Genomic DNA, 113,644 nt, shown 5'->3' with positions numbered 1-113,644 from the left:
GTGTCGACGGCCTGCGCTGCGGCGGGGACCGTGGCGGCACCGCCGGGGTTGCCGGGGCTCGGGAGAGCCTGCGGCCGCTTCGATGCAGCTGGGCCGGGCGTGGGCGACGAGCGGGGCGTCGGCGGCGCGGAGACCGACGCGGAGACCGACGTGGACACGGAAGCGGATGGCGAGGCGGGCACGGGGGCGGTTGACGACGGGGACACCGAGGCCGGTGCCGAGGCGACCGGCGTGGGCGCAGCGGACCCCGGCAGCTGGGCCGTGGCGGCGTCGCCGCAGCCGGACAGAGCCAGGGCGCCGATCACGGTCGCGTTCAGGGCGGAGAAAGAGGAGGAGCGCACCGCGCAATGTTAGGTGCCAGCGGGCAAGGGCAACAGTGCTTCGATGACACCCTGCTGCGCACGTGCAGCATCCCGGCAGGGGCGCAGTACGGGCGCAGTACGGGCAGTGCGACGACGGCCGCGGTTCCTAGCCTGGCGGCGTCCGAGACCCATCGAAGGAGCGTTCATGAAGTTGCCCGTACGCAGTGTGTCGATGCCGAACCGAGCGGCGTCGGTGGTCCTGCTGCTCGCCGCGGTGAGCCTGTCCCTGACGGTCGGCACCACCACCCCGGCCGAGGCGCGTGAGCCGTCCCCGCCGACCAATTGCAGCTCAGGCGTTGACCGCCGCGTCAAGGCGTGGGCCGAATGCAAGTCCGGCTACGGGACCTACCGGGTCTGGGCCCGCTGCAACTGGAGCGCCTCGACGCTGTACGGCCAGTGGAAGGCACCGAGCAGACTCGGGGAGTCGGCCGTGTTCTGCGTGACCCCCACCAACCAGGCCGGCATCGTCATGGCCTACGGCATCCAGAAGCGCGACGGCTGAGTCCGTCCCCTTCACAGACCACGCGGCGCTGCGCCACACCGTACAGGCCCACTGCTAAACAGCCTCCGGGTGTCGTAACCCGGTGTCCACGGGATGTCGGCCGGGTTCGGTGAGCCGGCCAGAATACTTAGCGTGGCCTCAGTCCTTCGACGACGACGGTGAGCATGCGGTCGAGTTGAGCGCGTTGCTCGGGGGCGCCGGCCACGGAGAGTACGCCGGCGAGGATGCCGCCGATGTCGACCGGATCGATGTCGCGGCGCAGTTCACCTGCTTCCGCGCCGGCCTCGAGCACCATGCCCAAGATCTGCTGGACCTCGTCGCAGACCGGTCCGGTGCCGAAGCGACCGGTGGCGCTCATCGCGACCAGCGCTTCACAGATGCCCCGCCGTTCACCGGCCCATGCGGCGAAGCGGAGCATCCAGGCGTGCAGGGCCTCGGCGGGCTCTTCGGTGCTCAGCAGTGCTCGCGCGTCGTCGCGCAACGGGCGGATCTGGTCGCGGTAGACCTCTTCGACCAGGTCCTCCCGGGTCGGGAAGTGCCGGTACAACGTGGCATTGCCCACGCCGGCGCGTTTGGCGATCGCGTCCAGCGAAATCGCCTGTCCGGACGCGAAAACCTCAGCGGCCGTCGCGATCAGGTGCGCTCGGTTGCGCTGGGCATCGGCGCGCAGGGTGCTTCGGGGAGGTGTCATGGCCTTCGCGATCAGGGGTCGGGTCGAGTCGTCGGGGTTGAAACGGGGACATCCCCGGATAGTCTACAGTGAAGTAACTGGGGACCTCCCCGCTTATTCGCCCCGATCGCCCACGACGAAAGGCTCGTCATGCCCGCAGCGCTCATCACCGGCGGTACAACCGGAATCGGCAGGGCAACCGCCGAGCTGCTCCACGCCCGTGGCTACCAGGTCGCCGTCACCGGGCAGAATCCCGAATCTGTCGCGCGAGCACGGCGCGAACTTCCCGGCGACGTCCTGGTGGTCCGATCCGACGCGCGCGTTCTGGCCGACACCGAGGCACTCACAGGTACCGTGTCCGAACGGTTCGGGAGCCTCGACCTGCTGTTCCTCAACGCGGGGATCTTCCAGCCCGCACCGGTCGCCGACGTGACGGAGCAGTCGTTCGACGAGCAGGTCGACGTCAACTTCAAGGGCCAGTTCTTCACGCTGCAGAAGGTCCTTCCGCTGCTGAACGACGGCGGATCGATCGTGTTCACCGTGGGCGTTGCGGCCCGTCGCGGGAGCCCGGGCGCCACGCTGGGGGCAGCCACGCGCGGTGCCTTGCTGGCGATGGTGCCCTCACTGGCGCTCGAGCTGGCGCCACGCAGGATCCGCGTCAACGCCGTGAGTCCCGGTGCGACCGACACTCCGCTGTTCGACAAGCTCGGTGTTCCCCAGGGCGGCCGGGACGCGATGCGCGCGAACATCCCGTTCGAGCGCTTCGGATCGAGCCAGGACGTCGCGGAAGTCGTCGCCTTCCTCGGGTCCGATGCGGCCGGCTACATCACCGGTCAGGACGTCGCCGTCGCCGGTGGCTACGGGCTCGGTGTCTGAAACCCCCGCTCTTCCGCGTACTCGAATCACCAGCGATCACCTCAGGAGAAGACCATGACACTGACCCTCGACACCTACCGGCAGCTGGGGCGTTCCGGCCTGCGGGTCTCGCCCCTCGCCCTGGGGGCGGCCACTTTCGGCAACGAATGGGGCTGGGGGGCGGAACGGGACGAGGCGCGCAAGCTGTTCGACCTGTACGTCGAGCGCGGCGGGAACTTCATCGACACCGCGGTCACCTACACCAACGGTACGTCCGAGCGCATGCTCGGTGAGTTCGCCAAGGACAGGCGCGACAGCCTGGTCCTGGCCACGAAGTACACGACGCTGCGACGGCCCGGCGACCCCAACTCCGGTGGCGCCGGCCGGAAGAGTCTTTTCGGCGCGGTCGAAACCAGCCTGCGACGGCTGAACACCGACTACCTCGATCTGCTCTACCTGCACGTGTGGGACTCCACCACGCCCGTCGAGGAGATTCTCCGCGGGCTGGACGACCTCGTGCAGCAGGGCAAGGTCCTGTACGTGGCGATCTCCAACACCCCGGCCTGGCAGGTCTCGCGCATGCAGACGATCGCCGATCTGCGCGGCTGGTCGCCGTTCGTCGCGCTGCAGCTGGAGTACAACCTGGTGGAGCGTACGGGCGAGCGGGATCTCATCCCGATGGCCCAGGAACTGGGGTTGGGAACGGTCCTGTGGTCGCCGCTGGCCGGCGGCGTACTCACCGGCAAGTACAGCCGCGACGACCTGACCGCGACGCCGTCCGGCGCGGGCGGGAGCGTCCGGAAGAGTTTCAACGTGGCCCTCGGCGGCGTGACCGAGCGCAGCCTCGCCATCGTCGACGTGGTGAAGGAGGTCGCCCACGAAGCCGGCCGTACGCCGGCCCAAGTGGGACTCGCCTGGGCCCTGCGGAACCCGGCGGTGACGGCGCCGATCATCGGAGCTCGGACCGCCGAGCAGCTGCAGGAGAACCTGGGAGCACTGGAAGTCGACCTCACCCCCTCCCAGCTGACACGTCTGGACGAGGTGAGCGCAATCGACCTGGGGTTCCCGCACGCCATGCTCGCGAGCGACCACATCCGCGTCCAGACCCGCGGCGACTTGAAGATCCAGGCCCGTAGCTGACGATCTGCCGAGCGCCAACGGGCGGCGTCGCCGCTGCCCCTTGGTGTGGCCACTGCGCCGGGTTGGTGGCCTCGTGCAGGCACAGCCGCCTACGGCTGACCGGGATCCGGTGACTAGGCGGTGTGCTCGTGCCGCAGCACGGCGGTAGGTGAGGCGAGCGGGAGGTCAGCCGCTGTGGTTGGGCGACGGCGGGGGATGAATGCGGCGATGACCAGGGCGAGCAGCGCCGCCGTGGCGCCGATCAGCAGGATGGTGGTGAACGCGCTTCGCTCCGGGACGACCTGCCCGCCGACCGTCGTGGTCAAGCTGGCAAGCAGCAGCCCGGTCACCGCGCTCGCGGTGGAGGTGCCGACCGACCGGCAGAGGTTGTTCAAGCTGTTGGCCGCCGCGGTCTGGCTGACGGGGACCGCGCCCATGATGAGCGAGGGCATCGCCCCGTAGGCGAGCCCGATGCCGGATCCCACGAGGGCGGAGCAGAGGAGCACGTGCCAGAGCTGGGTGTGCAGCAGCGTCGCGAACCCGTAGCTGCACGCGACGACCAGGGCACCGGTCATCAGCGTCGTCCGCGGTCCGCGGCGGACGGTGATCATGGCCGACACCGGCGACATGGCGATCATGCACACTCCGCCGGGGGCCTGCAGGAGGCCGGCGACCAGCATCGACTCGCCGAACCCGTATCCCGTCCCGGTGGGCATCTGCAGGAGGTGGGTGAACACCAGCGAGCTGGTCAGCATGGAGAAGCCGAAGACCAGCGACGCGGTGTTGGTGAGCAGAACCTGCGGCCGGCGGCTCACCCGCAGGTCGATCAGCGGCTGCGGAGTGCGCAGCTCCCACGCGCCGAACAGCACCAGCAGCGTGGCCGCGCCGGCGAACGATCCGAGGGTGATGCCGCTGGTCCACCCCCAGCTGCCGCCTTTGGAGACGGCGAGGAACAGGCAGACCAGCGCGCTGGATAGCAGCAGCGCCCCCAGCGGATCGAACCGGCCACCCGCCGCGCGTGACGTCCGGGGTACGAGGAGCAGGACGAGAAGACCCGCCACGGCGGCCAGCCCGCCCGCTGTCCAGAACAGGGCCCGCCAGTCGGCGTACTGCGCGAGCAAGGCGGACAGCGGGATTCCCAGCGAGGCCCCGACGCCGAGCGACGTGCTCATCACCGACGTCGCGGAGGCCAGCCGGTGTGCGGGCAGGTGATCGCGAAGCAGGCTGATGCCCACCGTCACCACGCCCGCGGCGGTGCCCTGCAAGGCGCGACCGGCGACGAACCAGCCCAGCGAGGCGCTGAGCGCCGTCACCGCGGAACCCATGACCAGAAGCGCGAGACAGGACAGCAGAATTCGCCGCTTGCCCCACAGGTCGGCGAGCCGGCCGACGATCGGGATCGACACCGCACCGGCGATCAACGTGGCTGTCACGGCCCACGCGGCGTTGCCGGGAGTTGTGTGCAGCAACGTCGGCAGCTGGGGCAGCAAGGGGATGACGAAGGTTTGTTGCAACGACACCGTGATCCCGGCAAGGGCGAGCACGGCGATGAGCGTCCTCGGTGGCGGTGTCACGGGGTCAGGCTGGTTCACGGCCTACTCCGCCGGCTTCTGACCGGTGTCCCCGACGCCTTCACCGGTCTTGGTCTTCTTCGGGGCAAGCTGCTTGGTGCTGCGGCGGAAGGCCCACAGGATGACGAGCGCCACGACTGCGGACAACGGCGTGCCCATCCCGACCCGGGCGACGCCGAGCGCGTTGGTGTTGTCAGCGATGTACAGCCACTGCTGGACGCCGAACCGGGCCCCCAGTACGCCGGCGGCGGCGAGGGTGGCAACGGTGTGGGCACGCAGGACGGTTCGATCGCTCCGCCACCGGTACTTCCGGCCGTGCACGAAGTTCCAGATGAGCCCGGTGACCGGCCGGCGGGCCAGCACCGAGCCAAGGGCGATCAGGAATCCCGCGAAGTTGGCCCAGATCCCCACCGCGAAGTAGTTCTTCGCCGATCCGGTCAGTGCCACGATCCCCGCCGCGATCGCGACGCCCACCAGGCTGCCGGCCGCCGAGGTCCAGCGCTCGCCGCGGACGAGCCGGAACACCATCAGCCCCGCGCCGGTCAGCACGGCGACGCTGATCGTCATCGCCAACGGGAGGAGGAGGTTGGCTGTCACGAACACGACGACGGGGATGGCGGAGTACACGAAGCCCTTCCGCCCGCCCATGCGTGCGACGATCGCCTCGTCCCGGGGCAGACCCGTCTCGGGCACCGGCGACGGGGTCGTCGGGTGGTCGTCGTTCGTCGTGTCGTCCTGCTGCAGCTTGGTCATGGTCGATTCGTCCTTCCCGGCGGTGCGCCGGCGTCGGCAGGTCAGAAGGTCAGTGAGAAGTAGCGGTGGCGGTGGAGCGCGTGGGCGTCACCGTTTGGGCGAACGCGACGGCTTCGTCGAAGCGGGCGCGCTGGGCAATGAGCCGGCGGTACTTCATGACGTGGCGCTGCCCGTTCAGGGTCAGCACCCCGGTCAGCCGGTCACCCTCGCGATACAGCGCGACGAAGTGGTCACCGGCCGGGTCGCCCGAGACGATCTCGTAGCCGTCGTTGGTGGCGACACCGGCGAACTGGATGCGTGATCCGTACCAGTCCGACCAGAAGTACGGGACCGTCGCGTAGGACTGGGCCTGTGCCGGTGACAGCGCGTTGCGCGCGGCCCGCGCCCCCTGCTCTGCGGCGGTGGACCAGTGCTCGACCCGCATCGAGCGGTCGAACAGGACGTTGTGCCAGCGGGCGACGTCCCCCGCGGCGTAGACGCCCGGAGCGCCGGCCCGGAGGAACTCGTCGCAGATCACGCCGTTCTCGACGGGTAGTCCGCTACCGGCGAGCCATTCGGTGCGGGGCACCGCCCCGATTCCGACGACGACCAGGTCCGCGTCGATCACGGTGCCGTCCGCGAGACGGACGCCCTCGACCCGGCCGGTGCCCTCCACCACGTCCACGGACTGCCCGCAGCGCAGCGCGGTGCCGTTACGGGTGTGCAGCGAGGCCAGCGCCAACCCCAGGTCCGGACCGACGGACCGGACCAGGGGAGTCGGCAGCGCCTCCACGATCGTGGCCGGCAGACCTCGCTTGCGTGCTGCCGAGGCGACCTCGGACCCGATGAACCCGGCGCCGACGACGACGGTGCGAGCACCCTCGTCCAGAGCACGGCGAACCGCGCGCGCATCGTCGAGTGTGCGCAGGACGTGCACCCCCACCAAGTTCTCGGTGCCCGGCAGGCTACGGGCCGCAGCGCCGGTGGCGACAACGAGGGCGTCGTAGGCCACGTCGTCGCCGCCGATGTCCACGACCTGGGCTTCGGGATCGAGTCCGGTGGCCGGGGCGTCGAGCAGCAGTTCCACGCCGAGCTCGTCGACCAGCTCGGCACGGCTGCGAAAGGTCACCGGATCGATCGGGCCTCCCGGGGCCAGCAGATCCTTCGACAGCGGCGGCCGGTCGTAGGGCAAGTGGCGCTCGTCGCCGATCAGGGTGATTCGGCCTGCGAATCCTGCCTTGCGCGCGGCCTCTACCGCACGCACGCCCGCAAGCGAGGCGCCGACGACGACCAGCGAGCTGGGTCCGGTGCGGACCGTCGTGGCCCTCACAACTGCAGCCTCAAGGCCATCGTGGGGCAGCCCTCGACGGCCTCGGTCACCTCGTTCAGGGCGTCTTCGGATACCTCGGCGGTCAGTACGACCAGCTCGCCGTTGTCGTCCACCTCGAACACGCTGGGCGCGAGGGCCTCGCAGATTCCGATCCCCGTGCACTTGGCCCGGTCCAGAGCGATCCTCATCGGACGCCGGCCCTCTCGGTCGCCGACCCCAGGCGGACGTGCATCGTGCGGACGCCGGGCACCATGGTCGAGCGCATTCGCAGCACCTCGCCGGTGAGCTCGACGCGATCGAAGCGGGCGAGGAACTCCTCGAAGAACACCCGGGCCTCGAGCCTGGCCAGCGACAGGCCCAGGCAGGCGTGCTCGCCGGTGCCGAAGGCCAGGTGCGGGTTCGGCCGGCGGGTGACGTCGAACTGCTCGGCGGTGTCGCCGAACACGTCCTCGTCCCGGTTGGCGGCGCCGTACAGCAGTACGACCGCCTGGCCCTTCTTGATGGTCCTGCCGCGCAGCTCGACGTCCTCGGTGGCCCAGCGGGTCATGTGCGTGACCGGGGAGACGTAGCGCAGCATCTCCTCGATCGCGGTGGGGATCAGGCTCGGGTCGTGAACGAGCAGCTGCAGCTGCGCGGGGTGATTGATCAAGGCGATGGTGCCCATCGCGATCAGGTTCCGCGTTGTTTCGTTGCCGGCGACAAGCAGCAGGTGCAGGAACGAGATGAGCTCGTCGTTCGACAAGCTCTCGCCGTCGACGTCGGCGTCCATCAGCAGCGAGATCAGGTCGTTGGTGCGGTTCTGCTCGCGCAGCTCGATCAACTGGCGGAAGTAGGTGGTCAGGACCCCGAACGCCTCCTGCGAGGACAACGTGACGTCGGGGTCGGCCGAGCCGACGGAGGCGTCGGACCAGGCGCGGAACTGTTCCCAGTCCTCGGCCGGCGCCCCGAGCAGGTCGGCGATGATGCGAACCGGGATCTTGGCGACGATCCCCTCGGCGTACTCCAGTTCGATCCCCGGCTTCGCGGAGTCCAGCACCCCACGCACGATCGCGCGGACGTCGGGCTCCATCGCGTTGACGTGCTTCGGCGTGAATCCCTTCGAGATCAGCTGGCGCATCGCCTTGTGCCGCGGTGGATCGGTGGTGATCAGCATCGGGCGCGGATCGACCGTTCGAGGCTTGCCGTCGGGCATCAGCACGCCCTTGGCCGACGAGAACAGGTGCGGCCGCGAGCCGATGAACTTGATGTCCTCGTACCGCGTGATGCCCCAGAACCCGCCGTTGGCGCTGGTCCAGTGCACCGGGGAGTTGTGGCGCAGGTCCCGGTAGGCCGGTGCGGGGTCGCCGATGTAGAAGTCCGGTAGGTGCAGTGGGTAGTTCGGCTCCACGTGCGGTGCCTTCCGTGAGGGTGTGGGTGGCGGTGCGCTCAGGCATGGTCTCCGGCGCCGCTCGCCGTTAAGATATGAGGCAGGCTACACGTAAATTATGCTGCCGTCTACACGTATCTTCTCGACCGTCCACCGGCGCACCGCCAGCCGGCCGGGCGTTGTGGCGGAGGTCGGACGGGTTGTTTTAGGAAGCCATGTACACGTAAATTCGCACCGACAGCCGGAACGGACGAGCGGAGCGGGCCTGTGACACGACAGACACTCGAGAACCAGGTCTTCGATGCGATGGCGTCGCTCACGCGGACGACGGAGAGCTTTTTCGAGCGGGTCGCCGGCAGCATCTCGCCCGGGCTGCGCCGGGGCACCGCCTCGCCGTTGTTCGTCCTGCACCGGGCCGGACCGCTTCGGGTGTCGCAGCTCGCCGAGGAGCTCGGCCTGGACCGGACCACGGTGACGCGTCACCTCGACGAGCTGGAGTCCCGCGGTCTGGTTGACCGGCAGCCCGACGAGCGAGACCGGCGCGCGATGGTGGTGACCCTGACTCCGATGGCCCAGGGCTTTCTCGACGACCTGCGGGCGCGCAACCGGGCGTTGATCCGGCGCATCTGCGCCGACTGGACGCGCGAGGAGCGAGCGATGTTCGGGCTGCTGCTGCCGCGCTTCGCCACCGAGGGCGAGAGGGTGTTCGGCAGCGCGCCCGCGTCGGGAGCCGGCGGACCCCAGGGCCGTTCTCGGGGGACCGGCCGGGGTTCGGTCTGACGGGGGAAGGCTCGAGGCCGGGGCCGAAGTGGTCCGGGTGTGCGGGTCAGAAGGTCACGGTGACTTTTCCTTCCAGGCCGCCTTGGCCGAAACGGTGGTGTGCGAGCTGGATGTCGTGCAGTCCGAAGGTGGAATCCACCCGCGGTGAAACCGCACCCTGGTCGACGTACGCCGCCAGCTCGCTCAGTCCGGCGCCGTCCTCGCGGACCTGGTTGACCGTGGTCCGGATGCCACGGGCGGACAGGTCAGGGACCGGTCCGGCCTGCGTGGCGACGGACGCATACCGGCCACCGTCCGCCACCGCGTCGGTGACGAAGGCGCCGAAGGTGTCGAAGACGGCGTCGTACTGCCGGTCTGTCAGCGCGGCTGGTTCGGTGGTGGCGATGTCCGCACCGTGGTGCTTGGCGAAGTCGAGGTGGGTGTCTCGAGCGACCAGCGCGTCGACCATGACACCGCGCGCCACCGCAAGCTGCAGGGCGAGCCCGCCAACGGCCCCACCGGCGCCGGCTACCAGCAGGCGCTCGCCTGGTGTCAGCGCCAGCCAGTCCAGCGTCTGGAGGGCGGTCAGCCCCGGGAGCGGCAGAGTGGATGCCTCGACCAGGCTGACCGACTCCGGTGCCCGGGCCACCGAGCCGGCAGGCAGAGCGACCAGGTCGGCCCAGGTGCCGCGACCGGTGTCCAGGTGGCGTGACATAGCGATGACCCGGGCGCCCATCTCCAGGCCGCTGGTCCCGCCGTCGAGCACGATCCCCGCCAGATCCCAGCCGAGGGTGGTCGGCAGCGGTGGGGTCCCCGCTCCGATGGCGCCGGACCGCGTCTTGTCGTCGACCGGATTGATGCTGGTCGCGACCACCCGGATCAGCACCTCGCCGACAGCCGCCCTGGGCTCCACGACGTCCTGGATCCGCAGTACCTCAGGTCCCCCACAACGGTCGATCTGAATGGCGCGCACGAACGATCCTCTCCTCAGACGGTAGCCACCGTTGGCCATCAACCGCGTGCCCGGCCGCTGCATTCCTGCAGTCCCGCCGAACCCCGAGCGCCCCCGCCAGCGACGCGGTCGACCTTCGCCGCGATCCGCCGGGACGAAGCCAGCCGGTGGTCGTCCAGCAGCGCACGTCACCGACCGCGGGGTGGACTACGGTCGGCTCAACCAGGACCGATGCCACCGGCAAGTACACCGCCGTGGTCAAGAACGCAGAGTGTGCCGTCGCTGTGCATCGAGACGCTCGCGCGGGATTCAGCCGGCACTGCGAGCGTCAGGGCGCGAATGAGTGGATGTAGGCGAGTGCTGCGTTCATGGAGGCTCGCATCGGCTGAGTGGTCCGGAGGGTCTGACTCAGCAGAGTGCCACCCTGGAGGGCGGTCAGCAGCGCCATCGCGAGGTCATCGAGGTCGGCGTCGGGACGCAAGTCGCCTCGCTCGCGCATGGCGCGCAGGCCGTCGTTCAGCAGGGACTGCCAGCGCTCGAAGGCATTGCACAGGTCCTGGCGGGTCTCATCGTCGGTGGGACCCAGCTCGCCGGCCAGGGAGGCCAGCGTGCAGTCTCCGCGGCCACGGCCGGGCTTCTGGCTTTCGACCGCGGCGTCGGCCCAGGCTTGCAGGGCGTCGAAGCTGTCCAGGGCGCCCATGAGCGGCTGACCGGGCACGAGCGGTGCCTCGGCCTGACGGGTGATGACCGCCCGGATCAAGGCCTGCTTGCTGTCGAAGTAGTGGTACAGCTGCGAGCCTCCGATGCCGGCCGCCTTGCGCACGTCTTCGGTGCTGGTGCCGGCTACGCCTTGCCGGGCGATGAGTTCGGTCGCCGCGTCCAGGATGCGCTCCCGGGTCGCCTGGCCTTTGCGCGTCAGTGCCACGTCGCCACTCTACCGGACTGGGTTGCGCGACCCAAAGCTGTACAGTAAATTGGGTTCAGCAACCCAGAAAGTCGATGTGTCGATGCCGGCCGCGATCAGCGGCGGGATGAACCGGTTGATCGCGGGTAGCCGGATCGTGAGGAAGGCAATCGGTGTCGCGCCGATTGCCCCAGGCGACTGGTGCGTGGTCCCGGTTCTTCTCCTGACTCGAACCGAACAGGCCTGAGAAGCACGTGTCCCAGGCAAGAATGGAGATCTCCTGTGAAACTGGGTTTGGGTCTGCCCCACTACAGCGATGAAGCCCGACCGGACCGGCTCGTCGCGTTCGCCCAGCGAGCCGAAGCTCTGGGATATGACTCGTTGTGGGCGCTGGAGCGCCTGCTCCGTCCGCTGGAGCCGAAGAATGCGCCGTGGGAAGGCATGCGCCCGCCGCAGTACTACGCCAAGGTCTTCGACCCGATCGAGACACTGACGTACGTCGCCGCCCACACCACCACCATCAGCCTCGGCACCAGCGTCATCGACGCCCTGTTCCACGTGCCCGTCGTGCTCGCCAGGCGGCTCGCGACACTGGACCACTTCAGCGGCGGACGACTGCTCGCCGGTCTCGGCCAGGGGTGGTCGGCCGACGAGTTCGAAACGGCCAATGTCTCGATGCGGCGTCGCGGCAACGGTTTCGCCGAATTCATCGAAGCGCTGCACGCGGCCTGGGGCCCTGACCCGGTCAGTTTCCAAGGACGCTTCTACCGCATTCCGCCTTCCGAGGTGGGCGTGAAGCCGTTGCAGCCGGACGGGTTGCCGATCCTCATCGGAGTCCTGCCGCAATCGGAGGCGCCCGTCGAGCGCGCCGGCCGGATGGGACTCGGCCTGCACCCACTGATCTACGACTGGAGTTCCTTCGAACACCAGCTCGCGCTCTTCCGGGAATCGACCCCGGCCGGTAGCCGGCCCGGTCCGGTCATCGTCCGGGTCAACAACGCCATCACCGAGACCCCGCTCGACGACGCCGACCGCACGCCCTTGTCCGGGTCCGTGGATCAGGTCAAGGCTGATTTCCGGCGTGCCGTCGACCTGGGCATCGACCACATCATGTGGGATCTCACCTCGGGCCACGTTCCCTACGAAGTCCAGCTTCGCTTGTTGGAACCCCTGATGGCCGCCAAGCCCGACTGAACGCGCGGTCCGGCCGGCCTCGAGGTGCTTCGCGCGGGGAGACCACTGCGCAAGGTGTCGTACGCCTGGTCCGTTTCGCGCACCCAGCCGCCCCCACTCCACCACAACCAGCAGTAGTGCTCACAGAAAAGGTTCGACATGTCTGATCTGACAGGAAAAGTCGCCATCGTCACCGGTTCCTCCAAGGGAATCGGCGCGGCGATCGCCAAGGCGTTCGCGGCGGCCGGTGCGCGAGTGGTGGTGAACTACTCCTCGAGCAAGGAAGGCGCCGATGCCGTGGTCCAGGCGATCACTGCAGCCGGCGGCGAAGCCATCGCCGTAGGCGGCGATGTCTCGCAGGCCGACCAGGCCCGGGGACTGGTCGATGCCGCGGTCAACCAGTTCGGCCGCCTCGACGTGGTGGTGAACAACTCCGGCATCTGGGACATCGTGAAGGTGGAGGACGTCACCGAGGACCTCTACCGCCGGTCGTTCGACGTGAACGTGCTGGGGTCCCTGCTGGTCACCCAAGCAGCGCTCGACCACCTCGGCGAAGGCGCCAGCATCATCAACATCTCCTCCAGCGCCACCAGCGTGCACCCGCCCGGTTCGGTCATCTACACCGGCACCAAGGGGGCGTTGGAAGGTATCACCAGCGTGCTGGCCAACGAACTGGGTCCCCGCAAGATCAGGGTCAACGCCCTGCTCCCCGGAATGGTCGACACCGAAGGCAACCGCGCCAAGGGCTTCGTCGGCTCGGAGATCGAACAGTTGGCGGTGTCCCAGACGCCACTGGGTCGCATCGGCCAGCCCGACGACATCGCCGACATCGCCGTCTTCCTGGCCTCCGACGACGCCCGGTGGCTCACCGGCGAGCGGCTGCTGGCCAGCGGCGGATCCCGCTAGCCCCGACCGGGCTCAAGGCACAGGTGGGCTGATCGTGTCCGAGGGCACGGTGATCGAACGCCCGGCCTCCCGCAACCATCTGAGCGCCGCGGCACGGACAACCCCGAGACAAAGAAGGTGAAGGGCGTCGCAGGGTCGCCCGCCGCCGCGGAGCGGGTCCGACGACTGGCCGCCACAACACCTTCGAGGAGAAGCATGAAGATCTTCCTGACCGGTGCCACCGGATACATCGGTAGCGTGATCGCCGAGAAACTGCTGCACGCCGGGCATGAGATCGTCGGGCTCGCCCGATCCGACGAATCCGCCGACACGCTCGCCGACCGGGGCATCACGCCCTACCGCGGCGACGTCAACCAGCCCGACACCCTCACCATCGCAGCCCGAGCGGCTGACGGGACCATCCATACCGCGTTCGACACCAGCAGCGGCGACTTCTCGGTAGCCAACGCAGGTGAAGCCAAGGCAGTCGACGCCCTGATCGCCGGACTGCAGGGCAGCGGCAAACCGCTCGTCCTCACCAGCGGTACGGGCGTACTGGGAAACACCGGTGACGTCGTCTACGACGAAGACACCCCCATCGCCCCGGCGGAGAACCCTGCGGTCAAAGCGCTGCAGATGCGGCTCGACGTGGAGCGGGCCGTGCTCACCGCACCAGGGCTGCGCGGGGTTGTGCTGCGTCCACCCAACGTCTACGGGCGAGGTGACGGCGAGATGGTGTTCTGGATGCTGCGCGCCGCCGCACAACGGTTGGGCGCGGTGCCGTACGCCGTTGGCACGGAACTCAATCAGTGGAGCTTCGTCCATGTCGACGACCTCGCCGATCTGTTCGTCCTGGCCGTCGAGAAGGCCCCCGGCGGGGAGCTGTTCCACGCCGGGGCGCAAACCGGCCTCCGCACCGGGGACATCGCTACCGCTATCAGCCACGGCATGGGTTTGGGCGGCAAGACCACCGCGCTGGATCTGGCCGAGCTGGAAGAAGCCTTGGGCATGCCCGCGATGGCGCACTACTGGGCCGCGAACAGCCAGTCTTCGGGCGGCAAGGCCCGTCGCGTCCTCGGGTGGTCACCTCAGCACCTCGACCTTGTCGCCGAAGTGTCACGCACCCCGGTCTGACCTGCTCGACCGCTCAACCAGTCCTCGGTTCGAAAGGATGTCCATGTCCCAGAAGGTCTTCGTGATCGGCGCCACCGGTTACTTCGGTGGCGTGCTCGCACGGCACTTCGTCAGTGAGGGCCACCAGGTGTCGGGGTCGGCCCGGTCGCACGAGGCGGGCGCCGCACTCGCCGCCGACGGCATCGCACCGGTCATCGGCGACCTCGACGACGCCATCGACTCACTGCTGACAGCGGTGCGCGAGAGCGACGTGGTGATCTACGCCGCGCAGGTCGCCTTCGAACGCGAACCCTGGGTCGTCGAACAGCTGAGCAGCGCGTTGGCGGGAACGGGCAAGACGCTGCTGTTCACCTCGGGCAGCGGGGTGTTCATGAAGGACAACCGCGGCGAATGGAGTTCAGAGGTCCTGGCCGAGGACGACCCGTTCGAGCCGAGTGCGCTGATGGCCGACCGAGTCGAGGCCGAACGCGCCGTGCGCGCCGCGACAGACCGCGGTGTGCGCAGCATGGTGGTGCGGCCTCCGGTCATCTGGGGTCCGGGGGACAACGGCCAAGTCGCCCGGGTGTACCGCACCGTCGCCACTACCGGAGCGGCCTGTTACGTGGGCCCCGGTTTGGCGGCCTACTCCAACGTTCACAGCGCCGACCTGGCGCGGCTGTACTCGTTGGCGATCGAGAAGGGTGCACCCGGGGCTCTGTACCACGCCGCCGGCGGTGAGATCCCGTGGCGGTGGATCGCCGAGTCCGTGGCCCGAGACCTCGGCGTGCAGACCCGCAGCTTGGCCATCGAGGAGGCCGACGAGATGTTCGGGCCCGAAGCAACGATGATCTACTCCGCGTCCAGCCGCTCGCGCGACCCTCGCAGCCGCGCCGAACTGGGGTGGAAGCCGGTACATCGGGACATGCTGACCCAGGTCGGTGAACCGCGGCTGCGCGCCCTCGCCCAACCCGATACGTCGCAGCCGGGCTCTGGTCGATCCGTCCATGCCTTCCCAGGGCAGTGACCACACCCCCCAACGGTGACCGGGGCAGCTGGTGGTCGCACGTGGCGGCCGCTGCTGCTGCGGAGGTGCCGGCTGAAGTTGTCTGCCCTCGGCTAATCGCCGGGCTGGCGGGCATCAGGGCACCTAGGTTGACAGGCATGCAGACAGTGATCACCGAGGACGGCCGGACGCTTGCCGTGGAGGAGTGGGGCGTGCCCGACGGCAGGCCCGTGCTCTACGCGCACGGCAGCCCGATGAGCCGGCTGGCGCGCTATCCGGACGACCGCTTGTTCACCGAGCTCGGCGTGCGGCTCATCACCTACGACCGGCCCGGCTTCGGGCACTCCACCCCGCATCCCGGGCGCCGCGTAGTCGACGGCGCCGACGACATCGCGGCGATCGCCGACGCCTTGGACCTCGGCCGTTTCCCCGTGTTCGGGGTGTCCGGCGGCGGCCCGCACGCGCTGGCGTTCGCGGCCCGGCACCCCGCACGGATCACCCGGGTCGCCACGCTGGCCAGTCCGGCACCGTGCGACGCCGAAGGACTGGACTGGACGGCCGGAATGATGGACGGCAACCGCGGCAGCGCGGCCGCCGCCCGGCAGGGGCGCGCTCAGCTCGCGGAGTACCTGGCCACCGTGGAGTCGGAGGACCTGGCGAAGCTGCTCCCACCGGCGGAGCGGGCGGTGCTGACGCGGCCCGAGGTCCAGGCAATGCTGTCCGCCGCGTTCGCGGAAGCGCTGCGCCCGGGCATGGACGGCTGGATCGACGACGAGCTCGCCCTGTTCGGTACGCCGTGGGGGTTCGACCCGGCGGCGATCACCGTGCCGGCGACGCTGTGGCACGGTGACCTGGACACCGTGATCCCGGTCTCGCACGCGATCTGGCTGGCCGGGCGCATCCGCAGCGCGACGCTGGTCCAGGCTCCGGAGGCCGGGCACGTGGGCCACTTCGAGGCCACCCCGGCGATCCTGCGCTGGCTGCTCGAAGGCGATCAGGATCCCGGCCGCGGATAGCTTCGTCGCGTCACCGCCGCAGCCTGCGCACCTGCAAGTGCGTACTTCCCGGAACCGTCCGTCTCGGCGAGGGTTGGCAGGGTGTCCATGGTCGATCCTGCCCTGAAGAGCGCCCGTGGTGCCGGACTGCTCGCGATCACCGGCACCGCCGTGGTCGGTCAGTTGTACGTCTCGACGCCGTTGGCGCCGGAGGTGGCGCACACCTTCCCCGAGCTGGGCGGTGTGCCGGTCCTCGCGGTCGCCTTCGGCGCGTCGTACGCCGCCGGCTTCCTGCTGCTTGCTCCGCTGATCGGTCATCGACCGGCCCGGCTGGTCATGGTCTGGTCCCTGGCAGCGCTCGCCGGCGCGACGCTGCTGGCCGCTTTTGCACCGACCGGCTGGATGCTGGTGGTCGCTCGGGTCGTCCAAGGGGTAGCTGCGTCCGCCTACACACCGGCGGTCGTCAGCCACCTCGGCAGGAACGTCGCCCCGACGCAGCGCGGCCGGGCCGCGGGGCTGATCGGGACCTGCTACCTGTCGGCCGTGGTCGTCGCGCAGCTCGTCGGGCAACAAGGCGCGGAACTGGTCGGCTGGCGTGGCGTGCTCAGCGCCTTCGCGATGGTCTACGCGGTCGCGGCCTTGGCGATCACAGCCTGCCTGCCCAAGGAGCAGGCTTCTCGTCCGCGGCTCGTCGGCTACGCGATGCTGTTACGGCTGGCGGTGGGACCAGACCTGCGGGTGATCTCGGCGGTCAGCGCCACGGCACTCGGTGGCCTGGTCGCCCTGTACGGCGCGCTGGCCCTGACGCCGCAACTGGATGCCGTGGAACTGCAGCGGGTGCGATGGGCCTGTGCACCGGCACTCCTGCTGGCCTGGTACTTCGGCAAAGCAGTGACGCGCTTCGGTGGCCGAAGGGTGCTGCTGGTCGGGTTGGCGACGTGCGCGGTGGGTGATCTCGCCGCCTGTGCTGGCTGGGTTCTCGGCGCGCCCGTCGGCGGACTGGTGATCGCCGTCTGGGTCGGCTCGCTCGGGGCGGCGATGGTGATCCCGGCGTTGATGGATCGCGTCGCGGCGGCGGACCCCAGCGGCGCGTACGGACCGGCCGTGTACCTGTTCATGTTGTTCGCCGGCGCGACCGCGGGCGGGGCGGTCGCCACCCGGCACCCCGTCCTCGGCCTGGCGTTGGCGGCCGTCCATCTGCTGGCCGCGGCGCTCGTGACGTGGGCCTGTTCAGGGTCATCCCCGCGCGAGGAGTTCGTCCAGGATCTCGCTGCGACGTCGGACCGGCTCCACGTGGCCGCCGAGGTCGAACACCCGCAAGGCCGAGGTCGGTAACTGGTCGACTCTGCTCGAGGTCCAGTGCGGGTCAACGTGAGGGCGCGTTCGTGTCCGAGGTCAGCAGTCGGTTGGCTCGGTCTGCGGCGTCATCGAGCCAGCGAGCGCGCTCTGCGGCGTCGGCCTCGGCGACCACGCGCAGCACGATTCGCTCGACTCGAGGGCCGCCCAGGTAAGGCGGCAGGCAGCGGAGCCAGATCGACTCCAGCGGGTCTCCGAACAGTTCGGTTTCCCGGTGCCGGGTGGTGTCGGAGGTGTTGATCACCAGCACTTCCCGCAGCGACAGCAGGGATGTGGGTTCACCGCCGGCCTCATCCAGGCGGTAGGCCACGCCCGGTACCAGGACTCGGTCCATCCACCCGGCCAGGATCGCCGGGGGTTTGCCCCACCAGTTCGGGTGGACGACCACCAGTGCCGATGCCGCGTTCAAGTCGCGCCGGTGCACAGCCAGCAGAGGATCGTTGCTGGCCGCCAGGACCTGCTCCGCGCTCTGGCCGCTGGTGTAGGCCTCCTCGGCCCGCAGTACTGGATCGAAGCCTTCGGCGTACAGATCGTGAACGGTGACGTCCAGACCCCGCCGTTCCAGGGTGGCGACCATGCGCTGTGTCAGAGCATGGTTGAAGCTGCCCTCCCTCGGGTGGGCCACCAGCACCAGCACCGACAACCGCCCCGACTCCTCACCTGGCATGGCCAGACTCTTCCACACCAGGGGTTCCACCAGCCCAGAAGGTCGCCGAGCTCGACTGTGGCTCAGGCCTATGAGCCCCCCGCGCTGAAGGGGACGGGAGCTCCCGTCCCCGGAGGATGGTCAGGCGTGCACGGTGTCCGCGCCATCGGGCTCGTCCGCCGGTGCGGTGGCGGGCGGCACGTGACGCAACAGGGTGAGTGCGAGCAAGCCCGCGCCGGTGACCAGGACCGCTGCCACCACGCCGGCGACGTTGAGGCCGTGGGTGAAGGCCTCGCGCGCGGCCGCCACCATCGACTGCGCCCCGTCACCGGACATCGCTGAGGCCTCGTTCAGTGCGCCCGACAGCGAGTCCGCCGCCTGGCCGGGCAGACTGGACGGCACCGTGGCCTGGTAGACGGCCGTGCCGATGCTGCCCATGACGGCGATCCCGAGCGAGACCCCCAGGTCGATGGACGTGGAACTGACCGCCGACGCGGCGCCCTGCTTCTCCGGCGGAGTGGCTGCCATCACCAGGTCGGTGGTCAACGCCATCGTCGGTGCGATGCCGGGGTAGAGCAGGTAGAACCCGGTGATCAGCATCGGCAGGCCGGCCACGCTGTCGACCTGGGTGAGCACGACGTACCCGGCCAGCGAAAACAGTGCACCGAACGCCACCACGTACGCCGGGCGCACGCGCCGGGCCACGATCGGCGACAAGGTCGACACCACCACCAGCATCAGCGCTGCGGGCAGGATCCACAGGCCGGCGGCCAGCGGCGACAGCCCGGCCACCTGCTGAAGGTACTGGGTGAACAGCAGGTAGATGCCGCCGAGCGCGATGGCGGACAGCAGCCATACCCCCAACGCACCACTGAACGAGCGGTTCCGGAACAGCCGCACGTCGAGCAGCGGGGTGGCCAGCCGGAGTTGCCGGCGGACGAACACGATTCCGAAGGCGATCCCGACCAGCGTCGTCACCACCGCCGTCGCGGTCAGACCGGACTTGGCGTAGTCCTTGACCCCGTAGACGAACGGCAGCAGCGCGGCCATGGACAGCACCACGCTCAGCAAGTCCGGCATCCGCTGCCCGGCCGCGTCAGGCGCCTTGTACTCCGGGACCAGCAGCGGTGCCAGGAGCACGACGAGTGCCATCACCGGTACGCCGATCAGCAGCGCAGCGCCCCACCAGAACGACTCCAGCAGCAGACCACCGAGCAGCGGTCCCAGCGCGACGCCGACCGACACCGACGCGGCCCACATGCCGACCGCTGTCGCTCGCTGCCGCGGCTGCTTGAACATGTTGGGGATCAGCGACAACGTCGACGGCATCACGGCCGCCGCGCCGACACCCATCAAGGCGCGGGCGGCGATCAGTACTCCGATGCTCGGCGCGAAGGCGGCAATCACCGACCCCACGCCGAACACGACGGCGCCGAGCAGCAGTACCCGCCGGCGGCCTACCCGGTCGCCGATGGTGCCCATGGCCACCAGGAGGCCGGCCATCGCGAAGCCGTACACGTCGTTGACCCACAGCAGTTGGTCGCTGCTGGGCCTCAGATCAGCGGCGAGGTGCGGGGTCGCCAGGAACAGCACGGTCTGGGCCACGAACAGCAGCGCGGTCGGCAGCAGCAGCACCGTGAGTCCGAGCCATTCCCTGGTCCCGGCCCGGTCACCGACTTCGACAGACATATCTTCTCTTTCCCTCACTCGTCCGCTCGGGCAGGTTGGTCCGTCCGAGCGGGACCACGGTGGCCGGTGCCGCTTCAGAAACACTCCGGAGCGACTTCAGCTGGCTGTCGGATAAGGTCTGAAGGTGCGTTTCGGGGTGCTGGGCCCGCTCGCGGCGTGGACGTCCGACGGCCGCGCCGTCCGCGTCCGCGAGCTGAAGGTCAGGTCGCTGCTCGCCCAGTTGGCCGCCGAAGCCGGCCGCGTGGTTCCCGGCGACCGGTTGATCGACCGGCTGTGGGGTGACCGGCTGCCCGCCAACCCCGCCGGTGCGCTGCAGACGAGGGTGTCTCAGCTCCGCGCCACGCTGGACGAGGCCGAGCCCGGCGCACGGCGGCTCGTCGTGTCGAGCCGGCCCGGCTACGTGCTGGACGTCGAACCGGAGGCGGTGGACGCCGGGTGGTTCGAAACGCTGCTGGCCGAAGCCGCGGCGGTCGGTGACGCGCGGGAGCGGGTAGCGGTACTGGACGACGCCCTCGCGTTGTGGCGGGGATCGGTGCTGGCCGATTTCGCCGATGAGGACTTCGCCCGTGAGACCGCCGCCCGGCTGGACGAGCTGCGCCTCACCGCGTGGGAGCAGCGGGCAGAGGCGCGCCTGGAGTTCGGCGAGTCCGGCGTACTGGTCGGCGAGCTCGGTGACCTCGTGGCTCGCTATCCGCTGCGCGAACGCCTGCGAGCCGCCCACCTGCGTGCCCTGTACCAGGCCGGGCGGCAGAGCGAGGCGTTGGCGGGGTACCGCGACTTCCGGGCCAGGCTGGTCGCGGACCTCGGCATCGAGCCCGGACCGCGCCTGACCGCACTGCATCGGGCGATCCTGGAACAGGACCCGTCGCTCGGCGGCGAAGTGGCGCCGCCCACGAACTTGCCGCACGTACTCGGCGATCTGGTCGGCCGGGACGCCGACGTCATCGAGGTACGAGCGCTGCTCGCGGCGGGCCGGCTGGTCACCCTCACGGGCCCAGGAGGCGTGGGCAAGACTCGCCTGGCGCTGGCCGTGGCCCGGGAACGAGTGTCGGAGTCCCCGGACGGGACCTGGTTGGTCGAACTGGCCGCGCTGCCGGCTGGTGCGTCGCCGGACGAGGTGGCCGCCTCGGTCGGGCAGAGCTTGGGCATCCGGGACTTCGTGGCGACCGACATGGCCGGCAGGCTCGCCGAGGTCCTGCGCACCAAGCGAATGCTGCTCCTGCTGGACAACTGTGAGCACGTTGCGCCAGCCACCGCCGAGCTGGCCGCGCGGCTACTGCGCACAGCGTCGGAGCTGAGAGTGCTGGCCACCAGCCAACGCCCGCTGGACGTGGCCGGCGAGCAGTTGTGGGCCGTGCCGACGTTGCCCGAACCGAGTGCAGTCGAGCTGTTCGTGGCACGAGCGACGGCCGGCGTGCCCGGCTTCGCTCTCGACGCGGACAACGCCGATGCCGTTGCCGCGATCTGCCGCCGCCTGGATGGAATCCCACTGGCCCTCGAACTCGCCGCCACCAGGGTCCGCGCCTGGGGCGTGCCCGAGGTCCTGGCGCGGTTGAACGACAGGTTCCACGTCCTGACCACCGGGCACAGCGGCGCTCCCGCCCGGCAGCAGACCCTGCGAGCGATGCTCGACTGGAGCTGGGATCTGCTGACCGAAGCCGAGCAGACCGTACTGCGCCGGCTGTCGGTCCATGTGGACGGGTGGACCTTGCGCGCGGCGGAGGCAGTGTCCGGCGGTGAGGGCCTCGACGTACCCGATCTCCTGGCGCGGCTGGTCGACCGCTCGCTGGTCACCGTCACGACGACCACCGAACCGCCGCGGTATCGCCTCTTGGAGTCGGTCGCCGAGTACTCCGCGGCGAAACTGCGCGAGGCGGGCGAGATCGCTGACGTCGAACGGCGGCACCGGGACTACTACGCGGGGCTCGCCTCGACCGCCGACCCGCAGTTGCGTGGGCCGCGGCAGCGCCACTGGCTGCGCCTGCTCGACACCGAGGCTGCCAATCTGCGGGCCGCGATCGACCACGCGGTTCGTGACGGCGAGGCCCTGCCGTTGGTCGAATCCCTGACCTGGTACTGGGTTCTGCGGGGCCGGCTCGGTGAGGGGCGGAGGGCACTGGCGGCGGCGCTGTCCGCGGGCGGTCCCGACGCGCTGACGGGCACCGTCCAGGTGTGGCACACCGCGTTCAGTCTCCTCACGGGCACCGCGTCCCGACTGGAGCCGCTGCCAGGGACCCGGCCGAGCGCTGCTGAAGCCGCTGGTCGGCGAGCAAGGGCGGAATGGTTCCTCGGATTCATCGGCCTGGGCATCGGAGAGCTGAGTGTCGGCCACGGCCTCGTCGAAGGCGCCCTGGCGGTGTTCGAGCAGCAGGGCGACCAGTGGGGTACGGCGGCCGCGCACGGAACGCTCACGCGGTACGCCCTGGCGCGCGGCGACCTGGCCGCAATGCGCCGCCACGGCGAAACCGGCATGGCACTGTTCACCGAGGTGGGGGATCGGTGGGGGCAGCTCCACCTGACCGTCGGCCTCGGCGCCCACGCCGAGGTCGTCGGCGACTACGACCGCGCGGCCGAGCTGCACCGCGACGGCCTACGCATCGCCGAAGATCTCGACCTGCGCACCGAGGTGTCCGACAAATTGTCCGCGCTCGGTCGGATCGCCTTGCTGATCGGTGACCACGAACAGGCCGACGAACTGCACGAACGCGCTCGCGCGCAGGCTGTCGAGCAGGGTTACACCATCGGCGAGGAGTTCGCCGAGCTCGGCCTGGCACTGAGCGCGCGCCGGCAGGGACGCTTCGACGAGGCCGAGGCCAGGTTGCACCCCTGGCTGGCCCACGACCGGCGGCTGGAGTCGGATCTGGCGGTCGCCCTCATTCTTGCCGAGCTGGGCTTCATCGCCGAACAGCGCGGCGACGCCGAGGCTGCTTGCACCCTGCACCTCGAAGGACTGGCGGCGGCACGCAACGCTGCCGACCCGCGAGCGATCGCGCTGGCCTTGGAGGGCCTCGCGGGCGTGCAGGCTCTGTGCAGCGCCCCTGAGCAGGCTGCGCGGCTGCTCGGCGCAGCCACCGGCCTGCGTGCACAGGTCGGCGCACCGCTGCCGGCGGGCGAGCGGGGCGACGTCGAGCGCATCGCGGCCACCTGCCGTGGGGCGCTGACGGATGAGGTGTTCGCCTCGGCCTTCGATCATGGTCTGGCGAACGCAGACTCCGAAGTGAACCGCCTGGTCCCTGCTCACCTGCCCGGGGGGCGCGGGCGTTGAGTACGTGGAAGGTGGGGCGGTTGGGTCCTCACTACCATCGGTACTGCGGCCGGCCGCGTCGTCGCCTATGCGCCGTCCAACGTCGCCAGCTCGTCCTCGGTGAGCAGGGTGGTCGCGCCTTCCACCGCCTGCTCGACCTGTTCGACGCTGCTGACTCCGACGATCGGGGTCAGCGCCGGGCTCCCGGAGGCCAGCCATGCGAGCACTACCTGGCCCGGTTGGAGTCCGCGTGCTTCGGCGACCCGGGTCAGCGCTGCCAGCCGTCGTTCGGTGCCGGGGTGGCGGTACTCGATCTCGAGTGGGCGGTCGTTGCGGTCGTAGCGGCCCTGGAGGGTGGCGGTGTAGACCCAGCCGTCGAACGACGGGTTGCGTCGCAGGAAGTCGAGGCCGTCCGGTGACAGCATTCCCAGCGGGATCGGCTGGCCCTCCACGGCCATGCCGCCGGCGGGCTGGAGGTAGGAGTAGCGCTCCTGGTAGGCGCTTGGTTGCGGGTGGCCGGCGCGTTCGGCGGTGGCGCGGATGCGTTCGAGCAGCCAGGACGGGTGGTTCGACACGCCCCAGCGAGCGGTCAGGCCGTCCCGGACCAGGCCGCCGAACGTCTCGACCAGGTCGCCCACCGGAACGGTCGGGTCCTCGACGTGTGCCCAGTACAAATCCACACCGTCCACGCCCAGCCGCTGCAAGCTCTGTGCCATGGATTCGCGGACGACGTCCTCGCGCAGTCCCTCCAGATGGTCGGGGAACCCGCCGACCCGCGTGGGCTGGGCGCCGACCTTGGTGCTGAGGCCGACCTGGGTGCCGGGGTTGGACGCCAGCCAGCGACCCAGCAGCGCCTCGCTCTGGCCGCCGAAGCCCGTCTCGGAGGTCCAGAAGCTGTAGTTGTTGGAGGTGTCGATGAAGGCTCCGCCCAGTTCGGCGTACCGGTCGAGGACCGAGAAGGCGGTCCGTTCGTCGACCCTGGTGCCGAAGTACATCGTGCCGAGAGCCATCGTGGGTGCGTTCATGGCTCCAGCTTCGTTGCTGGAGTGGACTCCAGGTCAAGCCGCGAGTTCACCCGCGAGGGGAAGAATCAGCGGACCGCGGCGATCAAGTGGTGGTCGGCGGTCTGGTCGAGAGTGGCGATCTCGGAAAAGCCGGCATGTTCCAGCGCAATGGTCACCATGGACACAGTCAGCTCGGCCTGGTGGTCGACGACGCCGGCGAGGGCCTTGTCGCGTTGACGGAACAGTTGCTCGAACGCCGGCTCCGCGCGGGCCGCCTGCCACCACTGGGTCCAGGTCTCGGCGCCGGCGGTGCCCTCGCCGTCCCAGTGGTGCTGTCGAAGGTCGACGGCGAGTTGATCCAGCCGGGGCCGGTGCTGGCGACCGAGCCGGAAGGTGTCGGCGATGAGCAGGATTCCGCCAGGGCGCAGTCTGTTGGCGAGTGTCGTCAGCAACGGGTCGAGCTGGCTCGGATGCAGGTAGTGGATCACGCTGGCGGAGCACACGGCGTCGAAGTGCCGGTCGTCGAGGGGGAGGTCCCATCCCTCCTGGCAGAAGTCGGCTTGAAGGAACATGCCGCGGTCGCCGGCGACGTTGCGTGCGATCTCGAGCAGGAGCGGATCGAGATCGACGCCGACGAGGTCGCCGCCGGGCAAGTGCTGAAAGGCTCGAGTGAGCAGCGATCCCGGGCCGCAGCCGAGGTCGAGCAGTCGAGGATTCGGACCGGTGGTTCTCCGGATGATGTCCAGCATCAAGCTCAGGGTGCGCTCGCGCTCAGGCAGATAGTTGCCTTGCTGGAGGTCCCAGCGCCGTTGCCATTCCTGCCAGCTCGTTCTGCCGGTCATCGGGCGAGCTGCTTCACAGCAGGTGAGGGCAAGCGGCTCGTAGCCGGAGCAGGGCAGTGAGCGATGTGGCGGTCACCGGTCCACGTTAGCTGAACTGAAAATCAATGTCATCAACGCCCATACGGCTCATTACTGGTAATGATTGTCATGTACAGTCGCCCGCATGTCATCCGTGTACGACGCCGACGCCGAGGACTTCCTCGGCTGGTCGCCGTTGCTCTGGACGCCTCTGGGGACCGAGCTCGCCGAGTCGGCGGCGCTGCGGTCGGGCGAGCGTGTTCTCGATGCTTGCTCCGGAGCTGGGGGCTGCGCGCTGCCGGCAGCGCGCAGTGTCGGACCGGCTGGACATGTCGACGCTGTGGACTTGACCGAACAGCTGGTGCGACGGCTGGAGCTCGCCGCGAACCGCGACGGTGTCCACCAGTTGCAAGCACACCTCGCCGATGTGACCACCTGGGTCTCGGATCGCCCGTACGACGTCGTCCTGTGCGGCTACGGGGCCTTCTTCCTGCCCGACCCGGACCGTGACGGTCGGCACCTGGTCTCCCAGCTGAAGCCGGGCGGCCGGTTCGCGGCCTCGACCTGGAACCGCGGTGCGATGGGATTCGTGGGATTCGTGTACGAGGCGGTACGAGCTGTTCGCCCGGAGCTGACGGTACCGGTGCGCACCGATCGCTGGCTCGACAGTCCGGCGCTCCTGGCCGGCTGGCTGGAGCGCATCGGCCTGCAGGACGTCGAGATCGAGGCAGTGACCCATCGCGTCGATCTCACTCCGGAGACCGCCTGGGCGTTCGTCACCGGAACCGGCCTCCGGTCGTTGCTCTCGGCAATGGATGGCGCGGAGACCGGCCTGGTGAAGCGCCGCCTGCTGGAACTCATCGAGTTCGAGCACGGATGGGAACTGATCGCGGATTCCCTGATCGGCACGGGGCGTCGCGGTGATCCGGTCAGCACTGGGAGGCCTGCGTCCGATGACTGAACTCACCGACGACCTGCGAACCGGTGCCCGCGAGGAGGACGTGCCGAAGGCCGGTCCCGGGCGGCTACGGCTCGCGCTGGCGTCGACAGGGCTCATGCTGGTTCTCGTCGCCTCGATGATTCTCGCCATCGGGCTGGGGCCGGCCGCCATCTCGCCGTCCGACACCGCTCGGTACCTGTGGGCCGCGCTCACCGGCGGTGCGATCACGGCCGACGAGGTGTCGACGTATCAGATCATCTGGCAGATCAGGACGCCCCGCGTGCTGCTGGCGGCGATCGTCGGTGCGGGCCTGAGCGCCGTCGGCGTTGCGGTGCAGGCGCTGGTCCGCAACCCGCTCGCCGATCCCTTCGTGCTCGGCATCTCCTCGGGCGCGTCGGTGGGCGCGGTCGGCGTCATGATCACCGGATCCCTGGCGGCGTTCGGCGTGTACGCGATGTCGGTCGGCGCGTTCGCCGGTGCGCTGCTCTCCTCGATTCTGGTGTACCTGGCCGCGAGCCACCGGGCCATGCTGTCGCCGTTGCGCTTGGTGCTGACCGGGGTGGCCATGTCCTTCGGTCTGCAAGCGGTGATGAGCCTGCTGATCTACCTGTCGCCGAACAGCGAGTCGACCAGCACCGTTCTCTACTGGTCGATGGGCAGTTTCGGGGCTGCGACCTGGTCCACGCTGCCCATCGTCCTGCTGGCCGTTGCCGGTGGCATCGTCGTCCTGCGCCGGCGCAGCCGCTCGCTCGATGTGATGGCGCTGGGGGACGAAACCGCTGCCAGCCTCGGCACGTCCCCAGACCGGTTGCGCAAGGAATTGCTGTTGCTGTCGTCCCTGACGACCGGAGCGATGGTTGCGGTGAGTGGAGCGATCGGGTTCGTCGGGCTGGTGATGCCCCACCTGGTTCGGCTCGTGGTGGGAGCACGTCACGCCACAGTGACGGTCCTGGCCGCGCTGGTGGGTGGAATTTTCATGGTCTGGGCCGACCTATTGGCTCGTACGGTCGTGGCGCCGCGGGAACTTCCACTGGGCGTGATCACAGCGCTGATCGGCGTACCGGTGTTCATCGCGCTGATGCGGCGCCGGGGCTACCTGTTCGGGAGTCGTTGAGGTGGATCTTCAGCTGGAACAACTGCGGCTCGACATCGACGGCCGGCAGATCCTGCGGGACCTGTCCCTGCAGGTCGGTACCGGACAGGTCGTCGGACTGATCGGGCCCAACGGGAGTGGTAAGTCCACCGCGTTGCGCTGCGTGTACCGCGCACTGCGGCCGACCGCGGGCGTGGTCCGGATCGGTGCCACCGACATCGTCGAGCTGTCGCCGCGCGAGAGCGCCCAACTGGTTGCCGCGGTCACCCAGGACGCCACCGTCGAGCTGGACTTCACGGTCGAGGAGGTCATCGCGCTCGGACGGGCGCCGTACCTCAAGGGCAACCAGCCGCTGTCCGGCCGTGAGCTGGAGCTGTGCGCCACCGCGATGCGACGCCTCGACGTCGCCCACCTCGCGCGGCGCAGCATCACCACCCTGTCCGGGGGTGAGCGCCAGCGTGTCCTGATCGCCCGAGCTCTCGTCCAGGAGCCGGAGGTCCTGGTTCTCGACGAACCGACCAATCACCTCGACATCCGGCACCAGATCGAACTGTTGTCGCTGCTGCGGGGCCTCGGGCCCACCGTGCTGGTGGTACTGCACGATCTCAATCTCGCCGCGGCAGCCTGCGACCGGCTGGGTGTGCTGTCCGACGGGTCGGTGGTCGCCAGCGGTACCCCGCAGTCGGTACTGACCGAGGAGTTGCTGGCGGCCGTCTTCGGCGTGCAAGCCAGCGTCGTACGGCACCCGTTGACCGGCGCTCCCCAACTGCTCTACTCCCTGATGGATCAAACTGTGAAGGACGCCTTGTGATGACTCCGCCTGAACGACCGAAACGAACCATCGTGGCCGCCGCAGTTGTCGCGGCTCTGTTGACCGGATGCGGAGCCTCGGTACAGGACGATCCACAAGCATCGGATCGAGTCCCGGTGATGCGGTGCGGGGAGAAGGTCGACTATCGCAAACCCGAGCGTGCGGTCGCCTACGAGGGCGGAAGCGCCGACAAGTTGTTCTCCCTCGGACTGGCCGACCGCGTCGCCGGGTACGTCATGCCGCCGGCCAACCCGCCGGTGAGCGAGTCGCCCTGGGCGGCCGACTACGCGAAGGTGAAGATGCTGAGCGACGACCTGCTCAACAAGGAGATCGTCGTCGAAGCACGCGCCGACCTGGTGGTCGCGGGGTGGCGGTCGGGCTTCAGCGAGCAGCGCGGTATCACGCCGGAGATCCTCGACGGACTCGGCATTCAGAGCTTCATGCACAGTGAGAGCTGCTACAACTACCCCGGCTTCCCGCAGAAGCTGCCGCCGTTCGAGGCGTTGTACTCCGACCTCGAACGCCTGGGACAGATCTTCGGCGTCGCGGACAAGGCGTCGGAGGTGGTCGGCGGACTGAAGCAGCGCGTGGACAAGGTGGTCCAGCAGGCCCCGAAGGACAACCCCGTGCCGGTCTTCCTGTACGACTCGGGAACCGACCAGCCCTTCACCGCGGGCAACCAGGTGCCGCCGAACGACATCATCCGGCTGGCCGGCGCACGCAATGTCTTCGCCGGCCTGGAGGCGCGCTGGACGCAGGTCGGCTGGGAGGCGGTGACCAAGGCTGCGCCTGAGGTGATCATCATCCTGGACTACGGCGACCAGCCGGCGCAGAAGAAGATCGACTTCCTGAAGACGTCGTCGCGGACCAAGGACCTGCCGGCTGTCCGCAACAACCGGTTCTTCGTGCTCGACTACAACGAGGGCATCAGCGGGCCCCGCAACATCGACGGCTTGGAGAAGTTCGCCGCCTACCTCCGCGGGCTCAACCGGTGAGCGAGAACACGATCCTGGCCGAGATCGGCGCGAGCCGGTTCAGGTGACGGTGCTGTCCGGTTGTCTCGGCGCGGGCAAGACCACCTTGCTGAACCACGTGCTGGCCAACCGGGAGAGCCGACGGGTCGCGGTGATCTCCGAACCGATGCGCCTGACCGACCGGATGCCGTACTCCTCGGTCGCCCGGGCAGGAGCTGGTCTCCATCGGGATCGGTTTCGATGAGCCGGCGCGACGGCTCGGGACTGCGTTGCTCACCGACGACGAACTCGCCATGGGGCTGACCGGCTGGGCTGAGTTCGAGGACCCACTTCCGCGCTGGGATCTGGGTCAGCTCGACCATGACCACGCTCACGAGTGCACCGAGGCCCAGGGGAGCGGTCAGGTGTCACGGTACGGACGCTCGATCGGCATGACCTGGACCGGGATCCGGCTGGTACGGCGCTGACTGCGCTGGTTGAGCGCATCCAGCAGGAACCGCCGTATTCCTATCAGCCAGGCGACGTCCGACCAGCGGTCGAATGGCTTTCGCCGCTCCTGGCGAGATCGCGCCGGAGGCCCATCGCGGCGCGTTGGCCGAAGTCAGGCCGAATCGGTGAACTGCCAGACGCGGGCAAGCGCCTCGTTCGTCAGCACCGTGTCGGGCGAGCCTTCGTGCACGATGCGTCCGTCGTGGAGAAGCAGGCAGTGATCGGCGCGTCGCGCTGCCGCCAGATCGTGTGTCGCTTGGACCACAGTGACGCCGTTGTTCGTCACCTCGTCGAGAACCTCGGTGATGGCCCGCTGCGCCGTAGCGTCCAGGCCGGTCGTCGGTTCGTCGAGCAGCAGCAGATCGGACTCCTGGGCAAGCCCTTGGGCCACCAGGGCACGCTGCCGCTGTCCTCCGGAGAGCTCGCCCAGTTGGCGAGCCGCGAGATCGGCGATGCCGAGTCGCTCCAGACACGCATCCACCACTGACCGGTCCTGCGGAGTGAGGCGTTTCCAGATTCCGCGGCGTGCCCAGCGTCCCATGGCGACGGTGTCCCGAACGGTGAGCGGGAAGCTGTCGGAGATGGCGCTGCGCTGCACGACGAAGGCCGGCCGGCTTTCGTTGCGATGAGCAAGAGTTCCGGCGGTGGCCGGAACAACCCCGGCCAGGACGCCGAGCAACGTCGACTTCCCTGAACCGTTCGGCCCGACCACAGCGGTCGTCAGCTGGGCCGGGATGCGCGCATCCAGCCCGACGAGGACCGGTCGGCCCGGATAGCCGGCCGACACAGCGCTCAGTGTCACCTGGTGGAACGGAGGTGTGACCGACATGAGACTCCTTTGTAACGATAATCATTTTCATTATAGGCTCTCGGTATGGACTGGTTGGCGGCGCCCTTCGAGGTGACCTTCGTTCAGCGGGCGCTGTGGGGTGGCATCCTCGTGTCGCTGATCTGTGCGTTGGCGGGAACGTGGGTCGTTCTGCGGGGTATGGCGTTCCTCGGCGACGCCATGGCGCACGGCATGCTGCCCGGGGTGGCCGTGGCGTCACTGCTCGGCGGCAACCTGCTGGTCGGAGCAGCCGTCAGTGCGGCCGCCATGGCGCTCGGCGTCGCCGCCGTCGCTCGCGCGGCCCGACTGTCCCAGGACACCGGCATCGGTCTGCTGTTCGTCGGCATGCTTTCGCTCGGAGTGATCATCGTCTCGAGATCGCAGTCCTTCGCCGTCGATCTCACCGGGTTCCTCTTCGGCGATGTGCTCGCCGTCCGGCCCGCGGACCTCACGCATCTGGCCATCGCGCTGGTTCTGGCCCTTGCGGTATCGGTGGTCGGCTACCGGCCGTTCTTCGCGCTGGCCTTCGACGAACGCAAAGCTCACACCCTCGGCTTACGGCCGCGGCTGGCGCACATCGCATTGCTGAGCCTGCTCACGCTGGCGATCGTGGCCTCGTTCCAGGTGGTGGGAACGTTGCTGGTGTTCGGTCTGCTGATCGCACCGCCGGCCGCAGCGCTGCCGTGGGCGCGGCGCATTCCGCTCATCATGGCCGGGGCTGCCTGCTTCGGCGTGAGTGCGACGTTCCTCGGTCTGCTGCTGTCCTGGCATGCCGGCACCGCGGCCGGAGCGACCATCGCCGGCGTCGCCGTGCTGCAGTTCCTGCTGTCCACCACCGCCGCCGGCCTCCGCAATCGGCGCGGGCGGCTGACGGTCCCTTCTCCCGCCGCCGACCAACGACTGGAATACGGGCACTCGTCATGAAACGAAGAACAATCCGCGTCGGAGCCGCCGCACTCGCCGTGACCGCATCGCTGGCCGGCTGCCAGCGCGGCGGTGAAGGGCCGGCAAGCTCGTCGTCCTCCTCACCTCCGCACGGGTACGTCGAAGGAGCCGAGGAAACCGCGGAGCAGCAGTCACGGCTGGTCCTGGCGGACGCAGGCACGGGAGCGGTCCGAGTGCTGGACCTGATCACCGGGGGAGTGACCCGGGTCGGAGACGTCCCGAACGTCCGCGACCTGGCCACCGATGGCAGGTTCGCCTTTGTGGGCACTGACAGGGGTGCGCACGTCGTCGACGCCGGTGCCTGGATGGTGGACCACGGCGACCATGTGCACTACTACCGCACGAAGATCCGCTCCGTCGGAGACATCCAGGGACCGCGGCCGCGACACATCCGCAGCGACCCGGCGGTCACCGCCGTCACCTTCAACGACGGCACGACTCAGATGTTCGAGCGGCCACAGCTGGAGGACGGCGCCGTCGGCGAGGGGCGTCCGGTTGCCGGCGCGGCGAAATCCGTTCCGGTCATCCCCTATGAGGAACACCTTCTGGTCCCCGGTGCCGGCGTCGCCCGCGACACTGTCGAGATTCGTGATCGCGAGGGAGCGTTGACGGCGTCGGTGGATGCGAAGTGCCCGCAGCCACGCGGCGACGCTGTCACTCGCAGGGGAGTGATCTTCGGATGCGCCGACGGCGCACTTCTCGTGACCGCGAAGGACGGCCGGTTCGACGGCGAGAAGATCCCCTACGGCAGGCCGGTCGCCGACTCAGCCCGCCCGCACGACTTCCGGCACCGCTCCGGCAGTACGACGCTCACGGCCACGGCCGGCGGCGATGCAGTGTGGATTCTCGACGTCACCAAACGGACCTGGAAGCTCGTGAAGACAGGTCCCGTCGTGGCGGTGAACACAGCAGGCGAAGGTGCGCCGCTGCTCGCCCTCACCTCGAACGGCGTACTGCAGGCGATCGACCCCGTCACCGCGAAGGTGGTCGCCGACACCGAACTGCTGACCGGCAGGAAACCCGGCCCGCACGCCGTGATCGAAGTCGACACCAACCGTGCGTACCTCAACGATGCCACCGGGCGGAAGATCTACGAGATCGACTACAACGACAACTTGCGGCTGGCGCGCACGTTCCCCGTCGACATCACGCCCAGCCACATGGTGGAGACCGGACGATGACGCCGGGGGTCACGACTCGACACGCGACTGCCGTCGTCTTCTCCTTCGCTGCGCTGACCTGCGCGCTGTTGCTGGCCCTGACTGGCTGCGCGCCGGGTGAGGACAAGCGCCCGAGCGTGGTCGTCACCACGAACATCCTCGGTGACATCACGCGCAACCTCGTCGGCGACCAAGCAGAGGTGAGCGTGCTGATGGAAGCCAACGCCGACCCGCACTCGTTCGGCGTGTCGGCCCAGCAGGCCGCCAAGCTCGAACAGGCCGATCTCGTCGTCTACAACGGCCTCGGACTCGAGGAGAACGTCCTGCGCCATGTCGACGCCGCACGCGAGGCGGGCGTCAACACACTCGCCGTCGGGGACGCCGTCGACCCCCTTCCGCACACGTCCGGTGAGACAGCAGGACGGCCCGATCCGCACTTCTGGACCGATCCGGACCGGGTCGCCGAGGCGTCACGCCTGATCGCCGAGCAGATCGTGAAGGACGTAGCCGGCGTCGACGAAGCGTCGATCAAGGAAAACGCTGATCGCTACCTGACTCAGCTCGATCAGCTCACGGCCTCGATGGAACGCGCCTTCGCCCGGATCCCCGCCGGCAAGCGCAACCTGGTGACCAACCACCATGTCTTCGGATACCTCGCGCAACGGTTCGGCTTCCGGGTCATCGGGGCCGTGATCCCGAGCGGCACCACGCTGGCTTCCCCCAGCGCCTCGGACCTCGAGTCCCTCGTCACCGCCATCGAGCAGGCCGGCGTCCGGGCGATCTTCGCCGACTCGTCCCAGCCGGACCGGCTGGCCCAAGTCCTCAAGCGGGAGAGCAACGTCGAGGTGAAGGTCGTTCCGCTGTTCTCGGAATCGCTGACCGAGAAGGGCCAAGGCGCCGCCAGCTACCTGGAGATGATGCGCGCCAACACCAAGGCGATCTCCGAAGGCCTGGCCGTTGGATGACCCGCTGCTTCCCGTTCCTCGACAGCAACCGACAAAGGAAAACCCCATGAGAAGAACAATCCGAAACCGCACGCTGGCCGGAATCACCGCTCTGCTGGCCTCGTCCGTCGTGCTCACCGCCTGCGGCGCGGACGCCAGGTCCGAGCCCGCAGCGCAAGACACCGGCAGTACGCCGGCCGCCGCGGCCGATGCCGTCAAGGACCCGATCGTCACCACGTACGACGGTGGTCTGTACGTCGTGGACGGGCAGACGCTGAAGGTTGCCAAGGACATCCCGCTCGAGGGATTCAACCGGGTCAACCCGGCGGGGGACGACCGTCATGTGATGGTGTCCACCACGACGGGCTTCCGCGTCATGGACGCGCTCACTCCTGAGCTGACCGCTGTCGAGTTCGCGGGGTCCAAGCCGGGCCACGTGGTCCGTCACGCCGGCCGAACGGTGCTGTTCACCGACGGGACCGGTGAGGTCACGATCTTCGACCCGAAGAACCTCGGCGACGACAAGCCGCCCACCCGGACGTATAAGTCGGCCGAGGCGCACCACGGAGTCGCGATCGAGCTGGAGAACGGTGAGCTGGTGACCACACTGGGCACCGAGGAAAAGCGGGTCGGCATCCTTGTCCTGGACAAGGACCGCAAGGAGATTGCTCGCAACGAGAACTGCCCCGGGGTCCACGGTGAGGCCACTGCGAAGAACGAGGTGGTGGTCATCGGCTGCGAGGACGGCGTGCTCATCTACCAGGAGGGTGCCATCACGAAGGTGGACAGCCCGACCGAGTACGGCCGGATCGGAAACCAGGCCGGATCCGAGAAACTCGTCGATCGTGCTGGGCGACTACAAGAAGGACGCCGACGCCGAGCTAGAGCGCCCCGAACAGATCTCCTTGATCGACACGGAGACCGGCAAGCTGCAGCTGGTCGGCCTGGGCACCAGCTACACGTTCCGTTCGCTCGGCCGTGGCCCGCAGGGCGAGGCCCTGGTGCTGGGCACCGACGGGAAGATCCACGTGATCGACCCCGAGGCAGCCAAGGTCACCAGGACCATTCCGGTCATCGGCAAGTGGCAGGAGCCGCTGGAGTGGCAGCAGGCCCGTCCGGCGCTCTTCGTCCGCGACAGCACCGCTTACGTCTCCGATCCGGCGACCAAGACCGTCCACGCCATCGACATCGCCTCGGGACGCCGGTTGGGATCGGCGTCGTTGCCGAAGGCTCCCAACGAGCTCAGCGGCGTGCACCACTGACTCTCGTTCGCAGGTTGCTACGCCGAGCGGATTGCTATGAAGAGGTAATCAATTCGCTTAGCTCGACCTGGCTGGAGCGCGGAGGGTTCGTGCGTGACGCCGACACCACTGACGAGGAAGACCTGTCGGCTGCCGATGTGGGCCTGCGCCGGACGCGCCAGCGAGCGGCCATGCTCGACACCCTCTCCAACTGCCGGGACTTCGTCTCGGTCGGTGAGCTGCACGCGTTGCTGCAGTCGACTGGGACACCCATCGGCCTGACGACGGTGTACCGCGCGCTGCGGCATCTGGAGCGCTCGGACCGCGTGGACGTCATTCGGGATGAGGCCGGGACGAGAGGAGAGCAGTCCGTGCCGGGCCACTCTGCGTTCGACAGGTTCGCGTCCTGCTCATGGTTAGCGGCTTTGGCGTCGACCACAGCGCCGACCCAGGGCCAGATGTACGCATCCCTGGTGCAGTGTTCGACAGCTCTTCGACTGCCATGGTGGTGGACGTCGGCTCGTCAGATGCGGTGATCGGGTGCGTAGCTGGCGGCGAGGTCGAGGGTGGGCTGGTCCAGGGCAGAGGGTGCGATGTCGGGGGCGAAAACAGCGTGGAAGTGCTGCTCGACGGTGGCTGCCGTGAGGTCCGGGCGTTCGGTGGTCAGGGAGCCTACGGTGGCGGGGTCGAGTGGTAGCTCGAGGTGGGCGTAGACCTGGGTCAGGAGTGTGCGGATCCGGTCGTCGTCGCCGGTGACGGTCAGCGTGCTGAACAGCCAGCCGTGCTGGACGACTCGTTGGGCGGTGCCGACGAGCTTGACGGCACCGCGAGCGTTGATGCTCTGCGCGCCCGGACAGTACTCTCCTGGAACCTCACCCACCCGCGCGTCGACGCCGAGAGCTCGCAGCGCGTCGGCGTACTGGATCCCGAAGCTGGCGAATCGCCGCTGGTGATCCTCGGTCGCCCGCAGGTCGTGCCGCACGTGGTCGATCACTATCGCCTCGGAGGTGTAGGCGACCGGTCGTCCGCCGACGGCCCGGATGAGGGGCTGGAAGCCGGCGTCACGGCCGGCCTGTACTGCGGCCGGGAATCCGGAATGGCGGGCGTCGCGTCGTCCGAAGACGAGCACAGCCTCGGCGGGCCGATAGATCCGGATCGCGTCGGTCACTTCACCACGGGAGGCCCGCCGAACCAGGGCGTTGCCCACAGCCAGCTCCATCGCCGCGTCACCTACGGGCCCCGAGAACACCTGCATGCCCACATCGTGTCATCCCAGCACCAGCTGGTCGGTCGAGCCCGCCGGGGACCAGCACCTTCCGGACGGCGAACCGGTGACCGGGCTCCTGCACGACCGTTGCCGGCGGCACCGACCGTGCCACGCAGTACGCCGCGAGCGGTCTTTCGGTGGTGCCGACAGCTCAGGGCCGCCCACCGCACCCGGCCCAGAACGTCCGCGGCCAGCCCGGAACGTCCGCGCCCGGTGCCCGGAACGTCCGGGCCCGGCCTGGAGGCGACGAGCAGCAACCCCGCTAGCGGGGAACGATCCCGCTCCGCCCCTGCCACGAGCCGTGTTCCGACAGCGGCCGGAAGCGCAGGGTGGCGAACTCGTGGTGGAAGTCCCTGCGCCGGCGTTCGGTCATGGCGGCGGCATGCCGGTCGGGGTCGGGGACAGTGCTGTGGCCGTGCACCATCGCTTCCATCTCCCGCACCGACCGCCAGACCGAGAACGTGGAGATCGTCCGGGGCGGCCGCATCGCGGCGAGCGCCAGGGTGGTGCCCGGGTGGTCGCGAACCAGCCGTTCCACGGGCTTGCCCCACTTGAGGAACCTCGGCACCTCCAGGAGGCGCATCCGGGCCAGCGTGACCGCCACGACGGGTTCGGCGGGGTCCCACGCGCCCGCTCTGGCAGGCAGGTCGGGCAGCGCCGCAAGCCGCGACCAGCGGCGCAGGAACTGCAGGCGCACGTGCCAGCCCGTCGCCAGTCGCCGGCCCAGGGGATGGTCCGCCAGGAATTTCTCGACCGCCGCTTCGTCCTCCCACCGGGCGAACATCGCCATCCGACGCAGCTGCATCCGCGCCGGCGAAACCGTCGGCGCGCCGAGGCGCATCAGCGCCAGACACTCGGCGTACCGCAACCCAGGCGTGGAAGGCCCCACCGGCGCCTTCCACAGCGCCCTCGCCGTCGTCGTCGGACGGAGTTCCGCGAGATGGAACGTGAAGATCGTCATCGTGGGCAACTGTCCCACGCAGCGAGGTCCGGACTCAGGAAGACCGGCGAGGACGTCGTTCGACAGAGCCCGCGCGGGCATCCTTGTTGTCGCCGCCCGCAACAGCACCTGGCGCCGGCTGGCAAACCCGTGTCGCCGCAGGCCCCTGACGCATAGGCTCGCGCTCATGACCGACGGCGACTGGAGGGATGGCGGGTTCAGGCAGCCTCGGCCCGCCGTGGAGACTCCCGCCCGGGTCACCGATCCGGCACTGCGGAGGACGCTGGCGGCCGCCGGTTTGCCGGCAACCGGGCGCTTTCTGCCGAAGGCCGGCTGGGTCAGCCGCGTGTGGGTCGGCGACGAGTACGTCGTACGACTGAACAACGGACAGTTCCGCGACGCGTACCGGCACGAGGCTGCGGTCGTCACCCTGCTCGCCGGCAGCGAGGTCCCACACGCCCGGCACCTCGCCCACGGCGACGGCCCGGACGGGCCGTGGTACATCTCCGAACGCCTGCCCGGCCGAACCCTGTACGACGCGTGGCCGGCGGCGGACTCGCGCACGCGCCAAGCGATGATCGAAAGCCTCGGTGCTGCGTTGCGCGCACTGCACCACGTTGCTGTCCCGGCCGACCTGCTGCCGCCCTGGCTGGCCGACGCGCTCGCCGGCAAGCCGTGGCCGGCGTTCCACCCACCCGTAGTGAGCGCGACGCTTCAGCAGGTCGAGGCTGCCCGGCGACTGCCCGGTCATGACTCGCGCCTGCTCGCGGACGTCACCGATTGGATCCAGGAGCGGCTGCCGTTGTTCGCCGCCGTCGAACCCGCGCTCGTCCATGGTGACCTCCATGGATCCAACGTCATCGTCGACCAAGGACGCGTCACCGGTCTCATCGACTTCGCTGAGGCGTTGGCGCAGCCGGCGGATGTCGAGCTCGACACCATCCTGCGCTGGTGCGCGCGGGCGCGAGAGTACCCACCTACACCCGACGAACAAGGGCTCGACGAGACCACACTCACGAAGGTCCCCGGATGGCTGCACGGCGCGTATCCGGAGCTGTTCGAGCGCGAGCAGCTGCGCGAGCGGTTGAACTTCTACGACATGTACGTGGAGCTCGCGCTGTACGCACACCACCCCCAGCCTGACATTCGCGAAGTGGCGCAGGGCCGCATCGCTGGCTTGCTTTCCGGCCACAACCATCTGGACGGACTCGGCTGGTAACAGCCGCCGGTGGTTCGCGACCGCCGGATCGAGAACCGGCGCGCTCGATGGAAAACTTTTCGATCTCTTGACTCCGGTCTGGCGGTGGTGGAAATTTCTTTCATTCGATCGAGCAGGAGACCGCCATGGACGATCCCGGCTTCCTCACGCGGTTGCGCGCCGAGCAGCCGGGACTGAGCGGCGCCCTCGGCCGGATCGCCGCTGCGTTGCTGGCTGAGCCGGGCGAGGCGGCGCGGCTGACCATCACCGAGTTGGCCGAGCGCACCGGGACCTCGCCCGGCACCGTCACCCGGTTCTGCCGCACCCTGCGGCTGGCCGGGTTCGCCGAGCTGAAGGTGGCGCTTGCCGAGGAGGTGGGCCGGGCCGCACCAAGCCGGTGGAGCACCGACATCGGCCGCTCGATCGAACCGGCCGACGAGCTCGATCAGGTCCTCAAGGTGATTGTTGGCGCCAACACCCAGGCGTTGCTCGACACCGCCGATCAGCTCGATCTGGGCGCGGTCGACGAGGCCGCGCGGGCGATCAGTGACGCCCGGGCGATCCACCTGTTCGGCGTCGGCACCAGCGGCATCACCGCGGACGAGCTCCGGATCCGGCTGCACCGCATCGGGTTCGCTTGCTGGGTGTGGCCGGAGCTGCACAGCGCACTCGTCTCGGTCGCTCTGGCCGACCGGCGCGACGTGGTGATCGGCATCTCGCACTCCGGCCAGATCGCCGAGACCATCGCCGTACTGCGCGCTGCCGCGGCGCGGGGCGCCCGCACGATCGCGATCACCAACGACGCCACCTCGGCCTTGGCCGGCGAGGCCGGCCTCGTGCTCGCCACCGCGCAGAATGGCAGCGCCCTGACGACCGTCCCACCCGGAGGCGCCGGGTCGTCGCAGGCCGACGCCCTGGCCGACCGGCATTCGCAGTTTCTCGTTCTCGACGTGCTCTACACCCGGGTCGCCCAGCTCAACCACGCCCGCACCCTGGCGGCCCTGGAAACCACCGCCGCGGCGATCGACCCGTACCGGGCGCCGAGACCCCGGCGACGCCGCACCCCGCCCAGCTGAAGGAGTCCCCATGAGCCCGTCCCGCCGCACCGTGCTCGGCAGTCTTGTAACCCTCGGCACGGTCATCGCCGCCCCCACGGCCGCCACCTCCGCGACCGCCACCCCCGGCCGCCGCCGCAACGCCGCCGCCTCGACGGCCGCCGCCTTCGAGTTCCTGGCCGAGAAGATCGACCAGTACGGCGCCGGCGCGACCCTGCGGGTCCCGCAGAGCTACACCGGCGGCTACTTCGCCGGGATCAACTTCGTCTCGTCCTTCCTGTACGACGACGCCCTGACCGTCATCGCGTTGCTCCAGGAGGGTTCGGCGGCTCAGCTGGCCCGCGCGACGATGCTCGGCGACGTGCTGCTCTACGTTCAGGCGAACGACCCGATCGGTGACGGGCGCACGCGGGCGTCGTACCAGCCCAATCCGCTCGTCACCGCGGACGGTACGCCGTACATCGGCTCGCCCGCGGCGTACAGCGGGAACCAGGCCTGGGTCGGGATGGCGCTGTGTCACCTGTACCAGCGGACCGGGCAGCGCAAGTACCTGACGGGTGCGCTGACCGCCGCCGACTGGATCCAGTCCAGGACCTGGTCGGCGGCCGGCATCCCCGGCTACACCGGCGGCCGGAGCGCTGACGACCAGCCACTGACCTTCAAGGCCAGTGAGCACAACATCGACATCGGGGCCTTCTTCGCGATGCTGCACCGCCAGACCGGTCAGCGCGTCTGGTCGGCCCGTTCCGCGCAGGCCTTCGCGTTCGTTCGGGCGATGTGGGACGGCACCGCCCGGATGATCTGGACCGGCACCACCCCCGACGGCGTCACGATCAACCGCGACCCGATCCCGGCCGACGTGCAGACCTGGGCCTATCTGGCCACCAAGGACGCTCGCTACGGCCAGGCCGTCGACTGGACCATCGCCAACCTCACCGCGAACGACGGCGGATTCACCGGCATCAGTTTCAGTACGACCGACACCAGCAAGGTGTGGTTCGAGGGCACCGCTCAGCTCGTCGCCGCCCTGGACCTGCGCCAGGCCCCGGGGGATCAAGCCCGGATCAACGCCTACCTGGCCGGCCTCCGCGACGCCCAGCGCCGCGCTCCCAACGCCGACGGCAAGGGCATCGTGTCGGCGTCCAGCGACGGCCTCGACACCGGGTTCGGCGACCTGTACTACGCCGCTCTCCACACCGGGGCGACCGCGTGGTACCTGCTGGCCGCGACCGGCGCCAATCCGTTCACCCTCTGACCGGCTGAGCGCGGTGCGCCGGACGCCGAACCGCAACTATGACTTGGATCACATCCGATGCATGTTGAAGTCATCCTGCCCGGCTCCGAGGTGTCGGTGAGTGCGGCCGACGGGGCCCACCGGAGATCGAGGAGACCACCATGAACGAGATCGTGCAGCCGAGTGCGGACCTGAAGGCGCTGGACCGGCTGGTCGGTGAGTGGACCGTGACCGGAGGCGCGGAGGGCGTCGTGCGGTACGAGTGGATGGAGGGCGGGTTCTTCCTGCTGCAGCACGTCGAGCTGACCCAGTACGGCCAGTCGATCACCGGGCTGGAGGTCATCGGTCACCTGCGGCCGTTCGGCGAACCGGCCGGGGCCGATGTGGTGTCCCGTTTCTACGACGCGGCCGGCAACACCCTCGACTACACCTACGAGCTGAGCGGGGACAAGCTGACGATTTGGGGTGGCCCGAAGGGCAGCCCGGCGTACTTCGAGGGCACGTTCAGCGCCGACGACCAGGTGATGAGCGGTGAGTGGATCTACCCCGGCGGCGGTGGCTACGAGTCCACCATGACCCGCCGCTGACGCCGTACGGCTCAGGCCGTGCCCGGCGTGGTGAGCGCCGGGCACCTGGCAAGGCTATGCCGCCCGCGAGCCCGGTCCCCGGGCAGAAACCAGGGCGAGGGGCGAGGGTCGGTAGGCGAGAGCGGTGAGGAGCGCGCCGAGGAGGGCTGCGGTGGCGGCTGCCACGAAGGCTGGGGTTCCGTTGTCGTCGGAGCCGGTGAGACGGCCGGCGATGGCGGAGCCCAGGCCGTAGCCGGTCCACATGAAGGTGCTGAGCCAGGCGAAGACCTCGGTGTGGTACCGGGCGGGTGTGTCATCGGTGAGCAGCACGGGCTGCAGCGCGTCCCGCGGTCCGGTGACGAGCCCGGCGACGACCATCAGTACGGCGATCGTCGCGAATCCGGGCGCGATCGTGCCGCCGAGCAGGATGATGGTTTCGGCGACCGACAGCACGACGAGCAGGCGCTTGCCGTTCAGCCGCCGGACCTGGGCGCCGTAGCCGATCGTGCCGGCCAAGGCGCCGGCCGCGAGCAGTCCCATCAGGACCCCGGCCGAGGCCGCTGAGCCGGCCTCGGTGGCCTCGGCTGCGGTCGCGATCCGGAGGCAGCCGAAGGACGCGGTGCCGAAGGCGGCGATGACGAGCATGGTGAGTGTCGGCCGGTGCGTCAGGGGGCCGACCAGACGGCGCCATCGGGACATGTTCTGCGGAGCGGCGGACGGTTCGACGCCGGAGCGTCGTACCGTTGCGGACAGGAGCAGCAGGACGGTGCCGAGCAGCAGTGCGGCACCCGCGACGATTACCACTGCGTGGGCCGGAATCGCCAGCATCAGCAGCGGTACGAGCAGAGGGCCCGCGATGAACATCACCTCGTTGATCGCGTTGTCCATCGCATAGGCGGTGGGCAGCAGGTCGCTCGGAACCAGGCGTGGCCAGGCGCTGCGGGCTACCGCGCTGACCGGCGGCGTGCTGGCTCCGAGCAGAGCCGCGGCAGCGATGGTCGCTGAGGCCTGTGACTGGAAGCTGAGCAAGATCAGCGAATAGGCCAGAGCGTGGGCGACGAGGTAGCTGCTGAGGATGAGGCGCGCGCCGAAGCGATCGGCCAGTCGGCCGCCGATCGGTGCGCACGCGGCGACGCCCAGCGCGTGACAGGTCAGCGCGAGCCCAGCGGCGGCGTACGAATCGTGCTGATCGACGACCGCCAACAGCAACGCGAGGCTGAGGACCGGGGTGCACAACCTGACGACCAGGTTCACCGCCAGCAAGTAGGTGACGCCTGGGTGGGTGAGCAGGCGACCATACGCGACAATCACGGCGACTCCGTTACTATCTATACGACTTTCGCCTATGACATCTCACCGAGGAGTTACTGGTCAAGTGGAAATAGCCTGTAACGTCATTCGGCAAGCGCCGCTGATCGCCGAGTTGGTCAACCTGGCTACGGCGCAGAGCCGGGGTGGCGCCCCCGTTCAGCCGCCCCAGGGTGACGAGTTGACCGAGGCCTTCGCCGCCAACGTCAGTGCGAGTCAGCGAGAGGCTCTTCAGGCCGCTGCTGACGCGGGAGATCGCCTGGGGGAGCTGGCCGCGCAACTGCGAGCGGCACTGGTGGCCGCGTCCCCGGCGGACACGGCCGCGGCCATCAACGCCATGATCCGCCGGTACGGCGCGCAGCCTTATCTGGTCGAGGATGTAGGCCAGCCGTTCCACCTGCACTTTCACGGCTCGGAGCGCGACCCGGTCGATGCGCTGGGCGGCGAGTTCGCCGCCGCGCTGGCTCTGATCGTCGACGGCTACGGTGCCGGCAGATTCGGCCGGTGCGAGGCGAGCCGGTGCGACGCCGTGTATGTCGACCTGACCCGCAACGGTTCCCGCCGGTTCTGCAGCGCTCCCTGTACGGCCCGTGCCAAGACCGCCGCCTACCGCGCTCGTCGCGGCGGTGAATCGGTGAGTTGAGCCGCACGTCGTGGCCGCCGCCCGGTCGAGCAGAACGACCAGAAGTGGTCGCGGTGGGCGCCCGCGCTGCTCCGTCGCACGGGACTGCCGCGGTCAGGGGCGGGGATGCTCGGGTGTGAGGACGAGCTCGTGCAGGCCGGAGTTCAGCAGGCGGGCGACCTCTGGCGACGGCAGTCCGAGGACGGCGGCGGTCTCGCAGTAGTCGAGGCCGCCGAACCGGACCAGGCTCAGGGCGGCGCGTTGCCGCCCCTCCTCGGTCCCGACGGTCGACGCGTGGCCGGGGCCGGCGGCTGTGCACCGTCGATAGGTCCGCCGAGAGAGTTCGTGACGGAGCTCGACGTCCGGCAGCGACAGCATGGAGCACGCCGCCGAGATGACGTCGACGACGACGCCCTCCGCCCGTACACGATCTCCGGTCAGCGCGAGAGCAAGCGAGAACAAGGCTGCGGAGTGGGTGTCGCACAGGTGCTCCGCGGCGGTGGCGGAAGGCTGGTGACGGGGCCGTCTGTCCGCGGCGTGGTCAGATGGTCGGCTGCGCATGGTGGGCATGGAGCCATCTCCTCCGGAATCAGCGACAGTGCCTGTGGCCGCCGAGGTCTGGGGCAGCTTGATCGTTCCCGATCGCGCATGGCTCGCATTCGACGGTACAGGTACGTCCCGGTGGGGTCGAGCAGGTGCAGCAGTTCCGCACCGTCGAGCCCGGCGTACTGGCCGAGCTCGCGTTGTTGAGTGCTGCACCTATCCGCGGGGGTGGCGGTGCCGAAGTACCGGTGTCAGCCGCGAGCATCCGCGAGTGGCCGGAGGCGGTAGTCGCCTCCGCTCTTGGACAACCCTTTCCGAAAAGAGATTTCGTCATGCCCAAGAACATCGTTCGCGTCGGCCTGGCCACCTCCGCTCTCGCCCTGGTGCTCGCCACCGCGGCCTGTGGCAGCGACGGTGACGGCGACAACGCTTCCAGTGGTGCCCCCGCGACCACCACGTCCTCGGCGCCGGCCGAGACGCCGAGCAGCTCGCCGTCGATGGACAACATGTCCGGTCTGGTCGGTCCGGGCTGCGCGGACTACGCGAAGGCCAACGCCACCGGCGCCGGGTCGATCGACGGGATGGCGGCCGAGCCGGTCGCGACCGCCGCGTCGGGCAACCCGCTGCTCAAGACGCTGGTCGCCTCGGTGTCGGGCAAGCTGAACCCGAAGGTGGACCTGGTCTCCACGCTCAACGGCGGCGAGTTCACCGTGTTCGCGCCGGTCGATTCGGCGTTCGCCAAGATCCCGGCCGCGACCATCAACACGCTGAAGACCGACAGCGCGCTGCTGAGCAAAATCCTGACCTACCACGTCGTGCCGGGTCAGCTCGACCCGACGGCGGTGATGGGCAAGCAGACCACCGTGCAGAAGGGCGCGGTCACCGTGACCGGCTCGGGCCAGAACCTGATGGTCAACAACGCCAAGGTGATCTGCGGTGGCGTGAAGACCGCCAACGCGACCGTCTACCTGATCGACACCGTACTGATGCCGCCGGCGGCCTGACGATCCCTACCGGCCGCATCAAACGGGCCGGTGCCGTCGGGGAGTCGCTGGAATCGCCTGACCTGGGCCAGCGCTGAGTGGGGAGTGGGTACCATCAGCACAAGAGGCACAGGTGTCTCATTCGACAGCTTCCGTCGCTGCCCTGGACCTGGCGGCGCGCTCCTGCGGAGTGCCGACCACAAAGGGTGGAAACGATGTCCGAACCGCTCACCGCGGACACCCCAGGTGCAGACCGAGGCCGGGGGTGAGGCGATGGTGTCAACACGCGTGCGGCAGATCTTGATCGAGACCTTGGGCTTCGAGCAGCCGGACCCTCCCGCGCGCGACGGTCCGACGGTGTGGAACCGGCTGTGCGCCTCGGTGATCAGGGCGGTGCCGGTCACTGGAGCCGCGGTGGCGCTGATGACCTCGAAGGGCGACGGCGGTACGCTCGCGGCGAGTGACGGGCCCGCGGCGTTGATGGAAGAGCTGCAGCAGACGATCGGTGAAGGTCCCTGCATGAACGCGTTCCGCGAGCGGCGGCCAGTGTTGCAGCCCGACCTCGCCCAGGCGCGGTCACGATGGCCCGGCTTCTCTCCCGCCGCAGCCGAGGCCGGCATCGCCGCGGTGTTCGCGTTCCCGCTCCAGGTCGGCGCGATCCGGCTGGGAGTGCTGGACCTGTATCGCGACACGCCGGGTTCTTTGGACAGTCTCCAACTCGCCGAGGCTCTCGACCACGCGGCCGCCGCAACGACGATCCTGCTGGATCTGCAGTCTTCGGCGACACCTGGTCAGTTGCATCCGCAACTGGCCGACGCGGCCGACGGCCGCCGGGAGATCCACCAGGCGACGGGCGTCGTCACCGTCCAGGCGTCGGTCAGCCTCAACGACGCACTCCTGCTGCTGAGGGCCCGCGCCTACGCCGAGAACCGCCGGCTGCTGGAGCTCGCCAAGGACGTGGTCGCTCGGCGGGTGACCTTTTCTCCCGAGGACGACCATCATGAATGAAACCACCTGCACAGGGCGTGACCAGGTCCGGAAAGGCAGCACGGTATGAGCAGGGAACTTCGCCTCGCCGAGGTGTTCGTGGAGCTCGCGGACACCCTGGTCGACGACTTCGACGTCCTGGATCTTCTGCACACCTTGTGCGAGCGCAGTGTCGAGCTGCTGCGCGCCGATGCGGCTGGGCTGATCCTGGCCGATCAGCACGATGTCCTGCAGGTGATGGCTTCCACCACCGAGGAGGCCCGCGTGCTGGAACTGTTCGCCGTACAGAACGAAGAGGGCCCGTGCCTGGACTGCTACTCCACCGGCGAGCAGATGGCCAACATCAACCTGGACGAAGTGCAGCAGCGGTGGCCGAGGTTCCACATCGCGACCGCCGAGTTCGGCTACCGCTCCACCCACGCGTTGCCGCTGCGGCTGCGGGGGCAAGTCATCGGAGTACTGAACCTGTTCTGCGCCGAGCACGCCGTCCTCAGCGATGCTGACGTCAAACTGGGTCAGGCGCTGTGCGACATCGCCACCGTGGGACTGCTGCACGAACGCGTCGTCCGGCAGGGCGAGGTGCTGGCCGAGCAGCTTCAAGGCGCCCTGAACAGCCGCGTCCTGCTGGAACAGGCCAAGGGTATCCAGTCCGAGCGAGCAGGGATCGGTGTGGATGAGGCGTTCACCCTGATGCGCGCTTACGCACGCCGTACCAATCAGCCGCTGCGGACCGTGGCCGAAGCCGTGATCGACGGCAGCATCGCGGCCGACGAGCTGAAGCGCCCACGCTGAGGTAGTCGCCCGGGCCGGCCGAGGCCCGCGGCGGCGGTGATCTCGTCGCGCGAGACCGACGATGCTGACGCCCTCCACGACGGGCCCGCCCATCTGGCGGTCGGCGGGCTCCGAAGGACTCAGGACCGTGTCGTCGATCGAAAGGCTGGCGCGATGTATGCACCGGCTCCACTGAAACGTCAGCTGAACCGTTCCGGCCTGCTGCTTCTCGGGCCTGCGTTCGTCGCGGCGGTCGCGTACGTGGATCCAGGGAACTTCGCCACGAACATCGCCGCCGGTACGACGTACGGGTACCTGTTGTGCTGGGTCGTGGTGGGCGCGAACCTGATGGCGGTGCTGGTCCAGTACCTCGCGGCGAAGGCGAGCATCGCGACCGGGCGAACGCTTCCGCAGTTGTGTCGCGAGCAGTTCAGACGCTCGACGGCGACCGGGTTGTGGGCCCAGGCCGAACTGGTCGCGATCGCGACCGACCTGGCCGAAGTGGTCGGGGGCGCGATCGCGTTGAACCTCCTGTTCGGCATCCCGCTGCTGCTGGGCGGCGCGATCACCGGCGTGGTGTCGTTCGCCCTGCTGATCTACCAGTCCAAGCGTGGTCAGCGACCGTTCGAGGCGGCGATCGTCGGACTGCTCGCGGTGGTGCTGGTGGGGTTCGTGGTCTCGACGGTTCAGTCGCACCCCTCCGGCGCGGCGGTGATCGGCGGACTCGTGCCCAGGCTGGACGGCACCGATTCCCTGGTCCTGGCCGCCGGCATGCTGGGAGCGACCGTCATGCCGCACGCCATCTGGCTCCACGGCGCGCTCGTCACCGACCGGCACGGCAAGACGCTGCGATCGGCGGTCGGCAAGCTGCAGGTGCTCAGAGCGACCCGGTTGGACGTCGCGATCGCGATGGCGCTGGCCGGCGCGGTGAACCTCGCGATGGTGGTCGTCGCAGCGGCGGCGCTCACCGGTTCAGGCGCGGAAACCCTCGACGCCGCTCATGCAGCGATCGGCGACGATCTCGGCCGGATGCCGGCGCTGCTGTTCGCTCTCGCCCTGCTGGCCAGTGGTTTCGCGTCCTCGTCGGTCGGCACCTACGCCGGTTCGGTCATCCTCGAGGGGTTCTGGAAGCGCCACGTGCCGCTTCCGGTACGCCGGCTGATCACCTTGCTGCCCGCGATGGTGATCCTGGCCGTCGGCATCGATCCCAGCCGCGCGCTGGTCGTCTCGCAGGTGGTGCTCAGTTTCGGCATCCCCTGCGCACTCTGGCCGCTGGTCAGGCTGACCGCCTCGAAGCGGGTGATGGGTGAGTTCGTCAACCGATGGCAGACCACGCTCGTCGCCTGCCTGGTGGCCGCGGCGATCACCGCGCTGAACCTCGTCCTGATCGTGCTCACTTTCCGCGGCTGAGCGCAAGAGGACCGACAGTGAGTGACGCCACCCCTTGCGCCTTGGCCCGTTGTCGGCGGACCACCTGACGAGCAGGACCGCGCAAGACTGACCCCGCCGTGCGGCCCGGCGCGCCAATCCGCGGTCTGAGGATTGCACCGCCCATCCCGCGGGCTCACGGCTCCGAAGTCCAACTGGCCGATCGTGTCGTCCACGACCTCGTTCGGCCGATCAAATTCACTGGACAGGAGACGTCATGCAAACACTTCTCGGTATGCCGCAGGGTGCGGAGTGGCTCATCATCCTCGGGATCGTGGTACTGCTTTTCGGGTCGGCGAAGCTGCCGACGCTGGTGAAGCAGCTCGGCAGGTCGAAGAAGATCTGGGCGGAGGAGGTCGGTCCTGGCGCGAACAAGCCCGCTGGCGAGCTCGGTGAGCACCTGGTCCACGGCGACGATGACAAGTCCGCCGTCGCTGGACCCAGTACGCCGCGCTCAACCGGCCCCGCGCCGTACGACGCCCGTACTTGACCTCCACTCTGATGCAGCGTTTCCGTCTGCGCGTACTGCGTTCGGGTACGACGAGGAGACTGCTGGCGCCGGCTTTCTTTGCTGGTGGCGTTCGGCGCGCTCACCCTCATCGACGACCGCTACGCCACGATCACCCCTTCGGCGGCACGGAGATCAGCACGTGGAAGTGGCCGGCCGGCGACCCTTCGCCGATGAGCTGTCCCTCGGCCTCAACCCAGGCGTGGGCGGTGAACGGGGGCAGCACCTTCACGCCGACCTGCCAGGTGGGAACCACGTTCAGGTTTTGAGCGAGCGGATTCGGGTCTCCCTCGGAGAGGCCACCGCGGCCCGATGGATGGGAGGCCGCGCGACAGTGGAAGCCGCCATCGGCAACTCACTGCGAGAGCTTCCCGGCAAGATCGACCACTTACGCTATCTCGCGACAGCGATCGGCAACCCCGGCCGTCACCGCGAGATCAGTCGAGCAGGCCGAGGGAGTGGGCGCGGGCGGTGGCCTCGGTGCGGGTGGTGGCGGTGAGTTTGGTGAGGATGCGGGAGACGTGCACGCCGACGGTGGCGGGGGAGATGAACAGCTCGGCGGCGATCTGGCGGTTGGGCAGGCCGCGGGCCAGCAGGCGGAGTACGTCGTACTCGCGGGGGGTCAGGCCGCCGGAGTCGGCCTCGTTGCCGGTCACCGGGGATTCCAGGCGCGCGCGCCGGCCCAGGGCGGCGATGCGGTCGAGGTAGAGTTGTGCGCCGAGGGGCGTGGCCAGGTCCCGAGCCTCTTCGAGACGGCGGCGGGCGCCGGCGCGATTGCTGCCGGCCAGCGCGGCTTCGGCGGCCGCGATGAGGCTTTCGATCATCCCGGGGACGTGGGAGATCCGGCGCCAGTGCTCGGTGGCTTCGTCCCAGTCAGCCAGTCGACCGGGTCCCAGCGCGGCAGCGATAGTTGCCTGGTACGCCATCGGGTACGGCGCCCGGGGCCGGAGTTCGGCCAGCAGCCCGGTGAGGGTGGCGCGGATCGACGCGGCATCGGCGGCGATCTCCCGGTTGCGGGGTGCGGCGGCCAGCCGCGCACGCTGGAGCATCGCTATGCCCAGCAGGGCGTCCTGATCCGGTTTGGGGGACGCCTCCGGGCTGAGGGCGTGGCGCAGGAAGTCCGCGACCGCCGGCCCGGCCGACTCGGGATCCTGCCGGGCGACGGCCAGCGCGCACGCCGACGAGACGGCGAACCCCAGCAGGTAGTTCCGGAGCACGGGTGAACCTCGGTGCAGCTCCTCGGGCGTCGGCATCAAGGCGGCCGCGCGGTCGAGATCTCCCCGCCACAGGGACAAAGTGCCGAGCTGCAGCCGCAGCACGAGCGCGTACAGGGTCTCCGGCTCCTCGGCCAGCGCCTGCTCGAGCGTGAGGACCGCGTCGTCCCATCGGCCGACACAGACCTGTGCGATGGCGAGATTGACCATGAACAACGGACCGCGCCACTGGCCCATCCCGAGCAGTTCGGCCTCCCGCATCGCGACCGGTGCCTGCGCGGCCAGCTGCTCGAACAGGCCGGCCTTGCCGAGCCTGGCGCACTCCCACAGCGAGTTCGCGACCAGGGCGAAGTCGTCGCCGATCGCGGTCGCGATCCGCCGCGCCCGCGCCTGCGCGACCTCAGCGGCGTCGAGGTTGTCGCCGGCGAGCTCGGCCATCCCGAGGGCCGCGGACCCGCGGCACCGCAGCCGGTAGTCGTCGAGGAGTTCGCCGAGCTCGAGGACCCGGCGAGCGTGCTCCCGGGACGAGTCCGCATACCGCCCGGTCGCGTCGTCGATCGCGAGGACGTAGTGCAGCAGACCGAGCGCGTACGACGGACGGTCCGGCGGCAACAGCTCACGCGCCCGCTCGACATCGGCCCGGCCGCTGAGATCCAGACGGCTGCGGCACTGCGCCCGATCCAGCAGGAGAAGCGCGGCGTGCTCCGGTTCGCTGACCGCGTCGACGAGCTCGAGTGCGGCGGCGCAGTGCCGCAGCCCCTGCTCGCCCTGACCCGCGGGCAGTGCCGCGGCGATGGCCCGTTCGTGCAGCTCGAGTCGCGCCGGGTCGTCGGGGGCCTGGAGCGCGAGCGCCCGCTCGAGGTGCCGGAGCTCCGCGCCGTACGCGAAGCTGGCTCGGGCTTCGTCGGCGGCCACGAGCGCCGCGCGGTACGCCTCGTCGGCGCAGCCGGCAAGATGCCAGTGCTCGGCCAGCTCGGCCGCCGGCAGGCCGAGGGTCGCGAGATCCGGGCGCCCGGTCAGCGCCGACGCGGCGCGGGCGTGCAACCGGCGCCGCTCGCCCGGCAGCAAGCCGGTGTACACCGCCTCACGCATCAACGCGTGCCGGAACTCGTAGCCCGATGCCGTCGGGAGGAGCTGCTCGTGCTCCACCAGCTCACGCAATGCCCGGTTGAGCTCGCCGTCCGGGCGATCGGCGAGCAGGGTCAGCAGATCGTGGCTGACCGAGGCACCGGCGACCGCGGCCACCGCGAGGACCGGGCGAGCGGCCTCCGAGAGTCTCGCGACCCGTTCTTGCAGCAGGGTCCGCAGGGGGCTGGGCCCGGCACCGGTCGCCGGCGAGGTCGTGCGTGGCTCCTCGCGGGCCAGCGCCTCGACGAACATCGGGTTCCCGCCGGATCGGCGATGGATGGCGGCGGCGCGCGCCGGGTCGTACCGGCCGTCGACCGCGGTCAGCAGTTCGCCGACGTCCCGCTGCCCCAAGGGCTCCAGCGACAGCACTCCGATGTCGGGGCGGCGGCCGAGCTCGGCGACGAGTTGGCGCACCGGATGTCCGGCCGCCAGTTCGCCGGTTCGCACCGTGCCGACCAGCAGGACCGGAAGTCGTCCGAGGTTCCGGGCGAGGTAGCCGAAGAGTTCGCGGCTCGCGCTGTCGGCCCAGTGCAGGTCCTCGACCACCAGCAGCAAGCGGCGGCCGGAGGCTGCGCGTTCGATGAGGGCGAGCAGTTCGTGCAGCAGCGCGAGCCGGCCACTGGGCGCCTCCACAGCCGGCTCGGACGGCGGCGCCGGGCCAGGGGCCTCGGCCGGCATCGGCGCGGGCTCGTCCGGGGCGGTCGTGGGGTGCTGACGCAGCAGGATGCGCAGCGTCGTCTGCGACGCGGCGCCGCCCTCGTCCACCACCAGCTGCTGGACGACGGGCAGGAAGGCGACGTACGGGAAGTGCTCGGCGCCGAGCTCGGGGCAGCCGCCGGTGACGGTCAGCCAGTCCGCCCCCAGCGGCGCGGTGAACTCACTGATCAGCCGGGTCTTGCCGATCCCGGCCTCGCCGACCACCAGGACCCGTGCGGAGTCACCCGCCTCGACGCGCGCGGCCGCCGTCCGCAGCGCTGCGAGCTCGGCATCGCGACCGACGTACGGCGCGATCACCGGCTGTCCAGCGGTACGGGACAGATCGTCACCGGACATGGATATACCGCAAACCAGGGATTCGCCGGAGCCGGACCGTCAGCACGCTTGATGCTAAACCGGCGGAGGTCCGGCGAAGGCTCAACTTCAGGGAGACCGACATGCAGACGAACAACCACCCGGCCGGCGCCGACGAATCGGTGCGGCCGCTCCGGATCGAGGTACCCCAGGCCCAGCTCGACGACCTCGTCGACCGGCTTCAGCGCGTCCGCTACACCAACGAGTTGCCGCGCGACCAGGTCACCGACGGAGTGCAGCGCGGGCCGGTGGTACCCGGCTGGGAGTACGGCGTACCGCTGGAGTACGTGCAGCGGCTGGTCGAGCACTGGCGAGACAGCTACGACTGGCGCAAGTGGGAGGCGCGGCTGAACGAGTACCCGCACTTCACCACGACGATCGACGGGCAGAACATCCACTTCCTGCACGTCCGTTCGCCGGAGCCGGACGCGACGCCGCTGATCCTGACGCACGGCTGGCCGAACTCGGTGGTCGAGTTCCTCGAGCTGATCGGCCCGCTGACCGATCCGGTCGCGCACGGGGGCGACGCCGCCGACGCGTTCCATCTCGTCGTTCCGTCCCTGCCGGGCTTCGGGTTCTCCGGCCCGACCCACGAGAAGGGCTGGAACCGGCACCGGACCGCGCGGGCGTGGGCCGAGCTGATGCGGCGGCTGGGCTACCAGCGTTATGGGGCCCACGGCAACGACGTGGGGTCGTTCGTCAGCCCGGAGCTCGGCCGGATCGCGCCCGAGCAGGTGATCGGGGTGCACGTGACGCAGCTGTTCTCCTTCCCGTCCGGTGACCCGGCCGAGTTCGAGGGCATGACGCCGCAGGACCTGGAGTACCTCGGGTTCCTGCAGAAGTTCAACGAGGAGATGTCGGCGTACGCGCGGCTGCAGGAGACCGGCCCGCAGAACCTGGCCCACGCGCTGGCCGACTCACCGACCGGCCAGCTCGCCTGGATCGCGCAACTGCTGGCCAGCTGCGACGACGAGCACGTTCTCACCAACGCGACCATCTACTGGCTCACGAACACGGCCGCGTCCTCGGCCCGCTTCTACTACGAGGACCACCACGCCGAGCACCCGACCGAGCCGACGACGGCCCCGACCGGCCTGGCCAGCTTCGCCAACGACTTCACCCCGCTGCGCCGTTTCGCCGACCGTGACCACCAGAACATCGTCTCCTGGACCGAACACCCCCGCGGCGGCCACTGGGCGACCCAGGACGCGCCCGACCTGCTGATCGACGACATCCGGGGGTTCTTCCGCCACCTGACCCGGTAGTCCGAATCCGCCGTCCACCATCCGGAAAGCCCGCCGGTCCGAGAGACCGGCGGGCTTCCGGCGTCGGTGGCCGAGGGGCTGACCGGCACGACCCCACCGCGTCGAACTGTTGACCTGGCGATCACCGCGGGTTAGCGTCCGAGGACTTCCTTCGGTGACCTTAGTAAGAGGGGGTGGCAGGGTGCAGCCGGTCCGGGTGGGCAGCAAGGAGCTGATCCGCGAGATCAACTCGTCGCTGGTGCTGGGCGAGCTTCGTGGCGGCCTGGTGTCGCGGACGGAGCTGGCCAAGCGGACCGGGTTGAGCCTGCCCACCGTCTCGGAGATCGTCGGCGAACTGATCGGCACCGGTGTGGTCGAGGAGCGCGAGATCGCGTCGTCCGGAGGCGGGCGGCGGCCGGTGCTGCTCGGTCTCAAGCCGGATGCGGGCTACGTGATCGGCATCAAGCTCACCGAGACCCGCGTCGTCGCGGTGCTCACGGATCTCAACGCGGCCATCGTCCAGCGGGCGACGGTCGCGGTGGCGAACGACGACGTCGACACCGTCGTGCGGACCGTCGCGGCGGTGGTGAAGAGGTTCACCGCGAAGGTGGGCCCGGTGTACGGCGTGGGCGTCGGTCTGGCCGGCATGATCGACCGGGCGAGCGGGGTCGTGCGGCACGCGACGTACTCCGACTGGCACGACGTCGACCTGGCCGCGTTGCTGGAGAAGCGCACCGGCCTCCCGGTCGTGGTGGACAACGACGTCAACACGCTGGTCGCCAACGAGCAGTGGTTCGGCGCCGGCCGCGGGGTGTCCGACGTCGCCGTCGTCAGCATCGGGCGCGGTGTCGGCCTCGGCATGGTGCTCGACGGCCGGCTGTACCGCGGTGCCGGCGGTGGTGCCGGCGAGTTCGGCCACACCAAGGTGGCGCCCGACGGTCCGGTCTGTGCCTGCGGCGCACGGGGCTGCCTGGAATCACTGATCGGCGAGCCGGCCATTCTCACCGCCACCGGCACGTCGTCCATCGAGCAAGCGGTCGACCTGGCGCGAGGCGGCGACGACGCCGCGCGGGCCGTGTTCGACCATGTCGGCCGGACCCTGGGGACGGCCGTCGGCAACCTGGTCAACCTGTTGAATCCGAAGCTCATCGTGCTGGCCGGGGAGGGGACGCGCGCGAGCGACCTGCTGCTGCCCGGCTTCGACACCGCTCTGCGCCAGGCCGTGTTCGACGGGCTCCAGCGTGATCTGGAGGTCGTCGTCGACGACTGGGACGACGAGGCCTGGGCGCAAGGAGCCGCCGGCCTCTTCCTCGGCGAGCTCTTCCAGCCCAACCTCCGACCCGACGAAGCCGACCGCCCGTCCCTGACCACCCGCTCCGCCTGACCGAACCATCACACCCCCGGCTGCGGCCGGGATCCGCCCCGGCGCGCCGGACACCTGTCCCGGCCGCGCCGAACCCACACTCCCGGCCGGCGCCGGGCAGACAAGTGAGGCTGTAGATGAGTCATGCCGTCACGCCCCGACAACCCGCCCTCCTCCGCAAACGCTGCGTTGCCGCGCTGCTGGTGTTCGCCGCCGTGCTCTTCCAGTTCGCTCCGACGCCGGCGTACGCCGGCACGCTGACGGGCGTCTTCCACGCCCCGTACGGCGCGGACGAGCTCTACAACACGGCCCCGACCGAACGCGCGCCCCGTGACCCGATGGCGGGCCAGGCCGTCCAGGTCAAGGCCACCACCTGGCCGGTCTCGCCCGGCCAGACCGTCTGGATCACCTGGACCAAGAACGGGGTGAACCAGACCCCGGTCGGCGCCGCCTTCGACTACAACAGCGGCAACAACACCTACTGGAAAGTTGCTTTAGGCACCTTCGCCCGCGGCGACAAGATCACCTACACGGTGAACGCCGACGTCGACGGCGCCAACCAGAAGACCAGCGGCCCGTTCTCGTTCGCGGTCACCTCGTACTCCGGGACCGGCAACGTCTCCGGCTTCGTCAACAACGGCACCAGCGTCGACGTCACCACCGGGGACACCGCGGGCAGCTTCACCCCGAAGGTCAGGTTCGCGTTCCCCGCGACCGACCGCTTCCACGTCCAGGTCGCGCCGACCGGGACCGGTCTGAACATCAGCGGTTCGACGGCCTACACGGTGACCGACAGCGCGACCACCCTGCAGCTGGCCACCACCAAGGTGGTCGTGAAGATCCAGAAGAGTCCGTACCGGGTCGCGGTCTACAAGGGCGACGGCACCACGCTCATCGCGCGTCAGTACGACCCCGCGGTCTTCCGCAACACCGGCTGGGCCAGTGACGGCAGTACGACGGTCACCAAGATCGAGGACCACTGGCTCTCACCGGCCGCCGAACGCTTCGAAGGATTCGGCGAGCGGTACGACGCGCTGAACCAGCGCGGCAAGGACGTCCACAACTACGTGTACAACCAGTACCAGGACCAGGGCCCGACGGGTCGCACCTACCTGAGCGTCCCGTTCTTCACGAACTCCGCCGGCTACGGCATCTACGTGCCCAGCACCCGGTACTCGGTGTTCAACCTCGGCACGCATCTCAGCGACATGGCCGGGTTCACGGTGGACACCGGGGGCGCGCTCAACGCGACGGTCGACTACCACTTCTTCACCGGCACCCGGGCCGAGATGCTCGACCAGTACACGGCGGTCACCGCCCGGCCGAAGCTGCCGCCGAAGTGGTCCTTCGGCCTGTGGATGTCCGCGAACGAGTGGAACACCCAGGCGGAGGTGAACGCCGAACTGGCCAACGTCACGTCGAACAACATCCCGCACTCGGCGATGGTGCTCGAGCAGTGGGCCGACGAGGCGACGTTCTACCTGTGGCACGGCGCGACGTACACGCCGAAGCCCGGGAGCCAGGCGCTCGCCTACAGCGACCTGACGTTCCCACCGGGCAGCGCGTGGTCGGACCCGAAGGCGATGGTCACCGCCGCCCACAACCAGAACATCAAGATGATCCTGTGGCAGATCCCGGTGCTGAAGCAGGACTTCGACACCAACCCGCCGACGGCGCCGCAGCAGCACATCAACGACCGCGACTACGCCGTCGCCCAGGGCTACGTGCTCGGGGACGGTGCCGGAGGCCCCTACCGGATCCCGTCGGGTCAGTGGTTCGGCAACAGCACGGTGCCCGACTTCACCAAGACCACCGCCACCAACTGGTGGATGAGCAAGCGCTCGTACCTGTTCGACGACATCGGCATCGACGGCTTCAAGACCGACGGCAGCGAGGCGGTCTTCGGCCGCAACGTGACCAGCGGCAGCGGCCGCAAGGGCGACGAGCTGCACAACGCCTACCCCAACGAGTACACCCGGGCCTACAAGAACTTCGTCGAGACCAAGACCAGCACCCAGGGCGTGCTGTTCAGTCGTGGTGGTACGGCGGGCGCGCAGGCCAACTCGATCTTCTGGGCGGGTGACCAGGCCTCCACCTTCGACGCCTTCCAGCAGGCCGTTCGGGCCGGGCAGAGTGCCGGCCAGTCCGGCATCCCGTTCTGGTCGTGGGACCTGGCCGGCTTCACCGGCACCTTCCCGAGCAGCGAGCTGTACCTGCGCTCGACCGCGCAGGCGACGTTCTCGCCGATCATGCAGTACCACTCGGAGAAGGCGAATCCCGGCGTCTCGGAGGCCCGGACGCCGTGGAACGTCCAGGCGCGGTCGGGCGACACGACGGTGATCCCGAAGTTCCGCAAGTTCGCGAACACCCGGATGAACCTGATCCCGTACCTCTACACCGAAGCCAAGAACGCGTCCACCACCGGCCTGCCGATGATGCAGGCGATGAGTGTCGCCTACCCGGGCGACGCCACCGCGGCCGCGCAGGACCAGCAGTACATGTTCGGCCGACAGTTGCTGGTGGCACCGATCACCACGCAGGGCGCGACCAGCAAGAACGTCTACCTGCCGGCGGGGGAGTGGTACGACTTCTGGAACGGCGGCCGGGCTCAGGGCGCCGGAACGAAGGTCTACAGCGCGGACACCGGCACGATCCCCGTCTACGCCAAGGCCGGCGCCATCGTCCCGCTCAACCTGAACGCGAACTACGAGCTGGGCGGCACGATCGGCAACAGCGTCGACAACTACACGAACCTGGCGTTCCGCATCTACCCGTCCGGCACGACCAGCTACGGGTACTTCGAGGACTCGGCGAACCTGACCCGCACGGTCACCTCCACCGAGAACTTCGCCGCTCACCAAGTCACCGTCAGCGTTCCGCCGCTCGCCACCAAGAGCACACTGCAGGTGGCATCCAGCAAGCCGACCAGCGTGACCAAGGGCGGTGTCGCGATGACCGCGCACGCCACCCTCGCCGCGCTGCAGGCAGCAGCCGAGGGCTGGTACTGGGATCCGGTCCAGCAGCTCACGCTGGTCAAGACGGCGTCCGCGGCGGCGGCGCGGACCGTCGTACTGAACGGTGTCGACAAGGCGGCGTACGAGGCCGAGTTCGGCAGCAACACCGGTACGACGACCAACACCGACCACCCCGGGTACACCGGCACCGGCTTCGTGGACGGCTTCGAGACGGCCGGAGACGCCGTCCAGGTCGACACCCACGCGAGCGCGACCGGCAGCCACGTGATCAAGCTCCGCTACGCCAACGGCGCGCCGACCGCCGCGACCAGGACGATCCAGGTGGACGGGGTGAACGTCGGCTCGGTCAATCTCCCGAGCACCGGCAACTGGGACACCTGGGGGACCGCGACGCTCACGATCAACCTCACCGCGGGTAAACGCGTGCTGAAGGTGGTCCACGCCACCGGCGGAATCAATCTCGACAACATCACGGTGGCACGCCCATGAAGCGGCTGATGGCCTTCGTGCTGCTGATCCCGCTGCTGGTGGTGCTGCCGGCCGCACCGGCGCAAGCGGTGGTGCAGAGGGTCCAGTTCACTGCCGGGGGCAACTACCTGGTGGTGGAGTTCCTGGACGACGACTTGGTGCACTTCGAGATGGGAGCGGGTGCCGGACCCGGCACCGGCTCGCCGATCTTCACCACCACCCAGATCGCCAAGACCAACTATCCCGGCCCGACCAGCCTCACCCAGGCCGGCGGCGTGCTCACCACGCCGGGCATCAAGGTGGACGTCAACACGACCACCCTCTGCGCCACGGTGTACGACACCACCCGGGTGCCGCAGCTTCTGCTGAACACCACCTGCCCGCGCAACCTCAACCAGGCCTGGAAGGGCCTGAGCTTCACCAAGTCGTCCATGCAGAACGCCTACGGGCTCGGTGAGCAGTTCTTCCTGGGCGGCAGCGCGGACGGCGACTGGGTCGGGCGTCAGCGGACCGGCGGCGCCTACGGCAACGCGATGCTCTACGACGCCGACAACGGTCCGGTAGGCAACGCGCAGATCCCGGTGCTGTTCGCGGTCGGCGCGAGCACGACCAACTACGGTTTGTTCGTCGACCAGGTCTACAAGCAGCAGTGGAACCTGACCGGTGATCCCTGGACGATGGACACCTTCGGCGACCAGTTGCGCTGGTACGTGATGTCCGGGCCGGACCTGCCGGATCTGCGTAAGGACTATCTCGAGCTGACCGGTCGCCCGCCGGTGCCGCCGAAGAAGGCGTTCGGCCTGTGGATGTCGGAGTACGGCTACGACAACTGGTCGGAGATCGACGCCACGCTGACCGGGCTGCGGGCGAACAAGTTCCCGACCGACGGCGTGATGCTCGACGTGAACTGGTTCGGCGGTGTCACCGCGGGCTCGGACAGCACCCGGATGGGCACGCTGGAGTGGGACCCGGTCAACTTCCCGAACCCGGCCACCAAGCTGGCGCAGTACAAGAACACCAACGGCGTCGGCGTGATGACGATCGAGGAGTCGTACATCGGCAAGAACCTGCCCGAGCACGCGTCGATGGCCAGTGCCGGCTACCTGATCCGGGCGGGCTGCTCCAGCTGCAGCCCGGCGTACCTGACCGGGAACGACTGGTGGGGCCGCGGCGGCATGATCGACTGGACCCAGCCGGCCGCGAGCACCCAGTGGCACAACGGCCAGCGCCAGCCCTTGGTCAACGACGGCGTGATGGGGCACTGGCTGGACCTCGGTGAGCCCGAGATGTACGACGCCAACGACTGGACCGCGGGCCTGCTGCCCGGCAAGCACGCGCACTCCGACTACCACAACCTCTACAACCTTGAGTGGGCGCGCGGGATCGCCAAGGGCTACACCGACAACGCGGTCCAGCAGCGGCCGTTCATGCTGGCCCGGTCCGCGGCCGGCGGCATCCAGCGGACCGGTACGGCGATGTGGTCCGGCGACATCGGGTCGAAGCTCACCGCGCTCGCCTCCCAGCAGAACGTCCAGATGCACATGTCGATGTCCGGCATCGACTACTTCGGCTCCGACATCGGCGGCTTCCGCCGGGAGATGCTCAACACCGACCTGAACGAGCTCTACACCCAGTGGTTCGCGAACTCCTCCTGGTTCGACGTGCCGATCCGGCCGCACACCGAGAACCTGTGCAACTGCGCGGAGACCTCGCCGGACTCGATCGGCGACGTACCGAGCAACCTGGCCAACCTGCGCCAGCGCTACGAGCTCACGCCGTACTACTACTCGCTCGCGCACCGCGCCCACACCACCGGCGAACCGCTGATCCCGCCGCTGGTCTACCAGTACCAGAACGACCCGAACGTCCGCGAGGTCGGTCACGAGAAGCTGATCGGCAAGGACCTGCTGGTCGGCGTCGCGGCCGGGGCGAACCAGCGCAAGCGCGACGTCTACCTGCCGGCGGGGACCTGGTACGACTACTACACCAACACCAAGACGGTCAGCACCGGCCAGACCCTGGCCGACGTGCCGCTGTGGCGCAACGGCAAGTTCCAGCTGCCCGCCTACGCCCGCGGCGGCGCGATCATCCCGAAGATGGTCGTGGACGACCAGACGATGAACGTGGTCGGCAAACGGGCCGACGGGACGACCCGCAACGAGCTCGTCGCCCGGGTCTACGCCGATCCCACCGCCTCCTCGTTCACCCTCGCCGAGGACGACGGAGCGACCGTCGGGTACCAGACCGGTGCGAAGCGGACCACTGCCCTGAGCCAGCAACGATCGGGCAGTACGGCGACCGTCGGCATCGCCGCCTCCGCCGGCACGTATCCGGGCGCACCCACGTCGCGGCAGAACGTCGTCGAACTGGTGGCCGACACGCAGGCGTCGGCGGTCACCCTCAACGGGACCGCGCTCACCCAGCACGCGAACAAAGCGGCGTTCGACGCGGCGGCGAGCGGCTGGTACAACGCGGGCGGCAACGTGGTCATCGCCAAGTCGACCGCGCTGTCGACCGGTACGGCGAAGTCCTTCGTCTTCACGCTCGGCCAGGCGGTCGTGTCGAAGACGTTCACCTGCACCAACGGCACCACCACGACCGGCCAGTCCGTGTACGTCGTCGGCAGCGCGCCGCAACTGGGCGCCTGGTCCGTGGCCAGCGCTGTGAAGCTGTCGCCGACCAGCTACCCGACCTGGACGGCGACGATCACGAACCTGCCACCGAGCACCACCGTCGAGTGGAAATGCATCAAGCGGCAGGAAGCGAACTACCCGGCCACCGCCGATCAGTGGGGGCCGGACCCGAACATCTCGTTCGTGACACCGGCGACCGGGAGCGGGGGTACGACGACCGGCGGCTTCTGACATCACGTCTCCACCGTGCTCCTCGGCGCGGCCCTGCACAGCCGGTGACCCTGAACCTTGGGGTCACCGGCTGTCGCAAGATCGGTCGATCGGCTCCGACCTGATGGTGTCGAAGCCAGGACGAGTGCGCCTGCCCGGCCGGGCAGGTGACATCTTCGTCATCAGCACAGGAGGAACGCGTGGCCCAGTTACTGCGAGTCCAGAACTTCAACGTCTCGAGTGATGGAATCGGTGCCGGCGAGGACCAGAGCCTCGAGAGCCCGTTCGGGCACCCCGCTGCCGCGGAGCTGTTCGGCTGGGCCGGCGCCACAGCGAGCTGGCCGATGCGCACCGATCCCGGCGGCAGCCGGGGGATCGACGACTACCTCACCCGGGACTACGCCCGCAACATCGGCGCCGAGATCATGGGGCGCCACAAGTTCGGGCCGCAGCGCGGGCCGTGGCACGACGACGAGTGGCGCGGCTGGTGGGGTGACGAGCCCCCGTTCCGGACGCCGGTGTTCGTGCTGGTGCCCAGCCCGAGCGGGGTGACGCACCACCTGTTCTGGCGAAAGTGAGCTGCTCCTGGACCCTGTACCTACTAGTATGTCGGTGCTGGTCCAGCATTGACGAAGGAGTGTCCGTGCCGTTTGTTCGTATCGATGCCCTGCGGGCGGATCCGCAGCGGCTGGATGCTTTGGGGCGGGCTGTCCACGACGCCCTGGTGGAAACGATCGGGATCCCGGACGACGACCTGTTCCAGGTGCTGACCGGGCACGACGGCACCAGCAGCGACCTGCGGTACGGCGGCTACCTCGGTATCGAGCGCGACGACGGGATCGTGTACGTCGCGATCATGCTGCGGGCGGGACGCAGTACCGAGCAGAAGCAGGCGCTCTACCGCAGGATCGCCGAGCTGGCCGAGCAGTACGCCGGGACCGCTCCGCGGAACGTGTTCGTCACGCTCACCGAGAACAGCTCGGCCGACTGGTCCCTCGGTCACGGCGAAGCGCAGTACGTCGAACGGCCGTGACCCCCCGGCGGTTGACCGGCCGCCCGGGGTTCACTTCAAGATCAGCTCCGTCAGGATCGCGCCCGCCAGCACGAGGTAGACGATGCCCGCGAGGTAGTTCAACCCGGCGCCGGCCTTTCCCGAGCGCCGGAAACGCGCCTGGAACGCTCCGGCCAGCACGCCGATGGTTCCGTAGAGCAGAACTTCGACCAGTACGGTGACGGCGCCCAGCATCGCCAGTTGCAGCCCGGCGTTCTGTGTATCGCCCAGGAACTGCGGAAGAACCGCCAGAAAGAACAGGATCACCTTCGGGTTGGTCAGGCTGACCATCACGCCTCGGAGGTACGGGCGCCCACTCGAGATGTCACTGGAGCCGTCGGCCGAGGTGTGTGCGTTGCGAAGGGTTACGGACGCCAGCCACAACAGGTAGGCGGCGCCGAACAGTTTCACCGCATCGAGCAGCCGAGGGTGCGTGCGGGCAATTTCGGCCACACCGACAACGACCGCGGCGGCGTAGACGCTCATGCCGGTGCCGATGCCGGAGATTGCTTTCAGGGCGGCTCCGCGGCCACCGACCAGCCCGACGGCAACGAGGTACGCCATATCCGGCCCGGGTGGCACGAGAAAGAGCAGGATGACCGCCACGAAACCCGGCAGAACCCCGACGTCGAGCATCGTCACGCACCTCCCGCCGCGCCTGCTCCCGAGCGCGAGGCGGGACCTGCGTCGCAGTGCGATGGTCCGGTTGGGCGCATGCGTGGTCCTGGTCCTCGGGGAGCTGATCGCGGCCTGGAGTGAACCGGCTAAGACGGTTCTAGCACGTGCCGCACCCGGCGGGCAACCAGCTAAGGTGGTTCCATGCAGGCCGAGTTCCCTGACTTCCGCCCCGGCAACGTGCTGGCGACCGCCTTCACGGGGACTCTGTCGGAGCGTCAGGGCACTCCGGTCGAGCGCATCCCCACGCCGCACCGACTGATCGATTGGCTGGAAGCGAACGGCCTCGCGGTGGATTCCTGCAGCACCGCGCAGCTCGAGCTCGCTCGGGAACTGAGGGAATCGGTGCACGTCGCCGCGACAGCGGCCGCCCTCGGGGACACGCTGCCTGCGGCTGCTGTCCGCGTCCTCAACGACTGCAGTGCTCAGGGGCGAGCGGCGGCATACCTGACGCCCGAGGGGGAGCGGCAATGGCGGCTCGGCCCGGCATCCCGCGTGGAGGACGCCCTGAGCGTGATCGCCGCTGACGCGATCAGCATGATCGCCGGTGAGCGAGACGGGCGGTTGGCCTTGTGCGCATCACCCACGTGCCAGGCGGTCTTCGTCGACACGAGCCAGAGTCGCACCCGCAAATGGTGTGACATGAACACGTGCGGGAACCGCCAGAAAAAGGCACGCTTCAAAGCCAGCCGGTCTTTCCAGCGCGAGAGCGCCGACTAGTCCTGCGGATGGACGGCCGGCGAGCGCGACCCGCCTCGGGAAGTACCGAGAGTGATCCAGTACCGACGGGTCGGGCCCAGCCAGGTCTCCCGGATGTTCTCCAGGACGCCTCCGTTGCGCTCGATCGCCTTCGCCGACGCCAGGTTGTCCTCGTCGCAAGTGATGAGCACTCGGTCCATCTCGCGCTCGCGGGCGACCTCGAGGATCTGCCCGAGTGCCCAGGTCGCCAGCCCACGTCCGCGCGCCGACGGCCGGACGCTGTACCCGATGTGGCCGCCGCCGTCGAGCAGTTTGTCCGTCAGCGTGTGCAGCAGCGTGACCGCGCCAAGGTAGTTGCCGTCCTCCACGATCCACCGGCACGTCGCGTGCGGGCGGTCGAGCTCACGCGAGTCGTCACCCAGTTCCCGCAGCCGCTCCACCCAGGTTCTGAACCCTTCGACCGTGGCCAGGTCGTCCCCGGCCTCGTGCATCCCCGTGCCCTCCTGGTACTTGCCGCCCCACTCGGCGGCCGACTCCAGCCAGGACGTGCGCAGTTCGACGGTCGGCTCGATCAGCTCAGGCATGCTGCGACCCTATGGCAAACGAGAACCGGCGCCCTCGCTCCCGCCCGGAGTGGTGCTCGAAGGACGCCGGCGTTCTCATCAGGTGCTGATCTTGAACTCCTTTGACGTCACCAACTCGGCCAGTTGGCGGGTGGTGAACACCGGCTGATTCAGCGGCAAGCGCCCCGGGTGGTCGCTCTTCTCGGCCTGCGCGAGGTACACGACCGTCCCGTCGTCGTGCCGGTACGCGGCCCACTGGTCGTAGCTGCCGCCCTCCTTGGCGGTCACCACGCCGACCTTCTTGCCGTCGACGTCCACCATGGTGCAGCCGCCGGTCCCGCCCCAGAACTTCAGCGCGAATGTGCAAGGGTCCATCGCCGGCTTGCCACTGGGCGTGGTCGACTGCACCAGCAACTGACCGACCCGGTTGTCCTTCTGCACCGGGACGACGGCCATGTACTCCCAGTAGTCCTGCTCCCCGTCGCTGGACGCGTACTGGCTCTGCGGCCATCTCATCGGGCGGCCGTCCGGATACTTCAGGTCCGGCGTGCTGAAGCTCGGCGGTACCGCCGAACTCAGGTCGTGCATCAGCGTCACCGACCGCACCGCGCGAGGACCCGCGGTCGCCGTACGGTCCACCTGGCCCTCCGGCCAAGGGTCGTTGGACTTCCGGGTCGTCGGCGCCGCGCTGGACAGGGTCTGAGTCGTGCTGGTGCCGCTCGCCACCCCCTGGTCGCCGAGATGATTCGCGACGGCGGGAGCGACCCCGACGCCGACCGCCAGCGTGACGACGGTGACCCCGGCCCACGCCATCCTGCGCCGCCTGCGCGCGCGGCGGGCGTGGCCGAGAGCGCGGGCAGGATCCATCGACGGCGGTGGGCTGCTACGCACGATCACGTCGCGCAACGCCTCGTTCAGCTCTTCTTCGTTCACCGAACCCTCTCCTCTTCCAGCAGACCGCGCAGCGTCGCCAGCCCGCGGGCCGCCTGGCTCTTCACATTTCCGGTGGAGCAGTCGAGCAGCACGGCCGTCTGTTCGACGGACTGGTCCTCCCAGTACCGCAGCACCAGTACGGCGCGTTGCCTCGGCGGCACCTTCACGAGTGCCTCCAGCAGCACGAGCCGTTCGTCGGCAAGGTCGACCGGCCGCACGGCGCGATCGGTCGGCGCGGATCCCACTGACTCGTGCCGGAACCACCCCCGGCGCCGCTCGGACAGGAACGTACGGACGAGTGTCTGCCTGGTGTAGTTGTCCATCGCCTCGTGCCGCTGGATCCGGCGCCAGGCCAGGTAGATCGTCGTGAACGTCTGCTGCACCAGGTCCTCCGCGCGATGCCAGTCGCCACAGAGCAGGTACGCCGTGCCGCGCATGGCGTCGCACCGCGCCGCGAAATAGGCCTCGAACGCGGCGTCCCGGTCACTCATCTGTTCTCCCATCCTTGTTTTCCGGGTTAGACACGCCCGCGAGGCCGAAGTTGGTTGCATCGGCCGGGTGAGAGTTTTGCGCCGACCTGCCGCGACACCGGCAACCCGATCACACCCGACCGCCCGACGTCGGCCGGCCCGTGCGAGGGAAGTGATACCGGACTGCGAGCGCCCACGGCTGTACTGAGGCGGGCTCCCGCCGGGGGTCGCCGCGACCGAGGTCGCGGCTGTGCGGCCCGGAAGGACGACGTCGTATGGCAGAGCTGGCGAAGCTACCCGACTGCGGACCGAGCGGTCCCCCCGCTGCCGGTGGACCGGCTGTGCGTGGGGTGCCGGCGGTCGATGGGAGGACGCAGCTCGTGCTGGGTGACCTGGATTCGCTGCGGGTCAGGGTGGTGTCGCCGCCGGTGACGAGCTTGACCGCGATCCTCGTGGACGCCGTCGGCGGCCCCCGCCAAGGGGTGCCGAGGGCCTGGATGACGGCACTGCGCCGGGCCCTTCCCGGTCAGGCGGTCGCCGCGGTCGCCGCGCAGTTCGAGCACGGTCTGCTGCCGGACTGCCTGACGCCGATGAGCGCCGGGCCGATCGACGAGCAGTTGCAGCGCATCGCCGGCCTCCGCCCGTTCGAGCTCGTCGACAGCATCGCCGAGATCCTGCCCGACAGCCCACCGGCCAGCTGGAACAGCGCCCTCCGCAACCCCGCCCGCTGGCTGGCCAACTACGCCACCGTCCTGACCGCCGCCTGGCGCGTCTACCGCCCGATCTGGGCCGCCAGCACCCAGTTGCGCGAACGCGAAATCGAACGCATCGGCCGCGCCAGCGTCACCGGCTCTCTCGACGTCGCCCTCAGCGCCCTCGCCCGACGCACCACCTACACCGGCAACGGCGTCCTTCACCTCCCCGACTCCCACCCGTACCAGTCGCACCTCGCCGACCGCCCGCTTCTGCTCGTCCCGCTGGTCGCCGGCACCCGAGCCTCCATCTTCAACCTCGACGACCCCACCCAGGCCTGGATCGGCTATCCCGTCCCCGGTGTTCACCAGAACACCCCGGCCCCGCCCCCCGGCGACGTCCTCACCCTCGTCCTCGGCCCGATCCGCGCAACTTTGCTCCGCGGCCTCACCGCCCCGATGACCATGGGCCACCTGGCCCGCCTGGCCGCCCTCAGTCCGAGCCAGGCCACCTACCACTGCACCCAACTCGCCGAAGCAGGCTTGCTCGAACGCCGCCGTACGGGCCAGTCGGTCCAAGTCCATCGCACCTCCCGGGGCGAAGCCGTTCTCAACCTGCTCACCTGACCAGTTGCCCGCAGTCCCGGCCCCGCAGGGCCGGGACTGCGGACTCAGCTCCGGCTCAACAGTTCCCGGCACCCATGGCGTAGTGACAGGACTCTCCCTTGGCGTGCGAGTCGGCCACCCGCTGGCGCCACCTCTTGCCGCCGCCGTCGGCGTACCAGTTCCAGAGCGGGTCGGCGATCTTGCCGGTCCCCTTCCAGGTTGCCCGTGCACAGCCTGGACCGCCAAGGCCGGCGGTGGCGACAGCGCATCCCCATCCGACGAAGAAGGACGCCGATCCCTTGAAAAGGTTCTTCATCCAGAACTCGTCCATCGCGGTCAGCTCGCGCATTTGCACGTGACCGTCATTCGGTGGAGCGGGCTCGGCGGCTCCGGGGCTGCTGCCGCCGCCGGGGCGTTGCTGGCGGTTGGCGCGTTGATGGGCTTCGGCCCATGCGCGGTGGGCTGCCGCGGCTTGCAGGGTGGCGGCCTTGAGCAGGTTGTTGACGTGTTTCATCATCTGGTCGAGTTGCCGGGCCTCGGGCTCGTCGACCCAGCGTTTCAGCTTCTTGGTGACCCGTTCCTGCACCTTGACCAGCTCACGGATCGTCTTGTGGATCTTGATCATCTTCCAGGTCTCCCGCCAGGCCCAGTAGCCGATGACGGCGGCCACAGCGTGGAATCCCAGGAGCCGCATCATGACGGACACGACGGTGAGTGCCCGGACGAAGACCCGGGTGCGTTCGAGCACCCGTTTCTCCTCGATGATGCGTTTGTAGGTCACCTTGATGATCGTGCGCAGCATCGTCACCGTCTCGGTGACGTACCGCTGGCCGTCCGGGTCGCTGAAGCTGACCGGACTGTTGTTGGCGTAGGCGTAGGCGTTCAGCTGCTGCGGATCCTCGTGATCGATCACCGGATCCACAGAGATGAACCTGCCCAGTCCGGGGTCGTACTCCCGGGCGCCCAGGTGGACCAAGCCGCTCTGGTGGTCCTCCACGCCGCCGACGAAACCGCGCTGCCCGGGCCAGCCGGCCGGAGTGGCGCCGCGGTTCTCGCCGTACGGCGTGGTCCGGCGGCGCTGGATCGCGAGGCTGTCGGCGTCGACCTGGACGTTCATCGTGCCGTGGTGGTCGCTGCTCACCCAGGTGAGCTTGGTCGCCCCTACCCGGACTGCCACCTTCTGGTCGCCCAGCGAGTAGTACCTGGTCCCGAGCAGCGAGCCGTCGGGCTTCAGCACCAGCTCGGTGTCACCGAGGAACAGCGTCGTGCCCGTACTGTCCTTGCGCAGCATGCGGTTGCCGTCGGCGTCGTACACGTTGACCGACTTCTTGCCACCGCCGGCGATCGTGTCCAGATTGCCGTCGCCGGTCCAGGACAGCGTCTCGGTGGTCCCGTTCCGCGTCCGGCTCGTCAGGTTGCCGCTCTCGTCGTACGCGTACGCGTCCACCTTCGCACCGGTCGTGACCTTCTGCACCGCGTGCGGTTGGGCCCGGCCCGCCGCCGGGTACTGGTAGGTGCTGAGGGTTTCGGCGGTGGGAGTGACCTTCTTCTCGGACGTCCGGTTGCCGGTAACGTCGAAGGTCCAGCTGTGCCAGTACGGCGCAGGGCCACCCAGCCCGGCCTTGGTCGGAGCTGCGGCGCAGTCGCCGGTGGCCGGAGTCCAGGCGCCGGTCATCCGTCGGTAGTGGTCGTAGCTGAAGCACTGGGTGTCGACCGAGTCCACCGTGGTCGGTGAGTCCGTCACCTTGGTGATGTTGCCGGCCGGGTCGTACGAGTACTCGACGTTCGACTCCAGACCGTTCGGCGTGACGAAGGCGGCACTGCGCAGTTGGTGACTGCCCACCTCGAAGTCGTACAGTTGCTCGGCCCAGTTGTCGCCCCGCTGCATCTTGATGCGGGTGGTCTCACCGTATGGCGAGTAGGCGACCTCGGTGACATACGGATCCGCACCGCTCAGGGCGATCGGCCGGCTCTTGTCGTAGTCGTAGGTCAGCGTCTCTTGGGGCAAGCCACCGACAGCCGGCAACGTCGCCGTCTTGACCTGCCCGTCGGGCGTGTAGGTCTTGTCGATGGTGTACGTGTCGGCCAGCTTCCCTTCACTCGCGGGGATGACGATCTGCTCACCGGTGGGCCGTCCGGCACCGTCGTACCCCGTGTACTGCAGGGTGTACGGGTGTCCGCCCACGTACCGCGTGGTGCTGGTGAGCGATCCGGGCTTGATGCTGTCGTACTTCCACTCGCTGAGCAGCTTGCCGTCGACATGGTGTGCCGTGCGCCGGCCGACCTTGTCGTAGCTGAAGGATTGGACGACGCCTCGAGCGTCCGTCACCGTTTCCAGCTGGTCCAGGTCGTTGTAGGTGTACCTCGTGACGCCCTTGTCCGGGTCGTCGTCCTCGACCTTGCGTCCACGCTGGTCGTACTCGTACCGCCAGGCGTTTCCGGCCGGATCGGTCAACGAAGCCAACTGGCCGTCCGGGTGGTACGTGTACCTCGTGGTGTCGTACGCACCGGTCGCCTTGCTGCCGTGGAACTTGCGCAGTTCGACGAGCCGGCCCTGGATGTCGGTGATCCGGGTGGTCGCCTGCTCACCGTTCGGCGGCTCGGTGGTCTGCACGCCCGTCCCATGGTCGTGGTCGCGCTTCCAGAGTTGCTCGGCCTCGGACTGGAGCGATTCGGTCTCCGGCCGGCCGAGGGTGTCGTACGTGGTGAGCTTCTGCGCCGGCAGGCTGCTCTCGCTCGCGGGCTTGACGATCTCGAAGCCGAGCGGCGCGTCGTTGTAGTACGGGCCGTTCTGCTTCACCTCGCGGCCCTGGGAGTCGTAGATGTAGTCGGTGATCACGCGGCCGAAGCCGTCCGCGGACTCGACCTGGGTCTGACGGCGGCGCAGCAGACCGTCGCTGAACTCACGCTTGACCTCGGTCTGGCGGTTGTCCCGCAGCGAGGTGACAGTGACCAGGCCGGACTTGTCCTGGCCGTCGTGGTAGTCGGTCTTCTCGTTCGGAATGCCGGTGTCGTTACCGGCCAGCCAGGTCTCGACGACCCGGCCGAGCGCGTCCCGCTTGGTGGACGAGTGCCGGCCCGCCGGGTCGACGACCTCGGTCTCCTCGCCCCAGGCGGGATCGACCTTGGTCGTGCTCGTCTGGCCGTCGGGCTGGATCGTCCTGGTCTCGGTGAGCGGTCCACCGGTGCTGGGGGTGTACACGACGCTGGTGGCGTTGTTCTTGGCATCGGTCGTGCGCTCCGCCCGTCCGAACGCGTCGTACGTCGACGTGCTGACCGTCTGGTACTGCTCGTTGCCTGCGCCATCGAATCCGGCGAGCCGCTGCGTGGTCAGCTTCGCGCCGGTGTTCGGGTCGTAGCCGATCTTCTGGTCCGAGATGACATCGGTCTTGGACCAGGGCTTGTCACAGGCCACGTCGACGGTTTGCTGTCGGGAGGGGAGACCGGTGATGCCGCGGATCGGACTGTCGAAGTACTCGAAGCGCGTGCAGATGTCGTCGTTGGGGTTGGACTTGTCGCGTTCGTCGGTCTTGGCCTTCAGGAGACCGGTCGCGGCGTCGAACGTGTTCGACGAGGCGCTCTTGCGCCAGCCGGTGCCGACCGCTTCGTCCTGGGCCACGGCCTGCTCTTCGACCTGGTGGGACGTGGTGGTGGCCCAGGGCCTGACGCGGGTGGCGCGGGCGTCGGAGACCCAGTGACTCGTGATGGAGCGCTCGACCAGGTCGTCGCCGTCGTACGTTGCCTGCTCGCGGAGCTTGCCGGACAGGGCGTTGGTGTCGTCGACCTTCGCGCCGGTGGAGTCGGCGATCTGGACGTCCTTGGTGCCGCCGGTGGCGAGTTTGTCGCCGTCCATGCCGCGGAAGTAGGTGTTGACCTTCACCTGCTGCGGGCCGTCCACGCCGTCGCCGGTGATGACCTTGACCTTTTCGTAGCCGCGCCACTGCGACCAGGTCTTCTTGCCGACCTCGACCAGGCCGTCCTCGTCGTCGTGGCGCCAGGCGGGCGGGGTGAGGTACTCGACCTTGGTGACGGAGCCAGTGGTGCCGCCGACGAGGTCGCGTTCGACGACGGAGTCCACGACGTACTTGTGGAACCAGTCCTCGCGTTCGGCCTGGTTCTGCGGCGTCCACTTGATCGGGTGGCAGCGCTTGTCGTTCCGGTCCGGTGCCGGCACGTTGCCGGGCAGGCTGCACTCGGTGTCCTTGTAGCCGACCACGATCTGGCCGCCGGTGCCGTAGGTGATCGTCTTCATCCGCGGCCAGTTCAGCGCCGGCTGACCGACCGAGTCCGGACCGAGGATGCGGTTCGGCATCATCGCGGCGCTGAAGGTAGTCTCCGGCAACGTCGTCTGGCCGCCGACCAGGCCCGCGTTCGTGACGCCCTCCAGCCACAGCATCGGTGAACGACCCTCGTCGTTCGGGGAGAGGAAGCTGTGCCGGAAGGTCCAGGAGCTGACCGGCGCGTACGCCGCCCCCCGCCAGACGTGCGTGGTGACCTTCGCCAGCCGCTTCTTGGTCCAGAACGACGGAAAGAACTTGTTGGCGCAGTTCGTGTCGCTGGTGCACTCCAGGTCGAGTGGCGTGTCCGGGTAGTCCGACGCCACACAGCCGGCGGACTTCACGCAGCGCTCGGCGGTGTCGATGGTGACGGCCGCGACCTTTGCGGTGCTGTCGAAGACCTTGCCGTCCCGCTGGCCGTACTCGATCCGCTTGAGGTGGCCGGCCCGGGTGTACTTGCTGACCGTGCTGGCGGTGCCGGCGCGCGCGTACCGGTTCTCCTCGACGTCGTAGAACAGGCTCATCGTGTTGCCGAAGGCATCGACGACGTAGTCCAGGTTCCAGCGGTACGCCTGGTGGCACTGCGATGCGGCGAACGTCGCCTGGTGGCACGGCTCGTCCTTGTGGTTGCCGAACACCGGCAGCGTCCAGACCGAGTTGGTGTTCTGCGCGGCGGTGGTGGCTCCGGGCAACTTGTTCTGGCCGAAGTAGAACTTGGTCCCGGCCTTGTCGGTCAGCACCCAGTACTCGCCCTTGGCGCCGGCGCCCTCGGCCGGACCGAGGTCGCCGTTGTCCGCGCCGGTCCGCCGCTCGACCGTCATCCCGTCGTCGGTGCGGGACTTCCAGGCTTTGGTCGTGTCGTCGAGCACGAGCTCGCCGCCGCTGCCGTTGAGCGAGAACGTGGCGTTGTCGGTGGCCCAGCAGTAGTCGCCGACCGGGGTCGTGCCGTTGTTGCCGGTCTGCTCGGACTTCGCGCCGCAGGAGGCGTACTTGCGCTCGATCGAACCGCCGGGGGCGAACTCGAAACCGGCCCCGGCCCACGAGGACTGGCTGTTGCCGGCCGTGGTGCGGCCGTCGACGCTGCCGGAGGAGTAGCCGAGCGAGAGATCCGCCTTCGGCCCGCCGAGGCTCGGCGGGACCTGCATCGGGTACGACCAGGCGAAGTCGCCGGACGAGCCGCCGACCTGCCAGGTGGCGGTCGGGCTCAGCGACGTCGCCGTACTGTCGCCGGCCGGTCCGGAGGCGGCGGCCTGGAGAGCGAGCGTGGAGAACTCCGTGCCGACCGGTACGTCGGCCGAGACCTTGCCCTTGCCGTCGTTGCGAGTCGGCACCGGGACGGCGCGGCAGGCCGCCGCGTCCGGGGTCCTGGCCGCACAGGCGGGCAGCGTCGCCAGCTGGAGCCGCGTGCTCCAGTCGCCACCGAAGGCCTGCTTGAAGCCGCTGTAGTCGAGCTGCACCGAGACCGGCCCGGTGCCGCGCACGCCATCGGTACGTCGCAGCCGCAGCCGGACCTCGTTGCCGACCCGGCCGTCGAGCTCGACGGCGACCTTGCCGGGAGCAGCGGCCTTTGCGGCTGCGGCGGCCGGGGCAGAGGTGGGGGGACCGATGAGGACCGGCAGCACCCCGGCTCGGGCCGCCGCCTGCTCGCGACCGCGAAGCTGCTCGCGGCCGTCCGGCGCCGGTACGACGGCCTCGGCCTTGCCCGCGCTCGGCCAGACCGGCTCCGGGACGCTGGTCACGGCCAGCTCGCCGTCGCGGTCCGGTACGCCGGTCCTGGAGTCGACACCCTGGACCGGGATCGACCGGTCCTTGCGGGCTTTCCAGCCCGCCTTCGGGTCCTTCGTGGAGCGGGTCTCGGGTGGTGGCGTGGCGGCGGACAGCCCGGGCGTGCTCGCGAGCAGACTGATCGCCACCAGGCCGGCCACGGCCGCGCGGAACGCGTGCCGTCGTCGACGACGCATGGATCTACCTCCTGAACGGGATGGAATCGCCCCGAGTGAAGCGACCGCCGCCCCGGCCGGACAACGATTTTCAGGAAATCTGAAAGACCGTCCACCGACGCTGCAAAGAATTGTGTAATGCTTCCCCGGCTCCCCGGCCGATGTCAGCGTGACTGCCGTCCTCGTCCCGCCTCACGCTGAGGGAGACCGTCCGTGCGCCGTCCCGGATCGCTTCGAACCCTGGCCGTCTCGGCCGCACTGCTCCTGCTCCCACTGGGTCTCACCGGTGCACCCGCTGCGGCCGATCCGGCCGTCGCCCCGACTCCGGCCGTGGAACAGCGTCCGCTGCAGGGGCCGTTGCAGGGTCCGGCCGCCGATGCCCGGCGTACCGGCAAGCCGGTGGAGGTGGAGGGCTCACGGACCGAAACCAGTCAGGTCTTCGTCAATCCGAACGGCCACCACACCCTCGTCCAGCACGCGCAGGCGGTGCGGGTTCGGACGGCGAAGGGGTGGGCGCCGGTCGACCACACGCTGCGGTTCGGTGCCGGCGGCAAGGTCCGGCCCGCCATGAGCGGGACCGGGCTGGAGCTGTCCGGCGGTGGCCCGGGCGCCGATCTGGTTGCCCTGGGCACGAAGAACGCGCGGGTCCGGCTGGGGTGGCCGGGACAGCTGCCGCGGCCGGTGCTGCAAGGGCCGGTCGCGACGTACGGTGAGGTGCTGCCGGGGGTCGACCTGCAGCTGCGGGCCGAGCCGGCCGGATTCACCAAGGTGCTGGTGGTGAAGAACCGTGCCGCCGCGCTCAACCCGGCGTTGCGGCAGCTGGAGTTCCCGGTGCGTGGCGAAGGTCTGACGATCAAGGCGACCTCCGGCGGAAGGACCGTCGCGACCGACCGCAAGGGGCGCACGGTCTTCAGTTCCGGTCAGGCGCTGATGTGGGACGCCGCCAAACGAACGTCGGCCATGCCGGTCAAGCACAGTGGAGGGGTTTTGACCGTCGTGCCCGATCAGCGGCTGCTGACCAGCCCGGACACCAAGTTCCCGCTGCTCATCGATCCACCCTGGACCAGCTTCGTCGGCGACCTGTGGACCCACGTCAACCAGGAGCACCCGACCACGCCGTACTGGGACTACGACCGTGGTGACGGCGCGAAGGTCGGCTCGGCCTGGGGGCCGGACAGGGACGTCTACCGGTCGCTGTTCCAGCTCGGCACCACGGGGCTCGCGGGGGCTCGGATCATCGACGCCAAGTTCAGCATCACGCTGTGGCACACGCCGTCATCGACGCCGACGCCCGTCCAGCTCTGGCACACCCGGCCGATCAGCCGCGCCGAGAGCGTGACCTGGAACTCGACCGGCAACCACTGGCTCCAGCACGTCGCGACCGCCAGCGGCGCCGCGCGCGGGACCGACTTCGCGATGGGCTTCATGACGCCGGAGCTCGAGGCGATCGTGCAAGGTGCCGCCGATCGCCGGGAACCGTCGATCACGCTCGGACTGCGGGCGCCGGACGAGTCCCTCACGGTGGAGGGCCCCGGGGAGCGGCAGTGGAAGAAGTTCCGGGCCGGGACGGCGGCGCTCGTCGTCACCTACAACACCCCGCCGCGGATGCCGATCCGGGTCAACTTCACCTCTCCGCGACCCTGTGGGACCCAGGCGGCGCCGACCGTGATCGGGACGGTGACACCGCAGTTCTCCGCGGTCGTCAGCGACCCCGACGGGGACAACGTGTCGAACCGGCTGGAGATCGCCCGCTGGCCGGAGAACACCTCGGCCCACCTCCAGGACTCGCCGCTGACCGGGAGCGGTACGGCGTTCAGCTGGTCCGCCGTACCGGCGGGGCAGCTCGTCGACGGCGGAACCTACTTCTACACCGCCCGCAGCGACGACAAGGTCGCCGACGACGGGGTCACCTTCGGTCCGTTCAGCGCGCCGTGCTTCTTCCGCATCGACGTGAAAGCACCGGGCAGGCCGACCATCGCCTCGACCGACTTCCCCTCCGGGTTGCCCGGCCGGCCGGCTCGCGAGGTCGGCATTCTGAACCTCTCGCCGGCGTCCGGCGACACCGACGTGGCCGAGTACCGGTACGGATTCCTCCGGTCGAAGCTGACACTGCGGGTCAAGGCGCGCCCGGACGGCACGGCGGCCCTGCCGATGACCGTTCCGTCGAGCAGCCGCACCCTGTTCGTCAGAGCGGTCGATCACGCGGGCACGGCGGGCGACCCGTCCGAGTGGAAGCTGATTGCCAGAGCGAACCCGAACAAGTACAAGGTCCGCGGTGACGTGAACGGCGACGGCGCGGCCGACGTGAACCTGGTCCTGGACCATGGCGCGGGCCTGACCCGGGTCTGGAACCTGACCAGCAAGGACGGTTCGTTCACCAACGCGACGGTTGCCTGGGACAGCGACAACAGCGGTGGGTTCGCGTTGTCGCGGACCAGGCCGGTGCAAGGCGACTTCACCGGGGACGGTCGCGCCGACCTCGCCATGTTCCGCGACGAGCCCGGCCACCGGGTCGGGCTGTACCTGTTGATTTCCGACGGCGATCGGTACGACGCGCTCAGCGGGCCGGTGTGGAGTCGCGCGACGCCTGGCTGGACGGTCGTGTCGGCCCGTGTCGCCGCCGGCGACGTGACCGGTGACGGCCTCGCGGACATCGTGCTGCAGCTGAACACCGGCAACGGGAACTGGCAGGTGATGGTCTACCCCGGCGGCAACCTGGGCGCACCGGTGCAGTGGGTGCAGACGGCACCCGGATCGGGGGAGTGGGTGCACAGCAAGATCGTGGTGGGCGACACCGACGGCGACCAGGTCGACGATCTGGTCGTCCTGAAGAAGACGGCGGCGTGCACCACGGTGATCGACACCTACCGGTCCACCCGGAACGGGTTCGAGGCGCCGTCCGCCGTCTTCGCCGGTGACTACTGCCTGGACAAGGGCAATCCGGCCGCCGGTGATGTTGATGCCGACGGCAAGGACGACCTGGTCACGATCTACGACGACAGCAGCAGCACCCGGTTGCGGGTCTTCCACTCCACCGGTGCGGGTCTCGCCCTGCAGGACTGGTGGACCGGCGACGGCTGGGACGCCGTCCGGTCGGTCCTGCAGGTCGGCGACTATGACAAGGACGGCAAGGACGACGTCGCGCTGGTGTCCGCGCTGACCGGTGGTGGCCGTGAGGCGTTCCAGCTCCGCTCGACCGGTACGGCGTTCAGCGCCCCCGTCTCCGGGTGGAAGGAACCGAAGGTCGGTGCCAGTACGGCGCCGCCGTTCGACCTGGAAGCGCGCACCTACGAACTGGTCGCGCGGCACAGCGGCCGGTGCATGGAGGTCGAGGCGGGTGGCCAGACCGGCACCCCTGTGTTCCAGCAGTGGGACTGCTACGGCGGGCTCCACCAGCGGTTCCGGATCGTGCCGGTCGCCGGCACCGAGCAGTACGAGCTGCATCCGGCGCACGCGAACGGGGGCAACGGCCTCAAGTGTCTCGACGTGGCGAACGCGAGCTCGGCGGACGAGGCCGCGATCGTGCAGGCGACGTGCCAGGGGACCGGTAACCAGCAGGTGCTGCTGGAGTACGTCGAGGGCAGCAGCTACGACGCCGTGTTCCGGATCAAGTTCGCGCACAGCGGCAAGTGCGGCGGGATCAGCGGCGGTGTTGCCAACGGCGGGAACCTGGTCCAGCGTGCCTGCGCGGAACTGGCCGACCAGCAGTGGGTCGTCCGCGCGGCTCTGAACTCACCGCAGCTCGACGGCCGGTACAAGATCCGCACGATGACGACGATCAACGACTCCCAGCGCGACTACGTGCTGGACCTGACGAACTGCGACGGCTCCAACGCCGTCCGGGTCGGCAACTGGTCGAACGCCGAGTGCCAGCGCTGGCAGCTCAAGCCCTTGGGCGACGACGTCTACCAGATCGTCGACCCGGCGTCGCAGAAGGCGATCCAGGTCGCCGGCTGCTCGCAGCTGCGCGGTGGCCAGGTCGTTGCCTTCGACCTCGATGCCAGCGAGTGCCAGACCTGGCGGGTGGAACCCGCCGCCGACGGCAGCCACACCATCCAGCAGACCGAGTCCGGCATGGTGCTGGACGTGCCTGGCTGCGTCGACACGACGACCACTTCGATGAACGTCTGGGAGTACTGGCAAGGCGCCTGCCAACGCTGGAAGCTGACCAGCTCCTAGCGGCAGTGGCTACCCGGCCGGCTCGGATGCTACGCGTTCTAGCACGACCACCGGGATGGTTCGGTCACTGCGGGCCTCATAGGTTCGGTACACCGGGGCCAGGTCGACCATCAGGCGCCAGAGCCGGTCCCTCTCCGCACCTTCGGCGGTCCTGGCCCGGGCGAGGAAGCGTTCGCCGCGGATCTGGACGCCGACCTCGGGGTTCGCGACCAGGTTCAGGTACCACTGCGGGTGGGTGTGGGTGATCGCCGAGCCCGAGGCCACCAGCACCCACCGCCCGTGGTCCTCACCGTAGAAGAGCCCGGTCCGGTACAGCTTTCCGCTGGTGCGGCCGCGATGGGTGAGTACGAGGTTGGTGACGCCGCCCTCGAGGTAGCCGCTCGCGCCGTTCGTGGCGAGGTACCGGCGGACGTGCTCGGCGACCGACGGGTCCGGGCTGTCGAACACTTCGGCTGTCGAGTCGGCCATCTCAGTGCCCCAGCCCTTGGGCGAAGCCGCCGTCGACCGCCAGTTCGACGTTGGTGGTGAACGTGGCCTGCTCGGCCAGGAAGAGCGCCGCGGCGGCGACTTCCTCGACGGTGCCGTTGCGGCGCAGCGGGGTCGATTCGTCGCCTTGCCGCTCGAACTCCCTGCGCTCCTCCTCGGTCAGGTCCGCCACCCCCATCGTCGGCGTCTTGATGTAGCCCGGCGCCACGCTGTTCACCCGGATCTTGCGGGGAAGCAGCTCCACGGCGAGGACGTGCGCGAACGCGCGCATCGCCTCCTTCGACGCCGAGTACGCCGACAGCCCGGGGAACACGACATCGTTGGCGACGGTGGTGAACACCACCGCGCCGCCGTCGTTGAGCAGCGGGGCGAGCCGCTGCACGATGAAGAACGTGCCCTTGGTGTTGACTGCGAAGTGCCGGTCCCACCCCTCCTCGGTCACGTCGGCCAGCTCGGCGAACTGGGCGATGCCGTGGTTCACGAACAGGTAGTCCACCCGGCCGAGTCGTTCGCCGACCAGGTCGCCGAGCGCGGCGATGTCGGCCAGGCTGGCCGCATCGGACCGTACGACGTGCGCCGGTTCGCCCTTGAGCGCGGTCCGCGCCTCCTCGACGTTGCGCTCGTTGCGGCCGGTCAAGACCACCTCGGCGCCGCGGGCGAGCAACTCCCGGACGATCGCAAGACCCATGCCGTGGGTGCCACCGGTGACTACTGCCTTCTTCATTGTGGTTCGCTCCGTTTCGTCGTTGATGCGACGACTCTGTCCGGTGGTGCTGTCGGTCTGCTGTAGGTTCGCTGGCGGCTACTGTGAACGCATGCGTTTTGGGGTACTGGGGCCGCTCACTGTGTGGACGCCGGACGGTGATCCGGTGGTGGTGCCCGAGGCAAGGGTTCGGGTTCTGCTGGCACGTCTGCTGGTTGCCCCGGGACGGGTCGTGTCCGCGGACCGGCTGGTCGACGACCTGTGGGGCGACGCACTCCCGAGCAATCCCGCGAACGCCTTGCAGACCGCGGTGTCCCGGCTGCGTCGCGCGATCGGCACCGACCTCGTCGTACGTCGCCCGCCGGGCTATCTGCTGAACGTACCGCTCGACGCCGTGGACAGTGGCCGGTTCGCCGAGCTCGGCAGCCGGGCGCGACGGAGGACCGCCGCCGAGCGGCAGGCCGCGCTGTTGGACGAGGCGCTGGGCCTGTGGCGTGGCGATGCGTACGCAGGGTTCGCCGACGAGCCCTTCGCCCGCGCCGCCGCGGCGGCCCTGGAGGAGCAGCGCCTCGTGGTTTGGGAGGACTACGCCGAGGCGCGGCTGCGGCTGGGCGACCATGCCGCGCTGGCCGGCGAGTTGCGCCACCTCGTCGAGCAGCATCCGCTGCGGGAGCGTCTGCGTGCCGCGCAGCTGCGCGCGCTCCATGGCGCGGGGCGAACCACCGAGGCCCTCGACGGCTACCGCGAGCTGAGCCGCCTGCTCCGCGACGAGCTCGGGCTCGATCCGGGCGCCGAACTCGCGGCGCTGCACCAGGACATCCTGCGCGGTGAACCGTCGGCACCATCGCGGCAACAGCTGTCGCTCGTCCCGCCGCCCGCACCGCTGCCCGCGTCGCCGACCGCGCTGGTGGGCCGGGACGGCGCCGTCGCTGAGGTGCGCACGCTGATCGGCACCCATCGCATGGTGACGTTGACCGGCCTGGGCGGGGTCGGCAAGACCAGGCTCGCGCTCGAGGTGGCTCGCTCGCAGGACGAGGTGTGCTTCGTCGAACTGGCCGGGCTGCCGCGAGACGCCACCCTGGACGGCGTGGCCGATCTCGTTGCCGCAGCGCTCGGCATCCGGGACGGCGCGCACCACTCGCGACCGTACGCCGAGCGGTTGGCCGGCGCGTTGCGTGGAAGGCAACTGCTGCTCGTCCTCGACAACTGCGAGCACATCGCCGAGCCGGTCGCCGCGCTCGTACCCCAGGTGTTGTCAGCGCCGGGCGTGCGGGTGCTGGCGACGAGCCGGGAGGCGATCGGCGTCTCGGGGGAGCACCTGTGGGAAGTGCCGCCGCTCGACATCCCGTCACCGGGTGCACCGCCGACCGACGTACTCCGGTCGGGCGCCGTGCAGCTCTTCGCCGCGCGCGCAGCGGCGGCGTCCCCTGGGTTCTCGGTGTCGGCCGACAACGCCGGGACCGTCGCCATGATCTGCCGCCGTGTCGACGGGATCCCGCTCGCCATCGAGCTGGCGTCGGCCCGGATCCGCGTGCTGGGCACGGCCGGGCTCGCCGAACGCCTGGACGACCGGTTCGCCGTGCTCACCGGCGGGCCGCGTGACGCACCACCACGCCAGCGCACGCTGCGCGCGGTGCTCGACTGGAGCTGGGAACTGCTGACCGCGGCCGAACAGACGGTACTGCGCCGACTCGCGATCTTCGCCGACGGCTGTTCCCTCGACGCCGCGGAAACCTTGTGCTCCGGCGACGGCGTGCACCCTTCCCAGGTGCTCGACCTGCTGGCCCGCCTGGTCGACCGGTCGCTGGTCGTCGTGACGCACACCGCCGACGGACCGCGGTACCGGTTGCTGGAGTCGGTCGCTGCCTACGGCGAGCAGCAACTGGCCTCGGAAGAGCGGGACCGGCTTCAGTACGAGCACGCCACGTACTACACCTCGTTCGCAGCCGAGGCCGCCGGCCACTTGTGTGGGCCGGACCAGCAGCGCTGGTTGCGCCGGCTCGACACCGAGACCGGCAACCTGCGCCGCGCACTCACCGACGACCGGTTCCGACCGCAGTTGGCGCGGGCCCTGGTGTGGTACTGGTTCCTCCGGGGCAGGCTGAGTGAGGCGCTGCGAGCAACGGTGCCGGAGGACAACGCGGTACTTGCTGCCTGGCACGCCGGATTCCGGTTGCTCAGCGGTGAGCGCACGGAAGGCCACGCGGCGGCCCACCTTCACGACGCCGTCACCGACCCCCACGAGCGTGCGATGGCGGGCTGGTTTCTCGGCTACGCGACCACCAGGTACGACGACCCGGCGGTCGGAGAGGCGCTCATCCGCGCGGCGCTGGCCGAGTTCGAGAGCCTCGGCGACCGTTGGGGAATTGCGGCCGCCCTCAGCGTCCGCGCCCTGCAACGCTACGTCCGGGGTGAGCTGGACAGCGCCGCGACCGACGCTGAACGGAGCCTCGCAGTGTTCGGCGAGACCGGTGACCGCTGGGGCCGGATCCAGGCCGGCGCCGTGCTCGGCAGGCTCGCCGAGATCGCGGGTGACTACCCCGCGGCGACGGTGTGGCACCGTGAAGGAGCCGAGCTCGCCGAGGAGCTGGCGTTGTGGCCGGAAGTCTCTTTGCGCTGGTCCGAACTGGGCCGGATGGCCCTTCTGCAAGGCGACCACACGCGCGCCGACGAGTTGCACCAGCGGGGACGAACGTTGGCCGTCGAGCACAGCGATCCCGCCGGCCAGGAGTTCGCCGAAGTCGGCCTCGCGCTGTCCGCGCGTCGGCGCGGGCGGTTCGCGGAGGCCGAAGCCCTGCTCCGGCCGTGGCTGGAGTGGAACCGACGGTTCGAGGCGGACAACGGCGCGGCGCTGATCCTCGCCGAACTCGGCTTCGCGGCCGAGCAGCGCCAGGAGGCTGACACCGCACTGGACCTCCACACCGAGGGGCTCGCCGCGGCCCGGCGTACCGGCGACCCGCGAGCGATCGCGCTCGCCTTGGAAGGACTCGCCGGCGCCTGCCTGATCGCGGCACAACCCGACCGTGCGGAGGATCTGCTCGATGCGGCGACCCGGATGCGGGAGTCCACCGGAGCACCGCTACCGCCCGCCGAACGCAGGGACGTCGACCGCATCCGGGCGGGAATACTGCTGCAGAGCCAGCCCACGGACCATAGGTTGTGACCGTGGCACAACTGATTCACCTCAACGGCCCGCCCGGCATCGGGAAGTCCACCCTGGCCGCGCTCCACGTCGACCGGCACGCCGGAGCGCTCAACCTCGACGTCGACGTTGTGCACCGTCTGATCGGCGGTTGGCAGGACGAGCAGAACCGAACGTGGCAGCTCGTCTGGCCCCTCGTGCGGGTGATGGCCGAGAGCCACCTCCGCGACGGCCATGACGTTGTCCTGCCTCAGTATCACGCGCAGCTCGACGAGATCACCGCACTCGAGGATCTCGCCCGCGCGAACGGGGCGAGTTTTCGCGAGGTCGTTCTGCTCGACGACCGGGAGGCAGCGGCTGAGCGGTTCGACGACCGCGCGCGGGACACCGACGACCACTGGGTTCAGCATCACCACCGCCTTGTCGCGCTGCGCGGCGGCTCCGTGCTGCTCGGCGCGATGTACGACAACCTGGTGGAGATCTTGCGCCTCCGTCCGGAGGCGGTGGTCGTGCGCAGCCGAGCCGGTGCGGTGCAGGAGACGTACGAACTCCTGGCGACCGCACTGCGCTGCTAGCTGCGCTGCAGGAGAGCGCCGACCATCCGTACGAGCCGGTCTCCGACCTCCTCGATGCTGCCGTTCTGCGCGGTGACCTCCGCTCCCTCGAGCAGGAACGTGAGCTCGGCGGCCACCTGCTCAGGGTCCGGTACGCCGGCTCGCGTGCAGAGCTCGACGAGTCGCCGGGCCTGTGCGCGCTTGTGCTCGGCGATCAGGCGGCGCGCCGGGTGCTGTGGATCCGGCAGCTCCGCGATCGAGTTGACGAACACGCAGCCGCGGTGCGACGCGGCGCCGAGACGGTCGGCGACCCACCGGGCGATGCCGGTGATCTGGGCCCGCGGGTCGTCCGGGTGCGCCGCCTCGTGCGCGTCGAAGGCCGCTCGGTAGGTGGCCGCCCGGATTCGCAGCCACTCGACGACCAGGGCGTCCTTGGTGTCGAAGTGCCGGTAGACGGCCATCTTGGTGGTGCTCGCGCGCTCGGCGATGGCCTGCACGGTCACGTTCTTGATTCCCTCGCGCTCGAACAGCTCCTCGGCGGCGTCGAGGATGCGCTCCCGGGGCGGCAGGGTGGCCACCCGGTCGGGCCTGATTGCGTGCGTCACCTCGCCATGGTACTCGGTGGTGCCGTGTGATACTCATTGGTATCGCATGATACTGAGTGGTATCGCGATGGGAGGAGAGAGATGGAACTCGACGAGTACGTGAGCCTCGACGCGGTCGGGCTGTCCGAGCTGGTGCGGCGTGGGGAGCTCAGGGCGGACGAGCCGATGCAGGCCGCGGCTGCGGTGGTCGAGAAGGTCAACCCGGTGGTCAACGCCGTCGTGGAGACCTGGCCGGCGAAGGCCGTTGCTGAGGGCCCCCTTTCTGGAGTGCCGTTCCTGGTCAAGGATGTGGGGGTCGCCGTAGCGGGCCGGCGCTCCGAGCTCGGTAGCCGGCTCGCCGCGGGGTACGTCAGCCCGGCCGACTCCACCCTGATGAGCCGTTTCCGCCAGGCCGGCCTCGCCACGTTCGGCCGGACGACCAGCCCGGAACTGGCCGCGAGCGTGAGCAGCGAGTCCGCCCTGTACGGCGTGACCCGCAACCCGTGGGCGCTCGACCGCAGCGCCGGCGGCTCCAGCGGGGGTGCGGCTGCCGCGGTCGCGGCCGGCATGGTGCCCGTCGCGCACGCCACCGACGCCGCCGGTTCGATCCGGATCCCGGCGGCGTACTGCGGTCTCGTCGGGCTGAAGCCGACCCGCGGGCGCGTGTCGCTGGGGCCGGACGCGGGGGAGGTGCTGGGCGGACTCGCCGTGCAGCTGGGCATCAGCCGCAGCGTGCGTGACTCCGCGGTACTGCTCGACGCGGTCGCCGGTCACGCGCCGGGTGATCCGTACCGGATCGAACCGCCGGCCCGCCCGTACCGCGAGGAGGTCGCGCGCGACCCCGGGTCGTTGCGCGTGGGTGTCATGACTCACGCCTGGGGCGGGGTGCGTACCGTCCCCGAGGTCGTTGCCGCCGTTCGCGCCACCGCGGCTCTGCTCGATGAGCTCGGCCACCGGGTCGACGAGGGCGCACCGCCGCTCGGGGTGGCGTGGCCGGAGTTCGTCGACGCCAACGCGGTGATCTGGACCAGCAACCTCGCCGCCCAGATCGACGCGCTCGCCGCGGCGACCGGTCGGCCCGTCGACGGGAGCACGCTCGAGCCGCAGACGCTGCTCGTCCACGCAGCCGGCCGGGCCACCACCGGTCCCCAGCTCGCGGGTGCGCTCGCCACTCGCGACCGGGCCACCCGCGCTCTGGGTCAGTGGTTCGCGGAGTACGACGTGCTGCTCACCCCGACCTTGCCCGAGCTGCCGTTGCCGGTCGGTGCCCTGAGCGCGGACATCGAGGGTCTCGACGGGTTCGGGTGGATCGGACGCCTGCTGGACCGCTCGCCGTTCACGACACCGGCGAACATCGCCGGCGTCCCGGCGGTGTCGCTGCCGCTGCACCAGGACCCGGCGTCGGGTCTACCCGTCGGTCTGCAGTTCGTCGCCGGTGCTGGACGGGAGGACCTACTGCTCCGGCTGGCAGGTCAGCTGGAGCGGGCCCTGCCGTGGCGAGACCGGACGCCGGCGGTGCACGCGGGCAGGTCGTGACCTCCGGGCCCGGCGTCGGCACGAAGGCGGGAAGAGGACGGCTAAGACTCCGGGCAGAACTCCAGCAGCCGGGTGACCAGACGCTCGGGTTGTTCCTCGTGCGGATAGTGGCCGCAGTGCTCCCAGGTTTCGCCCTGGACCGATCGAGCGACCTGAGCCAGCGATTCGCGGACTCGATCGCCCATCCGGTGGGCGCCCCCGATGGCCAGGACGGGGATGTCCAGAAGGCGCTCCTGCACCCGTCGCCTGTTGTCGCGCGCGTCGTCGAACAGCGTGCGGTACCACTCGAACCCGGCATGCATGGCACCCGGCGCCTCATAGGCGCGGAGGTAGTGCGCGCGGTCCTCGGCGGTGAGGGAGGTCGGGTCGTAGAGGCTGTCGGTGTAGAAGCGGTGCAGGTACGTCGCCTCGCGGCCCTGCGTCAGGGCTTCGGCGTGCCCACCTTCGGCGAGATGGAAAGCAAGGTGCCAGAACGTCGTGCCTCCCTCCCGCAGAGACGCCGCCTCCTCCAGGCCGAAGCCGGGCAGCAGCATCTCCAGCACGACGAGCGATGCCACCCGCTGCTGCTCCTGATGGGCGAGGGCGTAACCGACCGTCGCTCCCATGTCGTGCGCCACCACGTGGATCCGGCGGTGCCCCAGCTGCTCGACCAGCTCGGCGACATCCCGCGCGAGGGTGGTCTTGTCGTAGGGACCACGGCGCTGTGAATCGCCGAGACCTCGCAGGTCCGGCGCGACCACGTCGTACCGGGCGCTCAGTCCGGGGATCACCTTTCGCCAGGCGTACGAGGTCTGTGGCCAGCCATGGAGCAGGACGACGGCTTCATCGACCGGTGTCGTCGACCGGGCCAGCAGGTAGTGCAGCTGCACATCGTTCACGTGGGCGCGGTGGTGCTCGATCCGCTCGTTCCAGGAGTTCACGCTCGACAGGAAATCACGAGGCGGCCGACGGGCTCCACCGCAAGGGGGGTTGACACCGGTTGCTGGAACCCCGGGAGTTGCTCACTCAGTCGCCCGGCTTCGCGGCGCGTACTGCGGCGGCGGAGGCGAGGTCGCCTCGGTCCTCGAGTGACGCGATCACCCCGTCGATGTCGGCCGCGGACCGGTTCTGGCTCAGCTTGCCCTTCGCCTCGATCCGGCTGATCACCAGTTCCACCCCGACGATCGCGCGCAACTGTCCGTCGATGAACTTCGCCGGTGCGTCGTCGACCGACCACTGCTGCGCGGAGCCGGCTTCGTGCTTGGCTGTCAGGCGCCGGACCAGGGTCTCCAGCCAGGCCGGATCGTCATAGACCACCAGGGTCCCGTACACGTGGGCTGTCACGTAGTTCCAGGTCGGAACCACCCGCCCGTGCTCGCGCTTGGACGCATAGGCGGACGGTGAGATGTAGGCGTCCGGACCGGTGACGATCGCCAGCGCCTCCCCGATCACGGGTCGGTGCCACTGCTCGTTGTTGCGCGCCAGATGCCCGAGCAGCGCCCCGGCCTCGGCGTCGTACACGAACGGCAGCAAGGTCGCGAGCAGCCCGTCCGGCGTACTGGTGACCAGGTCGGCGGCACCATGGTTGACCAGCAGATCCTGGACGACGGCATCGTCCGCGGCGAAGTGCTTGGGGATGTACATGCGCCCTATCGTCGCCCAACCACCGAGGTCCGGGACACCTCACCGGCCGGCTCGATCCGCGATCCGGCGGAGTCGAGCCGGCCTCCTCCCCGGTGCTGCGTCGCGGACGGGGGGTCAGTAGCGGATCCAGATCGAACTGGTCCGGTCGTTCATGTGCGCTCCGACATAGCCGACCTTGGGCCCGTCGTGCGTCCCGTCGAACCAGTACGCCGAGTCGCCGTTCGAGCTGTAGCCGTCGTACAGGGTCACCCGGTGGCACTGGCTGTACGCGTTGAAGCCGGAGATCTCGTTGTCCCAGATGAGGTTCGGCCGCAGGCGGTAGCCCGACGAGTCGCAGGGCCCGTCCGACGCCGACACGATGATGCGGGTGATCTTCGGCGGGTTGTTGTACGCGTTCCAGAACCACTCCATGAGCAGCACGTCGGGCGCAGCTGCCGCCCTGAAGACCGACGAGGCCGGGTCGTCGCTGCAGGTCTGCGACTTCACCGGCGAGAAACCGCCGTCGACCGACTTGCCGACCTCGACGACGCAGAACCTTCCGGCCTGCTTTCCCTCGTGCGCACCGGCCGCTGTGGCGCCGCCGGTCAAGGTCGCGGTGACCAGCAGCGCCGAGGCGATCGTCGCCGGCAGGCGACGCGTCCGGGCCGCCCTGTTGCGAGCATTCATGGCATTCCCTCCGTGAGGCTGACGTCCAGCTGGAAGCCTGGCGAATGCCGCTTTCAGATGCCTTTCACCAGAATCCGGCTCGGACCGCTCGAAGCCGGATCGGCTGCACTGCAGTCAATTGCTCATACCACGGCCACAAAGGTGGCCGTGGTCAGGATGGCTGCCAGTTGTGCGCGGAGCAGGTTGGTCAGCGGGATCTGATGGTCGGGTGCTGTCGCATCGGCTGCGGACGCCCACTGGTCGAAGAGTGCGCTCAGTTCTTCGTGCGCCTGCCGGACGGCGGGGGAGTGGTTGCCGACGGCAAGTTCGCCGTCGAGCAGTCGCAGAGCGGTTCCGCAGCCGCGCAGGCGGAACAGGTGCGCCGTCTGCTGCCAGCCGAACCACTCCGCGGTCGTGGCTTCGCGGTGCTGGTCGCCGGCGTGGCCGCGCAGCGCGGCGGCGAGGCCCGCGACGGTCCGGCGTACGTCGGCGACCGAACGTACGAACGGTGAGGTCGGCGCGGCCAGGCTCGTTGTCGCCGGGTCCAGCCGAGACCCGATGGCGGCCGGTACGCCGTCGAGCAGGTCCGCGGCCTCGGTCAGTACGTCGCTGAGGGGGATGCCGCTGCCGGTGAGATCGCAACTGCGGGGATCCGACCAGAGCGGCACTTCGACGACGAGGGACAACGTCCCGTGCCGAGCCGCGTAGTCGAGGCTGGACGTGCCGGTGGTGGTCACGGCGGTGTTCACGTCCGCAGCGGTCGGCGCAAGGTAGACGCCGGGTGCGATGGGCCGCGCGCCGGGGAGCTCCGGATCGCCGAGGTGCAAGGGGATGCCGACGTCGAGCTCGGTGAGAGCTTCGGCCAGACCTGGCAGTTCGCGCGTCAGGTAGTAGAAGACTCCACCGAACTCGCCGTTGTGCAGCGAAACCAGCAGGTCCGGGCGGATGGTGTCGATGGCTTGCATCAGCGCCCTGCTCTCCGGTGGAGCGTCGGCACCCGATCCGTCGCCGGGGAAGCTCCACTCGATCTGCTCGGTCAGGGGAGGGCGGTACAGGTTGCGCGCGTAGTGGCGACGGGTGAACGGCCCGGCGTACCAGCCCTCGTTGAGCCGGGCGGCGTCGGGATCGATGCAGCCGATGAAGTGCCAGGTGTAGTCGGCCGCGAGCGGGCCCAAGGCGCTGGTCTCGGAGCAGAGCAGCTCGGCCAGGGAGGGCACGGTCAGGAAGCCGACGGGTTCGTTGGCGTGCGGGCCGGCGACCACCAGAGCCTGGTGCCGGCCCGCGCCGACGGAGACGAGGTGGATCTCCTCGCCCCGCCGGGAGACGCCGAGTCGGCGGCGCCGGACCGACTCCGGATGCCGGTCGGCCAACGCGAGCAGGCGGCGGTCGACCTCGTCCGGGCCCGGAAACGAGGGATACCTGGAGACCTGACCGAGCAGGTCGTTGATGTTCATGGATAATGACGTTATTCAGATTATGCGATTATCTCAAGGGGATCGATGAAGCGCAGCGAGCTCCAGCAGCGCAACCGGCAGGCGCTGATCGCGGCCGCGGTCGACCTGATCGCGGGCCAGGGGTACCGGGCCGCCACGGTCGAGGCCATCGCCGCCGAGGCGGACCTGTCGACCGGGGCCGTCTACTCGGCGTTCGGCGGTAAGCGCGAGCTCTTCTACGCCGCGATCGCCGAGTGTCGCGCCCAGGCGACCGAGGAGCTCGACCTGCCCGCCGACGGGTCGGTCGAGCAGGTGCTTCGCCGGTTCGGAGCGGCGATGGCGGCGTCGGCGCGTGCCGAGGGGGCCCGGCGGCTCTACCAGTTCGAGGTGGAGCTCCTCGCCCTCGCGCTGCACGACGACGCCGTCCGGGACCGGCTGCGCGCCGACGGCGACGCGCTCGCCGACTTCCTCGCGGCGGCGTTGGTCGACCGGCCGGCGAGCGATGGGTCCCGCCTGGGCGCCGAGGACGCGCGGCGAGTGGCGACCCTGGCTGTCGCGCTTGCCCGCGGTCTCGTTCAGCGCGGCCTCTGGGCGGACGACACAGAGGACCTGGCGGCGGCCTGCGCCGTTCTCGGCCGCTCGGTCCCAGCGGGTCGGTAGGCGGAAGCGCGGCGACGACGGCTCGCCCCCATCGACCCGTCCCCTCACTCCACCGGTTCCACGACCGCTCTGGTCACGCGGTGTCGGTCGCGCTCTGGCCGGCGACCCATCCCTCGCACAGCGCTGCCCATGCGGTGACGAGTTCGGCGTCGGTGAGTCCGAAGGGCGGTGCGCCGAGGGTCCAGGTCGAGCGGCGGGCGTTGATCATCGCACCCAGCAGGTGCACGGCGACTGCGTCGGCAAGCCTGGCGTCGACGGCCGGGCGGGTGCTCGACAGCCATGCGCGAACGACTTCGGTCATCGCCCGGTAGCCCGCGTCGGAGACGTCCTGCCGGAAGCGGTCGCGCAGCTCGACCAAGCGGTTGCCGTCCCGCTCCAGGACGTGGGTGATGAGCTGCTGGCGGTCCATCTCCGCGAGCACGAACGCACCCAGTTGTTCGGCGCTCGCGACGAAGCGTTCGCTGTCGCCGGCGTACTGCGCACGAGCCTCGGCCACCGACACCAGGTGCGACTCGACCGCCGCCGCCAGCAGGGCTTCCTTGCTCTTGAAGTGGCGATACATCGCGCCGCGCCGGGGGACCAGGCCGGCCGCTTGCTCGATGTCGCCGACCCTGACGGCGTCGAAGCCTCGCTCGGCGAAAAGCCGCAGGCCCGCCGCGAGCAGGCGCTCACGGGTCCCGCCGTCGGGCTGCCTCGGTCCTTGCGGTTCCACACGCTCTCCTTGCTCGCGGGTAATCCGTGGATTACATTAGCCGTAATCCACGGATTACTAGGAGCGGAAGCGATGGACAGGAAGCAAGTGCGGCTCGGCGACTCCGCGCTCGAGTACGTCGACACCGAAAGCGGCGACCACACGATCGTGCTGCTGCACGGCGCTCTGATGGACGAGCACCTGTGGGCGCCGGTGGTGGAACGGCTCCGGCCGCGAGCACGCTGCATCGTCCCTGTGCTCCCGCTGGGCGCGCACCGTGTGCCGCGACCCAAGCACGCGGACCAGAGCCCGGCGGCCATCGCCCGGCTGGTCGGCGAGCTGATCCGGTCCCTGGCGCTCCAGGACGTGACGCTGGTCGGCAACGACACCGGCGGCGCCCTGGCGCAACTGCTGGTGGCCGACGACCCCGCTCTCGTCAACCGGCTCGTCCTGGTCTCGGCCGACGCGTTCGAGAACTTCCCGCCCGGCCTGCCGGGCCGGACGATGGCGGTCGCCGGCGCCGTACCCGGGGGTTTGCGGCTGTCGCTCGCCATGCTGCGGATACCCGCTCTGCGTCGTCTGCCGATGACCTTCGGCTGGATGACGAAGCGACCGATCGAGGCCGCGGTGTTCGACGGATGGCTGGACGCGTTCGCGGCCGACCGTCGCGTGCGGCGTGACATCGGCAAGATGATGAAGGCCGTGAACCGCCGTCAGCTCGTCGACGCCGCCGCGCAGCTGCATCGATTCGACGGGCCGGCCCTCATCGTGTGGGCTGCGCAGGACCGGGTGATGCCGGTGGAGCACGCCGAGCGACTTGCTCGCGTACTCAAGCACGCCGAGGTGGCGCTCGTCGATGACGCCTACACGCTCGTCCCGCTCGACCAGCCCGAGCGTCTCGCGCACCTGATCGCCGACTTCGTCACCTGCCCGGCCTGACTGCTGGCAACAGCCTCCCCGGGCAGACGCGCCGGCCGCAAACCGTCGGTAGTACGTTCAGCCGCAACCTCCAGGCATGCGGTCCTGGGCGGCGTTCGGGTCGGCGTCGGGCCGAGCCCGGTACTGCGGTACGTCGAGCGCGGCGGTCCAGGAGATGCGGTGCGCGGTGAAAATCTCCATGATCGGCGGCTTGATCCGTTCGGGCTCGTCGAGGCTGCCGAGCATCACGAACAGCTGGCCCGGGAACCCCGAAAGCCTTTCGTTGAAGAGCCGAGCGCCGCAGTCCGGGCAGAAGGACCGTTCCAGCGTGTTCCCGCTGTCCGCCACGTAGGGATAGGAACGAGGGCTGCCGCTGAGCAGCGTGAAGTCGTCCAAGGCGACGCTGAAGTAGGTGGCCATCACACCGCCGGAGGCTCGCTGGCAGTCCTTGCAGTAACAGTTGGCGACGAAATCGGGTTCGTCGCCGAACTCGTACGTGATGGCGCCGCACTCGCAACGTCCCGTGAACTTGTCCGACATTTCCTTGCTCCTTCGAGTTCTCTGCCATCCGTGGGCACACCTGAGTCGGCTGCCGGTCTCCATGCTCACCTCTGCGGTGAGAGCGCCGGTATCAGTCACTTGACTGTGCTCGTGCGGCCTTCACTGCTGCCGAGCGTTGCGGTCCGGCGCGGCAAGCCCTGAGCCGAACGCTTCGACCAGGACAGAAAGGTCGACCAGACGGGGCGCGGCCCTGCAGAAAAGGACGTGCGAAGTCTGGTCGAGCGACCGTGAACCGGTTAACGTCTCGCTCCGGAGGGTGACCTGTCTGTCGCGGAGGGGATCGAAGTGGACTTTGACGCTGCACTGCAGGCGGGGAGCCAGTGCGTTCACGCCGGGATGCCGGAGTTCGAGCTGGCGGGTCCGTTGAGCCCGTCGCCGGAGTTCGCGACCGCGTATCACCAAGACCTCGACGACGTGGCGCCGACCATCTACGGCCGCTGGGGGCACACGGCCGCGGACCGCCTCGAGGTGGCACTCGGCGCGCTCGACCAGGGCCGCAGCGTGGTGTTCAACAGCGGGATGGCCGCGGTCTCCGCGGTGCTGCTCGGTCTGCTCCGGCCCGGCGACAAACTCGTGCTGTTCGAGGGCGGCACGTACTACGAGACCCGGCAGATCTCCGACCAGCTGATCGACCGGGGGGTGACCGTCCAGGTGCTGGCGGGCGTGGACGAGTTGCGCGCCGCGGTGGTCGGTGCACGGCTGGTCGTGCTCGAGTCTCCGAGCAACCCACTGCTCGACCTGTACGACGTGCGCGCGGCGGCCAGGGTGGCGCACGCCGCCGGCGCCCTGGTCGCGGTGGACAACTCGGTGTCGTCGCCGCTCGGCCAGTGTCCCTTGGCGCTGGGAGCCGATCTGGTGATGTCCAGTGATGCCAAGGTGGTCTGCGGGCACAACGACCTGATCCTCGGTCATGTCAGTGGCCGGGACGGCGAGCTGATCGAAACCATCCGTCACTGGCGCCACCTGCACGGCGGGATTCCGTCGCCGTTCGTCTGCTGGCTCGCGCACCGCTCGATCGGGACCCTGGAAGTACGGCTGCTCCGGCAGAACGCGAACGCGGCCGCGTTGGTGGAGCTGCTGGCTGGCCGGCCGGAGGTCGCCGGCCTGCGCTGGCCCGGATCGGCGAGGGATCCGCAGCGGGCGATCGCGGACCGTCAGATGAAGCTGGGCGGCGGACTGCTGACCTTCCAGCTGCCGGATCGTGCCCACCTGCACCGGTTCCTGCGGTCCAGTCGCCTGGTCAGTGCCGCGACCAGCTATGGCGGCTTGCAGACAACGGCCAACGACATCGGTGCTTGGCCGCACCTGCGGGTGCCGGACGGACTGGTGCGGATCTCGGCCGGGTGCGAGGACACACAGGATCTGGTGACCGACATCAGGCGAGCTCTGGATGCCGCTCTGCCGGTCAGCGTGCACAGTTACGCGGCGCCGAACGCGCACGGGGTGACCGGATGACCCATCTGCTCCTGGTCGGTGCCTGGCCGGAGCTTGCCGCCCAGCTCGTCGGGCTGCCGGCCAGAGTGACGCTGCTCCAGCTCGACGACATGCCGGGCGGGAGCGACCTGACGCCGTACGCGCGCTGCGCGCACCGGTTCGCCGCGGCGCCGTGGAGCGACCGCGAGCGGATCCTGGAAGTTGCTGAGGGCATCCAATCGGTGGATCCGGTCGACGTGGTCGCCGGGTACGGCGAGTTCGCGCTGGCCGCGGTGCAGGCGATCGCACGTCGGCTCGGTATCAGGTCCGTACCAGACCCTGCGACCGGTGGTGGTCAGGACAAGGCCGGCCAGCGAGTACTGCTCGCTCAGGGCGGATGCCGGCCGGTCCGGAACCGGATCTGCCCTGATCCGGCAGCGGCGCGGCAGTTCGGCACGCAGTACGGCTATCCGATCATCGTGAAACCGGTCGCCGGCAACGGCAGTCTCGGCGTCTTCGCAGTCGCCGGGCCGGAGGACGTGGAACGCGGCTGGCGCTGGGCGGCCGACGCGGGGCTGGGGCGGGTCCTGGCCGAGGAGTTGCTGACCGGCCGCGAGTACAGCGTTGAACTGCGGTCGGTCGACGCGGCGCACGACGTGATGATGGTGACCGAGAAGCTCAACTCCGGCCCACCGCACTTCGTCGAGACCGGGCACATCATGCCGGCCAGGCTGGCGGCTGCCGAGCTGCGCGCGGTGAGCACCGAGGCGGTCCGTGCGCTGCGGGCGATCGGTCACACCGACGGTCCGACCCATGTCGAGCTCATTCTCACGTCCGACGGACCGGCAGTTGTCGAGGTCAACCGCCGGCTCGGTGGGGACCGGCTGTGGGAGCTGCTGCAGCTGTCCACCGGCCGCAACGTCCTGCGGCAGACGCTGCTCGATGCGGTCGGCGAGCCGGACGGCGACCACCCGGCCGGCGGGACCGGGGCGGCGTGCATCCGATTCCTGCACGGCGACGCGGCGATGTTCGCCGCAGGTCTCCCCGAGCCGCCGACGGCCGAGATGGTCGTGCCACCTGGAGTGGTTCGCTTCCGGTGGGAGCCGACGACGTACCACCGGCGGCTGGGCTATGTGCTGAGCCGCGGTGCCACCGCTGAGGAGGCCGAGGCGGCCGCAGCGGTTGTGTGTGCGAGCTTTCCCCAGGTCGCGCCGGCCGGGACGGTGGCGCACTGACCGATCCCGCGCGCCGGGGCTCAGGCCGGGGCGACGGTTCGGGTGACGACCCAGCGGTGAGGGGAGATCGGGCGGGTCCGGGTGAAGCCGAGGCGTTCGAAGGCGCCCATCGGGCCGGTGTGCAGGAACGAACCGGCGACCTTGCGGTCGTCGGTTTCCTCGGGATAGCCCTCGACGATCCCGCCGCCGCGCTGAGCGATCTGGTCCAGGGCACCGGCCAGTGCGGCCGCCGCGACGCCTCGGCCACGGTGTCCCTTGCCGGTGAAGAAGCAGGTGATCCGCCAGTCGGGCAGGGTGGTCAGGCCTTTGTCGTACAGGCGCTTGCTCTTGATCTCGGGAAGGTCCTGCGGAGCACCGAACTGGCACCAGCCGACGCACTGCTCGCCGTCGAACACGAGCGCGTTGTGGGTGGTGCCCTCGCGCACCCGCTGCTCCTTGTCGTTCCGGTTCTGCTCCGCGGTGCGGCCCTTGCCGAGCTTCACGTGGAAGCCCATGCACCAGCAACCGCCCCACACCCCGTTGTTCGCCTCGACCAGAGCGGCGAACGCCGGCCAGGTCTCGGCATCCAGAGGACGAACCACCAACGGTGTCTGCACAACTCCGCAGTATGCCGGACGCCCTCGAAGCGTGTCGCCAGACAACTTCACGGGCGGACGAGTCGTTGATGCAGCAGTTCGGCTTGGGCGGGGTTGTTGGTGAGCTCCAGCGCACGCTGGTCGGCCTCACGGGCTCGGGCGTGGTCGCCGGTTGCGCGCAGCAGTTCGGCGCGGGTCGCGTGGAGCAGGGGATAACTGCCGAGTTCGTTGCGCAGGGCGTCGACTTCGGCGAGGGCGGCCTCGGCGCCTTCGACGTACCGTACGGCGACCGCGCGGTGCAGGCGGGTGACGGCGCTGGGTTGCAGGCGGAGCAGGAGGTCGTAGAGCACGAGGATCTGGTGCCAGTCGGTCTCGGCCCAGCTGGCAGCCTCGCAGTGGCAGGCGGCGATCGCGGCCTGGAGCTGGTACGGGCCGGGGGAGCGATGGCGTCGGGCGGTGCGAGTGAGGAGGCCGGTGGCGGCGGCGATCGCGGCGTGGTCCCACGTACTGCGGTCCTGGTCCGGCAGCAGGATCAGTTGACCGTCGGGGGTGAATCGCGCGGCGGCGCGGCTGCGGTGGAGCCTGATCAGCGCCAGGAGGCCGGTCACCTCAGGTTCGGCCGGGAGCAGTCCGGCGAGCAGCGCGGTGAGCCACTCGGCGTCGTCGACGAGGTCGCGGGAGTGCGGGCGGTCGCGGGTGCTGGAGAGGTAGCCCTCGTTGAAGAGCAGGTAGATGACGGTGAGCACCTCGCCGAGGCGTTCGGGCAGTTCGTCGTCGCGGGGGAGACGGTAGGGGATGCCGGCCTGGGCGATCTTGCGTTTGGCGCGGGTGACGCGCTGCGCGACGGTGGTTTCGGGGACCAGGAACGCCGCGGCGAGCTGTGCGGTGGTGAGACCGCAGACCACTCGCAGGGTGAGGGCGATCTGGGCTTCGCGGGCCAGGGCCGGGTGGCAGCAGGTGAAAACGAGCCGGAGCCGGTCGTCGGGCGCGGGCTGGACCGGCCACTGCAGCTCGGCCAGTTTGGAGCGGTAGTTCTGCTGCCGGCGGAGCAGGTCGAGGCCGCGGCGCCGCGCGACCGTGAACAGCCATCCGTCGGGGCGGTCGGGAACGCCCTCCTCGGGCCAGCGTCTCAGCGCGGTCTCGACCGCGTCCTGGACCAGGTCCTCGGCGGCGGAGAAGTCCCCGAGCAGCGACACCAGGGACGCGGCGAGCCGGCCGGCGTGGTCGCGAACCACGCGGGCCAGTTCGTCGGCGGGGGTGCTGGTCATGACTCCACGGGACGGATCTCGACCACGGGGCAGCCGGGCCAGGTCCTGACCATCTGCAGGGCCTCGTCGAGGTCGGTGACGTCGACCTCGGTGAAGCCGCTGACCACTTCCTTGCCCTCCATGAACGGCCCGTCCGTGGTGACCGGTGCGGGGCCGTCGAGGCGGACGGTGGTCGCGGTGTGCGGAGCTTGCAGCTTGCGCCCGCCGCTGATCTTGCCGGCGTGCTCGTCGAACCACGCGTAGACGCGTTGGTAGGCCTGCTCGCGCTCGGCGGCGGTTTTCGCCGCCAGCTCCTGGGCGAACTGCTCGGTCTCGACGAACATCAACACGTACTTCATGATCGGTACCTCCTGGCTCCAGTGTGTCGAATCAGCGGCGGGGGTGCGTGGTGCTGTCCCGGGTCGCTGTGGTGGTTCACAAGGGAGACGATCGGCGCCGCACCGGATCCGACACCTCGGCGGCGAATGGTCGAGCCGACTCTGCTGGTGGCGTAATCGGATCCGCGCCCGCGGCCGGAGATCTAGCCTGGGCGCATGCCCACACCCATCACTGGTACGGCGGCCGGTGTGCCGTTCACTGCTCTGCCGCCGGACGGTGGCGGGCCGGCCCCGCTGATCGTCACCTGGCACATGCTGGACGCGCCGAGGTCGGACGCCGCGTTCGCCGCCGCCGTGCCGATGACCGGTGTGCCCGCGTGGCGGGTGCACCTCGGCATGCCGTTGTGCGGGGCACGCATGGTCGACGGCAGCATGGCCGCCGGTCTCGAGCTGATGCGCAAGGACGTCCTGATGTCCTTCCTGTACCCGATCGTCCGGCAGGCGACCGAGGAGTTCCCCGCCGCGCTGGCGTCGATCCGGGCACAGCTGCCGGTCGGCGACGGCCCGATCGGCGTACTGGGTGGTTCGCTGGGTGGAGCTGTCGCGCTGGAGGTCCTCGCCGAGCACGATGTCGCGGTGTTCGCCGGCGCGGTCGTCAACGCCGCGATTCGCCTGCGGACCGTCGTCGACCTGTTCCCGGACGACTACCCCTATGATGCCGAGTCGGAGAAGGCCGCCGACAGCCTCGACTTCGTCGCCAAGGCTGACGCCATCGCCGGTCGCGCGCCGCTGCTCGTCGTCAGCGGCGAGCTGGACCACCCTGGTTTCCGCGCAGACGCGGCACGTCTGGTCGAGGCTGTGGGGGAGCGGTCCGAGCTGCTGCCGATCCCCGGGCTGGCCCATCCGCTCGCCGACGAGCCCGGCATCGAGCCCGCGCCGCAGCTGCCGGCAGCTCGCGAGGTGGACGCCGTCCTGACCGCATGGTACCGGCGCCACCTCGCAGTGGCGGACTAGACGGCGGCGTCAGCGCACCCGGTCGTCGGTCAGCCCTTGTCCAGCGCGGCCACCACCCCGGCGCGGGGCTCGTCCCGAGGGCTCCTTCCGCCGGCCCGAGGCTGGACGCACCGTCATGGCCGACACTGGAGGGGTGAGCGAGCTGACGATCTCCGTGCGGCGTCTGCGGTTGCGTCCGTCCCACCGGTTTCCCCGGCATGCTCACCAGAGCTGGTCGTTCGGGCTCGTGAGCACCGGGAAGGTGCGGTTGTGGAGTTCGGGCTCGTGGCACACTGCTGCGTTCGGGCTCGCGACGGTGCTGCCGCCCGGGCAGGTGCACGAGGGGGTGATCGACGAAGCCGGTCTGGCGTACGACGCCGTCACCGTGCGGCCGGAGTACGTCGCCGACGTGCTCGCCACCGGGAGTACTCCGTCGGTCCGCGGGCTGCTGCACCTGCCCGGTCCGATTCGTCAGTTGGCCAGGGCCGACCGGTCGGTGGGAGCCGAGGAACGCCGCGAACTGGTCCTGGCCGCGGTCTCGCGCCTGTTCGAGCATCCACCAGGTGCCGAGACCGACGGTCGCGCCGGTGGGCGACTGGCCGTCGCAGTCCGGCATCGGCTCGACCAGCGATTCCGCGAGCCGGTCGACGTCCGGACCCTGGCCGCTGAACTCGGCGTCGCGCCCGCCACGGTGATCCGTGCGTTCCAGCAGTACGCCGGTCTGTCGCCGTACGCCTACGTGATCTCGCAGCGCGTCGACCTGGCCCGGCGCCTGCTCGACGGCGGCGAGCGGCCGGCGGACGCGGCGCTGCGGGCGGGGTTCTTCGACCAGGCGCACCTCAACCGGCACTTCGTCCGGCTGGTGGGCGTGCCGCCGGGCGTCTACCGGCGCAGCTGACGTCAACATCGTCCAAGACGCGGTCGCCGGCGCGGGCAATGCTCACTGGCATGTATGACGACAAGGCGCCACTGGCGTTGTCCGGTGAGCAGATGCGGCGGTTGGGGTACGCCGCGACCGACTTCCTGGCCGATCGGATCGAGCGGCTGGGGGACCAGCCCGTCACTGCGGAGTGGTCCCGGGCCGATCTGGAGGACAAGCTGCGCGAGGCGATCCCGACCGCCGGGACGGACCCGGAGAAGGTGCTCGAGCGGGTGGTGTCCGACGTGCTCTCGGCCTGCGCGGCGACCGACCACCCACGCTTCTTCTCCTTCGTCCCGAGCCCTGGCAACTACGTCGCCGCGGTGGCCGACTTCCTTGCCTCGGGCGCCAACGTGTTCGCCGGCAACTGGGTCGGCGGTGCGGGCGCCGCCCAGGTGGAACTGGTGGTCATCGAGTGGCTGAGGGAGTTGTTCGGTCTGCCGGCGGCTGCCGGCGGAATCCTGACGACCGGCGGTACGCAGGCCAGTTTGCTGGCCCTGCACGCGGCCCGGACCAAGCGCTTCGGCGGCGTGGCGCCGCAGGCACGCATCTACGTCACGCACCAGACGCATGCGGCCGTCGTGCGGGGATTCAGCTACCTGGGCTTCGGCGCCGACCAGATCCGCCGGGTCCGCTGCGCACCCGACCTGACGATGGACGCCGATGCGTTGCGTCAGGCAATCATCGCCGACCGCGCGGCGGGAACCGCGCCCTTCTTCGCCGTCGCGACCGCCGGTACGACGAACACCGGTGCGATCGATCCGCTCGCCGCGATCGCCGACGTCTGCTCGGAGCAGGATGTCTGGTTCCACGTGGATGCCGCCTACGGAGGCGCCGCGATCCTGACCGATCAGGGCCGGCAGCTGCTGCGGGGTCTCGAGCGGGCGGACTCGATCGCGGTCGATCCGCACAAGTGGTGGTTCCAGCCCTACGAGGCCGGCTGCGTGCTGGTGCGGGACGTCGACGTACTCAGCGACGCCTTCGCGTTGCACGCGGAGTACCTGACCGAGAACCGCGCAGCGACCCGGCCGGTCAACTTCTACGACTACGGGCCACAGCTCACCCGGTCCTTCCGGGCGCTCAAGCTCTGGATGACCCTGCAGACGTTCGGCCTCGACGCGGTCCGCGCCGGCGTGGCGCACGGCATGGACATGGCCGAGTACGCCGAGTCCCTGCTGCTGCGAACGCCGTACTGGCAGATCGTCTCGCCGGCGCAACTCAGCGTGCTGACGTTCCGCCCCCACCATCCCGGCCTGGACGCCGCGACGCTCGACGAGGTCACCCGGCGCATCGCCGCCGCGATGATGAAGCAGGGCTTCGCGCTGGTCCTGACGACCGACCTCGGCGATGGTCCGGTCCTGCGTTTCTGCAGCACGCACCCGCAAACCACCAGAGCCGACGTCGAGACCACGGTCGAGCTGCTGACCCGATTCCTGCGCGAGACGGTCGACAAGCTGGCGGTGTGATCCCGACCGCCCCGGCCGCGCCGGCCACGGCTCCGGCGGCGTAGTCCAGGGGCGCTTCCGCGCGGCGATATGACCCAGCTGGGATGTGCCGGGCCGGGTCTTTCGTCGTTAGGTTCCGGGCATCTGATCACCGCCAACCGCCCCATGGCAGGAGACGAGATGTCCCGAAAGATCGCCGCCCTAGCGGCCGCAGTGTCAGCGGCAGGCCTGGCAGCCGCCGTCACCTTCACGCCCGTCGCGACCGCACTCCGTCCTGCTGCGCCGCCTCCGCCCGCCGCGTCGGCCGATGCCCAGGACTCTGCTCCGATGCTCGCCGCACTCGCCCGCGATCTGAAGATCACCCCGGACGAGGCCCGCGCACGGCTGGCCCGGGAAACCACGGCGGCTGAGGCGGAGCGCTTCCTGCGAACGACTCTCGGTACGGCGTTCGCCGGTGCGTGGCTCGACCGCGACGCGAGCACGCTCACGGTCGGCATCACCGACCCGGCGCGAGCCGGCCTGGTGCGTGCGGTCGGCGCCGTTCCCAAGCCCGTACCGCGCGGACTGGACCAGCTGGACGCGCTGAAGAACCGGCTGGACAGCAACGCCGCCCGCGCTCCGCGAACGGTGCCCGGCTGGTACGTCGACGTCACCACGAACCAGCTGGTGATCCTGAGCAGGCGCGGCGCCACCGCGCAGGCGAAGGCATTCGCCAAGGTCAGCGGGATCGAGGGTTCGACCGTCCGGTTCCAGGACTCCGCCGAAACCCCGCGGCCGCTGATCGACATCATCGGCGGCAACGCCTACTACATCGGCAGCGGCTCGCGCTGCTCGGTCGGCTTCGCGGTGACGGGTGGATTCGTGACGGCAGGACACTGTGGCCGGCTCGGTGCGACCACAACGCAGCCGAGCGGCACCTTCGCCGGTTCCAGCTTCCCCGGCAACGACTATGCCTGGGTCCGCGTTGCCGCCGGCAACACCCCGCGAGCGCTGGTCAACCGCTACCCCGGAACGGTGCCGGTGGCGGGCTCGACCGAGGCGGCCGTCGGGTCGTCGGTCTGCCGATCCGGGTCGACGACCGGTTGGCGCTGCGGCATCATCCAGCAGAAGAACGCCTCGGTGACGTATCCGGAGGGAACCATCACCGGCCTCACCCGGACCAACGCCTGCGCCGAACCCGGCGACTCGGGTGGCTCCTGGCTCACCGGTGACCAGGCGCAGGGCGTGACCTCGGGCGGCTCGGGCAACTGCACCTCGGGCGGCGTGATCTACTTCCAGCCGGTCAACGAGATCCTGACCGCCTACAACCTGACCCTGACCGTCAGTGGCAGCACTCCTCCGACCACTCCGCCCACCACACCGCCTGGTGAGACCACCTGGAGGGCGGGTACGGCGTACCCGCTCGGCGCGGTTGTCACCTACAGCGGCCGGCGCTACCAGTGCCAGCAGGGCCACACCGCCCAGCCCGGCTGGGAACCGCCGAACGTCCCCGCCCTGTGGCTGCAGATCTGACCACAGCGTCGTGACCCGGGCGGGGAGCCGAACTCACGATCGGCTCTCCGCCCTTCACCGGAAAGGACTTCGATGCATACGTTGCTGGTATGGAGCTGGAGCTGAGGCATCTGAGGATCGTCTGTGCGGTGGCTGACGCGGGCAGCATCACCAAGGCCGCAGCGGCTTTGGGCCTCGCGCAGCCGGCTCTCACCGCCCAGCTGCAGCGCATCGAGCGGCTCCTGGGTGGGCCGGTGTTCGAGCGGGATCGGGCCGGCATCCGGCCGACCCCGCTGGGTGACCTCGTACTGACCCGCGCCAGGCTGCTGCTGCCCGCGCTGTCAGGTCTTCGCGAGGAGGCGGTGCGTTTCAGCAACAGTGGGGACCGGGCCGGCGCGACCCCGGCCAGCCTGACGGTGGGATCGGCGAGTGGTCCGGTGCTGGGCCGGCTGTTGCACCACCTCACGACCGTCTACCCCGGCCTCCGGGTGAGCACCCAGGTGTCCTGGTCCTCGGAAGAGCTCGCGGCAATGGTCGCCGACGGCCGGATCGACTACACCGTGGTGGGCGTCTGCGGTGATGCGCCGCCACCGGTCCAGTCCGGACTGACCTGGAGGGTGCTGGGCACCGATCCCGTCTTCGTGATGCTGGCGGCTGATCATCCGCTGGCCGACGCCCCGGCCGTCGGACTCGCCGACCTGGCCACGGCGCAATGGGGTGCGACCCCTGGCGACGGATGCTTCGCGCAGTGCTTCGCCGCCGCGTGCGCCCGAGCCGGTTTCACCCCCCGCACGCTGTACGAAACCGACGTCATCAGTTGCATCGACCTGGTCGAGTCCGGCGACGCCGTGGTGCTGTGCCAGCCGATGTTCCGGGAGATCCCCGGCGTGGTCGCGGTTCCGATCGCTGGTGTGCCGCTCAAGTGGCGGCACCTCATCGGCTGGCACCCGGACGGCCCTGCGGCCGGCCTGTCGGACCAGGTGGTCACGCTGGCGACCGCTGCCTACGCCGACGCGATAGCCCGGAGTGCCCGCTACACGAACTGGCTCGCCGGCAATCCGCGGTACGGCGTACAGCCCGGCCTGCCGGCGGTCTGACCTCCCCGCACGTCACACCAGGCCGTCCGCCAGCGACTCCCCGGCGCGGACTCCACCGGGGATCGCGAAGAGAGAGCTGCCGGTGGTCTGCAGGAAGCGGTTCAGATCGTCAGCGGTCGCCAGAACCTGCTGCGCCGGGACGAACTGCCGGGCCGGGTCCTGGAGGAAGCTCAGGAACAACAATCCGGCGTCGTACCCCGAGTGGCCGGCGTGGCCGTGGCCATGGCCGTGCCCGTCCGGGTCCTCGCCGTGAGTTGAGGCGGCGGGGAGATCGAAGCCGCGGTCGTAGTTGTAGGAGCGACGGTGCAGCTTGAAGCGGTGCATCTGCCGGACATGGGCGCGCGCCGGGATCGCGGGGCCGCCGGCGGCGTCCCGAGCGACGAGATCGAGCGGGGTGGACGGATCGGCACCGGGCGCCGCGGACAGAGGCGACCCGTCGGCGCGGCGCCCGACGGCCTGGTCCTGCTGGTCGACCGGAGTCAGCGACCATTCCGGCAACCGCAGCCGGATCCGCCGGAACACCAGGTACGTGCCGCCGTGCATCCAGGCCGGTTCGGCCGCGGTGTCGGCCCAGACGAGACGATCCCGGCCGGGACCGGGCGGCGGGTTCGCCGTACCGTCCTGCAGTCCGAGCAGATTGCGGGGCGCGTGCCCGTCGGCGGGGCGGCTGAGGAAACCGGCGTCCGACCAGCGAAGCCGCGCCTTGCCCACGGTGACAGCGCGAACCTGCAGAAAGGCATGACTCAGAACCTGCGGATCGTCGGCACAGAGCTGGACGACGAGGTCCCCGCCGCTGCGCGACTCGTCGAGCGTGTCGCCCGGGAACGCCGGCAACGGATCGAGCTTGCGCGGCCGCTTCGCGGTCAGGCCGAAACGACCGCCGAAAAGCCCGGGCCCGAATCCGACGGTCAGCGAGAACCGGGCCGCCGCGAGCCCGGTCGCGATTCCGGAGTCGGCGGCCAGGCCGGCGCGTCCTTCGCGGGCGGGGGCCGGCCGGCCGGTGCTGAGCGCGGCGCCGAGTGCGGTCAGGTCGTCCAGGAGCCGGCGCAGTCCGGACTGATCGGTGGTGACATCGAAGGCCGCCAGGACGACGTTGGACTGCTGCTCGGTGACGATGCCCGCCTGGTGCTCACCGTGGAACGGCACGACGGTGTCGGTGGTGGCTGTGGCGGCGGCATCGGAGGAACCGAGCTGTGCGCCCGCGACACCGGCGACGGCAGCCGCTGCGGTCGCCGCGGCGCCATGGGTGAGCAGTGCCCGGCGCGACGGCCGGAAGCGGTGAGAGGACGGATCGGAGGCCATGCGGTCAACCTACAGGGTCCCTGTAGGTTGTGATGCGGGGCGGGTCAGGATGCGCGCTCCACCGTCGCGCGCAGGATCTTGCCGAGCAGCGCCGCGAGCGTCCCGCGCTCCTCGGCCTCGAGGGAAAGCCAGGTGTCGGACATCCCGGCGACTGCCTCGTCCACCGCGGCGAGGGTCCGGGCTCCGTGCGGGGTCAGCAGCAGTCGCGCCGCCCGGCCGGCCCGGGTGGGATCCCGGGGCGCGATGAAGCCGCCGTTCTGGAGAGTTTTGATCGAGGCCGTCATCGTCTGCACCGTGACGTTCGACCGCCGGGCCAGCGCGGAGTACGAGAGGTCCGGCTCGGCGGCGATGTGCGCGAGGACGCCCAGGCCGCGGATGCCGATGCCGTACTCGGACAACACCTCGTCGACCCGCGCCCGCGCCGAGCCGCCGACCATCGCCAGCGCGAAGGTCAGGTTTCCGAACATCGCGGGCGGCTGCGCGCGCCCCGGGACATCAGCCATGGCCGCATCGTCGCACGGTACGACCCCGCGGCGCCCGGCCTTGAATGTATATGTAGCCTGTCTACGTCTAGCCGTTCAACATATAGGAGGTTGTCCCGTGAGAAGAACGATGCGCAGGATCGCCGTCGCCGCAGTGGCCGCGCTCGGGCTGGCAGTGACGCTGACGGCCGGTGCCGCGGCCGGCCCGGAGCGGGACGGGCGGGTCCCGGACAAGGTGGTGTTCGACCGGTTGCTCCAGCAGCAAGCAGATGCCTGGACGCACGAGAGCGGCGCCGAGTTCGCGGCCACGTTCCATCCCGACGCCGACGTGGTCACCTTCAACGGCGACCACCTGCGCGGGCGGGCCGAGATCGCCCGCGAGATGCAGCGCTACTTCGACACCTACATCGAGGACACGACGTTCCGGACGCTCAGCGAGCAGATCCGCTACCTCGAGCCCGACCTCGCCGTCATCGTCCGGACCAGCTGCCTGATCACGGCCCCGGCGACGACCTGCCGGGCCGACTCGCTGTCCATCAACACCAACGTCATGCACAGGGTCCACGGCCGCTGGCTCCAGGCGTCCTTCCAGAACACCCGAGTCCAGCCGCTGCCCTGACCTGGGCATCGGAACGAGCGGTCCGGAGCAACCCGGACCGCTCGATTCGGTCAACTGCTACTTGTCGAGTGAGGGGTCGGTGAGGAGGTTGATGAGCTGCTGCTGGGTGATCGCGCCGGTGGGCAGCTTGGTGCCGGGGTAGCGGATTCGCACGTGGGCCGAGTCGCCGTCCGGCTGGAGGTAGGTGCCGCCGATCACGTACTGCGGGTCGCCGCGGTAGGTCATCGCGCGCTGGCCGAGCTGGACCTTCCGGCCGTTGGGCAGCGTGAGTGCGTCGCAGGCCGCGAGGATCGACAGCTGCTCGCGGCAGCTGCTGACGCCGACCTTCGAGTCGACGCCGACCTCGACGGTCGCTGTCACGGCGCCCTTGCGCCAGGTCAGCTGGTAGCTGGCTTGCTCGGTGACCTTCTCCCGCCGGCCACCGCTGAGCGTGCCACCTGTCAGCGCGCGGGCTGCCGCGGTGCGGAACTGCTGTGCCGAGGGGGAGAAGTTCTTCAGGGCGTTCTCGTTGGTCTGCTCTTCCTCCGACAACTTCGGCAGGTTGAGCCGGCTGTCCTGGACGAGGGCCAGCAACTCCTGGTCGGTGATGCCCATGTCGTGCACCGGGATCTCGGTGTTGTTCCCGAACAACGTGCTCACGGACACGGTGATCCACTCACCGTCCGGCTGCTGGTAGTGGACGTCGGCGAAGTCGCCGCTGCGACCGAGCTCCGCCGTTCGGCCGTTCGGCAGTTGGATCTCGCGGCAGCGCACGCGCACGTCGGGGTTGGATCCACAGGCACGCGGCTTTCGGCTCGCCGGGTGCACCGACAGGCTCACGATGCCCTCCGCGCCCATCTGGCCCGGCATCCGCCAGCCGATCCGATTGCCGCCACTGAGAATGGTGCCGAGCTGCCGGTTGACCCTGAAGCCACCGGAGCTGAAATCCAGGTGCCGCCTGGTGGGATCGAGATGCGCGTACAGCGCGGCGGCCAGGTTCTGGTTGAAGGTCCGGTCCGCAGCCGGCACCGGTGGGCCCGATTCCACCGGCACCGGAATGTCGCCGGTGGTGTCCGGACCTGGCCCGATGCTGGCCGTCGGTGTGCCGGGGACCGGTGCGCTCGGCGTCGCCGACGACTGGCCGGCGATCGGTGCGCCCTCCGGTGCCGGATTTGCGTTCGGAGACAGCCAGGTGGTCATGCCCAAGGCAAGGACCGCGACGGTGGCCACCGCGCCGGTCACCCCAGCACCCGTCAGCAGCTGACGCCGGCGCAAGCCGCGGCGGCCGGCGGACAGGTCGTCCTCGAGTGCTCTGGGCAGAAGCTCGTCCTGCTGAGCTGCGGCCGCCGTCAGGCGCGCGTGCAGCGACTTCTCGTCGATCATCGGTCGGTCCTTCCCGTGGCCCCGAACTGCGGGGCCAGCAAGTCGTTGAGGCGCGCCAGAGCGCGCGAGTTCTGACTCTTCACGGTTCCGGAGCTGCAGTTCAGGTCGGCCGCGGTCTCCTCGATGGACATGCCGAGGTAGTGCCGCAGGACCACCACCCGGCGCTGGGCGAGCGGCAACGTCGCCAGCGCTTCGATCAGCGCCGTACGGTCCTCGACCGCCGGGCCGTGCACGGCCTGCGGATCCAGCCCGTCGAGCCCGGAGTCCTCGCGGCGCCAGGGCCGCCGGCTCTCGTCGATGCCCGAGTTGACCAGGATCCGGCGGACGTAGGCGTCGACGTTGCCGGCGCGCTGCACGCGGGGCCAGGCGATGTACACCTTCATCAGCGCCGTCTGCACCAGGTCCTCCGCCTGGTGCACGTCCCCGCAGAGCAGGTACGCGATCCGCCGGAGCTGGGTTCTTCGTTGCACGACGTACTCGCTGAACTGTTCGTCGCGTGCCGCTGTGGCCATTCGCTTCCCCTCGATCGTGCCGTCACACAGGAAGACGGAACGGTCGGACCGGAAGTTGTCAGGGACGACTCAGGGGCCGGGTCAGGGACGAATCGGAAAGCAAAAGCCCTCGTCGGTGGTTGAGTTGAGCACAAGCCGCAGGGGCGGCACGGAACTGTGGAGGATGCAGCATGATCGGATTCATCGTCGCCGGACTCGTCATCGGCGCACTGGCCCGGCTGTTCACGCCGGGCAAGCAGAAGCTCGGCCTGCTCTGGACGCTGCTGCTCGGCCTGGCCGGCTCGGTGATCGGCGGCGTCGTCGCGAACGTGCTCGGCACCGGAGGCATCTTCGAGCTCAACGTTCTCGGCTTCGTCGTGGCCGTCATCGCGTCGGTCCTGCTGGTCGGCACGGCCGAAGGCCTCGCGGCCCGCAGCAAGCGCTGAGCCGCCCGACCGCCCGCGCCGCCACAGGGCGGTCGCGGGCGGCCTGCGCGCGGTGGGTCAGGCCACGAGCAGGCGCAGTCCGAGCTCCGCCGCGTCGAGCGCGACGAGCTCACTGTTGCGCTCGGCCCAGCGTCCTGAAGTGAGGTCGTCGCGGAGGCTTTCGACCGCCCGCTGCTCGGCCGCCGGTCCGACTCTGGTCCAGACCGAGACCGCGCGACGGACGCGGTCGTCCAGGTATGCCTCCGGCCGGCGCCAGTAGGCCTCAAAGAACCCGTCGGCGCAGTCCCACGGGATGAGCACGGGTTCCATCCGGGCGTCGATCGCGCGGGCCAGCTGGTCCACCGAGGGTCGGCCGGCGACCAGCCCGGCGACCTCGGGCAAGTAGTCGCGGGTGAGCCAGAACCGGTGCCGCCAGCCCGGGTCACTGGCGTCGTGGGTGAACACCACCACCCGGCGCGCCACGCGCCGCATCTCACGCAACCCGGCGATCGGGTCCTGCCAGTGATGAACGGTGCTGAGGGCCATCGCGGCGTCGAACGACTGGTCCTCGAACGGCAGACTCTCGGCACCGGCGTCCACGCAGCGCGCCGCGTCCGCAGGACGCAGTGCCCGCATGACCGCCGACGGTTCCACCGCGGTCACGTCACGGTCCGGGGGCTCGTACGAGCCTGCGCCGGCGCCGACGTTCAGCACCGTCTCCGCGTCACCGAGCGCGTCCCAGATCTTCGCGGCGATCCGGGGCTCGGTACGCCGTGTCGCTGGGTACGCCGACCCGATGGCTTCGTACAACTGCGCACCGAACACCTTCAGTTGCTGCTCCGGCGTCGTCCGGATCCCCATCGCACGCTCCTTCAGTTCGGTCTCGATGGCGGCCACCATGGCGGCAGAGCGGTCGCGCTGTTCCAGCAGCAGGCCGTGCAGCCGGTGCAGGTGCGCGACCGCGTCGGTGCCCGGGTCGTCGACCAGGTCCGCGATCTCGCGCAACCCGACGCCCAGCCGCCGGTAGACAAGCACCTCCCGCAGTCGCTCCACGTCGCTCGCCGAGTAGGCCCGGTAGCCTGCCGCGGTCCGCGCGGATGCCTGCACAAGGCCGATCTCGTCATAGTGGTGCAGCGTGCGGACGCTCACCCCGGTCAGCTCGGCCACACGTCCCACGGTCAGGCGTTGCTCCATGCCAGGGACTCTGCGGCATGACGCCACGTGAGGGTCAAGCGCTGGGTGGCAACGGACTCCAGCCCGATCTCGGCGCTGGACGGGCGCGGGTCAACTTTGGTTGACCGTGGACCGGAGGTCAACTAAGGTTGACGCATGGATCTGCGGCGGCTGACCAGCTTGACGCTGGCGATCTCGGACGAGGATCCGGTGACCGCCTTGGCGGCGACGGCGCGTCTTCGCAAGGAGGCGGAGCGGCTGGAAGGGGTGCTCGTCCGCCGCGCCCGCAACCGGGGAGTGACCTGGACGGAGATCGCCCAGGCGCTGGGAGTGTCGAAGCAGGCCGTGCACAAGAAGTACGGCGGTCGTGGCTTGTTCGGTGGACAGCCGTGACGGACACTCACGGTGACGGAACGCTCGCGGTGGAAGTGCGCGAGCTGCTGGGGGACCGGCATCCGGTGGTCGTCGCCGCGACACTGTCGCCGGACGGGACCAGGCTGGCCGGTCTCAGTGCGGACCTCGACGCGGACTTCGAGCTCGGCTCGATCTCCAAGGGAATCACCGGACTGCTGTACGTCGACGCTCTCGACCGCGGCGAAATCACCCCGTCGACCACCCTGGGCGAGCTGTTGCCGCTGGCAAGCGCGCCGGCGGCCGCCGTGACGCTGGAGTCGATCACCACGCATCGCTCCGGACTGCCGAGGCTGCCCGCGTCGGCGGCTCCGCTGCGACGCTCCGTCTCGTTGTGGACGACTGGCGCGAACCCGTACGGCGAAACCCTCGACCAGCTCATCGGGCAAACGCGCGGGGTACGGCTCCAGCGGCCGAAGGCGCGGTACTCCAATCTCGGCTTCGAGTTGCTGGGCCATGCGATCGCCTCCGCGGCCGGAATGACCTATGCCGACCTGCTGCACCAACGGATCGCCGTACCGCTCGGGCTCGACGTGTTCTACGTTCCCGCAACGCCTGACGAGCTGCGGCCTGGTGCTGTCATCGGCACCAGCAGGTCCGGACGGGCGCGCCGGCCATGGACCGGCGAGGCGGTCGGCCCGGCTGGAGGGATCCGCGCATCGATTCGCGCCATGGCCCAGCTCACCGCGGCGCTGCTGGACGGATCCGCCCCCGGCGTCACCGCCCTGGACCCGGTCGCGAGGTTCTCCGGACCGGTGCGCATCGGCGCCGCCTGGATCACCCTCGATCGCTTGGGCCGGCTCATCACCTGGCACAACGGTGGCACGGGCGGCTTCCGTACCTGGATCGGGCTCGACCGCGCCGCGGGGACCGGCGTTGTTCTGCTCTCCGCGACGTCGCTCTCGGTGGATCGCCACGGCTTCGAGCTGCTGGCGCGGCTGACCGGACAGGCCGCTGCCGCACATCGGTGTGAACCCGGGGAGAGGTAGCGTGGGTCAGAGAGTTTCAAACGGGAACTCACCAGCCGAAGGGGTGTTATGACTGCCATCAGCAGCGTCGTGGGGCGCGAGATCCTGGACAGCCGCGGTAATCCGACCGTCGAGGTGGATGTCGAGCTCGCCGATGGCAGCCTGGGCCGGGCGGCGGTTCCCTCGGGGGCCTCGACCGGGGCTCGCGAAGCGGTCGAGCTGCGCGACGACGACCCGGCCCGTTTCCACGGCAGAGGCGTCCAGCGCGCTGTCGCTGCGGTGAGCACCGAGATCGCCGCGGCGGTCCAAGGACTCGACGCCGAGGACCAGGCCGGGCTCGACGAAGCCTTGATCCGCCTGGACGGTACGCCGAACAAGGCGCGGCTGGGAGCGAACGCCGTGCTCGGAGTCTCGCTGGCCGCGGCCAAGGCGGCAGCGGCGGCTCACCGGCTCCCGCTGTACCGGTACGTCGGCGGCGCGACCGCGCGGGTGCTGCCGGTTCCGATGATGAACATCATCAACGGCGGCGCGCACGCCGACAACCCGCTGGACTTCCAGGAGTTCATGATCGCGCCGATCAGCGCGACGACCTTCGCCGAGGCGGTCCGGATGGGCTCGGAGGTCTTCCACACCTTGCGCAAGGATCTGATGGCTGCGGGCCACAACACCGGCGTGGGGGACGAGGGCGGGTTCGCCCCGCAGCTCCGGACTGCCGACGAGGCGCTGGAGTTCGTGCTCACGGCGATCGAGCGGACCGGCTACAAGCCCGGCGCGGACGTCACGGTGGTGATGGATCCCGCTGCTTCGGAGTTCTACCGTGACGGCGTCTACGACTACGCGGGCGAAGGTGTACGCCGTACCGTGGCCGAGCAGGTGGACTACCTGACCGGGCTCGTCGACCGGTACCCGGTGGCCTCGATCGAGGACCCGATGGGCGAGAACGACCTGGACGGCTGGCAAGCGCTGACCGCCGCGCTCGGCCGTCGCGTCCAGCTCACCGGCGACGACGTCTTCTGCACCAACCAGGCGCTGCTGCGCGACGGTGTTCGCGACGGCATCGCCAACTCCATCCTGGTCAAGGTGAACCAGATCGGCACGCTGACCGAGACCCTCGACACCATCGCCACGGCGTACCGGGCCGGCTACACCGTCGTCATGTCGCACCGCTCCGGCGAGACCGAGGACACCACCATCGCCGATCTGGCCGTGGCCACCGGCTGCGGGCAGATCAAGACCGGTTCGTTGTCCCGCTCCGACCGCACCGCGAAGTACAACCAGCTGATCCGCATCGAGCAGGAACTCGGCAGCTCCGCCCGGTACGCCGGCGCCGCCGACCTGGGGCTGCGGGGATGACCGTGGCGGAGGTGGGGCGGTGAACTGGCTGGCGGCGCTCGCCTTCGGCCTCGCCGTGCTCCCGCTCTGCCTGACTCCAGGGGTGAGCTTCACCTTGGTCACCGAGCGAGTGCTCGGAACCGGCCTTCGTGCCGGTGCCGGGGTGGTCGCCGGCACCTCCCTCGGCTTGCTGACCCACGCGTTGCTCGCCGCTGTCGGGCTGTCCGCGTTGGTCATGCGCTCGTCGACGGCCTTCACGGTCGTGAAGCTGGTCGGTGCGGTGTACCTGATCGCGATCGGCGTACAGGCGATCTGGACGTCTCGAGCAGCCGCGTCACCGCGTGAGGGCACGCCTGCGCAGCGCCGATCGCTGCCGTGGAGCAACCGCGGTGATCTCGTCCAGGGGTACCTGGGCAACGTTCTCAATCCGAAGGCTGCTGCGGTCTACCTGACCATCGCGCCACAGTTCCTCGATCGCGATCAGTCGGTGCTGCCGCAGATCATGCTGCTGTGCGCGGTGCACGTGGTGGTGGCCGGCGGCTGGCTGCTGATCTGGGCCGGGATCGTGCACGTCTCCCGGCGCGCGTTCCGGACACCGACTCTGCGAACTGCGATGTCCAGGGCCTCCGGTGCCGTCCTGATCGCACTGGGCGTCCGCACCGCGCTCGCCGCACGGTGAGTCGGGAGCCCTGTGCACCGGGCTGCGGCGTGGCGGGACATATGCGGTACCGTATACATCCAGAGCGGGTCCCGCCGGGAGCGAAGAGGAAATCGTGATTCCGTTGCGTCACTTGGTCGTCGGAGCGCAAGGCTGGTGGGTTCGCCGGAGGACCGATGTGCTGCCACCGGCCGGTGGTCCCGTCGCGGGGCTGGTCGGCGAGACGCTGTCCGCCGAGCCGTTGCGCCTCGGCGTCCTGGGCGAGTCCACAGCGGCCGGCTGCGGTGTGGCGACGCACGACGAGGGCTTTGCCGGGTTCCTCGCGCGGGGTCTTTCCGACCTGACGGACCGGCCGGTCGCGTGGCACGTGGTGGGCCGGCACGGCGCGACGTCCCGGCGGATCCGCCATCGCCTCGTGGACGAACTCGGCGGGCGGTACGACCTCGTCGTACTGCTCGCGGGCGCCAACGACGTCCTCAGCCGGCGGACCACCGCCGAGTGGCGGGAGGATCTGACGGGCATTCTCGACGCTCTCGCCTCGCGCGCCGACCAGGTTGTCGTCGTCGGCATACCGCCGTTCGACTCGTTCCCGGCGCTGCCCCGCGCGCTACGGCGCTACCTGGCCGACGGGGGACGAGCACTCGACGAGGTCGCTCAGCAAGTCTGCGCCGACCGGGAGAACGCGCGGTGGATCGGCGCGGACGGCATCGACGACGTCGGCCCGGACTTCTTCGCCCGCGACAACTTCCATCCCTCCACGCACGGCTACCGACGCTGGGCCGACATCGTCCTGGCAGCCCTGCCGGCCCTCGAGCGCTGAGCAAGGCGGCCATTCCGTTGCCCTCCGCACCGATCTGCCGCGGACTCGCCGGTGCGTCGATCGGAGCTTTCCTCGCGGTGGCCGACGCTCTCGTCACTCGGCTGAGTTCGTCGTCCACGCAGGGAAGGGCCGCCCCCGTGGGCAGCCCCTCCGGAGTGCTGAGTGGTCAGCGGTAGAAGGTCTTCCACTGGCCTTCGGGCTGGCAGCGGAGGAGGCGGCCGCCGCCGGCGCCGCCGGACTCGCCTGTGCAGAGCTTGCCGCGCAGCTTGACGTTGGGGCCCCAGCCGCTGCCGGCGAAGGCGTCGGGGCAGCTGAGCCAGCCTTCGGCGGCGGCGGTCCGGGAGTCCCAGCAGCGGTAGTGCACGCCGCCTTCGGCGCCGGCTCGCCAGACGTCGAGCACCATCGAGTGGTCGTCGGCCTCCTGGTCGTTCACCTTCATCACGTCGTTGGCGTCGTCGTACGCCCCGACGCCGATGTTGTTGCCGCTGGCCGTCTCCCACAGCCAGTCTTCCTCCGCCGCCTGCGCCGTCGTGCTGGCTGCCACGATCAGCGCCGCTGTCGTCGCCGTCGCAAGCACGGTTCGCCTGGCCGTCTTCATCGTCAGCATCACATCGAGCTCCTCACTGGTCCGAGCCGCACCCGGCGTCGGCCGCGGCGGGCTCAACCACACCCCGTGCGATCCTCGTCCGCGAATCCGTTGCAGGTTCCTGCAAACGGCCCGCCGCAACGGGACGGCGGCTCCTGGCAGCGGTGGAGGCCCGGCTACGGAGAGGTGCTAGGAACCGGAGAGGTCGGGCATGGCCACAGGCCGTGAACCGGAGCGCAGCGACTCGGCACCGGCGACACCGACCAGCGATGCCTCGACCGCGGCTCTGACCGGGACCAGCGGGGGTTCGCCACGTTCAGCGGTGTCCCGGAAACCTTCGAGCAGCAGCACGGTGCCCTCGGCGCCGCGGTCAACGGGCCGTCCGTCGCGGGTGAGCGCGGACGGCGTACGTACCTCCTCGTGAGGCGCCCCGTCCTGCCGGGTCCACGCCTCACGGCGAACCCGCACCGACCATGCGCTGTCGCCCGCCGCACGCAGGGACTCCGCCAGGGCGTGGGAACCCCGGACGGACAGCCAGCTCCAGTGACTGTCCGGCTCGCCCTGGAGGAAGCCGTGCCGGGTGATCGCCAGCGCGCCGGTCGAGAGCCGGACCACGATGGTGACCGCGGCCCGCGGGTCATCGGCGTCGACCGCGAACGCCGTGACCTCCACCGGCCGGCCACCGGTGAGCGCCAGCACCGGCGACACGGTGTGGGTGCAGTACGCGGTGGCGGCGATCCGGCCGCGCCAGTGGGCCGGGTCACCGATCAACCCGTCGACCTGCTCGCGGGACAACCCGTGGAGGTAGTCGGCCTCGATCAACTGGGGCCGACCCAGCTCGCCCGCGTCGACGGCCTGCCGGATCAGCCGGACCTGCGGATGGAAGACGTAGTTCTCCGCGAACGAGTACGTCGCCGAGGAGGCGTCCGCCGCCGCGATCAGCCGGCGTCCCTGCTCGACGTCGGCACAGGCCGCGGTCTCGGACAGGACGTGGATGCCGCGTTCCAGGAACGCGATCGCCAGCGGCGCGTGAGCGTCGAAGTCGTTGGCGAGCACAACCCCGTCGAGATCGGCGTCGAGCAGGTCCTGCCAGCGATCGGTGACCGTTGCATCAGGCAACTGCTGCTGAGCGGTGCCGTGCAGGGCCGGGTCGTGATCGCACACCGCGACGACCTTGAACCCGAGTCGGGCAGCCCATACCCCCAGATGCAGACCTTGCCTCAGTCCGACGACTCCGACACGCATGCGACATTCCTAGCGCACCGCGGCGCACGCGGGCAAAGGGAATTGCGACCGCGGCCGGGCAGCACAAGGTCGGCGGAAGGTGCCGGGTGATCTGGCTCACAAGCTGTCAGAGGCGGGGAGCAGCCGGTGTCTTGGGGGTGAAATCCCAACAGAAGGAGACACCATGAGCCCCAACATCCAGGTGGTGGTGATCGGTGGCGGGTGCGCCGGGGTGATGGCGGCCAACCGGCTGACGCAGCGTGCGTCTTGGCGGGTGGTGACACGCTCACCTGCGACTACCTCGTCTACGCCGTCGGCAGCGGCCGTGCCAACCCCGCTCTGGACTGCGGGGTTCAGCGTGCCGGACCTGGCCGCTCGCAGTGGTCTGAGCACCGACGCTATCGGCCGGCTGTTGACCGACGAAACGCTGACCAGCGTCGACGACGACCGCATCGTCGCCACCGGGGACCCGGCCGCGCCGACCACTCACTGAATCTCTCCGAGGAGTCAACATGGCCGCTCAGGTCCCGCCGACATCCGGCACCTCGCCATCACCGTGGTCGACGGTGCTGGGAGCAGCGGCGCTGCTCACGGTACTCACCGCCGTACTGCTCACCGCGTTCGCCTGGCCGTCGGTACGCGCGTCCGTTCAGGATCTACCCATCGCCGTGGCCGGCCCGCCGGCGGCTGTAGCTCAGGTCAGCGCCGCGCTGGACCGGCAACTGCCCGACGGGTTCCGGGTCACCGCGGTCCCCGACACCGCCGCCGCCGAGCGGTTGATCCGCGACCGGAAGGTTTACGGGGCGATCGACCTCAGCTCCGGGACCCCGAAGGTGATCATCGCCTCCGCCGGCAGCGCAGCGGTCGCCCAGACCCTGCAGAGCGTGGCAAGCGGGCTCGGCCGAGCCCAAGCCGACGATGCCGGTACGCCGGTCGCCGTCCGTGACCTCGCGGCCTTCCCCGCCGACGACCCGCGCGGCGCCGGCCTGGTCGCCGGAGCGCTGCCCCTGGTCATGGGCGGCCTGCTCGCCGCGTTCCTGCTGACCAACCTGGTCCGTGGCATCGCCCGTCGGGTCACCGGAGCGCTCGTCTTCGCGTCAATGGGTGGTCTGGCCGTGGTCGCGATCCTTCAGTACTGGCTCGGTTCGCTCGACGGCTCCTTCTGGGCCAACAGCGGCGCCGTTG

105 protein-coding genes (2 of these 105 only partly in view) are annotated in these 113,644 nt (G+C 69.7%); 62 read left to right on the top strand and 43 right to left on the bottom strand.

Annotated elements, in window-relative coordinates; translation table 11 throughout:
* Together KFLA_RS38390 and KFLA_RS20400 are read left to right on the top strand one after the other, a co-directional pair.
* On the top strand, positions 1–354 hold the 3' portion of the coding sequence (locus KFLA_RS38390) for a hypothetical protein (RefSeq protein WP_202797000.1). The gene continues 129 nt to the left of window position 1, outside the view; only the last 354 of its 483 coding nucleotides appear in the window; its start codon lies off the left edge, out of view; the stop codon is at positions 352–354.
* Positions 355–507: 153 nt separating this feature from the next.
* Entirely contained in the window at positions 508–864 is a 357-nt protein-coding gene (locus KFLA_RS20400) for a hypothetical protein (RefSeq protein WP_012921705.1), read from the top strand.
* 127 nt (positions 865–991) lie between these two features.
* Here KFLA_RS20400 and KFLA_RS20395 read toward each other — a convergent pair whose 3' ends face one another.
* Positions 992–1,555 carry a TetR/AcrR family transcriptional regulator gene (locus KFLA_RS20395; protein WP_012921704.1) on the bottom strand — a complete coding sequence of 188 codons (564 nt, stop codon included), beginning with the start codon at positions 1,553–1,555 and terminating at the stop codon, positions 992–994.
* Positions 1,556–1,684: 129 nt separating this feature from the next.
* Between KFLA_RS20395 and KFLA_RS20390 the strand changes: the two genes are divergently transcribed.
* Positions 1,685–2,410: an SDR family oxidoreductase gene (locus KFLA_RS20390; protein WP_012921703.1), complete on the top strand. Its 726-nt coding sequence runs from the start codon at positions 1,685–1,687 to the stop codon at positions 2,408–2,410.
* 54 nt (positions 2,411–2,464) lie between these two features.
* Positions 2,465–3,529, top strand: coding sequence for an aldo/keto reductase (locus KFLA_RS20385; protein ID WP_012921702.1), 1,065 nt, complete (start codon positions 2,465–2,467; stop codon positions 3,527–3,529).
* Positions 3,530–3,642: 113 nt separating this feature from the next.
* Here the strand turns inward: KFLA_RS20385 and KFLA_RS20380 are convergent, their stop codons facing one another.
* The 5 genes from KFLA_RS20380 to KFLA_RS20360 are packed head-to-tail and all read right to left on the bottom strand — an operon-like array spanning position 3,643 to position 8,528.
* On the bottom strand, positions 3,643–5,082 hold the full coding sequence (locus tag KFLA_RS20380; RefSeq protein WP_041290313.1) for an MFS transporter: 1,440 nt from the start codon (positions 5,080–5,082) through the stop codon (positions 3,643–3,645).
* Positions 5,083–5,103: 21 nt separating this feature from the next.
* Positions 5,104–5,832, bottom strand: coding sequence for a DUF3159 domain-containing protein (locus KFLA_RS20375; RefSeq protein ID WP_012921700.1), 729 nt, complete (start codon positions 5,830–5,832; stop codon positions 5,104–5,106).
* 49 nt (positions 5,833–5,881) lie between these two features.
* Positions 5,882–7,141, bottom strand: coding sequence for an NAD(P)/FAD-dependent oxidoreductase (locus tag KFLA_RS20370; protein WP_012921699.1), 1,260 nt, complete (start codon positions 7,139–7,141; stop codon positions 5,882–5,884).
* Positions 7,138–7,329 (bottom strand): ferredoxin, encoded by a 192-nt coding sequence (locus tag KFLA_RS38385; RefSeq protein WP_012921698.1) that lies wholly within the window; start codon positions 7,327–7,329, stop codon positions 7,138–7,140. Before KFLA_RS38385 ends, KFLA_RS20370 begins: the two co-directional genes overlap by 4 nt.
* Positions 7,326–8,528, bottom strand: a complete 1,203-nt coding sequence (locus KFLA_RS20360; RefSeq protein WP_012921697.1) for a cytochrome P450 — start codon at positions 8,526–8,528, stop codon at positions 7,326–7,328. Before KFLA_RS20360 ends, KFLA_RS38385 begins: the two co-directional genes overlap by 4 nt.
* A 246-nt stretch (positions 8,529–8,774) precedes the next feature.
* On the opposite strand from KFLA_RS20360, the gene KFLA_RS35765 reads away from it, so the two are divergent.
* On the top strand, positions 8,775–9,287 hold the full coding sequence (locus KFLA_RS35765; RefSeq protein ID WP_012921696.1) for a MarR family winged helix-turn-helix transcriptional regulator: 513 nt from the start codon (positions 8,775–8,777) through the stop codon (positions 9,285–9,287).
* A gap of 46 nt (positions 9,288–9,333) precedes the next feature.
* Here KFLA_RS35765 and KFLA_RS20350 read toward each other — a convergent pair whose 3' ends face one another.
* Together KFLA_RS20350 and KFLA_RS20345 are read right to left on the bottom strand one after the other, a co-directional pair.
* Positions 9,334–10,239 (bottom strand): NADP-dependent oxidoreductase, encoded by a 906-nt coding sequence (locus KFLA_RS20350; protein ID WP_012921695.1) that lies wholly within the window; start codon positions 10,237–10,239, stop codon positions 9,334–9,336.
* A gap of 307 nt (positions 10,240–10,546) precedes the next feature.
* Complete coding sequence (locus KFLA_RS20345) at positions 10,547–11,143, bottom strand: TetR/AcrR family transcriptional regulator (RefSeq protein ID WP_012921694.1); 597 nt, start codon at positions 11,141–11,143, stop codon at positions 10,547–10,549.
* Positions 11,144–11,404: 261 nt separating this feature from the next.
* On the opposite strand from KFLA_RS20345, the gene KFLA_RS20340 reads away from it, so the two are divergent.
* The 6 genes from KFLA_RS20340 to KFLA_RS20315 all read left to right on the top strand — a co-directional run bounded on the left by KFLA_RS20340 (position 11,405) and on the right by KFLA_RS20315 (position 17,626).
* The gene (locus KFLA_RS20340) at positions 11,405–12,316 is read left to right on the top strand and encodes a TIGR03619 family F420-dependent LLM class oxidoreductase (RefSeq protein ID WP_012921693.1); all 912 of its coding nucleotides are present in this window, start codon (positions 11,405–11,407) and stop codon (positions 12,314–12,316) included.
* A gap of 138 nt (positions 12,317–12,454) precedes the next feature.
* Complete coding sequence (locus KFLA_RS20335) at positions 12,455–13,201, top strand: glucose 1-dehydrogenase (protein ID WP_012921692.1); 747 nt, start codon at positions 12,455–12,457, stop codon at positions 13,199–13,201.
* A gap of 195 nt (positions 13,202–13,396) precedes the next feature.
* Positions 13,397–14,314 carry an NAD-dependent epimerase/dehydratase family protein gene (locus KFLA_RS20330; protein ID WP_012921691.1) on the top strand — a complete coding sequence of 306 codons (918 nt, stop codon included), beginning with the start codon at positions 13,397–13,399 and terminating at the stop codon, positions 14,312–14,314.
* A 43-nt stretch (positions 14,315–14,357) separates the two neighbouring features.
* Positions 14,358–15,317 carry an NAD-dependent epimerase/dehydratase family protein gene (locus KFLA_RS20325; protein WP_012921690.1) on the top strand — a complete coding sequence of 320 codons (960 nt, stop codon included), beginning with the start codon at positions 14,358–14,360 and terminating at the stop codon, positions 15,315–15,317.
* 137 nt (positions 15,318–15,454) lie between these two features.
* Complete coding sequence (locus KFLA_RS20320; protein ID WP_012921689.1) at positions 15,455–16,312, top strand: alpha/beta fold hydrolase; 858 nt, start codon at positions 15,455–15,457, stop codon at positions 16,310–16,312.
* Positions 16,313–16,399: 87 nt separating this feature from the next.
* Positions 16,400–17,626, top strand: coding sequence for an MFS transporter (locus KFLA_RS20315; protein WP_012921688.1), 1,227 nt, complete (start codon positions 16,400–16,402; stop codon positions 17,624–17,626).
* 31 nt (positions 17,627–17,657) lie between these two features.
* On the opposite strand, the gene KFLA_RS20310 is transcribed toward KFLA_RS20315, so the two are convergent.
* Together KFLA_RS20310 and KFLA_RS20305 are read right to left on the bottom strand one after the other, a co-directional pair.
* On the bottom strand, positions 17,658–18,284 hold the full coding sequence (locus KFLA_RS20310; protein WP_237706877.1) for an NAD(P)H-dependent oxidoreductase: 627 nt from the start codon (positions 18,282–18,284) through the stop codon (positions 17,658–17,660).
* Between the two features lie 150 nt (positions 18,285–18,434).
* Entirely contained in the window at positions 18,435–19,982 is a 1,548-nt protein-coding gene (locus KFLA_RS20305; protein WP_012921686.1) for an MFS transporter, read from the bottom strand.
* A gap of 124 nt (positions 19,983–20,106) precedes the next feature.
* Here KFLA_RS20305 and KFLA_RS20300 point away from each other — a divergent pair, with 124 nt between their 5' ends.
* Positions 20,107–23,247: an ATP-binding protein gene (locus KFLA_RS20300; RefSeq protein WP_012921685.1), complete on the top strand. Its 3,141-nt coding sequence runs from the start codon at positions 20,107–20,109 to the stop codon at positions 23,245–23,247.
* Positions 23,248–23,312: 65 nt separating this feature from the next.
* On the opposite strand, the gene KFLA_RS20295 is transcribed toward KFLA_RS20300, so the two are convergent.
* Positions 23,313–24,251 (bottom strand): aldo/keto reductase, encoded by a 939-nt coding sequence (locus KFLA_RS20295; RefSeq protein ID WP_012921684.1) that lies wholly within the window; start codon positions 24,249–24,251, stop codon positions 23,313–23,315.
* Positions 24,252–24,316: 65 nt separating this feature from the next.
* On the bottom strand, positions 24,317–25,072 hold the full coding sequence (locus KFLA_RS35760) for a class I SAM-dependent methyltransferase (RefSeq protein WP_012921683.1): 756 nt from the start codon (positions 25,070–25,072) through the stop codon (positions 24,317–24,319).
* 163 nt (positions 25,073–25,235) lie between these two features.
* Here KFLA_RS35760 and KFLA_RS20285 point away from each other — a divergent pair, with 163 nt between their 5' ends.
* From KFLA_RS20285 to KFLA_RS39545, 5 genes are all read left to right on the top strand, one after another.
* Entirely contained in the window at positions 25,236–26,051 is an 816-nt protein-coding gene (locus tag KFLA_RS20285) for a class I SAM-dependent methyltransferase (protein ID WP_012921682.1), read from the top strand.
* Positions 26,044–27,144, top strand: a complete 1,101-nt coding sequence (locus KFLA_RS20280) for a FecCD family ABC transporter permease (protein WP_012921681.1) — start codon at positions 26,044–26,046, stop codon at positions 27,142–27,144. Before KFLA_RS20285 ends, KFLA_RS20280 begins: the two co-directional genes overlap by 8 nt.
* A gap of 1 nt (position 27,145) precedes the next feature.
* A complete protein-coding gene (locus KFLA_RS20275; protein WP_012921680.1) occupies positions 27,146–27,934 on the top strand; it encodes an ABC transporter ATP-binding protein in 789 nt (262 codons plus the stop codon).
* 119 nt (positions 27,935–28,053) lie between these two features.
* A complete protein-coding gene (locus KFLA_RS20270; RefSeq protein ID WP_237706548.1) occupies positions 28,054–28,929 on the top strand; it encodes an ABC transporter substrate-binding protein in 876 nt (291 codons plus the stop codon).
* A 43-nt stretch (positions 28,930–28,972) separates the two neighbouring features.
* The gene (locus tag KFLA_RS39545) at positions 28,973–29,152 is read left to right on the top strand and encodes a GTP-binding protein (RefSeq protein ID WP_041289408.1); all 180 of its coding nucleotides are present in this window, start codon (positions 28,973–28,975) and stop codon (positions 29,150–29,152) included.
* A 357-nt stretch (positions 29,153–29,509) separates the two neighbouring features.
* On the opposite strand, the gene aztA is transcribed toward KFLA_RS39545, so the two are convergent.
* Complete coding sequence (aztA, locus tag KFLA_RS20255; RefSeq protein WP_202796998.1) at positions 29,510–30,184, bottom strand: zinc ABC transporter ATP-binding protein AztA; 675 nt, start codon at positions 30,182–30,184, stop codon at positions 29,510–29,512.
* Positions 30,185–30,271: 87 nt separating this feature from the next.
* On the opposite strand from aztA, the gene aztB reads away from it, so the two are divergent.
* The 5 genes from aztB (at position 30,272) to KFLA_RS35755 (ending at position 35,052) form a co-directional block, all read left to right on the top strand.
* On the top strand, positions 30,272–31,150 hold the full coding sequence (gene aztB / locus KFLA_RS20250) for a zinc ABC transporter permease AztB (RefSeq protein WP_012921677.1): 879 nt from the start codon (positions 30,272–30,274) through the stop codon (positions 31,148–31,150).
* 329 nt (positions 31,151–31,479) lie between these two features.
* Positions 31,480–32,352 carry a hypothetical protein gene (locus KFLA_RS20245; RefSeq protein ID WP_202796997.1) on the top strand — a complete coding sequence of 291 codons (873 nt, stop codon included), beginning with the start codon at positions 31,480–31,482 and terminating at the stop codon, positions 32,350–32,352.
* On the top strand, positions 32,349–33,296 hold the full coding sequence (gene aztC / locus KFLA_RS20240; RefSeq protein WP_012921675.1) for a zinc ABC transporter substrate-binding protein AztC: 948 nt from the start codon (positions 32,349–32,351) through the stop codon (positions 33,294–33,296). Before KFLA_RS20245 ends, aztC begins: the two co-directional genes overlap by 4 nt.
* A gap of 824 nt (positions 33,297–34,120) precedes the next feature.
* Entirely contained in the window at positions 34,121–34,537 is a 417-nt protein-coding gene (locus tag KFLA_RS38950) for a beta-propeller fold lactonase family protein (protein WP_237706547.1), read from the top strand.
* 89 nt (positions 34,538–34,626) lie between these two features.
* A complete protein-coding gene (locus KFLA_RS35755; protein ID WP_012921674.1) occupies positions 34,627–35,052 on the top strand; it encodes a Fur family transcriptional regulator in 426 nt (141 codons plus the stop codon).
* On the opposite strand, the gene KFLA_RS20225 is transcribed toward KFLA_RS35755, so the two are convergent.
* Together KFLA_RS20225 and KFLA_RS20220 are read right to left on the bottom strand one after the other, a co-directional pair.
* Positions 35,040–35,735: a lipoyl protein ligase domain-containing protein gene (locus KFLA_RS20225; RefSeq protein ID WP_148256676.1), complete on the bottom strand. Its 696-nt coding sequence runs from the start codon at positions 35,733–35,735 to the stop codon at positions 35,040–35,042. The genes KFLA_RS35755 and KFLA_RS20225 overlap by 13 nt on opposite strands.
* A gap of 310 nt (positions 35,736–36,045) precedes the next feature.
* Positions 36,046–36,744 carry a hypothetical protein gene (locus KFLA_RS20220; RefSeq protein WP_012921672.1) on the bottom strand — a complete coding sequence of 233 codons (699 nt, stop codon included), beginning with the start codon at positions 36,742–36,744 and terminating at the stop codon, positions 36,046–36,048.
* 166 nt (positions 36,745–36,910) lie between these two features.
* On the opposite strand from KFLA_RS20220, the gene KFLA_RS20215 reads away from it, so the two are divergent.
* From KFLA_RS20215 to KFLA_RS20200, 4 genes are all read left to right on the top strand, one after another.
* On the top strand, positions 36,911–37,942 hold the full coding sequence (locus KFLA_RS20215) for a phosphotransferase family protein (protein WP_012921671.1): 1,032 nt from the start codon (positions 36,911–36,913) through the stop codon (positions 37,940–37,942).
* Positions 37,943–38,067: 125 nt separating this feature from the next.
* Positions 38,068–38,997 (top strand): MurR/RpiR family transcriptional regulator, encoded by a 930-nt coding sequence (locus KFLA_RS20210; RefSeq protein ID WP_012921670.1) that lies wholly within the window; start codon positions 38,068–38,070, stop codon positions 38,995–38,997.
* 10 nt (positions 38,998–39,007) lie between these two features.
* Positions 39,008–40,231 (top strand): hypothetical protein, encoded by a 1,224-nt coding sequence (locus KFLA_RS20205; protein WP_012921669.1) that lies wholly within the window; start codon positions 39,008–39,010, stop codon positions 40,229–40,231.
* Positions 40,232–40,371: 140 nt separating this feature from the next.
* Positions 40,372–40,797: a hypothetical protein gene (locus KFLA_RS20200; protein ID WP_012919215.1), complete on the top strand. Its 426-nt coding sequence runs from the start codon at positions 40,372–40,374 to the stop codon at positions 40,795–40,797.
* 54 nt (positions 40,798–40,851) lie between these two features.
* Here the strand turns inward: KFLA_RS20200 and KFLA_RS20195 are convergent, their stop codons facing one another.
* Positions 40,852–42,087, bottom strand: coding sequence for an MFS transporter (locus KFLA_RS20195; protein ID WP_012921668.1), 1,236 nt, complete (start codon positions 42,085–42,087; stop codon positions 40,852–40,854).
* Between the two features lie 178 nt (positions 42,088–42,265).
* On the opposite strand from KFLA_RS20195, the gene KFLA_RS20190 reads away from it, so the two are divergent.
* The gene (locus KFLA_RS20190; RefSeq protein ID WP_202796996.1) at positions 42,266–42,727 is read left to right on the top strand and encodes a CGNR zinc finger domain-containing protein; all 462 of its coding nucleotides are present in this window, start codon (positions 42,266–42,268) and stop codon (positions 42,725–42,727) included.
* 93 nt (positions 42,728–42,820) lie between these two features.
* Here the strand turns inward: KFLA_RS20190 and KFLA_RS20185 are convergent, their stop codons facing one another.
* Positions 42,821–43,168 carry an RNA polymerase sigma factor gene (locus KFLA_RS20185; RefSeq protein WP_041289406.1) on the bottom strand — a complete coding sequence of 116 codons (348 nt, stop codon included), beginning with the start codon at positions 43,166–43,168 and terminating at the stop codon, positions 42,821–42,823.
* Positions 43,169–43,581: 413 nt separating this feature from the next.
* Between KFLA_RS20185 and KFLA_RS20180 the strand changes: the two genes are divergently transcribed.
* From KFLA_RS20180 to KFLA_RS20160, 5 genes are all read left to right on the top strand, one after another.
* The gene (locus tag KFLA_RS20180) at positions 43,582–44,253 is read left to right on the top strand and encodes a fasciclin domain-containing protein (protein ID WP_012919142.1); all 672 of its coding nucleotides are present in this window, start codon (positions 43,582–43,584) and stop codon (positions 44,251–44,253) included.
* Positions 44,254–44,505: 252 nt separating this feature from the next.
* Positions 44,506–45,240 carry a GAF and ANTAR domain-containing protein gene (locus tag KFLA_RS20175; protein WP_041290301.1) on the top strand — a complete coding sequence of 245 codons (735 nt, stop codon included), beginning with the start codon at positions 44,506–44,508 and terminating at the stop codon, positions 45,238–45,240.
* 45 nt (positions 45,241–45,285) lie between these two features.
* Positions 45,286–46,011, top strand: a complete 726-nt coding sequence (locus tag KFLA_RS20170; RefSeq protein ID WP_012921664.1) for a GAF and ANTAR domain-containing protein — start codon at positions 45,286–45,288, stop codon at positions 46,009–46,011.
* A gap of 153 nt (positions 46,012–46,164) precedes the next feature.
* Entirely contained in the window at positions 46,165–47,400 is a 1,236-nt protein-coding gene (locus KFLA_RS20165; protein WP_012921663.1) for an Nramp family divalent metal transporter, read from the top strand.
* Between the two features lie 235 nt (positions 47,401–47,635).
* A complete protein-coding gene (locus KFLA_RS20160; RefSeq protein WP_012921662.1) occupies positions 47,636–47,908 on the top strand; it encodes a twin-arginine translocase TatA/TatE family subunit in 273 nt (90 codons plus the stop codon).
* Positions 47,909–48,038: 130 nt separating this feature from the next.
* Here the strand turns inward: KFLA_RS20160 and KFLA_RS36750 are convergent, their stop codons facing one another.
* Together KFLA_RS36750 and KFLA_RS20150 are read right to left on the bottom strand one after the other, a co-directional pair.
* Positions 48,039–48,188: a lasso peptide biosynthesis B2 protein gene (locus tag KFLA_RS36750; RefSeq protein ID WP_083792880.1), complete on the bottom strand. Its 150-nt coding sequence runs from the start codon at positions 48,186–48,188 to the stop codon at positions 48,039–48,041.
* A 175-nt stretch (positions 48,189–48,363) separates the two neighbouring features.
* Positions 48,364–51,321 carry a helix-turn-helix transcriptional regulator gene (locus tag KFLA_RS20150; protein ID WP_041289404.1) on the bottom strand — a complete coding sequence of 986 codons (2,958 nt, stop codon included), beginning with the start codon at positions 51,319–51,321 and terminating at the stop codon, positions 48,364–48,366.
* Between the two features lie 101 nt (positions 51,322–51,422).
* On the opposite strand from KFLA_RS20150, the gene KFLA_RS20145 reads away from it, so the two are divergent.
* From KFLA_RS20145 to KFLA_RS20120, 6 genes are all read left to right on the top strand, one after another.
* On the top strand, positions 51,423–52,604 hold the full coding sequence (locus tag KFLA_RS20145; RefSeq protein ID WP_012921659.1) for an epoxide hydrolase family protein: 1,182 nt from the start codon (positions 51,423–51,425) through the stop codon (positions 52,602–52,604).
* A gap of 181 nt (positions 52,605–52,785) precedes the next feature.
* Positions 52,786–53,967 carry an ROK family transcriptional regulator gene (locus KFLA_RS20140; protein WP_012921658.1) on the top strand — a complete coding sequence of 394 codons (1,182 nt, stop codon included), beginning with the start codon at positions 52,786–52,788 and terminating at the stop codon, positions 53,965–53,967.
* Positions 53,968–54,083: 116 nt separating this feature from the next.
* Positions 54,084–57,410 carry a TIM-barrel domain-containing protein gene (locus tag KFLA_RS20135; RefSeq protein ID WP_012921657.1) on the top strand — a complete coding sequence of 1,109 codons (3,327 nt, stop codon included), beginning with the start codon at positions 54,084–54,086 and terminating at the stop codon, positions 57,408–57,410.
* Positions 57,407–60,253 (top strand): TIM-barrel domain-containing protein, encoded by a 2,847-nt coding sequence (locus KFLA_RS20130; protein ID WP_012921656.1) that lies wholly within the window; start codon positions 57,407–57,409, stop codon positions 60,251–60,253. Before KFLA_RS20135 ends, KFLA_RS20130 begins: the two co-directional genes overlap by 4 nt.
* 179 nt (positions 60,254–60,432) lie before the next feature.
* Entirely contained in the window at positions 60,433–60,810 is a 378-nt protein-coding gene (locus KFLA_RS20125; protein WP_012921655.1) for a hypothetical protein, read from the top strand.
* Between the two features lie 65 nt (positions 60,811–60,875).
* On the top strand, positions 60,876–61,265 hold the full coding sequence (locus KFLA_RS20120) for a tautomerase family protein (RefSeq protein ID WP_012921654.1): 390 nt from the start codon (positions 60,876–60,878) through the stop codon (positions 61,263–61,265).
* Between the two features lie 30 nt (positions 61,266–61,295).
* Here KFLA_RS20120 and KFLA_RS20115 read toward each other — a convergent pair whose 3' ends face one another.
* Complete coding sequence (locus KFLA_RS20115) at positions 61,296–61,919, bottom strand: LysE family translocator (protein ID WP_012921653.1); 624 nt, start codon at positions 61,917–61,919, stop codon at positions 61,296–61,298.
* Between the two features lie 183 nt (positions 61,920–62,102).
* Between KFLA_RS20115 and KFLA_RS20110 the strand changes: the two genes are divergently transcribed.
* Positions 62,103–62,678 carry a CGNR zinc finger domain-containing protein gene (locus tag KFLA_RS20110; RefSeq protein WP_012921652.1) on the top strand — a complete coding sequence of 192 codons (576 nt, stop codon included), beginning with the start codon at positions 62,103–62,105 and terminating at the stop codon, positions 62,676–62,678.
* On the opposite strand, the gene KFLA_RS20105 is transcribed toward KFLA_RS20110, so the two are convergent.
* The 3 genes from KFLA_RS20105 to KFLA_RS20095 all read right to left on the bottom strand — a co-directional run bounded on the left by KFLA_RS20105 (position 62,675) and on the right by KFLA_RS20095 (position 64,644).
* Positions 62,675–63,241: a GNAT family N-acetyltransferase gene (locus KFLA_RS20105; RefSeq protein ID WP_012921651.1), complete on the bottom strand. Its 567-nt coding sequence runs from the start codon at positions 63,239–63,241 to the stop codon at positions 62,675–62,677. The two genes, KFLA_RS20110 and KFLA_RS20105, sit on opposite strands and share 4 nt — an antisense overlap.
* Before the next feature lie 78 nt (positions 63,242–63,319).
* Positions 63,320–64,153, bottom strand: coding sequence for a hypothetical protein (locus KFLA_RS20100; RefSeq protein WP_012921650.1), 834 nt, complete (start codon positions 64,151–64,153; stop codon positions 63,320–63,322).
* Positions 64,150–64,644 carry a SigE family RNA polymerase sigma factor gene (locus KFLA_RS20095; protein ID WP_012921649.1) on the bottom strand — a complete coding sequence of 165 codons (495 nt, stop codon included), beginning with the start codon at positions 64,642–64,644 and terminating at the stop codon, positions 64,150–64,152. Before KFLA_RS20095 ends, KFLA_RS20100 begins: the two co-directional genes overlap by 4 nt.
* A gap of 407 nt (positions 64,645–65,051) precedes the next feature.
* Here KFLA_RS20095 and KFLA_RS20090 point away from each other — a divergent pair, with 407 nt between their 5' ends.
* Positions 65,052–65,942: a winged helix-turn-helix domain-containing protein gene (locus tag KFLA_RS20090; protein WP_148256675.1), complete on the top strand. Its 891-nt coding sequence runs from the start codon at positions 65,052–65,054 to the stop codon at positions 65,940–65,942.
* A 55-nt stretch (positions 65,943–65,997) separates the two neighbouring features.
* Here the strand turns inward: KFLA_RS20090 and KFLA_RS20085 are convergent, their stop codons facing one another.
* Positions 65,998–72,159 carry an RHS repeat domain-containing protein gene (locus KFLA_RS20085; RefSeq protein ID WP_012921647.1) on the bottom strand — a complete coding sequence of 2,054 codons (6,162 nt, stop codon included), beginning with the start codon at positions 72,157–72,159 and terminating at the stop codon, positions 65,998–66,000.
* 309 nt (positions 72,160–72,468) lie between these two features.
* Between KFLA_RS20085 and KFLA_RS20080 the strand changes: the two genes are divergently transcribed.
* Entirely contained in the window at positions 72,469–76,317 is a 3,849-nt protein-coding gene (locus tag KFLA_RS20080) for an RICIN domain-containing protein (protein WP_148256674.1), read from the top strand.
* Positions 76,318–76,326: 9 nt separating this feature from the next.
* Here the strand turns inward: KFLA_RS20080 and KFLA_RS20075 are convergent, their stop codons facing one another.
* Positions 76,327–76,785, bottom strand: coding sequence for a nitroreductase family deazaflavin-dependent oxidoreductase (locus tag KFLA_RS20075; RefSeq protein ID WP_012921645.1), 459 nt, complete (start codon positions 76,783–76,785; stop codon positions 76,327–76,329).
* A gap of 1 nt (position 76,786) precedes the next feature.
* Positions 76,787–77,527 carry an SDR family oxidoreductase gene (locus KFLA_RS20070; RefSeq protein WP_012921644.1) on the bottom strand — a complete coding sequence of 247 codons (741 nt, stop codon included), beginning with the start codon at positions 77,525–77,527 and terminating at the stop codon, positions 76,787–76,789.
* Here KFLA_RS20070 and KFLA_RS20065 point away from each other — a divergent pair.
* Positions 77,508–80,669: an ATP-binding protein gene (locus KFLA_RS20065; RefSeq protein ID WP_237706546.1), complete on the top strand. Its 3,162-nt coding sequence runs from the start codon at positions 77,508–77,510 to the stop codon at positions 80,667–80,669. The two genes, KFLA_RS20070 and KFLA_RS20065, sit on opposite strands and share 20 nt — an antisense overlap.
* Positions 80,670–80,671: 2 nt before the next feature.
* The gene (locus KFLA_RS20060) at positions 80,672–81,223 is read left to right on the top strand and encodes an AAA family ATPase (RefSeq protein ID WP_041290294.1); all 552 of its coding nucleotides are present in this window, start codon (positions 80,672–80,674) and stop codon (positions 81,221–81,223) included.
* On the opposite strand, the gene KFLA_RS20055 is transcribed toward KFLA_RS20060, so the two are convergent.
* Positions 81,220–81,807, bottom strand: coding sequence for a TetR/AcrR family transcriptional regulator (locus KFLA_RS20055; protein WP_012921641.1), 588 nt, complete (start codon positions 81,805–81,807; stop codon positions 81,220–81,222). The genes KFLA_RS20060 and KFLA_RS20055 overlap by 4 nt on opposite strands.
* A gap of 81 nt (positions 81,808–81,888) precedes the next feature.
* Between KFLA_RS20055 and KFLA_RS20050 the strand changes: the two genes are divergently transcribed.
* Complete coding sequence (locus KFLA_RS20050; protein ID WP_012921640.1) at positions 81,889–83,322, top strand: amidase; 1,434 nt, start codon at positions 81,889–81,891, stop codon at positions 83,320–83,322.
* A 41-nt stretch (positions 83,323–83,363) separates the two neighbouring features.
* Here KFLA_RS20050 and KFLA_RS20045 read toward each other — a convergent pair whose 3' ends face one another.
* The 4 genes from KFLA_RS20045 to KFLA_RS20030 form a co-directional block, all read right to left on the bottom strand.
* Entirely contained in the window at positions 83,364–84,242 is an 879-nt protein-coding gene (locus KFLA_RS20045) for an alpha/beta fold hydrolase (RefSeq protein ID WP_012921639.1), read from the bottom strand.
* Between the two features lie 85 nt (positions 84,243–84,327).
* Complete coding sequence (locus KFLA_RS20040; protein WP_012921638.1) at positions 84,328–84,945, bottom strand: FMN-binding negative transcriptional regulator; 618 nt, start codon at positions 84,943–84,945, stop codon at positions 84,328–84,330.
* Between the two features lie 114 nt (positions 84,946–85,059).
* On the bottom strand, positions 85,060–85,611 hold the full coding sequence (locus KFLA_RS20035) for a hypothetical protein (protein ID WP_012921637.1): 552 nt from the start codon (positions 85,609–85,611) through the stop codon (positions 85,060–85,062).
* 122 nt (positions 85,612–85,733) lie between these two features.
* Positions 85,734–87,044 (bottom strand): M14 family zinc carboxypeptidase, encoded by a 1,311-nt coding sequence (locus tag KFLA_RS20030; RefSeq protein ID WP_012921636.1) that lies wholly within the window; start codon positions 87,042–87,044, stop codon positions 85,734–85,736.
* Positions 87,045–87,089: 45 nt separating this feature from the next.
* Between KFLA_RS20030 and KFLA_RS35750 the strand changes: the two genes are divergently transcribed.
* On the top strand, positions 87,090–87,683 hold the full coding sequence (locus KFLA_RS35750; protein ID WP_012921635.1) for a TetR family transcriptional regulator: 594 nt from the start codon (positions 87,090–87,092) through the stop codon (positions 87,681–87,683).
* Between the two features lie 73 nt (positions 87,684–87,756).
* Here KFLA_RS35750 and KFLA_RS20020 read toward each other — a convergent pair whose 3' ends face one another.
* Positions 87,757–88,395 (bottom strand): TetR/AcrR family transcriptional regulator, encoded by a 639-nt coding sequence (locus tag KFLA_RS20020; protein WP_012921634.1) that lies wholly within the window; start codon positions 88,393–88,395, stop codon positions 87,757–87,759.
* A 72-nt stretch (positions 88,396–88,467) separates the two neighbouring features.
* Here KFLA_RS20020 and KFLA_RS20015 point away from each other — a divergent pair, with 72 nt between their 5' ends.
* The gene (locus KFLA_RS20015; RefSeq protein WP_012921633.1) at positions 88,468–89,313 is read left to right on the top strand and encodes an alpha/beta fold hydrolase; all 846 of its coding nucleotides are present in this window, start codon (positions 88,468–88,470) and stop codon (positions 89,311–89,313) included.
* Positions 89,314–89,370: 57 nt separating this feature from the next.
* Here the strand turns inward: KFLA_RS20015 and KFLA_RS20010 are convergent, their stop codons facing one another.
* A complete protein-coding gene (locus KFLA_RS20010; RefSeq protein WP_012921632.1) occupies positions 89,371–89,832 on the bottom strand; it encodes a GFA family protein in 462 nt (153 codons plus the stop codon).
* A 306-nt stretch (positions 89,833–90,138) separates the two neighbouring features.
* Here KFLA_RS20010 and KFLA_RS20005 point away from each other — a divergent pair, with 306 nt between their 5' ends.
* Both KFLA_RS20005 and KFLA_RS35740 read left to right on the top strand, forming a co-directional pair.
* On the top strand, positions 90,139–91,308 hold the full coding sequence (locus tag KFLA_RS20005) for a PLP-dependent transferase (RefSeq protein ID WP_012921631.1): 1,170 nt from the start codon (positions 90,139–90,141) through the stop codon (positions 91,306–91,308).
* Entirely contained in the window at positions 91,305–92,501 is a 1,197-nt protein-coding gene (locus KFLA_RS35740) for an ATP-grasp domain-containing protein (RefSeq protein WP_012921630.1), read from the top strand. The genes KFLA_RS20005 and KFLA_RS35740 overlap by 4 nt, the downstream gene beginning before the upstream one ends.
* 20 nt (positions 92,502–92,521) lie before the next feature.
* On the opposite strand, the gene KFLA_RS19995 is transcribed toward KFLA_RS35740, so the two are convergent.
* The 3 genes from KFLA_RS19995 to KFLA_RS19985 form a co-directional block, all read right to left on the bottom strand.
* Complete coding sequence (locus KFLA_RS19995) at positions 92,522–93,082, bottom strand: GNAT family N-acetyltransferase (RefSeq protein ID WP_237706545.1); 561 nt, start codon at positions 93,080–93,082, stop codon at positions 92,522–92,524.
* A gap of 62 nt (positions 93,083–93,144) precedes the next feature.
* Complete coding sequence (locus tag KFLA_RS19990; RefSeq protein ID WP_012921628.1) at positions 93,145–94,344, bottom strand: RNA polymerase sigma factor; 1,200 nt, start codon at positions 94,342–94,344, stop codon at positions 93,145–93,147.
* A complete protein-coding gene (locus tag KFLA_RS19985; RefSeq protein WP_012921627.1) occupies positions 94,341–94,682 on the bottom strand; it encodes a YciI family protein in 342 nt (113 codons plus the stop codon). The genes KFLA_RS19990 and KFLA_RS19985 overlap by 4 nt, the downstream gene beginning before the upstream one ends.
* A 195-nt stretch (positions 94,683–94,877) precedes the next feature.
* Here KFLA_RS19985 and KFLA_RS19980 point away from each other — a divergent pair, with 195 nt between their 5' ends.
* From KFLA_RS19980 to KFLA_RS19960, 5 genes are all read left to right on the top strand, one after another.
* Positions 94,878–95,675, top strand: a complete 798-nt coding sequence (locus KFLA_RS19980) for an alpha/beta hydrolase family protein (RefSeq protein ID WP_012921626.1) — start codon at positions 94,878–94,880, stop codon at positions 95,673–95,675.
* A gap of 133 nt (positions 95,676–95,808) precedes the next feature.
* Positions 95,809–96,552 carry an AraC family transcriptional regulator gene (locus tag KFLA_RS19975; RefSeq protein WP_049797386.1) on the top strand — a complete coding sequence of 248 codons (744 nt, stop codon included), beginning with the start codon at positions 95,809–95,811 and terminating at the stop codon, positions 96,550–96,552.
* A 50-nt stretch (positions 96,553–96,602) separates the two neighbouring features.
* Positions 96,603–98,039, top strand: coding sequence for a pyridoxal phosphate-dependent decarboxylase family protein (locus tag KFLA_RS19970; RefSeq protein ID WP_041289402.1), 1,437 nt, complete (start codon positions 96,603–96,605; stop codon positions 98,037–98,039).
* 159 nt (positions 98,040–98,198) lie between these two features.
* A complete protein-coding gene (locus KFLA_RS19965; RefSeq protein ID WP_041289401.1) occupies positions 98,199–99,530 on the top strand; it encodes an alpha-lytic protease prodomain-containing protein in 1,332 nt (443 codons plus the stop codon).
* Between the two features lie 89 nt (positions 99,531–99,619).
* The gene (locus KFLA_RS19960; protein ID WP_012921622.1) at positions 99,620–100,606 is read left to right on the top strand and encodes a LysR family transcriptional regulator; all 987 of its coding nucleotides are present in this window, start codon (positions 99,620–99,622) and stop codon (positions 100,604–100,606) included.
* 12 nt (positions 100,607–100,618) lie between these two features.
* Here the strand turns inward: KFLA_RS19960 and KFLA_RS19955 are convergent, their stop codons facing one another.
* Positions 100,619–101,908, bottom strand: coding sequence for a Dyp-type peroxidase (locus KFLA_RS19955; RefSeq protein ID WP_012921621.1), 1,290 nt, complete (start codon positions 101,906–101,908; stop codon positions 100,619–100,621).
* 44 nt (positions 101,909–101,952) lie between these two features.
* Positions 101,953–102,411: a MarR family winged helix-turn-helix transcriptional regulator gene (locus KFLA_RS35735; protein WP_083792878.1), complete on the bottom strand. Its 459-nt coding sequence runs from the start codon at positions 102,409–102,411 to the stop codon at positions 101,953–101,955.
* 97 nt (positions 102,412–102,508) lie between these two features.
* On the opposite strand from KFLA_RS35735, the gene KFLA_RS36745 reads away from it, so the two are divergent.
* Positions 102,509–103,009, top strand: coding sequence for an SgcJ/EcaC family oxidoreductase (locus KFLA_RS36745; protein WP_012921619.1), 501 nt, complete (start codon positions 102,509–102,511; stop codon positions 103,007–103,009).
* A 57-nt stretch (positions 103,010–103,066) separates the two neighbouring features.
* Here KFLA_RS36745 and KFLA_RS19940 read toward each other — a convergent pair whose 3' ends face one another.
* Positions 103,067–104,371 (bottom strand): hypothetical protein, encoded by a 1,305-nt coding sequence (locus KFLA_RS19940; RefSeq protein WP_012921618.1) that lies wholly within the window; start codon positions 104,369–104,371, stop codon positions 103,067–103,069.
* Positions 104,368–104,883 carry a SigE family RNA polymerase sigma factor gene (locus tag KFLA_RS19935; RefSeq protein WP_012921617.1) on the bottom strand — a complete coding sequence of 172 codons (516 nt, stop codon included), beginning with the start codon at positions 104,881–104,883 and terminating at the stop codon, positions 104,368–104,370. Before KFLA_RS19935 ends, KFLA_RS19940 begins: the two co-directional genes overlap by 4 nt.
* A 170-nt stretch (positions 104,884–105,053) precedes the next feature.
* Here KFLA_RS19935 and KFLA_RS19930 point away from each other — a divergent pair, with 170 nt between their 5' ends.
* On the top strand, positions 105,054–105,308 hold the full coding sequence (locus KFLA_RS19930; protein ID WP_012921616.1) for a GlsB/YeaQ/YmgE family stress response membrane protein: 255 nt from the start codon (positions 105,054–105,056) through the stop codon (positions 105,306–105,308).
* A 57-nt stretch (positions 105,309–105,365) separates the two neighbouring features.
* Here the strand turns inward: KFLA_RS19930 and KFLA_RS19925 are convergent, their stop codons facing one another.
* A complete protein-coding gene (locus KFLA_RS19925) occupies positions 105,366–106,481 on the bottom strand; it encodes a MerR family transcriptional regulator (RefSeq protein ID WP_012921615.1) in 1,116 nt (371 codons plus the stop codon).
* 135 nt (positions 106,482–106,616) lie between these two features.
* Between KFLA_RS19925 and KFLA_RS19920 the strand changes: the two genes are divergently transcribed.
* The 5 genes from KFLA_RS19920 to KFLA_RS19900 all read left to right on the top strand — a co-directional run bounded on the left by KFLA_RS19920 (position 106,617) and on the right by KFLA_RS19900 (position 110,649).
* A complete protein-coding gene (locus KFLA_RS19920; RefSeq protein WP_012921614.1) occupies positions 106,617–106,853 on the top strand; it encodes a helix-turn-helix domain-containing protein in 237 nt (78 codons plus the stop codon).
* Positions 106,850–107,860, top strand: a complete 1,011-nt coding sequence (locus KFLA_RS19915; protein ID WP_012921613.1) for a serine hydrolase domain-containing protein — start codon at positions 106,850–106,852, stop codon at positions 107,858–107,860. Before KFLA_RS19920 ends, KFLA_RS19915 begins: the two co-directional genes overlap by 4 nt.
* A gap of 48 nt (positions 107,861–107,908) precedes the next feature.
* Positions 107,909–109,192: a phosphopyruvate hydratase gene (gene eno, locus KFLA_RS19910; protein ID WP_012921612.1), complete on the top strand. Its 1,284-nt coding sequence runs from the start codon at positions 107,909–107,911 to the stop codon at positions 109,190–109,192.
* A gap of 19 nt (positions 109,193–109,211) precedes the next feature.
* The gene (locus tag KFLA_RS19905) at positions 109,212–109,850 is read left to right on the top strand and encodes a LysE family translocator (RefSeq protein WP_012921611.1); all 639 of its coding nucleotides are present in this window, start codon (positions 109,212–109,214) and stop codon (positions 109,848–109,850) included.
* A 94-nt stretch (positions 109,851–109,944) separates the two neighbouring features.
* Complete coding sequence (locus KFLA_RS19900) at positions 109,945–110,649, top strand: SGNH/GDSL hydrolase family protein (protein WP_012921610.1); 705 nt, start codon at positions 109,945–109,947, stop codon at positions 110,647–110,649.
* A gap of 166 nt (positions 110,650–110,815) precedes the next feature.
* Here the strand turns inward: KFLA_RS19900 and KFLA_RS19895 are convergent, their stop codons facing one another.
* A complete protein-coding gene (locus KFLA_RS19895) occupies positions 110,816–111,256 on the bottom strand; it encodes a hypothetical protein (protein ID WP_012921609.1) in 441 nt (146 codons plus the stop codon).
* A 168-nt stretch (positions 111,257–111,424) separates the two neighbouring features.
* Positions 111,425–112,480, bottom strand: a complete 1,056-nt coding sequence (locus tag KFLA_RS19890) for a Gfo/Idh/MocA family protein (protein WP_012921608.1) — start codon at positions 112,478–112,480, stop codon at positions 111,425–111,427.
* A 163-nt stretch (positions 112,481–112,643) separates the two neighbouring features.
* Between KFLA_RS19890 and KFLA_RS38945 the strand changes: the two genes are divergently transcribed.
* On the top strand, positions 112,644–112,952 hold the full coding sequence (locus KFLA_RS38945; protein ID WP_041289400.1) for a hypothetical protein: 309 nt from the start codon (positions 112,644–112,646) through the stop codon (positions 112,950–112,952).
* A gap of 19 nt (positions 112,953–112,971) precedes the next feature.
* On the top strand, positions 112,972–113,644 hold the 5' portion of the coding sequence (locus tag KFLA_RS19880) for a hypothetical protein (protein ID WP_012921607.1). Its footprint extends 413 nt past the window's final position; 673 of the gene's 1,086 nt are visible here — the first part of the coding sequence; its start codon is at positions 112,972–112,974; the stop codon falls past the right edge of the window.

The sequence above is a fragment of the Kribbella flavida DSM 17836 genome, from assembly GCF_000024345.1.
Classification (GTDB): domain Bacteria; phylum Actinomycetota; class Actinomycetes; order Propionibacteriales; family Kribbellaceae; genus Kribbella; species Kribbella flavida.
Note: the sequence above shows the minus strand (reverse complement) of the source record. Positions and strands in the feature narration are given on the sequence as shown.

What these genes read in the sequence shown, in the direction of transcription:
- KFLA_RS20400 (WP_012921705.1), top strand. Translation starts at nt 508, where the DNA reads ATGAAGTTGCCCGTACGCAGTGTGTCGATGCCGAACCGAGCGGCGTCG.
- KFLA_RS20395 (WP_012921704.1), bottom strand. Translation starts at nt 1,555, where the DNA reads ATGACACCTCCCCGAAGCACCCTGCGCGCCGATGCCCAGCGCAACCGA.
- KFLA_RS20390 (WP_012921703.1), top strand. Translation starts at nt 1,685, where the DNA reads ATGCCCGCAGCGCTCATCACCGGCGGTACAACCGGAATCGGCAGGGCA.
- KFLA_RS20385 (WP_012921702.1), top strand. Translation starts at nt 2,465, where the DNA reads ATGACACTGACCCTCGACACCTACCGGCAGCTGGGGCGTTCCGGCCTG.
- KFLA_RS20375 (WP_012921700.1), bottom strand. Translation starts at nt 5,832, where the DNA reads ATGACCAAGCTGCAGCAGGACGACACGACGAACGACGACCACCCGACG.
- KFLA_RS38385 (WP_012921698.1), bottom strand. Translation starts at nt 7,329, where the DNA reads ATGAGGATCGCTCTGGACCGGGCCAAGTGCACGGGGATCGGAATCTGC.
- KFLA_RS20335 (WP_012921692.1), top strand. Translation starts at nt 12,455, where the DNA reads ATGTCTGATCTGACAGGAAAAGTCGCCATCGTCACCGGTTCCTCCAAG.
- KFLA_RS20330 (WP_012921691.1), top strand. Translation starts at nt 13,397, where the DNA reads ATGAAGATCTTCCTGACCGGTGCCACCGGATACATCGGTAGCGTGATC.
- KFLA_RS20325 (WP_012921690.1), top strand. Translation starts at nt 14,358, where the DNA reads ATGTCCCAGAAGGTCTTCGTGATCGGCGCCACCGGTTACTTCGGTGGC.
- KFLA_RS20320 (WP_012921689.1), top strand. Translation starts at nt 15,455, where the DNA reads ATGCAGACAGTGATCACCGAGGACGGCCGGACGCTTGCCGTGGAGGAG.
- KFLA_RS20315 (WP_012921688.1), top strand. Translation starts at nt 16,400, where the DNA reads ATGGTCGATCCTGCCCTGAAGAGCGCCCGTGGTGCCGGACTGCTCGCG.
- KFLA_RS20305 (WP_012921686.1), bottom strand. Translation starts at nt 19,982, where the DNA reads ATGTCTGTCGAAGTCGGTGACCGGGCCGGGACCAGGGAATGGCTCGGA.
- KFLA_RS20295 (WP_012921684.1), bottom strand. Translation starts at nt 24,251, where the DNA reads ATGAACGCACCCACGATGGCTCTCGGCACGATGTACTTCGGCACCAGG.
- KFLA_RS35760 (WP_012921683.1), bottom strand. Translation starts at nt 25,072, where the DNA reads ATGACCGGCAGAACGAGCTGGCAGGAATGGCAACGGCGCTGGGACCTC.
- KFLA_RS20285 (WP_012921682.1), top strand. Translation starts at nt 25,236, where the DNA reads ATGTCATCCGTGTACGACGCCGACGCCGAGGACTTCCTCGGCTGGTCG.
- KFLA_RS20280 (WP_012921681.1), top strand. Translation starts at nt 26,044, where the DNA reads ATGACTGAACTCACCGACGACCTGCGAACCGGTGCCCGCGAGGAGGAC.
- KFLA_RS20270 (WP_237706548.1), top strand. Translation starts at nt 28,054, where the DNA reads ATGCGGTGCGGGGAGAAGGTCGACTATCGCAAACCCGAGCGTGCGGTC.
- aztB (WP_012921677.1), top strand. Translation starts at nt 30,272, where the DNA reads ATGGACTGGTTGGCGGCGCCCTTCGAGGTGACCTTCGTTCAGCGGGCG.
- aztC (WP_012921675.1), top strand. Translation starts at nt 32,349, where the DNA reads ATGACGCCGGGGGTCACGACTCGACACGCGACTGCCGTCGTCTTCTCC.
- KFLA_RS20225 (WP_148256676.1), bottom strand. Translation starts at nt 35,735, where the DNA reads ATGGAGCTGGCTGTGGGCAACGCCCTGGTTCGGCGGGCCTCCCGTGGT.
- KFLA_RS20220 (WP_012921672.1), bottom strand. Translation starts at nt 36,744, where the DNA reads ATGACGATCTTCACGTTCCATCTCGCGGAACTCCGTCCGACGACGACG.
- KFLA_RS20215 (WP_012921671.1), top strand. Translation starts at nt 36,911, where the DNA reads ATGACCGACGGCGACTGGAGGGATGGCGGGTTCAGGCAGCCTCGGCCC.
- KFLA_RS20210 (WP_012921670.1), top strand. Translation starts at nt 38,068, where the DNA reads ATGGACGATCCCGGCTTCCTCACGCGGTTGCGCGCCGAGCAGCCGGGA.
- KFLA_RS20205 (WP_012921669.1), top strand. Translation starts at nt 39,008, where the DNA reads ATGAGCCCGTCCCGCCGCACCGTGCTCGGCAGTCTTGTAACCCTCGGC.
- KFLA_RS20200 (WP_012919215.1), top strand. Translation starts at nt 40,372, where the DNA reads ATGAACGAGATCGTGCAGCCGAGTGCGGACCTGAAGGCGCTGGACCGG.
- KFLA_RS20180 (WP_012919142.1), top strand. Translation starts at nt 43,582, where the DNA reads ATGCCCAAGAACATCGTTCGCGTCGGCCTGGCCACCTCCGCTCTCGCC.
- KFLA_RS20175 (WP_041290301.1), top strand. Translation starts at nt 44,506, where the DNA reads ATGGTGTCAACACGCGTGCGGCAGATCTTGATCGAGACCTTGGGCTTC.
- KFLA_RS20170 (WP_012921664.1), top strand. Translation starts at nt 45,286, where the DNA reads ATGAGCAGGGAACTTCGCCTCGCCGAGGTGTTCGTGGAGCTCGCGGAC.
- KFLA_RS20165 (WP_012921663.1), top strand. Translation starts at nt 46,165, where the DNA reads ATGTATGCACCGGCTCCACTGAAACGTCAGCTGAACCGTTCCGGCCTG.
- KFLA_RS20160 (WP_012921662.1), top strand. Translation starts at nt 47,636, where the DNA reads ATGCAAACACTTCTCGGTATGCCGCAGGGTGCGGAGTGGCTCATCATC.
- KFLA_RS20150 (WP_041289404.1), bottom strand. Translation starts at nt 51,321, where the DNA reads ATGTCCGGTGACGATCTGTCCCGTACCGCTGGACAGCCGGTGATCGCG.
- KFLA_RS20145 (WP_012921659.1), top strand. Translation starts at nt 51,423, where the DNA reads ATGCAGACGAACAACCACCCGGCCGGCGCCGACGAATCGGTGCGGCCG.
- KFLA_RS20135 (WP_012921657.1), top strand. Translation starts at nt 54,084, where the DNA reads ATGAGTCATGCCGTCACGCCCCGACAACCCGCCCTCCTCCGCAAACGC.
- KFLA_RS20130 (WP_012921656.1), top strand. Translation starts at nt 57,407, where the DNA reads ATGAAGCGGCTGATGGCCTTCGTGCTGCTGATCCCGCTGCTGGTGGTG.
- KFLA_RS20115 (WP_012921653.1), bottom strand. Translation starts at nt 61,919, where the DNA reads ATGCTCGACGTCGGGGTTCTGCCGGGTTTCGTGGCGGTCATCCTGCTC.
- KFLA_RS20110 (WP_012921652.1), top strand. Translation starts at nt 62,103, where the DNA reads ATGCAGGCCGAGTTCCCTGACTTCCGCCCCGGCAACGTGCTGGCGACC.
- KFLA_RS20105 (WP_012921651.1), bottom strand. Translation starts at nt 63,241, where the DNA reads ATGCCTGAGCTGATCGAGCCGACCGTCGAACTGCGCACGTCCTGGCTG.
- KFLA_RS20095 (WP_012921649.1), bottom strand. Translation starts at nt 64,644, where the DNA reads ATGAGTGACCGGGACGCCGCGTTCGAGGCCTATTTCGCGGCGCGGTGC.
- KFLA_RS20085 (WP_012921647.1), bottom strand. Translation starts at nt 72,159, where the DNA reads ATGCGTCGTCGACGACGGCACGCGTTCCGCGCGGCCGTGGCCGGCCTG.
- KFLA_RS20075 (WP_012921645.1), bottom strand. Translation starts at nt 76,785, where the DNA reads ATGGCCGACTCGACAGCCGAAGTGTTCGACAGCCCGGACCCGTCGGTC.
- KFLA_RS20070 (WP_012921644.1), bottom strand. Translation starts at nt 77,527, where the DNA reads ATGAAGAAGGCAGTAGTCACCGGTGGCACCCACGGCATGGGTCTTGCG.
- KFLA_RS20050 (WP_012921640.1), top strand. Translation starts at nt 81,889, where the DNA reads ATGGAACTCGACGAGTACGTGAGCCTCGACGCGGTCGGGCTGTCCGAG.
- KFLA_RS20040 (WP_012921638.1), bottom strand. Translation starts at nt 84,945, where the DNA reads ATGTACATCCCCAAGCACTTCGCCGCGGACGATGCCGTCGTCCAGGAT.
- KFLA_RS20035 (WP_012921637.1), bottom strand. Translation starts at nt 85,611, where the DNA reads ATGAATGCTCGCAACAGGGCGGCCCGGACGCGTCGCCTGCCGGCGACG.
- KFLA_RS20030 (WP_012921636.1), bottom strand. Translation starts at nt 87,044, where the DNA reads ATGAACATCAACGACCTGCTCGGTCAGGTCTCCAGGTATCCCTCGTTT.
- KFLA_RS35750 (WP_012921635.1), top strand. Translation starts at nt 87,090, where the DNA reads ATGAAGCGCAGCGAGCTCCAGCAGCGCAACCGGCAGGCGCTGATCGCG.
- KFLA_RS20015 (WP_012921633.1), top strand. Translation starts at nt 88,468, where the DNA reads ATGGACAGGAAGCAAGTGCGGCTCGGCGACTCCGCGCTCGAGTACGTC.
- KFLA_RS20010 (WP_012921632.1), bottom strand. Translation starts at nt 89,832, where the DNA reads ATGTCGGACAAGTTCACGGGACGTTGCGAGTGCGGCGCCATCACGTAC.
- KFLA_RS35740 (WP_012921630.1), top strand. Translation starts at nt 91,305, where the DNA reads ATGACCCATCTGCTCCTGGTCGGTGCCTGGCCGGAGCTTGCCGCCCAG.
- KFLA_RS19990 (WP_012921628.1), bottom strand. Translation starts at nt 94,344, where the DNA reads ATGACCAGCACCCCCGCCGACGAACTGGCCCGCGTGGTTCGCGACCAC.
- KFLA_RS19985 (WP_012921627.1), bottom strand. Translation starts at nt 94,682, where the DNA reads ATGAAGTACGTGTTGATGTTCGTCGAGACCGAGCAGTTCGCCCAGGAG.
- KFLA_RS19980 (WP_012921626.1), top strand. Translation starts at nt 94,878, where the DNA reads ATGCCCACACCCATCACTGGTACGGCGGCCGGTGTGCCGTTCACTGCT.
- KFLA_RS19970 (WP_041289402.1), top strand. Translation starts at nt 96,603, where the DNA reads ATGTATGACGACAAGGCGCCACTGGCGTTGTCCGGTGAGCAGATGCGG.
- KFLA_RS19965 (WP_041289401.1), top strand. Translation starts at nt 98,199, where the DNA reads ATGTCCCGAAAGATCGCCGCCCTAGCGGCCGCAGTGTCAGCGGCAGGC.
- KFLA_RS19960 (WP_012921622.1), top strand. Translation starts at nt 99,620, where the DNA reads ATGGAGCTGGAGCTGAGGCATCTGAGGATCGTCTGTGCGGTGGCTGAC.
- KFLA_RS19955 (WP_012921621.1), bottom strand. Translation starts at nt 101,908, where the DNA reads ATGGCCTCCGATCCGTCCTCTCACCGCTTCCGGCCGTCGCGCCGGGCA.
- KFLA_RS35735 (WP_083792878.1), bottom strand. Translation starts at nt 102,411, where the DNA reads ATGGCTGATGTCCCGGGGCGCGCGCAGCCGCCCGCGATGTTCGGAAAC.
- KFLA_RS19940 (WP_012921618.1), bottom strand. Translation starts at nt 104,371, where the DNA reads ATGATCGACGAGAAGTCGCTGCACGCGCGCCTGACGGCGGCCGCAGCT.
- KFLA_RS19935 (WP_012921617.1), bottom strand. Translation starts at nt 104,883, where the DNA reads ATGGCCACAGCGGCACGCGACGAACAGTTCAGCGAGTACGTCGTGCAA.
- KFLA_RS19930 (WP_012921616.1), top strand. Translation starts at nt 105,054, where the DNA reads ATGATCGGATTCATCGTCGCCGGACTCGTCATCGGCGCACTGGCCCGG.
- KFLA_RS19925 (WP_012921615.1), bottom strand. Translation starts at nt 106,481, where the DNA reads ATGGAGCAACGCCTGACCGTGGGACGTGTGGCCGAGCTGACCGGGGTG.
- KFLA_RS19920 (WP_012921614.1), top strand. Translation starts at nt 106,617, where the DNA reads ATGGATCTGCGGCGGCTGACCAGCTTGACGCTGGCGATCTCGGACGAG.
- eno (WP_012921612.1), top strand. Translation starts at nt 107,909, where the DNA reads ATGACTGCCATCAGCAGCGTCGTGGGGCGCGAGATCCTGGACAGCCGC.
- KFLA_RS19895 (WP_012921609.1), bottom strand. Translation starts at nt 111,256, where the DNA reads ATGCTGACGATGAAGACGGCCAGGCGAACCGTGCTTGCGACGGCGACG.
- KFLA_RS19890 (WP_012921608.1), bottom strand. Translation starts at nt 112,480, where the DNA reads ATGCGTGTCGGAGTCGTCGGACTGAGGCAAGGTCTGCATCTGGGGGTA.
- KFLA_RS38945 (WP_041289400.1), top strand. Translation starts at nt 112,644, where the DNA reads ATGAGCCCCAACATCCAGGTGGTGGTGATCGGTGGCGGGTGCGCCGGG.